Source organism: Micromonospora sp. NPDC049107 (assembly GCF_040648595.1).
Taxonomy (GTDB): Bacteria; Actinomycetota; Actinomycetes; order Mycobacteriales; family Micromonosporaceae; genus Micromonospora.
Map to the genome: position 1 here is coordinate 285,819 of NZ_JBEZEC010000004.1, position 114,652 is coordinate 400,470.

The 114,652-nt window shown below is 71.3% G+C and carries 104 protein-coding genes, 2 tRNA genes and 1 pseudogene (2 of these 107 only partly in view); 44 read left to right on the forward strand and 63 right to left on the reverse strand.

Annotated features, from left to right (window positions below):
- The 4 genes from AB0B55_RS12475 to AB0B55_RS12490 all read right to left on the reverse strand — a co-directional run.
- Positions 1–943: the 5' portion of a biotin carboxylase N-terminal domain-containing protein gene (locus AB0B55_RS12475; protein WP_357171725.1), read on the reverse strand. Its footprint begins 395 nt before the window's first position; the window shows 943 of its 1,338 coding nt (coding positions 1–943); it begins with the start codon at positions 941–943; the stop codon falls past the left edge of the window.
- A gap of 71 nt (positions 944–1,014) precedes the next feature.
- Complete coding sequence (locus AB0B55_RS12480; protein WP_355048539.1) at positions 1,015–1,614, reverse strand: TetR/AcrR family transcriptional regulator; 600 nt, start codon at positions 1,612–1,614, stop codon at positions 1,015–1,017.
- Between the two features lie 66 nt (positions 1,615–1,680).
- On the reverse strand, positions 1,681–4,548 hold the full coding sequence (locus AB0B55_RS12485; RefSeq protein WP_357129378.1) for a hypothetical protein: 2,868 nt from the start codon (positions 4,546–4,548) through the stop codon (positions 1,681–1,683).
- Positions 4,545–6,338: an HSP90 family protein gene (locus AB0B55_RS12490; protein WP_357171829.1), complete on the reverse strand. Its 1,794-nt coding sequence runs from the start codon at positions 6,336–6,338 to the stop codon at positions 4,545–4,547. Before AB0B55_RS12490 ends, AB0B55_RS12485 begins: the two co-directional genes overlap by 4 nt.
- 121 nt (positions 6,339–6,459) lie before the next feature.
- On the opposite strand from AB0B55_RS12490, the gene AB0B55_RS12495 reads away from it, so the two are divergent.
- Genes AB0B55_RS12495 through AB0B55_RS12505 form a run of 3 tightly spaced genes read left to right on the forward strand, consistent with a single transcriptional unit; the run spans position 6,460 to position 9,444 of the window.
- A complete protein-coding gene (locus AB0B55_RS12495) occupies positions 6,460–7,701 on the forward strand; it encodes an MFS transporter (protein WP_357129375.1) in 1,242 nt (413 codons plus the stop codon).
- A gap of 31 nt (positions 7,702–7,732) precedes the next feature.
- Positions 7,733–8,269, forward strand: coding sequence for a SigE family RNA polymerase sigma factor (locus AB0B55_RS12500; RefSeq protein ID WP_357129372.1), 537 nt, complete (start codon positions 7,733–7,735; stop codon positions 8,267–8,269).
- Positions 8,266–9,444 (forward strand): hypothetical protein, encoded by a 1,179-nt coding sequence (locus AB0B55_RS12505; protein ID WP_357171728.1) that lies wholly within the window; start codon positions 8,266–8,268, stop codon positions 9,442–9,444. Before AB0B55_RS12500 ends, AB0B55_RS12505 begins: the two co-directional genes overlap by 4 nt.
- A 94-nt stretch (positions 9,445–9,538) precedes the next feature.
- Here AB0B55_RS12505 and AB0B55_RS12510 read toward each other — a convergent pair whose 3' ends face one another.
- From AB0B55_RS12510 to AB0B55_RS12520, 3 genes are all read right to left on the reverse strand, one after another.
- Positions 9,539–10,441, reverse strand: coding sequence for a sulfurtransferase (locus tag AB0B55_RS12510; RefSeq protein ID WP_357129366.1), 903 nt, complete (start codon positions 10,439–10,441; stop codon positions 9,539–9,541).
- Positions 10,442–10,527: 86 nt separating this feature from the next.
- Positions 10,528–10,974, reverse strand: coding sequence for a hypothetical protein (locus AB0B55_RS12515; RefSeq protein WP_357171730.1), 447 nt, complete (start codon positions 10,972–10,974; stop codon positions 10,528–10,530).
- A gap of 3 nt (positions 10,975–10,977) precedes the next feature.
- Entirely contained in the window at positions 10,978–11,745 is a 768-nt protein-coding gene (locus tag AB0B55_RS12520) for an SGNH/GDSL hydrolase family protein (RefSeq protein WP_357171732.1), read from the reverse strand.
- Positions 11,746–12,089: 344 nt separating this feature from the next.
- Between AB0B55_RS12520 and AB0B55_RS12525 the strand changes: the two genes are divergently transcribed.
- Both AB0B55_RS12525 and AB0B55_RS12530 read left to right on the forward strand, forming a co-directional pair.
- A complete protein-coding gene (locus tag AB0B55_RS12525; RefSeq protein ID WP_357129357.1) occupies positions 12,090–13,229 on the forward strand; it encodes a transporter substrate-binding domain-containing protein in 1,140 nt (379 codons plus the stop codon).
- Positions 13,193–14,287 carry a hypothetical protein gene (locus tag AB0B55_RS12530; RefSeq protein WP_357129354.1) on the forward strand — a complete coding sequence of 365 codons (1,095 nt, stop codon included), beginning with the start codon at positions 13,193–13,195 and terminating at the stop codon, positions 14,285–14,287. The genes AB0B55_RS12525 and AB0B55_RS12530 overlap by 37 nt, the downstream gene beginning before the upstream one ends.
- Before the next feature lie 110 nt (positions 14,288–14,397).
- Here the strand turns inward: AB0B55_RS12530 and AB0B55_RS12535 are convergent, their stop codons facing one another.
- Together AB0B55_RS12535 and AB0B55_RS12540 are read right to left on the reverse strand one after the other, a co-directional pair.
- Entirely contained in the window at positions 14,398–15,567 is a 1,170-nt protein-coding gene (locus AB0B55_RS12535) for a hypothetical protein (RefSeq protein WP_357171734.1), read from the reverse strand.
- Entirely contained in the window at positions 15,564–16,094 is a 531-nt protein-coding gene (locus tag AB0B55_RS12540) for a SigE family RNA polymerase sigma factor (RefSeq protein WP_357129348.1), read from the reverse strand. The genes AB0B55_RS12535 and AB0B55_RS12540 overlap by 4 nt, the downstream gene beginning before the upstream one ends.
- Before the next feature lie 182 nt (positions 16,095–16,276).
- Here AB0B55_RS12540 and AB0B55_RS12545 point away from each other — a divergent pair, with 182 nt between their 5' ends.
- From AB0B55_RS12545 to AB0B55_RS12560, 4 genes are read left to right on the forward strand one after another with little or no spacing between them, the layout of a single operon-like run.
- Complete coding sequence (locus tag AB0B55_RS12545) at positions 16,277–18,046, forward strand: proline--tRNA ligase (RefSeq protein WP_357171736.1); 1,770 nt, start codon at positions 16,277–16,279, stop codon at positions 18,044–18,046.
- Between the two features lie 56 nt (positions 18,047–18,102).
- Positions 18,103–18,528, forward strand: a complete 426-nt coding sequence (locus tag AB0B55_RS12550; RefSeq protein WP_357129342.1) for a CBS domain-containing protein — start codon at positions 18,103–18,105, stop codon at positions 18,526–18,528.
- A gap of 29 nt (positions 18,529–18,557) precedes the next feature.
- Complete coding sequence (locus AB0B55_RS12555; RefSeq protein ID WP_357129339.1) at positions 18,558–18,986, forward strand: SufE family protein; 429 nt, start codon at positions 18,558–18,560, stop codon at positions 18,984–18,986.
- Between the two features lie 20 nt (positions 18,987–19,006).
- Positions 19,007–19,648: a DsbA family oxidoreductase gene (locus AB0B55_RS12560; protein ID WP_357171737.1), complete on the forward strand. Its 642-nt coding sequence runs from the start codon at positions 19,007–19,009 to the stop codon at positions 19,646–19,648.
- A 36-nt stretch (positions 19,649–19,684) separates the two neighbouring features.
- On the opposite strand, the gene AB0B55_RS12565 is transcribed toward AB0B55_RS12560, so the two are convergent.
- The 5 genes from AB0B55_RS12565 to AB0B55_RS12585 all read right to left on the reverse strand — a co-directional run bounded on the left by AB0B55_RS12565 (position 19,685) and on the right by AB0B55_RS12585 (position 23,007).
- Positions 19,685–20,233: a YbaK/EbsC family protein gene (locus tag AB0B55_RS12565; protein WP_357129854.1), complete on the reverse strand. Its 549-nt coding sequence runs from the start codon at positions 20,231–20,233 to the stop codon at positions 19,685–19,687.
- 83 nt (positions 20,234–20,316) lie between these two features.
- Positions 20,317–20,511: a hypothetical protein gene (locus AB0B55_RS12570; protein WP_357129333.1), complete on the reverse strand. Its 195-nt coding sequence runs from the start codon at positions 20,509–20,511 to the stop codon at positions 20,317–20,319.
- 82 nt (positions 20,512–20,593) lie between these two features.
- The gene (locus tag AB0B55_RS12575) at positions 20,594–21,247 is read right to left on the reverse strand and encodes a GAP family protein (RefSeq protein WP_357129331.1); all 654 of its coding nucleotides are present in this window, start codon (positions 21,245–21,247) and stop codon (positions 20,594–20,596) included.
- 51 nt (positions 21,248–21,298) lie between these two features.
- Positions 21,299–22,687, reverse strand: a complete 1,389-nt coding sequence (locus tag AB0B55_RS12580; RefSeq protein WP_357171738.1) for an MFS transporter — start codon at positions 22,685–22,687, stop codon at positions 21,299–21,301.
- A 59-nt stretch (positions 22,688–22,746) separates the two neighbouring features.
- Positions 22,747–23,007 (reverse strand): hypothetical protein, encoded by a 261-nt coding sequence (locus tag AB0B55_RS12585; RefSeq protein WP_357129325.1) that lies wholly within the window; start codon positions 23,005–23,007, stop codon positions 22,747–22,749.
- 219 nt (positions 23,008–23,226) lie between these two features.
- On the opposite strand from AB0B55_RS12585, the gene AB0B55_RS12590 reads away from it, so the two are divergent.
- Together AB0B55_RS12590 and AB0B55_RS12595 are read left to right on the forward strand one after the other, a co-directional pair.
- Positions 23,227–27,672: an HAD-IC family P-type ATPase gene (locus tag AB0B55_RS12590; protein ID WP_357171740.1), complete on the forward strand. Its 4,446-nt coding sequence runs from the start codon at positions 23,227–23,229 to the stop codon at positions 27,670–27,672.
- Positions 27,673–27,728: 56 nt separating this feature from the next.
- The gene (locus tag AB0B55_RS12595) at positions 27,729–28,187 is read left to right on the forward strand and encodes a hypothetical protein (RefSeq protein ID WP_357171741.1); all 459 of its coding nucleotides are present in this window, start codon (positions 27,729–27,731) and stop codon (positions 28,185–28,187) included.
- Between the two features lie 28 nt (positions 28,188–28,215).
- On the opposite strand, the gene AB0B55_RS12600 is transcribed toward AB0B55_RS12595, so the two are convergent.
- Entirely contained in the window at positions 28,216–28,542 is a 327-nt protein-coding gene (locus tag AB0B55_RS12600) for a hypothetical protein (RefSeq protein ID WP_357171742.1), read from the reverse strand.
- Between the two features lie 105 nt (positions 28,543–28,647).
- On the opposite strand from AB0B55_RS12600, the gene AB0B55_RS12605 reads away from it, so the two are divergent.
- Positions 28,648–29,379: an LPXTG cell wall anchor domain-containing protein gene (locus tag AB0B55_RS12605; RefSeq protein ID WP_357171743.1), complete on the forward strand. Its 732-nt coding sequence runs from the start codon at positions 28,648–28,650 to the stop codon at positions 29,377–29,379.
- A gap of 300 nt (positions 29,380–29,679) precedes the next feature.
- Here the strand turns inward: AB0B55_RS12605 and AB0B55_RS12610 are convergent, their stop codons facing one another.
- On the reverse strand, positions 29,680–30,168 hold the full coding sequence (locus AB0B55_RS12610; RefSeq protein ID WP_357129310.1) for a VOC family protein: 489 nt from the start codon (positions 30,166–30,168) through the stop codon (positions 29,680–29,682).
- 208 nt (positions 30,169–30,376) lie between these two features.
- Here AB0B55_RS12610 and AB0B55_RS12615 point away from each other — a divergent pair, with 208 nt between their 5' ends.
- Positions 30,377–30,880: a MarR family transcriptional regulator gene (locus AB0B55_RS12615; protein WP_357129307.1), complete on the forward strand. Its 504-nt coding sequence runs from the start codon at positions 30,377–30,379 to the stop codon at positions 30,878–30,880.
- 96 nt (positions 30,881–30,976) lie between these two features.
- Here the strand turns inward: AB0B55_RS12615 and AB0B55_RS12620 are convergent, their stop codons facing one another.
- The 7 genes from AB0B55_RS12620 to gyrB all read right to left on the reverse strand — a co-directional run bounded on the left by AB0B55_RS12620 (position 30,977) and on the right by gyrB (position 37,274).
- Complete coding sequence (locus AB0B55_RS12620) at positions 30,977–31,177, reverse strand: hypothetical protein (protein ID WP_357129304.1); 201 nt, start codon at positions 31,175–31,177, stop codon at positions 30,977–30,979.
- 78 nt (positions 31,178–31,255) lie between these two features.
- Positions 31,256–31,331, reverse strand: a tRNA-Ala gene (locus tag AB0B55_RS12625).
- Between the two features lie 35 nt (positions 31,332–31,366).
- A complete protein-coding gene (locus tag AB0B55_RS12630) occupies positions 31,367–31,495 on the reverse strand; it encodes a DLW-39 family protein (protein WP_007453934.1) in 129 nt (42 codons plus the stop codon).
- Positions 31,496–31,537: 42 nt separating this feature from the next.
- A tRNA-Ile gene (locus AB0B55_RS12635) sits at positions 31,538–31,611 on the reverse strand.
- A gap of 153 nt (positions 31,612–31,764) precedes the next feature.
- Positions 31,765–32,670, reverse strand: a complete 906-nt coding sequence (locus AB0B55_RS12640; protein WP_357129300.1) for a DUF3566 domain-containing protein — start codon at positions 32,668–32,670, stop codon at positions 31,765–31,767.
- A gap of 4 nt (positions 32,671–32,674) precedes the next feature.
- On the reverse strand, positions 32,675–35,197 hold the full coding sequence (gyrA, locus tag AB0B55_RS12645) for a DNA gyrase subunit A (protein WP_357129297.1): 2,523 nt from the start codon (positions 35,195–35,197) through the stop codon (positions 32,675–32,677).
- A gap of 130 nt (positions 35,198–35,327) precedes the next feature.
- Complete coding sequence (gene gyrB / locus AB0B55_RS12650) at positions 35,328–37,274, reverse strand: DNA topoisomerase (ATP-hydrolyzing) subunit B (protein ID WP_357129293.1); 1,947 nt, start codon at positions 37,272–37,274, stop codon at positions 35,328–35,330.
- A 521-nt stretch (positions 37,275–37,795) separates the two neighbouring features.
- On the opposite strand from gyrB, the gene AB0B55_RS12655 reads away from it, so the two are divergent.
- A complete protein-coding gene (locus AB0B55_RS12655) occupies positions 37,796–38,350 on the forward strand; it encodes a hypothetical protein (RefSeq protein ID WP_357129290.1) in 555 nt (184 codons plus the stop codon).
- Here AB0B55_RS12655 and AB0B55_RS12660 read toward each other — a convergent pair.
- Positions 38,335–38,811 carry a MarR family transcriptional regulator gene (locus AB0B55_RS12660; protein ID WP_357129287.1) on the reverse strand — a complete coding sequence of 159 codons (477 nt, stop codon included), beginning with the start codon at positions 38,809–38,811 and terminating at the stop codon, positions 38,335–38,337. The two genes, AB0B55_RS12655 and AB0B55_RS12660, sit on opposite strands and share 16 nt — an antisense overlap.
- 100 nt (positions 38,812–38,911) lie before the next feature.
- On the opposite strand from AB0B55_RS12660, the gene AB0B55_RS12665 reads away from it, so the two are divergent.
- Entirely contained in the window at positions 38,912–39,139 is a 228-nt protein-coding gene (locus tag AB0B55_RS12665; RefSeq protein ID WP_357129284.1) for a hypothetical protein, read from the forward strand.
- A 10-nt stretch (positions 39,140–39,149) separates the two neighbouring features.
- Here AB0B55_RS12665 and AB0B55_RS12670 read toward each other — a convergent pair whose 3' ends face one another.
- The 5 genes from AB0B55_RS12670 to dnaA form a co-directional block, all read right to left on the reverse strand.
- On the reverse strand, positions 39,150–39,788 hold the full coding sequence (locus AB0B55_RS12670; RefSeq protein WP_357129281.1) for a DciA family protein: 639 nt from the start codon (positions 39,786–39,788) through the stop codon (positions 39,150–39,152).
- Positions 39,778–40,911 (reverse strand): DNA replication/repair protein RecF, encoded by a 1,134-nt coding sequence (recF, locus tag AB0B55_RS12675; RefSeq protein WP_357171744.1) that lies wholly within the window; start codon positions 40,909–40,911, stop codon positions 39,778–39,780. The genes AB0B55_RS12670 and recF overlap by 11 nt, the downstream gene beginning before the upstream one ends.
- Positions 40,912–40,927: 16 nt before the next feature.
- Positions 40,928–41,800, reverse strand: a complete 873-nt coding sequence (gnd, locus tag AB0B55_RS12680) for a phosphogluconate dehydrogenase (NAD(+)-dependent, decarboxylating) (RefSeq protein ID WP_357129275.1) — start codon at positions 41,798–41,800, stop codon at positions 40,928–40,930.
- Positions 41,801–41,838: 38 nt separating this feature from the next.
- The gene (gene dnaN, locus AB0B55_RS12685) at positions 41,839–42,972 is read right to left on the reverse strand and encodes a DNA polymerase III subunit beta (RefSeq protein WP_357171746.1); all 1,134 of its coding nucleotides are present in this window, start codon (positions 42,970–42,972) and stop codon (positions 41,839–41,841) included.
- Positions 42,973–43,812: 840 nt separating this feature from the next.
- Positions 43,813–45,639, reverse strand: a complete 1,827-nt coding sequence (gene dnaA, locus AB0B55_RS12690; protein WP_357131280.1) for a chromosomal replication initiator protein DnaA — start codon at positions 45,637–45,639, stop codon at positions 43,813–43,815.
- 621 nt (positions 45,640–46,260) lie between these two features.
- Here dnaA and rpmH point away from each other — a divergent pair.
- From rpmH to AB0B55_RS12735, 9 genes are all read left to right on the forward strand, one after another.
- Positions 46,261–46,398, forward strand: a complete 138-nt coding sequence (gene rpmH / locus AB0B55_RS12695) for a 50S ribosomal protein L34 (protein WP_007453904.1) — start codon at positions 46,261–46,263, stop codon at positions 46,396–46,398.
- A 34-nt stretch (positions 46,399–46,432) separates the two neighbouring features.
- A complete protein-coding gene (rnpA, locus tag AB0B55_RS12700; protein WP_357131283.1) occupies positions 46,433–46,849 on the forward strand; it encodes a ribonuclease P protein component in 417 nt (138 codons plus the stop codon).
- On the forward strand, positions 46,846–47,139 hold the full coding sequence (gene yidD / locus AB0B55_RS12705) for a membrane protein insertion efficiency factor YidD (protein ID WP_357131286.1): 294 nt from the start codon (positions 46,846–46,848) through the stop codon (positions 47,137–47,139). The genes rnpA and yidD overlap by 4 nt, the downstream gene beginning before the upstream one ends.
- A gap of 2 nt (positions 47,140–47,141) precedes the next feature.
- On the forward strand, positions 47,142–48,134 hold the full coding sequence (yidC, locus tag AB0B55_RS12710) for a membrane protein insertase YidC (protein ID WP_357131790.1): 993 nt from the start codon (positions 47,142–47,144) through the stop codon (positions 48,132–48,134).
- 214 nt (positions 48,135–48,348) lie between these two features.
- Positions 48,349–48,951 (forward strand): R3H domain-containing nucleic acid-binding protein, encoded by a 603-nt coding sequence (locus tag AB0B55_RS12715; RefSeq protein WP_357131289.1) that lies wholly within the window; start codon positions 48,349–48,351, stop codon positions 48,949–48,951.
- Between the two features lie 143 nt (positions 48,952–49,094).
- Positions 49,095–49,805: a 16S rRNA (guanine(527)-N(7))-methyltransferase RsmG gene (rsmG, locus tag AB0B55_RS12720; RefSeq protein ID WP_357131794.1), complete on the forward strand. Its 711-nt coding sequence runs from the start codon at positions 49,095–49,097 to the stop codon at positions 49,803–49,805.
- Positions 49,806–50,060: 255 nt separating this feature from the next.
- Entirely contained in the window at positions 50,061–51,368 is a 1,308-nt protein-coding gene (locus AB0B55_RS12725; RefSeq protein ID WP_357171747.1) for an AAA family ATPase, read from the forward strand.
- Positions 51,369–51,395: 27 nt separating this feature from the next.
- The gene (locus AB0B55_RS12730) at positions 51,396–52,418 is read left to right on the forward strand and encodes a ParB/RepB/Spo0J family partition protein (RefSeq protein ID WP_357171749.1); all 1,023 of its coding nucleotides are present in this window, start codon (positions 51,396–51,398) and stop codon (positions 52,416–52,418) included.
- A 644-nt stretch (positions 52,419–53,062) separates the two neighbouring features.
- The gene (locus AB0B55_RS12735) at positions 53,063–54,091 is read left to right on the forward strand and encodes a hypothetical protein (RefSeq protein ID WP_357171751.1); all 1,029 of its coding nucleotides are present in this window, start codon (positions 53,063–53,065) and stop codon (positions 54,089–54,091) included.
- 370 nt (positions 54,092–54,461) lie between these two features.
- Here the strand turns inward: AB0B55_RS12735 and AB0B55_RS12740 are convergent, their stop codons facing one another.
- A complete protein-coding gene (locus tag AB0B55_RS12740; protein WP_357131301.1) occupies positions 54,462–54,959 on the reverse strand; it encodes an SgcJ/EcaC family oxidoreductase in 498 nt (165 codons plus the stop codon).
- A 25-nt stretch (positions 54,960–54,984) separates the two neighbouring features.
- Between AB0B55_RS12740 and AB0B55_RS12745 the strand changes: the two genes are divergently transcribed.
- Positions 54,985–55,491 carry a MarR family transcriptional regulator gene (locus tag AB0B55_RS12745; protein ID WP_357131304.1) on the forward strand — a complete coding sequence of 169 codons (507 nt, stop codon included), beginning with the start codon at positions 54,985–54,987 and terminating at the stop codon, positions 55,489–55,491.
- A 177-nt stretch (positions 55,492–55,668) separates the two neighbouring features.
- Here AB0B55_RS12745 and AB0B55_RS12750 read toward each other — a convergent pair whose 3' ends face one another.
- Entirely contained in the window at positions 55,669–56,670 is a 1,002-nt protein-coding gene (locus tag AB0B55_RS12750) for a D-alanine--D-alanine ligase (protein WP_357131307.1), read from the reverse strand.
- Between the two features lie 7 nt (positions 56,671–56,677).
- Entirely contained in the window at positions 56,678–57,991 is a 1,314-nt protein-coding gene (locus AB0B55_RS12755) for a PLP-dependent aminotransferase family protein (RefSeq protein ID WP_357131310.1), read from the reverse strand.
- A gap of 284 nt (positions 57,992–58,275) precedes the next feature.
- On the opposite strand from AB0B55_RS12755, the gene AB0B55_RS12760 reads away from it, so the two are divergent.
- A complete protein-coding gene (locus AB0B55_RS12760) occupies positions 58,276–58,941 on the forward strand; it encodes a GNAT family N-acetyltransferase (protein ID WP_074315552.1) in 666 nt (221 codons plus the stop codon).
- Positions 58,942–58,947: 6 nt separating this feature from the next.
- Here the strand turns inward: AB0B55_RS12760 and AB0B55_RS12765 are convergent, their stop codons facing one another.
- The 7 genes from AB0B55_RS12765 to murJ all read right to left on the reverse strand — a co-directional run bounded on the left by AB0B55_RS12765 (position 58,948) and on the right by murJ (position 67,198).
- Complete coding sequence (locus tag AB0B55_RS12765) at positions 58,948–60,111, reverse strand: N-acetylmuramoyl-L-alanine amidase (protein ID WP_357131314.1); 1,164 nt, start codon at positions 60,109–60,111, stop codon at positions 58,948–58,950.
- Positions 60,112–60,261: 150 nt separating this feature from the next.
- Positions 60,262–60,585 carry a thioredoxin gene (trxA, locus tag AB0B55_RS12770; RefSeq protein ID WP_007453873.1) on the reverse strand — a complete coding sequence of 108 codons (324 nt, stop codon included), beginning with the start codon at positions 60,583–60,585 and terminating at the stop codon, positions 60,262–60,264.
- Positions 60,586–60,616: 31 nt separating this feature from the next.
- Positions 60,617–61,567, reverse strand: coding sequence for a thioredoxin-disulfide reductase (gene trxB / locus AB0B55_RS12775; RefSeq protein WP_357131317.1), 951 nt, complete (start codon positions 61,565–61,567; stop codon positions 60,617–60,619).
- A 175-nt stretch (positions 61,568–61,742) separates the two neighbouring features.
- Entirely contained in the window at positions 61,743–62,678 is a 936-nt protein-coding gene (locus AB0B55_RS12780; RefSeq protein WP_357171753.1) for a hypothetical protein, read from the reverse strand.
- The gene (gene sigM / locus AB0B55_RS12785) at positions 62,675–63,367 is read right to left on the reverse strand and encodes an RNA polymerase sigma factor SigM (RefSeq protein ID WP_357131323.1); all 693 of its coding nucleotides are present in this window, start codon (positions 63,365–63,367) and stop codon (positions 62,675–62,677) included. The genes AB0B55_RS12780 and sigM overlap by 4 nt, the downstream gene beginning before the upstream one ends.
- A 43-nt stretch (positions 63,368–63,410) precedes the next feature.
- Positions 63,411–65,018, reverse strand: coding sequence for a protein kinase family protein (locus AB0B55_RS12790; protein ID WP_357131326.1), 1,608 nt, complete (start codon positions 65,016–65,018; stop codon positions 63,411–63,413).
- Between the two features lie 422 nt (positions 65,019–65,440).
- Complete coding sequence (gene murJ / locus AB0B55_RS12795; protein ID WP_357171755.1) at positions 65,441–67,198, reverse strand: murein biosynthesis integral membrane protein MurJ; 1,758 nt, start codon at positions 67,196–67,198, stop codon at positions 65,441–65,443.
- A 126-nt stretch (positions 67,199–67,324) separates the two neighbouring features.
- On the opposite strand from murJ, the gene AB0B55_RS12800 reads away from it, so the two are divergent.
- The gene (locus tag AB0B55_RS12800) at positions 67,325–68,785 is read left to right on the forward strand and encodes a CCA tRNA nucleotidyltransferase (RefSeq protein ID WP_357131332.1); all 1,461 of its coding nucleotides are present in this window, start codon (positions 67,325–67,327) and stop codon (positions 68,783–68,785) included.
- Positions 68,786–68,890: 105 nt separating this feature from the next.
- On the opposite strand, the gene AB0B55_RS12805 is transcribed toward AB0B55_RS12800, so the two are convergent.
- From AB0B55_RS12805 to AB0B55_RS12820, 4 genes are read right to left on the reverse strand one after another with little or no spacing between them, the layout of a single operon-like run.
- Positions 68,891–70,387, reverse strand: coding sequence for an SPFH domain-containing protein (locus AB0B55_RS12805; RefSeq protein ID WP_357131335.1), 1,497 nt, complete (start codon positions 70,385–70,387; stop codon positions 68,891–68,893).
- A 28-nt stretch (positions 70,388–70,415) separates the two neighbouring features.
- Complete coding sequence (locus AB0B55_RS12810) at positions 70,416–70,937, reverse strand: hypothetical protein (protein ID WP_357131797.1); 522 nt, start codon at positions 70,935–70,937, stop codon at positions 70,416–70,418.
- 40 nt (positions 70,938–70,977) lie between these two features.
- Positions 70,978–72,090: a hypothetical protein gene (locus AB0B55_RS12815; RefSeq protein ID WP_357171757.1), complete on the reverse strand. Its 1,113-nt coding sequence runs from the start codon at positions 72,088–72,090 to the stop codon at positions 70,978–70,980.
- Positions 72,087–72,605, reverse strand: coding sequence for a SigE family RNA polymerase sigma factor (locus AB0B55_RS12820; protein WP_357171759.1), 519 nt, complete (start codon positions 72,603–72,605; stop codon positions 72,087–72,089). The genes AB0B55_RS12815 and AB0B55_RS12820 overlap by 4 nt, the downstream gene beginning before the upstream one ends.
- A 69-nt stretch (positions 72,606–72,674) precedes the next feature.
- Between AB0B55_RS12820 and AB0B55_RS12825 the strand changes: the two genes are divergently transcribed.
- Entirely contained in the window at positions 72,675–73,154 is a 480-nt protein-coding gene (locus AB0B55_RS12825) for a methylated-DNA--[protein]-cysteine S-methyltransferase (protein WP_357171761.1), read from the forward strand.
- Between the two features lie 147 nt (positions 73,155–73,301).
- Here AB0B55_RS12825 and AB0B55_RS12830 read toward each other — a convergent pair whose 3' ends face one another.
- On the reverse strand, positions 73,302–74,381 hold the full coding sequence (locus AB0B55_RS12830) for an inositol-3-phosphate synthase (RefSeq protein WP_357131347.1): 1,080 nt from the start codon (positions 74,379–74,381) through the stop codon (positions 73,302–73,304).
- 23 nt (positions 74,382–74,404) lie between these two features.
- Positions 74,405–75,043, reverse strand: a complete 639-nt coding sequence (locus AB0B55_RS12835; protein WP_355048596.1) for a PadR family transcriptional regulator — start codon at positions 75,041–75,043, stop codon at positions 74,405–74,407.
- 175 nt (positions 75,044–75,218) lie between these two features.
- Here AB0B55_RS12835 and AB0B55_RS12840 point away from each other — a divergent pair, with 175 nt between their 5' ends.
- The gene (locus AB0B55_RS12840; protein ID WP_357131351.1) at positions 75,219–75,674 is read left to right on the forward strand and encodes a DUF5318 domain-containing protein; all 456 of its coding nucleotides are present in this window, start codon (positions 75,219–75,221) and stop codon (positions 75,672–75,674) included.
- A 139-nt stretch (positions 75,675–75,813) separates the two neighbouring features.
- On the opposite strand, the gene AB0B55_RS12845 is transcribed toward AB0B55_RS12840, so the two are convergent.
- On the reverse strand, positions 75,814–76,500 hold the full coding sequence (locus tag AB0B55_RS12845; RefSeq protein ID WP_357171763.1) for a hypothetical protein: 687 nt from the start codon (positions 76,498–76,500) through the stop codon (positions 75,814–75,816).
- Positions 76,501–76,504: 4 nt separating this feature from the next.
- On the opposite strand from AB0B55_RS12845, the gene AB0B55_RS12850 reads away from it, so the two are divergent.
- Positions 76,505–78,673: a transglycosylase domain-containing protein gene (locus AB0B55_RS12850; protein ID WP_357171764.1), complete on the forward strand. Its 2,169-nt coding sequence runs from the start codon at positions 76,505–76,507 to the stop codon at positions 78,671–78,673.
- A gap of 196 nt (positions 78,674–78,869) precedes the next feature.
- Positions 78,870–80,390 carry a glycosyltransferase 87 family protein gene (locus AB0B55_RS12855; protein WP_357171765.1) on the forward strand — a complete coding sequence of 507 codons (1,521 nt, stop codon included), beginning with the start codon at positions 78,870–78,872 and terminating at the stop codon, positions 80,388–80,390.
- Positions 80,391–80,516: 126 nt separating this feature from the next.
- Here the strand turns inward: AB0B55_RS12855 and AB0B55_RS12860 are convergent, their stop codons facing one another.
- Together AB0B55_RS12860 and AB0B55_RS12865 are read right to left on the reverse strand one after the other, a co-directional pair.
- A complete protein-coding gene (locus tag AB0B55_RS12860) occupies positions 80,517–82,742 on the reverse strand; it encodes a hypothetical protein (protein WP_357131360.1) in 2,226 nt (741 codons plus the stop codon).
- Complete coding sequence (locus AB0B55_RS12865) at positions 82,739–83,530, reverse strand: deoxyribonuclease IV (protein WP_357131363.1); 792 nt, start codon at positions 83,528–83,530, stop codon at positions 82,739–82,741. The genes AB0B55_RS12860 and AB0B55_RS12865 overlap by 4 nt, the downstream gene beginning before the upstream one ends.
- A gap of 631 nt (positions 83,531–84,161) precedes the next feature.
- Here AB0B55_RS12865 and rpsF point away from each other — a divergent pair.
- The 4 genes from rpsF to rplI all read left to right on the forward strand — a co-directional run bounded on the left by rpsF (position 84,162) and on the right by rplI (position 85,821).
- Positions 84,162–84,452, forward strand: coding sequence for a 30S ribosomal protein S6 (gene rpsF / locus AB0B55_RS12870; protein ID WP_007453836.1), 291 nt, complete (start codon positions 84,162–84,164; stop codon positions 84,450–84,452).
- 90 nt (positions 84,453–84,542) lie between these two features.
- Positions 84,543–85,079, forward strand: a complete 537-nt coding sequence (locus AB0B55_RS12875; protein WP_357131366.1) for a single-stranded DNA-binding protein — start codon at positions 84,543–84,545, stop codon at positions 85,077–85,079.
- Positions 85,080–85,120: 41 nt separating this feature from the next.
- The gene (rpsR, locus tag AB0B55_RS12880; RefSeq protein ID WP_007073789.1) at positions 85,121–85,360 is read left to right on the forward strand and encodes a 30S ribosomal protein S18; all 240 of its coding nucleotides are present in this window, start codon (positions 85,121–85,123) and stop codon (positions 85,358–85,360) included.
- 14 nt (positions 85,361–85,374) lie between these two features.
- Entirely contained in the window at positions 85,375–85,821 is a 447-nt protein-coding gene (gene rplI / locus AB0B55_RS12885) for a 50S ribosomal protein L9 (protein WP_007453817.1), read from the forward strand.
- A gap of 87 nt (positions 85,822–85,908) precedes the next feature.
- Here rplI and AB0B55_RS12890 read toward each other — a convergent pair whose 3' ends face one another.
- Complete coding sequence (locus AB0B55_RS12890; RefSeq protein ID WP_357171766.1) at positions 85,909–87,507, reverse strand: hypothetical protein; 1,599 nt, start codon at positions 87,505–87,507, stop codon at positions 85,909–85,911.
- A gap of 396 nt (positions 87,508–87,903) precedes the next feature.
- Here AB0B55_RS12890 and dnaB point away from each other — a divergent pair, with 396 nt between their 5' ends.
- Complete coding sequence (gene dnaB, locus AB0B55_RS12895; RefSeq protein ID WP_357131374.1) at positions 87,904–89,307, forward strand: replicative DNA helicase; 1,404 nt, start codon at positions 87,904–87,906, stop codon at positions 89,305–89,307.
- Positions 89,308–89,385: 78 nt separating this feature from the next.
- Here the strand turns inward: dnaB and AB0B55_RS12900 are convergent, their stop codons facing one another.
- The 6 genes from AB0B55_RS12900 to AB0B55_RS12925 all read right to left on the reverse strand — a co-directional run bounded on the left by AB0B55_RS12900 (position 89,386) and on the right by AB0B55_RS12925 (position 95,382).
- On the reverse strand, positions 89,386–89,580 hold the full coding sequence (locus AB0B55_RS12900; RefSeq protein ID WP_357131378.1) for a helix-hairpin-helix domain-containing protein: 195 nt from the start codon (positions 89,578–89,580) through the stop codon (positions 89,386–89,388).
- Positions 89,581–89,599: 19 nt separating this feature from the next.
- Positions 89,600–90,277: a maleylpyruvate isomerase N-terminal domain-containing protein gene (locus AB0B55_RS12905; RefSeq protein ID WP_357131381.1), complete on the reverse strand. Its 678-nt coding sequence runs from the start codon at positions 90,275–90,277 to the stop codon at positions 89,600–89,602.
- 96 nt (positions 90,278–90,373) lie between these two features.
- Positions 90,374–90,763 (reverse strand): zf-TFIIB domain-containing protein, encoded by a 390-nt coding sequence (locus AB0B55_RS12910; protein ID WP_357131384.1) that lies wholly within the window; start codon positions 90,761–90,763, stop codon positions 90,374–90,376.
- 22 nt (positions 90,764–90,785) lie between these two features.
- The gene (locus AB0B55_RS12915; protein ID WP_357131387.1) at positions 90,786–91,418 is read right to left on the reverse strand and encodes a phosphoribosyltransferase family protein; all 633 of its coding nucleotides are present in this window, start codon (positions 91,416–91,418) and stop codon (positions 90,786–90,788) included.
- A gap of 41 nt (positions 91,419–91,459) precedes the next feature.
- Positions 91,460–92,782 (reverse strand): glycosyltransferase 87 family protein, encoded by a 1,323-nt coding sequence (locus tag AB0B55_RS12920; protein WP_357171767.1) that lies wholly within the window; start codon positions 92,780–92,782, stop codon positions 91,460–91,462.
- Positions 92,783–92,859: 77 nt separating this feature from the next.
- Positions 92,860–95,382 (reverse strand): EAL domain-containing protein, encoded by a 2,523-nt coding sequence (locus AB0B55_RS12925; RefSeq protein ID WP_357131393.1) that lies wholly within the window; start codon positions 95,380–95,382, stop codon positions 92,860–92,862.
- A 529-nt stretch (positions 95,383–95,911) separates the two neighbouring features.
- Between AB0B55_RS12925 and AB0B55_RS12930 the strand changes: the two genes are divergently transcribed.
- From AB0B55_RS12930 to AB0B55_RS12950, 5 genes are all read left to right on the forward strand, one after another.
- Positions 95,912–99,001 (forward strand): BTAD domain-containing putative transcriptional regulator, encoded by a 3,090-nt coding sequence (locus AB0B55_RS12930; RefSeq protein ID WP_357171768.1) that lies wholly within the window; start codon positions 95,912–95,914, stop codon positions 98,999–99,001.
- A 265-nt stretch (positions 99,002–99,266) separates the two neighbouring features.
- Positions 99,267–99,758: a cyclic pyranopterin monophosphate synthase MoaC gene (moaC, locus tag AB0B55_RS12935; protein WP_357131396.1), complete on the forward strand. Its 492-nt coding sequence runs from the start codon at positions 99,267–99,269 to the stop codon at positions 99,756–99,758.
- On the forward strand, positions 99,755–100,225 hold the full coding sequence (locus AB0B55_RS12940) for a MogA/MoaB family molybdenum cofactor biosynthesis protein (protein WP_357171769.1): 471 nt from the start codon (positions 99,755–99,757) through the stop codon (positions 100,223–100,225). Before moaC ends, AB0B55_RS12940 begins: the two co-directional genes overlap by 4 nt.
- Before the next feature lie 140 nt (positions 100,226–100,365).
- Entirely contained in the window at positions 100,366–101,598 is a 1,233-nt protein-coding gene (locus tag AB0B55_RS12945; protein WP_357131803.1) for a molybdopterin molybdotransferase MoeA, read from the forward strand.
- Positions 101,595–102,023, forward strand: coding sequence for a molybdenum cofactor biosynthesis protein MoaE (locus tag AB0B55_RS12950; protein WP_355048616.1), 429 nt, complete (start codon positions 101,595–101,597; stop codon positions 102,021–102,023). Before AB0B55_RS12945 ends, AB0B55_RS12950 begins: the two co-directional genes overlap by 4 nt.
- Positions 102,024–102,066: 43 nt before the next feature.
- Here the strand turns inward: AB0B55_RS12950 and AB0B55_RS12955 are convergent, their stop codons facing one another.
- Complete coding sequence (locus AB0B55_RS12955) at positions 102,067–103,512, reverse strand: glycosyltransferase 87 family protein (RefSeq protein ID WP_357131404.1); 1,446 nt, start codon at positions 103,510–103,512, stop codon at positions 102,067–102,069.
- A 214-nt stretch (positions 103,513–103,726) separates the two neighbouring features.
- The gene (locus tag AB0B55_RS12960; protein ID WP_357131407.1) at positions 103,727–104,272 is read right to left on the reverse strand and encodes a DoxX family protein; all 546 of its coding nucleotides are present in this window, start codon (positions 104,270–104,272) and stop codon (positions 103,727–103,729) included.
- Between the two features lie 134 nt (positions 104,273–104,406).
- On the opposite strand from AB0B55_RS12960, the gene AB0B55_RS12965 reads away from it, so the two are divergent.
- Positions 104,407–104,955 carry an N-acetyltransferase gene (locus tag AB0B55_RS12965; RefSeq protein ID WP_357171830.1) on the forward strand — a complete coding sequence of 183 codons (549 nt, stop codon included), beginning with the start codon at positions 104,407–104,409 and terminating at the stop codon, positions 104,953–104,955.
- 45 nt (positions 104,956–105,000) lie between these two features.
- Here the strand turns inward: AB0B55_RS12965 and AB0B55_RS12970 are convergent, their stop codons facing one another.
- The 3 genes and pseudogenes from AB0B55_RS12970 to AB0B55_RS12980 form a co-directional block, all read right to left on the reverse strand.
- Positions 105,001–106,239 carry an ATP-binding protein gene (locus AB0B55_RS12970; protein ID WP_357131410.1) on the reverse strand — a complete coding sequence of 413 codons (1,239 nt, stop codon included), beginning with the start codon at positions 106,237–106,239 and terminating at the stop codon, positions 105,001–105,003.
- A gap of 133 nt (positions 106,240–106,372) precedes the next feature.
- Positions 106,373–106,783 (reverse strand): hypothetical protein, encoded by a 411-nt coding sequence (locus AB0B55_RS12975; RefSeq protein ID WP_357131809.1) that lies wholly within the window; start codon positions 106,781–106,783, stop codon positions 106,373–106,375.
- A 398-nt stretch (positions 106,784–107,181) separates the two neighbouring features.
- Positions 107,182–107,643: pseudogene (locus AB0B55_RS12980) on the reverse strand (flagellar basal body protein FliL); the annotation flags it as partial.
- Between the two features lie 555 nt (positions 107,644–108,198).
- On the opposite strand from AB0B55_RS12980, the gene AB0B55_RS12985 reads away from it, so the two are divergent.
- Positions 108,199–109,203, forward strand: coding sequence for an EamA family transporter (locus AB0B55_RS12985; protein ID WP_357171770.1), 1,005 nt, complete (start codon positions 108,199–108,201; stop codon positions 109,201–109,203).
- A gap of 10 nt (positions 109,204–109,213) precedes the next feature.
- On the forward strand, positions 109,214–109,843 hold the full coding sequence (locus tag AB0B55_RS12990) for a prepilin peptidase (RefSeq protein ID WP_357171771.1): 630 nt from the start codon (positions 109,214–109,216) through the stop codon (positions 109,841–109,843).
- 128 nt (positions 109,844–109,971) lie between these two features.
- Here AB0B55_RS12990 and AB0B55_RS12995 read toward each other — a convergent pair whose 3' ends face one another.
- The 3 genes from AB0B55_RS12995 to AB0B55_RS13005 form a co-directional block, all read right to left on the reverse strand.
- Positions 109,972–113,172, reverse strand: a complete 3,201-nt coding sequence (locus tag AB0B55_RS12995; protein ID WP_357131419.1) for a UvrD-helicase domain-containing protein — start codon at positions 113,170–113,172, stop codon at positions 109,972–109,974.
- A gap of 61 nt (positions 113,173–113,233) precedes the next feature.
- Positions 113,234–114,484: a metallophosphoesterase gene (locus AB0B55_RS13000; protein ID WP_357131422.1), complete on the reverse strand. Its 1,251-nt coding sequence runs from the start codon at positions 114,482–114,484 to the stop codon at positions 113,234–113,236.
- 12 nt (positions 114,485–114,496) lie between these two features.
- A protein-coding gene (locus AB0B55_RS13005; protein ID WP_355048625.1) for a MoaD/ThiS family protein crosses the window boundary here: on the reverse strand, positions 114,497–114,652 show its 3' portion. It continues 99 nt past the right edge of the window; only the last 156 of its 255 coding nucleotides appear in the window; its start codon lies off the right edge, out of view — the gene reads right to left on this strand; the stop codon is at positions 114,497–114,499.

The following is a 114,652-nucleotide window of genomic DNA, read 5'->3' on the forward strand; positions in this document are numbered from 1 at the left end:
GCAACTGCTCCTCAACCAGGTCGATCCCGTAGACGTACTCGGTCACCGGGTGTTCCACCTGAAGGCGCGTGTTCATCTCGAGGAAGAAAAAATCCCCGGAAGTGGGGTCCAACAGGCATTCCACCGTGCCCGCGTTGCGGTAACCCACGGCCTCGCCGGCCCGGACGGCCGCCGCCAGGAGGCGCGCTCGCAGTTCCGGCGAGACCGCCGGCGACGGGGATTCCTCGACGAGCTTCTGGTTGCGTCGCTGCACCGAGCACTCCCGCTCGCCGAGCGCCACCACCCGACCGTCGGCCAGGCCGAGGATCTGCACCTCGACGTGCCGCACCCGGGGGAAGTACCGCTCGATCAGCACCGATCCGTCACCGAACATCCGCTCGGCGAAGGCGCGCACCTTGTCGTACTCGGTGCGCAACGCGGCCTCGTCGACGGCCACGCCCATGCCCATGCCGCCGCCACCGGCGGCGGCCTTGACCATCACCGGGTAGCCGATCTCGGCGGCGGCCGTCACGGCCGCGTCCAGGTCAGCGGCCGGATCGGTGGTGCCGGGCGCGACCGGCACGCCGGCCGCCGCCATCAGGTTCCGCGCATTGATCTTGTCGCCCATCGCGCTGATCGCGTCCGCGCCGGGTCCGACCCAGACCAGCCCGCTGGCCTCGACGGTACGAGCGAACTCCGCGTTCTCCGACAGGAAGCCGTAGCCGGGGTGGATGGCCTGCGCGCCGGTCGACTTGGCGGCGGCGAGGATCGCCTCGACGTTGCGGTAGCTCTGCGCCGGATTCGGCGGGCCGATGAGGACCGCCTCGTCCGCCTCGGTGACGAACGGCAGGTCGGCGTCCGCCTCCGAGTACACCGCGATCGCGCGGATGCCGAGCCGCTTGGCGGTCCGGATGACCCGGCGGGCGATCTCGCCCCGATTGGCGACCAGCAGTGACTCGATCATGTTTCCTCCCGGCGTCCGGATGTTGGGACGATGTCAGGGAATCATGACCGGCGTACTTCTGACGAGTCGGCTCAGGCGAGCAGCGCGGCCAGGGTCGCTCCACGCAACAGCTCGGCCCGACGTCGGCGGTCCACCTCGCCGCCGAGGAACGGAGTCGAGTTCATCAGGCCGAACGCCGCGTGCGCGAGCACCCGAGCCTCGCCGTCGGGCATGCCCGGGTGCAGCGCCGTGAGCACCGTCACCCACTCCTCGACGTACATCCGTTGCAGCCGGCGGATCCGTCGCCGCGGCTCCTCCGGCAGGCGGTCCAACTCGTGCAGGTGCAGCGCGATCACGGCCGGGTTGGCCAGCGCGAACTCGACGTGGAAGTCGATCAGGGACTCCAGCACGCCGCGCGGGTCGTCCGGGTGCCCGGCGGCGCGTTCCCGCCCGCCGGCCAGCAGCCCCTCGCTGACCGGAATCAGCGCCGCGGCCAGCATCGCCTCCTTGCCGGCGAAGTGGTGATAGAGCGCCGGACCGGTCACCCCGGCTGCCGCGCCGATGTCGTCCATCGACACGCCGTGGTAGCCGCGGGCGGCGAACAGACCGACCGCGATCTCCAGGATCTCGTCCTTGCGGGACCGGCGCCGGCCCGTACCCGCCGCCCCCCGTGCCTGCTGCTCCACCGTCACCGGGCAAGCGTAGACCGCGAGCCGGACACCGTGGGGCGACGGATACCGGTCGGCGGCCCGCAGCGGTCAGTCGTCCGGGTCGAGGTCGTGCTCCTGTCGCAGGGCGGCCGCCTCGGCGGGCCGGTCGAGCAGGTCCAACGCGCGGGCCAGCAACCACGCGGTCTGGCGGACCGGCCGCGATCCGGCCGGCAACCCACCGAGTACGCGCCGCAACAGCGGCTCCGCCTCGACCGGCCGGTCCAGTCGGAGCAGCAGCTCACCCACGAGGACCTCCACCTGGGCCGCCTCACCGAACGCCTCGATCGACCGCAGTCGGTCGGGCACCCCGGCGAGCCGTGCCAGCGCCTCGTCCGCCCGGCCCTCCCCGGTCAGCACCCGCGCGCCCGTCTCGGCCATCATCGCCAGCTCGTACGTCACCGGTGGCGGCGGCTCCGGCTGCCCGGCCAACACCGCCGCCAACCCGTCCGCCAGTTCGACGACACGGACCGCCTCCGGCAGGTTGTCGGACCAGAACCAGGCGTACGCCTCCCGGCGACGGGCGCGCAGCTCGTCCAACGGCAGATCGGCGAGCCGGTACGCCGTGGCGGCGGCGGCGAACCGCTCGGCGGCCGCGGCGTCCCGGTCGGCGTCGTACAGGATCCCGCCGGCCTCCTCCAGCACCTGGGCCCGGATGGGCAGGTTGTCCGGGCCGTCCAGGTTGACGGACAACTGCTCCAGCAGAGCCAACGCGGGGTCGATCTCGCCGAGCCCGCCGTACACCCCGGCCAGCAGGTGCCGGCAGCGGTCGGCCTCCGCCTGGGCGCCCAGGCGGTCCAGGCCGAGCACGGCCTCCTCGGCGACCTCGGCCGCCTCGGCGAGCCGACCCACCACCCGGTACGCGTTCGCCAGCTCCCAGCGCAGGAACGCGTCCCCCTCGGCGTCACGCTCCACGCAGAGCGTCACCGCCTCGACGAAGTCGTCCACCGCGTCGGCGGCCCGGCCGGCGGAGAGCAGTGCCCGCGCGCGGGCGACCCGGACGGGCAGCTCCGCGTCCCCCGGCGCCACCCGCAGCGCCTCGTCGCAGGCGGCCACCGCCTCCGCCGGATCGTCGACGGTCCGGGCGCAGGCCAGGCAGGCGGCCGTGATCAGCTCGTCGACGCCCAGCTCACGGGCCATCCGGCGGGCCTGGACGGCGGCGGCAAGGGCCTCGTCGACGCGGTCGGACCCCTCCAGCAGATGTGCCCGGTGCAGCGCGATCCGGGCCGCCAGGTGCTCATCGCCACCGGCGTCGGCAGGTATCCGGGAAAGGGCCGCCAGGGCGTCCGCCCAGCGTTGCCGGTGCAGCAGCGCCAACGCCAGCCGGTCGTAACCGGCGGCGCGCTGCCGGGGGTCACCGAGTCGATCCAGCGCCTCGGCGGCCTCCCGGGCCAACGTCAGCCCCTCCTCGGCGTGCTCGTCGGCGCGGGTCAGCAGCACACCCAGCCGCCCCGCGACCACCTGGGCGGGCAGCTCCTCACCCGCCGAGCGGTACAGGTCCAACGCCGCCCGGTTCAGCTCGACCGCACCCTCGACGTCGTCCTCGTCGCCCCGCTCGGCCGCCCGCAGCGCCAGTCGGTGCGCGACCGTACGCGGTGGCAGGTCGGCGGCGTCGAACCGGTCGTCGTACGCGGCCAGCGCCGCCCGGAAGGTGGCCCGGTCGTGCTGGCCCCAGCTCTTCTCGGCGACGGTCAGCAGCTCGTCGGCGTCGGCGGGTAGAGCCACGGTGGACACCTCGACGGGAGCCCGGCCGGGCCGTTCGGACGCGGGCGTCGCACCGCCGGCCAGCGCGTCCCCACCGGTTCGGGCCGAACGGCGACGAACGCTCGCGGACAGCGGCAGGTGCTCACCACCGGGTCGTACGGCGAGCCGACGGGCGATCCACTCCGACTGGTGGGTGGTGCCGTTGCGGGCGTCGAAGCGGGCGGCCAGCTCGGTCGCCCTGTCGGCCAGCTCGGCGGCCAGCGCCGACGCCGGCACCTCGGCCGCCGGCCGCCCCTCGGCGGCCCGCCGGTACACGGTGGCGAGACCGGCCTGGCGCAGCGCGGCGGCGGCGGTCGCCGCGAAGTGCATGGCGGCGGCCGGCGACGGCGGTCGGTCCAGCCAGTCCAGGTGCCGCTCGACCAGCTCGACCGCCCGCGCCTCGTTGCCGGTGAGCGTGCAGAACTCGACGTGGTCGCCGATGTCCCACAGGTCCGCGAGGCTGCCGCGCAGCTTGCGGTACGCCTCACGGTGCGCGTCGCGCGCCGACTCACCCCGACCGGTGCGCAGGTACGGCAGCAGAAGCGCCGTGAGGATCGCCTGCGGCTGCTCGGTGCACGTGAGCCGGCCGGCGAGCACCGGCTCGGCGAGGGCCACCGCCTCGGCGTCCCGACCGGTGGCGGCGAGGTAGCCCACCTGGCTCGTCGGGTCACAACCCGCACAGTCGGACAGTTCGTCACGGGGCGTCGTCTGCCACAGCCGGTACCAGTGCGCGGCCGCCTCGGCGTCACCCACGTGGTCGGCGACCCGGAACCGGTGCTTGTGGACGGTCTGCAGGCTGTGCCCGCCGGCCCGGTAGTGCCGCTCCATGTCGTCGAGCACGGCGTACGTGCGGTCCAGTGGCACCTCGGGGAACTCCAGCAGACCCGACACCATGTACTTGAAGTGCCACAGCATCTGGTGCAGGTGCTGCTGGTGGTAGGGCTGCGGGTCTCGGTCGAACTCGGACAGGCACCAGGAGAACGTGACGAACGACTTCGCCGGCTCGCCTCCGTAGACGTACCCGGTCGTCGCCTGCATCCGGGTCACATAGGCGAGGTGCCGGTCGTCGGTGACGTCCACCCGGCGCAGCAACTGCTCCAGCGCGGCAATCTGCCCCGCCCCGTACGGCATGTCGGCGATGCCGCGCAGCACCCGCCACAGGTCCTCGTCGCTCATGCCTGCTCCCGTCCCGGTACGGCCCGGCCGAGCAGGCCGAGGAAGGCGTCGTTCAGCAGCGCGGCGTCGGCCGCGCGGACCGGGTGGTGCCCGAGCAGCAGCGCCTGCCCGTACAGCGCCTCGACGGCGAGCCCGACCAGCTCCGGGTCGCCCAGCATCGTGACCCGCCGCACCAGCGGGTTGCGGTGGTTGAGCACCAGTTGCGGGCGGTCCGGTGGGGCGGTGGCGGCAAGCGCGTCGAGCACCCCACCCCACAGCTCGTCGGCCCGGTCGCGGCTGGCGGCGAGCTGTTCGTTGAATGCCGCCGACCGGCTCACCAGGTAGAGCGCGGGCAGCGAGACCGGGTCGTACGCCCGGATGACCACCTCGCAGCCGGAACGCTCGACGGCCCGCTGCGCGGCGGTGAGGAACGGCCGCAGCGCCAGTTCCACGGAGGGGTCGAGGGCCTCGAACCGGGTGGTGAGGTCACTCGGCTCGAGCCGTTCGATCAGCACCGAGCGGTCCACCGCCGGCAGCCGCTCGATCAGCTCGGTGTCGTACGTGTAACCGGCGTTGACGACGGCCAGGTCCTGCGCGGCGGCCACCGCGGCGAGCTGGCGGAACTCGTCGAGGCTGGCCGCGTAGCGGACCACCCCGTGGCGTTCCCGGAACTCGGCGAGGGTGAGCGTGCCGACGTTGGTGTCCATCGGCCACCACCTGTCGACCAGCCGGAGCATGTCGTCGTCGTGCAGGGCCAGCGCCTTCACGCCGAGGTGGTGCACCTGGAGGAACTGGGCCAACCGGTGCGGGTCGTGTCGCGACAGCCGGACCAGCCAGCCACGTACCTGGTCGCCGAGCGCCTCCCGGGTCGCGGTCAGCAGGGTGTCCTCGTACAGGGCCTCCCGGCTGGCCGTCGGACGCAACTCGGTCGCGTCGACGACGCAGTGCGCGAAGAACGCCCAGTCCGGCAGCAGGCCGTCGGCGTTCTCGGTGAGCAGCATCCGCTTGAGGTAGACGCGGTGCCCGGCACGGGCCACCGGGTTCACCGGGGTCGGCAGGATGACGGCGACACCGGTCAGCCCGGCCTCGGGGACGCTCAGCGGCAGCACGTCGAACGGGTCCACCCCGAGCGTGTCGCGGGCGTACGCGATCAGCGCCGCCCGGTCGACCGGCGTGCCCGGCGTCGTCGGCCAGGGCGGTTCACCGACGGTGGTGACCACGTCGCCGACCCGGACGGTGACCGGCAGCAACGCGCCGAAGAGCCGCGCCAGGTCGACGACGGTCGGGGTGCTGAACCACTGGTCGGCATCACGGCGGGGCACCAGCGTCACGGTGGTGCCCACGTCGGCGCGGGCCTCCTCCGGCGGCGCGACCGTCACCGCGTACCGGCCGTCGGCGTATCCGGTCCACCGGACGGTGGGATCGTCGCCGTGGCGGGTGAGCACCTGGATCTCGTCGGCCACCAGGAAGCAGGAGAGCAGGCCGATGCCGAACTGGCCGAGGAACTCGTGCCGGGAGAAGCCCAACTCGTCACGCTTGGAGCTGCGGCCGATGGTCGCCAGCAGCTCGTGTACCTGCGCCTCGGTCAGGCCCACGCCGGTGTCGTGCACCCGGAGGGTGCCGTCTCCGGTGATCTCCGGGGGTTCGATCCGGACCAGCGCCGGCGCGTCCGGCTCGGTGGCACGCCGGGCGGTGATCGCGTCCACGGCGTTCTGGAGCAGCTCTCGGACGTAGACCCGAGGGCTGCCGTAGAGGTGATGGCTGAGCAGGTCGACCACGCCACGCAGGTCGACCTGGAAGGTGTGGTCCACGCCTGTGCTCTCCCCGGTCCCGATGCCGGCGCTCACCGTACCCAAGATCACCGGCGGCCCGCGTCCCCCTTTCGCCCGGCGGCTTGACCCTCGACCCGGTCGAACCGGCACGGTCGGCGGCATGACCTCCTCCGTTCTGGGCCGGGACTTCCGGCTGCTCTGGTCCGCCGCCGTGGCGTCCCGCTTCGGGGACACGCTGCGGACGCCGGCGCTGGCGCTCCTGGCGGCCACGCTGACCCGCGACCCCCGGGTCATCGCCGCGGTCACCGTGGCCGCGCAGGTACCGCCGCTGCTCTTCGGCCTGCTCGGCGGGGTGTACGCGGACCGCTGGGACCGCCGCCGGACGATGGCCGGCATCGACGGGGCACGCGCCGCAGTGGTGGCGGCGGTGGCCGTGGCGGTGGCCGTCGACCGGGCCGGCATCGGGCTCCTGCTGGTGGCGGCGTTCCTGCTCGCCGCGCTGGGAACGCTCTTCGACGCCGCCTCTTTCGCGGTGCTCCCGGCCCTGGTGCCGCCGGCCGCGCTGCCCCGGGCGAACGGTCGCCTCCAGGCGGGTTCGGCGGTGGCGGGGGGTTTCCTCGGCGCTCCCGCCGCCGGTGTCCTGTTCGCCGCCGCTCCCGCCCTCCCGTTCGCTCTCGACGCCGTCACCTTCGCGGTGGCCGCCCTGCTCGTGCTCGCCCTCACCGCTCCGGCCGCCGTACCCGCCACGCCGGCGACCGGGCGCGCGTCGGTGTGGGGCGACGTCGTCGAGGGAGTGCGGTGGCTGCGCGCGCACCGGACCATGTGGCGGGTCACCCTGCTCGCCGCGGCGAGCAACCTGGCGATCTCCGGCCTGATGGCGGTGCTGGTGCTCTACGCGCTGGACGTGCTGCGGATACCGCCGGCCGGGTACGGGCTGTTCGCCGCGTCGGTGATCCTCGGCGGGGTCGCCGGGGCGCTGGCATCGGACCGGCTCGCCGCCCGGCTCGGCACCGTACCCGCGCTGGGTGCGGTTCTCGCCACGCAGACCGTGGCGCTGACCGGTTTCGCGCTGGCCCGGCATCCGGTGCCGGGCGGGTTCGCGCTTGCCGTCTTCGCCGCCGGGACGGTGGTGTGGAACAGCCTGTGGGCGTCGTACGGTCAGCGGGAGGTGCCGTCGAGGCTGCTCGGTCGGGTCGGCGCCGCCCAGCGGATGATCGGTCTGCTCACCGCGCCGGTCGGCGCGGGGCTGGCCGGGCTGGTCGCCGCCGCCCATGGGACGGTCCCGGTGGTGGGCGCGGCGGCGGGCGTCTTCGCGCTGGTGACGGTGGTGGCGTGGCGGATCCTGCGACCGGCCGGAAAATCGGTCCAACCTTTTCCGCCCTCCCGTGCGTCTGTCGGGTGACGCGCACCGCGGGCGGCCGGAAGGGGTGCGGATGGGATCGACGGCGGACGACGGCCGCGACGGCTACCTCGCGTTCGTGGAAGGCAACCAGCACCGGCTCCTGCGCGCGGCCTTCCTGATCTGTGGCAACCGGCACCAGGCCGAGGACCTTCTCCAGGACGCCCTGCTGAAGCTGGCGCTGCGCTGGACCTCGGTCCGCGACGGCGATCCCGCCGCGTACGTGCGGGCCATCCTCTACCGCGACGCGGTGTCCTGGTGGCGACGTCGTCGCCGGGAGTGGCTCAGCGCCACGCCGCCGGAGCGGGCCGCGCCGGACCGGGACGGCGCGCTGCGGCTGACCCTGCACGACGCGCTGGGGACGCTGCCGCCGCGGCAGCGCGCCGTGCTGGTGCTGCGTTACTACGAGGACCTGACCGAGGTCGCCACGGCCGAGGCGCTCGGGGTGACCGTCGGCACCGTGAAGAGCCAGTGCCACCTGGCGCTGCGGCGGCTCCGGGAGGTTGCTCCCGCCCTCACCGGGGACGACCGACCGGGTCGGGGCGCCAACGGTGTGGAGGTGAACCAGTGAACGAGCAAGACCTGCGCGACCTGTTCACCGTCACCGTGCAGGACGTGCTGCCCAGCGCACCGGCGTCGGACGGCTGGGATCGGGCGCGACGTACCCGACGTACCCGACGGGCCGTCGGCGCGGTCGTCGTGGCCGTGGCGTTGGCCGGTGGCGCGGCGGTCGCCCTGCGACCGCCCCCCGATCCACGCCTGGCCCATCCGGTGGCGCCGACCGTCGCGCCCACCCACGCCGATCCCGTGCAGCGCCCGCCCGCCAAGCTGACCTACCCACCCGATCCGCTGAGCCGGATCAGCGGCCCGCCGACCGTGGCGCTGTCCGCCCGACCGGTCCAGCGGGCGCTGGCGCTGTTCCAGCCGCTGAGCGAGGAGGGTCAACCGGACGGTGTGATCCGGATCCTCGGCGACGACGGCGTGGTCCGCAGTCTGGACGTGGTGACGCCGGCACCCACCTGGGATGAGAGCGGCAACGAGGCGACAGCGGTCAAGCCGGGAGTCCTGTCGCCGGACGGTCGGTGGGCAGCTTTCGCGCAGACCAACGAGCTGATCATGGTCGACCTCACCACGGCGGGCGTACGTCGCATCCCCCTCGAGGGCTACCTGGAGTTGGTGGTGTGGGCGCACGACCGGGTGCTGGTCGGCGGCGACGACCGGACGTACGTGGTGCAGCGGGACACCGAGGCGGCCAGCACCACCGACCTGTCGGCCTGGCATGTGGTCACGCCCGATCCGGAGGCCGGTCGCGGGGCGGCTCTGCTCGAGCTGGTCGGCGAGCGCGGTGGCCTGAAGCTGCAGAGCCGGACGGCCCTCGACGGCCCGGTCCGCTCCGAACAGCGGATCACCGTGGATTCGCTTCCGCCGCCCTATCAGGTGAACGAGTTCTACGGCCGGGGTTGGCTGCACGGGGGCCGGTTGGCCAGCGCCGCGTGGATCGTCAACGCCCACATCAGCGGCGCGGAGGGGGTGGCCGTGCTGGACTCGCGCACCGGCTCGGTGACCCACCTGCTCGACCTCGGGCGGGACCGCGCCAAGGGCTGCTGCCCGGTGTTGGGCTGGGACAACAAGGGCGCGGTGCTGCTGCGCCTGGAACCGGCCGCCCTGGCGCGCTGGGACCCGGAGACCGGCGAGATCACCGGGATCATCGCCGAGCTGCGCGGCGTGCTGGCGCTGGCCGGCTGAGCAGCGGAGTGCTGGCGCTGGCCGGCGGAAGAGCGGGCGTGCTGGTACTGGCCGGCTGAGCAGCGTGGTGTGCTCAGCCGGCCGAGCTTGCGTCTCAGGCGGCGATGCCGCCGGGCTGGTCGCCCTTCACCACCGGCGCCCGGACCAGGTTGCCCCACTCCGTCCACGAGCCGTCGTAGTTGCGCACCTGCGGGTAGCCGAGCAGGTGCCGCAGCACGAACCAGGTGTGGCTGGACCGCTCGCCGATCCGGCAGTACGCGATCACGTCGTCGTCCGGGCTGAGCCCGAGCTGGTCGGCGTAGATCGCCTTCAGCTCGTCGGCGGACTTGAACGTCCCGTCCTCGTTCGCGGCGGACTTCCACGGCTTGTTGACCGCGCCCGGGATGTGCCCGCCCCGCAGCGCGCCCTCCTGCGGGTAGTCCGGCATGTGCAGCATCTCGCCGGTGTACTCGCCCGGGGACCGGACGTCGACCAGCGGCCGGCCCACCGCGATGTGGGCCATCACCTGCTCGCGGAACGCGCGCAGCGGCGCGTCGTCCCGCAGCGGCACCGGGTAGTCGGCGCGGGGCCGGGCCGGCTTGTCGCGGGTCAGCTCTCGCCCCTCGGCGACCCACTTCTGCCGGCCGCCGTCGAGCAGCCGCACGTCGGCGTGGCCGAAGAGCGAGAAGACCCAGAGGGCGTACGCGGCCCACCAGTTGAAGTTGTCGCCGTAGAAGACGACGGTGTCGCCCCGACCGATGCCCTTCGCGGCGCACATCTCGGCGAAGCTGGTCGCGTCGAGATAGTCCCGGGTGACCTGGTCGTTCAGGTCGAGGTGCCAGTCGACCTTGACGGCGCCGGGAAGGTGACCGGATTCGTAGAGCAGGACGTCCTCGTCGGACTCGACCACGACGAGGCCCTCGTCGCCCAGGTGCTCGGCCAACCAGTCGGTGGTGACCAGCCGCCGCGGGTCGGCGTACGACTGGAGGCGGGGATCAGGATCGTTCGGCACAGACATGAGCCCCAAGGTACGCCGCGACACCGCCGGGCGGTCCGCCATCGGGGATCGGGGGGGTCAGGGGTGTCGCAGCTAACGCCGCGCGTTCAGGCGCGTCGGTGCACGATCCGGCCGGCGACCACGGTCGCGAGGCAGGTTCCGTCGACGTCGTGCACCGACAGGTCCGCCCGACCACCGGTCACCAGGGTCGGTGCCACTGGTCCGGCCAGCACCAGCAGGTCACTGCGGTCGACGGCGCCCCGTAGTGCCGGATCGGCCAGACGGTCGGCCAGTACCGCCGTCACTCCGGTACGCAGCAGCGCGTGCACCCGCTCGCGCGGGGTGGGCGCTGCCGGCAAGGGCTCGGCCCACAGCCGGCCCGGCCCCAGCGTGCCGGGCCAGCGACGGACCCGTACCTCCGGGTGGGCCTCGGTCAACTCGGCCAGCGAGCCGACCGCCTCGATACGGTCGCCGCTGACCAGCACGCCGTGCTCCGGCACCGGCTCGCCGTCCCGTTCGCGGCGCAGCAGCGGCGCGGTGTGCAACGTGCGCACGTTTCAGTCGACGATCGGCCCGAGCAGCGGGCGCTTCGCGGTCACCGTGTCGCCGGACGACCGGCCGGTGAGCCGCCGCTTGATCCACGGGGCCAGGTACTGCCCGGCCCAGCGCAGGTCGGACGCACGCGCGGCGAGCCACGGCGACGGCGCCGGGTGCGGCGGGACCAGCAGCCACTCCTCGTCACAGCCCACGCCGAGCGCGTTCAACACCTGCCCGGCGACCCGTCGGTGACCGGCCGGGGAGAGGTGCAGCCGGTCGGTGCTCCACAGCATCGGGTTGAGGAACGTGTCGTCGGCGTACAGGTCGACCAGGATCGCGCCGTGCCGCGCGGCGGTCTCGCCGACCGCCTGGTTGAGCAGTTGCACCCGGGGAGCGACGAGACGCTGGCCGGGCAGGCGTGCCATCACGTCCGCGAATCGGAAGAGCAGCACGTCCGCGCCGCCCGAGCGGAGCTGCCGGACGACATCGTCGAAGCGGGAGACCAGCGTCTCCGGATCGAAGGTGCGGCGCAGCACGTCGTTGCCGCCGGCCGCGAAGCTGATCAGGTCGGGCCTCATCGCCACCGCGGAGGGCACCTGCTCGGCGACCACGCTCGGGAAGAGCCGACCCCGGATGGCCAGGTTCGCGTACCGGAAGTCGGGGCCCGCCTCGGCGGCGAGCCGGGTCGCGACCAGGTCGGCCCAACCCCGGAAGGTGCCATCCGGGTACGCGTCGTCCATACCCTCGGTGAAGCTGTCCCCGACCGCGACAAAACTGCGCCAGCGCACCCGCGCCCCCTCACGCCACCCGTTGCCTGCGGCGACAGTCTTTCACCGCAGGCGCGTCGGCCGGTGCCCCGACCGGCCGACGTGGCGGAGGTCATGCGCGCGCCTCGATCGAGGGCCGTGCTCGAGCCCAGCGCCGGGCTCGACCGCCTTGATCGACACGAGGTCGCTGATTTGGGGGTATCGGAGTCGAGTTGATACCCCGACTTCGGCGAACTCGTGTCGATCAACCGCAACTGCGGCCCGGGACGGTGTCGCCAATCCGGCGGATGTCGGGGTGCCCTCGCTCGCCAGCAGGCCCCACAATGGAGGGCCGGTCACCGGGCCGGGTAGCGGGGAGGGCCTAGTTGAGTCAGGCAAGCGAGCCGAGCCCCGCCGGGCCGGCACCGGCGGCGGACACACCGTCGCGCACCACGCGGACCCGTCAGATCCGACTCGTGGGGCTCGTCGTCGCGCTGGCCGTGCTGGCCGCCGCCCTGGTCCCGATCGTCCTCGCCATGGGTCCGCCGACCCGGGACGAGTTGCTGGAGGACGCGCACCTCAAGGGCAAGCAGCAGCTCATCATCGGAGTGAAGGACGACCAGCCGGGCATCTCACAGCGCCTTCCGAACAACGTCTGGAAGGGCTTCGACGTCGACATCGCGTACATGATCGCGAGCTATCTCGGCTTCGACCACTCGCAGGTGCGTTTCGTGCCGATCGAGAGCGAGGACCGGGCCCGCCGGCAGGCCCAGGACGGCGAGGGTTTCGTCACCGTCGACCTGGTCATCGCCTCGTACAGCATCAACGACAAGCGCCGGGAGGAGGGCGCGGTCTTCTCGGCCGCGTACCTGCATACCGAGCAGTCGGTGGTGACGTTGGAGGACTTCAAGGGCCAGGTGAGCAGCCTGGAGGACCTGCGCGGCCTGACCGTCTGCTCGCTGACGACCTCGACGTCCATCCAGCGCCTCGCCGAGGCCGGCGCGACGCCGGTGGGCCGGAACCGGATCAGCGAGTGCATCCAGGAGATGTACGACGGCAAGGTGCAGGCGGTCACCACCGACGCGGCGATCCTCGCCGGTTTCGTCACCGGTGACCGGCCGGGCGACGACGGCCAGCGGTTCACCGTGACCCTGAAGAACGTCAAACCGCTGCGGCACTGGGACATCGGCTCGTCGCCGCAGGAGCGGTGGGGCGTCAACACCGGCCCCAACAAGGCCCTGCTCGACCTGGTCGACCTGGCTCTCTACGAGTCGGCCAAGGACGAGGAGAACTCGGCCTGGGAGAACGCGTTCAACGCCAACCTCCGATGGCAGCAGGGATACAACCTCCCGCAGCCGGTCGCGGAGCAGCAGCAACCCGATCCGAGGAAGGTGGAGGTGCGACAGTGGCCGTGGGAGAGGATCGCCCTGCCGCCCCCGGCGCACCCCGGGTCGTCACCGGTTCACACTGGGCCGTTCGCCCGCGTCGGATGGCGGGGGCGCGGCAGGCGCAACAGTGGCTGCTGACCCTCCTACCCGCCTTCCCCGTCCTCCTGCTGGTGCTGCGGCTCTGGCAGCTCAGCCAGCAGGACATGTCCACGATGCTGCTGCTGGTCCAGTACGTCAGCCCGCTCGGCCTGCTCAGCGCCCTCCTGATCGCCCTGGTGTGGGCGTTCCCCGTCGTCGTGCTCACCTTCGGCGTCCTCGGTCGACTGCTCCGGCTCAGCGCTCCTGACCGGTTCGACCCGGAACGCTCACTGCTCGCCTCGGGGACGGCACGTACCCCCGGGTGGGTGATCAGCGCGGCGGTCGCGCTGGGGGCGCTCACCTGGCAGCTCCGCTTCCTACCGTCGCTGCTGATGCTCGGCCTCTGGCTGCTGGCGCTGCGGACCCGTTACCTGCACCCGGATCAGCCAATGCGCATCCTGTTCGTCAGCGTGGCCCTGCCGTTGGCGGCGGCGGTCCTGGCGTACAGCGTGCTCGGCCCGGCGATCTGGACGGCGTACCGGGAGGGCGAGCTGGCCACCGCCGCCCTGTTGGCGGTCCCGCCCGCCGCCACCCTGCTGCTCACCGGCCCGATCCCCGACTGGATCGCCCCGACGCTGACCCACGGCCTGGCGTTCACGGTCGCCGCCGTGCTCCCCGTGGTGATGGGCGCGGTCTTCCTCCGGGTGCCGGTGCTGCCCACCGCCGCGATCGAGGTGCTTCCGAAGCACACCACCGAGACGGCGACCCCGAGCCCGACCACGAGCCCGACGCCTGCCTCGACGTCCCCGGCGGCGAGCGCTGGCACCGCGGCCCGCGACGGTACGGCCGAGGGCGGCCGGGAGGTGGTGCTCGGGGCGCTCATCACGGTCACCGACACGTCGACGATCGTGCTGGACCGCACGGCCGCCGTGCGGTTCCTGCCCAACGACTGGGTCGAGTCGCAGGTCCTCTGCCCGCAGGCGGCGGCGGTGCCGTACAGCCTCGTTTCGGTGGGCGGTTGGCCGGTGGAGGAGACCGCCCTGGACTGGATGATGCCCCGCCGGCCGGTGGTCGATCCGGACGTGCGCTGCGAGGGCCGCCTTCCCGGCACCGGATGACAGCGCGGAGAGGCAGCTCGCCAGCCGTGATCAACGCCGTGACGACGACCGTCACGCGGACCTCAAAAGGGCGGGCCACCCGAGGATGACCCGCCCTTTCCCGCCCGTCGTCAGTTCACGACGGCGAGGATCCGAATGTCCTTCAGGCTGGCCGGTTCGGCGGTCTCGGCGATCTTCTTGCCGTTCTCGTCCACCAACAGCACGGCGTACCCGCTGCCGGACTGGACCCGCACGAGCATCGAACCGTCAGTGCGGAAGAACACCTGCCGCGACTTTCGGCCCTCGAGTGGCAGTCGGATCTCCTCGCCCGTTCGGGTATCGCGCACCACGCCGACGTTCCCGTACTCGCTGCCGGGGTCGGGTTGGTACAGGGCGACGCGATCGCCATTCGGCGAGAGGCTGGTGACGTCCCCGTTTCGCCAGGTGCCCGTCGGGCCCAGCCCCGGCATGTCCCGCTTCCGGTTGCCGCTGCTGTCGAAGAGGGTCACACCACCATCGGTGTTGATCATCGCGATGACCTCGCCGTCAAACGACCAACGAGCACCACATCCCGTGTTCTTGTTGGCCCACCAGCGCACGGTCTTCTTGGGTGACTGCGTGTCCAGCACCCCAACCCGGCCAGGCCCAACCGTCGGATCCCACTCGCGGAACAGCAGGTACCGCCCATCCGGCGACCAGACCGGGTTGACGCAGGTCTGCTCGACCTCCTTGCGCATCTGCTGCCGGTCTGAGCCGTCGACGTTGGCCGTGTAGAGGTTGGTGTTGCCGTCGGCGTCGAGCTGCACCCAGGCAACCCGGTGCCCGTTCGGCGAGATGTTCGCGCGGATCGACGCCGCGGGGTCCGGCAGAGCCGCCAGTCGCACCACACTGTCCCCCGGGCGCCAGGACCGTAGATTCGCGTTCCTGGCGTCGACCCCCGAGGAGCGGCCGTAGAAGAGCTTCCCGAACTCTACGGCCGGGGCGTTCGTGCCGGACCCGCTGCTGGGCGGCGGGCTGCCGGGGGCGTCGACGCTGACTGACGGCGTCGGGGCGGGCGACTGCGTCGGCGCTGCGGTGACCGACGGGCCGTCCGCGGGCAGCGGGTTCGGGGACTGGTCCGGCCGGATGGCGAACGCGGTGCCGGCCGCCGCCGCGATCAGCACCAGAGCAGCGGCCGAGGTGGCCACCGCGCGCTGGACGCCGAGCCGGCGGGACGTGCGCAGCGTACGGTCCCGCAGGTCGACCGAGGTGACCTCGTCGGCCAGGGCAGCCAGGTCGAGCCGGAGGCGCTCGTCGTTCATCGGTTGCTTCCTTCCAGGACGTACTGCTCGGCGAGCTCGGGTGCCACGGCGCGCAACCTGGCCAGGGACTTGGCCGTCTGGCTCTTCACGGTGCCGACCGTGACACCGAGCAGGTCGGCGGCCTCCGCCTCGGTGCGGTCCTCGAAGAACCGCAGCACCAGCACGGCACGTTGTTTCGGGGAGAGCTTCGCCAGCGCCGCCCGCAGGGTGAGTCGCAGGCTGGTCTGGTGGGCGTGGTCGGGGGTCGAGCCGCCTCCGCGTGGCTCGGGCAGGTCGCCCGGCATCGACTCGGGTATCCGACGGCGGCGCCACCAGGACACCTGCAGGTGGTACATGGTCTTGCGGGTGTACGCCTCGGCGTTGCCGCTGTGGTGCAGGCGGCTCCAGGAGCGGTGGGTCCGGGCCAACGCCGACTGGACGAGATCCTCGGCCAGGTGCTGGTCGCCGGTGAGCAGGTAGGCCGAGCGCAACAGCGCCGGGGTACGGGTACGGACGAACGAGTCGAACTCACTCAGCAGAGGGTCCACACGTGCCGATCCTTGGGGTAGTGGTGCGGGAGAGACATGATGCTTCTCCAGACGTCGCCCTGGGCAACGGTGGTTGCCGCCCGGACGGGTCAGTTTCGACGACCGCGACGAGACTGGCCGGCCGGTGGCGCGCTGGGCGAATTGGGTCGCCTGGACGATCAGCCCGGCCCTAGGCTGCGCGAATGCTGCTACGCATGTCGACCCTGTTGCTGCGGACCCTGCGCGAGGATCCGGCCGACGCGGAGGTGCCGAGCCATCGGCTGCTGCTGCGCGCCGGGTACATCCGCCGCGCCGCGCCGGGCGGCTACACGTGGCTGCCGCTGGGCAAGCTGGTGCTGGACCGGATCACCGAGGTGGTGCGCGCAGAGCTGAACGCGATCGGCGACCAGGAGGTGCACTTCCCGGCGCTGCTGCCCGCCGAGCCGTACCGCACCAGCGGCCGGTGGACGGAGTATGGCGACCTCCTCTTCACCCTCGCCGACCGGCGCGGCGCCGAGCACCTGTTGGCGCCCACCCACGAGGAGATGGCGGCGCTGCTGGTCAAGGACGTGTTCACCTCGTACCGGGACTTCCCGGTGACGCTCTACCAGGTGCAGACGAAGTTCCGCGACGAGGCGCGGCCCCGGGCCGGTGTGCTGCGCGGCCGGGAGTTCCTGATGAAGGACGCGTACTCCTTCGACCTGGACGAGGCGGGCCTGCGGGATGCGTACGCCCGGCACCGGGCGGCGTACCAGCGGATCTTCGATCGGCTGGGCCTGGACCACACGGTGGTGCACGCGATGTCCGGCGCGATGGGCGGCTCGGCGTCGGAGGAGTTCCTGGCCTCGACGCCGGTCGGCGAGGACACCTTCGTCGGCTGTACCGCCTGCGACTACGCGGCGAACACCGAGGCGGTCGTCACCCGCGCGCCCGCTGCGGGCGACCTCGACGCCAAGCCGGCGGCGCAGGTGCACGACACCCCGGAGACTCCGACGATCGCCAGCCTGGTCGAGCTGGCGAACAGCCGGCGGCTGGGTGACCGCGACGACTGGACCGCCGCCGAGACCCTGAAGAACGTCGTCCTGACCGTGCGTCAGCCCGGGGCGGACCGCGCCGAACCCCTGGTGGTCGGGCTGCCCGGGGACCGGGAGGTCGACCTGAAGCGGCTCGCCGCCGCGCTGGAGCCGGCGCAGGTGACGGTCTTCGAGGAGTGGGCCGACCATCCGGAGCTGGTACGCGGTTACCTCGGCCCGCAGGTGCTCGCCAAGCTGGGCATCCGCTACCTGGTCGATCCCCGGGTGGTGACCGGCTCGGCATGGCTGACGGGCGCGAACGAGCCGGGTCGGCACGCCACCGACGTGGTCTGCGGCCGGGACTTCACGCCCGACGGCACGATCGAGGCGGCCGAGGTACGTGCCGGCGACGCCTGCCCCGACTGCGCCGACGGCGAGCTGACCATCCGGCGGGGCATCGAGATCGGGCACATCTTCCAGCTCGGTCGCCGGTACACCGACGCGTTCGCCGTCGACGTGCTCGGGCCGGCCGGCAAGCCGGTCCGACCCACCATGGGTTGCTACGGCATCGGGATCTCCCGAGCGGTCGCGGCCATCGCCGAGCAGCACCACGACGAGCGTGGGCTGCGCTGGCCGGCGGCGGTCGCGCCGTGCGACGTACACCTGGTGGTGGCGGGCAAGGGCCCGCAGCTCGACGCGGCGCTGGACCTCGGCGGGCGGTTGGCCGCCGCCGGCGTGCGCGTGCTGGTCGACGACCGCACGCACGTCTCGGCCGGGGTGAAGTTCACCGACGCCGAGCTGATCGGCATCCCGCGCGCCGTCGTGGTCGGCCGCCGTCTGAGCGACGGGTACGTCGAGCTGCGCGAGCGGGCCGGTGACCGGCGGACGGAACTGCCGGTGGACGCCGTGGTGGAGCGGATCGTCGACGAGGTCGGCCGCGAGCGTGCGAACCTGGTGTAGCCGCCGCGTCACGGGGTAGTGCAGTCGGATCGGGTGAAGCGTCTTCGGAGGATCTCATGACCGGTTACCGGGTCAGCGACGTGATGACCAAGCAGGTCGTGTACCTGTCGGCGGAGACCACCCTGGACGAGGCGGCCAGGGTGATGAAGGAGGCGGACATCGGCGACGTGGTGGTCACCGACGGCGCCACCCTCGCCGGCATGCTCACCGACCGGGACATCGTGGTCCGGGCGGTCGCCGAGAACGCGTCTCCGGCGTCGACCACCATCGGCTCGATCGTCACCCGCGAGGTGGTCATGATCGAGCAGCACTGCACGGCCGGGGAGGCCGCGGCGCTCATGCGGGACCGGGGTATCCGGCGGGTGCTGGTCTGCGACAGCGACCGCAAGCTGGTGGGCATCGTCTCGCTCGGTGACCTGGCCATGCAGCTCGACCCGACCAGCGCATTGAGTGAGATCAGCGAACAGTCGCCGACCACGTGAGCCGTCGGCGCCGGCGGTAGCCTCGACTCATGGCTGACATGCCGGCCCGACTGGCCGAGATCGTCGACGAGTTCGCCGCCGCGCCGCGCGACCTGGTGTTGGAGATGCTGCTGGAGTACGCGGACGTCATTCCCCTGCTGCCGGACGACGACACCGCGCGCGAGGGCATGGAGCAGGTGCCCGAGTGCCAGACCGCGTTCTTCCTGCGCGCCACCGTGACGCCGGACGGGGTGGTCGAGACGCTCTTCGACTGCCCGCCGGAGGCGCCGACCACCCGGGCGTTCGCCGGGATCCTCGCCGAGGGGCTGGCCGGCGCGAGCGCCGAGGAGGTGCTGGCGGTTCCGGACGATCTCTACCAGCGGATGGGCCTGGCCCAGGCGATCAGTCCGCTGCGGGTACGCGGGGGCACCGCGATCCTGGGCCGGCTCAAGCGGCAGGTCCGGGAACAACTCGGCTGAGCGGGCAGTTGCCACCGATCATGGAGATCGAGATCTACGCGGACGTGGTCTGCCCGTGGTGCTACCTGGGCAAGCGTCGCCTGGACGAGGCACTTGCCCGCTACGACGGTGAGGTGACCGTCCGCTACCGGCCGTTCCAGCTCGACCCGTCGCCGGTGCCCGAACCGCTCCCGGTGGTCGACGCGCTGGCCGACAAGTTCGGCGGTCCCGACCGGGCGCGGCAGATGGTCGAGCGGGTGGTCCAGGTCGCGGCGGGCGACGGGCTCCGGCTGGACTACGACCACGCGGTGGCCGCGAACACCTTCGACGCGCACCGGCTGGTCGGCTACGCCACCGAGCGCGACCGGGCGGCCGAGATGGTGGACGCCCTGTTCCAGGCGCACTTCACGAAGGGTCTCGACATCGGCTCCCGGGAGGTGTTGGCGACGATCGCCGGCTCGATCGGCCTGGACGCCGCCGACGCCCGCCGGTTCCTCGACTCCGACGAGCGGACCGCGGAACTCGCCGCCGACCTGGCCGCCGCCCGTGACCTGGGCATCACCAGCGTGCCGACGTTCGTGCTGGCCGGAAAGTACGCGCTAAGCGGCGCCCAGGAGACGTCCACGCTGCTCGCCGCGCTGGCCGAGGTCGAACAGCGGGAGGCCGCTGCCGGTCAGGCGTGATGTTTCACGTGCAACGGTATCGATGCTGATGCCTGGTCAGGCCGGCCTGGCCAGGCCTTCCACCACCTGCGCGCCGGGCAGTGCGCCCAGCGCCGGTCCGGGCAGCGCGATCTTGCTGTGCCGTACGCCGGACCCGATGATCACGTGCGGGGTGGCGATCACCCGCGCGTCCACCAGGATCGGCCACTGCGCCGGCAGCCCGATCGGGGTGATGCCGCCGTACTCCATGCCGGTCAACTCGACCGCGTCGGTCATCGGGGCGAAGCTCGCCTTGCGGACGTCCAGCGCCCTGCGGGCCACCCCGTTCACGTCGGCCCGCGTGGTCGCCAGCACGATGCAGGCCGCGTAACGGACCACACCCTCGCGCTTGCCGGCCACCACGACGCAGTTGGCCGACACGTCCAACCCCACCTCGTACGCGGCACAGAACTCCGCCGTGTCGGCGAGGTCGGCGTCGATCGGCGCGACCAGCACGTCGTCGACGTCGACCGGCGCTTCGGCGGGCCACTGGGCGATGGCCTCCGCGACCGGCGGGGCGAGCAGATCGAGGCGGGCACGGGCCGGTTCGGTCTTCAACGTTCCCATCACGGATGCGATCCTCGCACCCGTGCCGCCGGATCGCCCGTCGACACCGGCGACGTCCCGCGACGCCACGTCCACGTCGCGGCTCAACTGCCCGCGAGGAACGCGTTGTTGCGCATGAACGAGCGGTCGCGGTCGGCCGCCAGCTCCTCTTCGCGTCGGGCCCGGGCCCGCTGAAGCTCCAGGTCCTCCAGCGCGTGCCGGACGCCCAGCCGGATCACGCCGTAGAGGAACACGAAACCGAAGACGTAGAGGATCACCGTGGTGACGACAACGAACATGGCGTCACCGTAAGACGAACGTGAACCGGCGCATCTCTCATCTCCGCGCGGTTCCCCCGTACGTGTCCGGGGCACCGGGACCTCACCTCGACTTGACCAGGTCCAACACCGTGAGCAGCGCGAAGAACGCGATCACGATCTCGTTGACGATCCACGCGTGCCCCTCGGCCCAGCTCCGCATCCGGGCGAGCACCCGCGCGGCCTTCGACCCGAGCAGCACCAGCGCCAGCAGCGGCACGGCGAGCAGCAGCACGGTGAGCAGCACGAACGGCACCAGGTGCCACCACGGAAGGTCGTGCCGGGCCACGGTCGCGCCCACCGTGGCCATGGTGAGGTCGTCGGTGGGTGTCACCACGAAGAGCAGCGCGCCCGTACGCGCCGCCCAGCGCGGATCGGCGTGACTGACGCTGCCCAGCCATCGTGGCGGCCCGGAGCGGTCGCGGCGTACCCAGATCACCACGGCCATGACCACCAGCAGCGCGAGGACCACCAGGTCGATGGCCGGACCACTGTCGACCTTGCGGGCGGCCGTGCTGGCGTCGTTCGCCAGCCCGCCCAGCACCCGGGTCAGCAACCAGCTCACCGTCACGCCGGCGACCACCACCAGTCCGGCGCCGGCGAGGAAGCCGGACGACGCGGCCCGGGGCCGGTCGGACGAGGCGAGGAAGATCGCCACGACCAGTTGGGTCCCGGCGACCATCACCACGGCCAGCGGCAGGACGGTCAGGAAGCTCACCGCTGCCATCCTGACGCCCGACCGGGACCGATGCGCCGAATCGGCGGTGGATCACCCGCCCGGCCGGGTACTCCCCGGCACCACCACCCGGCCGGCCAGCAACGCGCCGAACAACGCCAGACCAGCCGCCACCACGAGCGTCACCAGATAGCTCGACGGGCCGGGCGCGCTCCCCGCAGCCAGAACGGCGCCGGTGAGCGCCAGCACGGTCGCCGCGAAGAGGGAGTCGCCCAGTTGCAGCGACGAGCTGTTGCGGCCCTGCTCACCGGGTGCGGACAGCTCCAACGTGAGCACCGACAACGACGGGTAGAGCAGCCCCATGCCGAGCCCGGCGACCGCCCAGCCCAGCACGGCGACGGCCACCGGCACCTCGGGTCGGACGGCCAGCGCCACCGTCGCCGTACCGGCCGTGATCGCGCACAGGCCGACGCGCGGCAGGCTGGCCCGGGAGGCCGGCACCGGAATTCGACCCTGTATCCAGGAGCCCACCGACCAGGCCAGCGCGCCCACGGTGAGGACCAGCCCGGCGGCGGTCGGCGACAGTCCCCGCTCCCGGGACAGCATCAACGGGATGACCACCTCGGCGCCGACGAACGCCGCCGACGCCAGACCCCGCAGACCGACGACGGTGGGCAGCCCCCGGCCCGCCCGGAGGAACCCGGCTGGTAGCAGGCGCGGAGCGCAGATCACCAGACCGGCCAGGGCGAGCGCGATCACCGTCAGGGCCGCCACGCCGCGCTGCTGCCCCCCGATGTGCAACAGTGCGGCGCTCGCGCCCGCCCCGCAGGCCCAACCGATGCGGGCGACCGCGCCGACCGGCGGCCGCGTCGCCACGGTCGCGTCGAGCGACCGCAGGCCCGGCTGGATCAGCAGCACCGCCGGGACGGCCACCGCCGGGACCACGAGAAAGACCCACCGCCAGCCCAGGTACTCGACGATCAGCCCGGCCAGCGCCGGCCCGACCAGCGAGGGTACGACCCACGCCGCCGCGAACGCGGCGAAGATCCGCCGGTGCAGTTCCTCCGGGTACGCCTGCCCGACGATGACGTAGAGCGCGACCGAGAGCAGCCCGGAGCCGAAGCCCTGCACCACCCGGCCGACCACCAGTGCCGTCATCGCCTGCGCCGTACCGGCGATCAGCAGTCCCACCACGAACCAGGCGACGCCGTGCCACATCGTCCCCCGGGGTCCCCGCGCGTCGCACCAGATGCCGGAGACGACCATCGCCAGCACACCGGCGGCGAACGGGCCGCCGAACGCGATGCCGTACAACGCCAGCCCGTCCAGACTGCGCGCCACGGTCGGCATGGCCGTGCCCACCGCCAGCGCCTCGAAGGCGAGCAGCGACACCAGCGCCACGCTGCCGACCGTCATCGCCCGCAGCCGAGACGTGAACAGCCCGACGGGCGCTGGGGCGAGGGTGGCGGTTCGGCTCGACATGCACCGAGCCTGCGACCTCAACCCGGATTCATGTCAACCGGGGCGTGACCCGGATCTCGTCAGGCTTCCTGGATCGCCTCCCCGACGCCGCGTACCAGTCCCGAGAAGTGCTGGTCCGCGAGGAGATGCCCGGCGGTGATCACCAGGGCGAGCGGCCACTCGATCACCTGCAACGCGGCCAGGACCCCGAGCCCGGCGTAGTAGGCGACCTTGTCCGGTGGCGGTACGGCCACCTCGCCCAGTATGGGCAGCTCGACCCGCCGGCTGTACATCTGGACGTTCTCGCGTGAACCGTTGAGGTGTCGCGTCAGCGTGCTCATTCCGGCCTCCCCGTGTCCGGTGCTGGTCGTCGGATTCCACCGGCCACCCCGTCCATGCGCAGCCCGCCGCGCAAAGTTCCGGTCCGCCGAGGGGCATAACGGACGCCAGGTCGGGAAGCCAGGCCGCCGGACGCGAGGGCGGCGGGAGGACGAGATGACCGACGGCACAACAATCGGCAACGGGGAGTCGGGTCGGCGTCCGTCCGGCCGTACGCCTCGATGACGGCGGCGGGTCGTGCCGCCGGCCGCCTCCTGCCGTCCATCGGCGTACCGCACCTGGTCGGTGAGGCGTCCCGGACCGTCGGGTCGGCCGCGACCCGGTTGGCCCGGACCGCCGGCCTCAGCCGACGCCGGGTCTGGTCGCGCCCGGGCCGCCACCACATCGAGGTACACGGTGTCTGCCAGGACGGCGGCGACCGGTTGGCCCGGCAGGTCGAGGCCGCGCTGGAACGGCTTCCCGGAGTCGCCTGGGCCCGGGTGAACGCACCCTCGGGTCGGGTCGTGGTGGCCGTGCAGGCCCCCGAGCCGAGGCTGCGCGACCTCATCGCCGCCATCAGCCGGGTCGAGCGGACCTGTGACCACGAGCCCGACCCGGAGATCCCACCCCCGCACCCGCCGGAAGAGGGGCCGCGTACGCCGCGCACCCTCGGCGCGCTCGCCTCGGACGCGCTGGGTCTGACCATCTCGGCGGCCACCCGCATCCTGCCGTTCACACCGTTGCCCGGTGAGGTCGCCGGCCTGCTGGCCGCCGCCGACCTGCAACCGAAACTGCACGCCTTCGTCGGTAGACGACTGCGCTCCGACCCCCGCGCCGACGTCATCTTCCCGCTGGCCGAAGCCGTCGTGCAGGGCCTGACCGGCAGGTGGACGGGGATAGTCCTCGACGGCGCCCAACGGATGGTGCAGTGGGGCGAGGCGCGGGCCCAGCTCGCCGCCTGGGAGGAGGCCGAGCCACGGCTGACCGGTGACCCGGAACGTGCCACCGCCCGGTGGCCGGCGGTAGAGCGCCCCTGCCCGAAACCGGACGGCCCGGTCGAGCGCTACATCAACCGGGTGCTCGCCGCGGGCGCGGCGGCGGCAGCCGCGGCGACGCCGCTCGCCGGACCCAAACGGGCCGCCGCGCTGGGACTCTCCGCGCTACCGAAGGCCCCGGGCAGCGGACGGGAGGGGTACGCGGCGCAGCTCGGCCGAGTCCTCGCCCGGCGCGGGGTGATCGCGATGGACCGCAGTGTGCTGCGGCAGTTGGACCGGATCGACACGCTGGTGCTGGACGCCGCAATGCTCGGGTCGGAGCGGGGCGTACTCGCCGATCTGGCCCCGGCCGCCGACGCGGACGTCGACGAGGTGGCGGAGCGGGCGTTCGAGCTGTTCGACCCCGCCGACCCGACCACCGCGCGGGAGTCCGACGGTTGGCGGCTCGCACCCCTGGACCGGCTGCCCGAGGACGCCCGCGGCGACGTACCGGACGGCGAGCGGCTGCGTACGGCGGGCGGGCAGTTGCTCGGGCTGACCAACGCGGGACGACTGGCCGCGCTGCTGCGGGTCGAACCGGAGCCCGCGCCCGGAGTCGACGGTCTACCCGCCGCCGCGCGGCACGCCGGACTGAGGCTGGTCGTGGCCGGGGGCGACGAGCAGCGGTACGACTTCGCCGACACGCTGCTGCCCGGTGGAGACCGGTTGGCCGACTCCGTACGCGCGCTCCAGCGCGACGGCGCGGTGGTCATGCTGGTCTCCGGCGACCGGGCGGCGCTCGGCGCGTCCGACTGCGGGCTCGGCATGTCGGCCGCCGAGGAGTTGCCCCCGTGGGGAGCGCACCTGCTGGTCGGCGCCGACCTTCGGGTGGTGGCACTGCTGGTCGAGGCGACCGGGGCAGCCCGGCGGATGACCCAGCAGAACATCCGGCTCGCCATGGCGGGCACCGGACTGGGTGCGCTGGGCGCGTTCACCGCGCCGCCGGCCCAACTGCCACATCGGGCCCTCGTGGCGGTCAACGGCGCGGCCGCGCTGGCGTTCGCGAACGGGGTCTGGCGGGCCCACCGGCTACCCGACCGGTCGGACGCGCCGGCGCCGGTGGCGACCGCCTGGCACCTGATGCCGGTACGGACCGTGCTGGACCGCCTGGACACCACACCCGACGGGTTGACCAGCGCGGAGGCGCACCGCCGGCATGACGACAACGGCACGGGCGGCGGCACGCCCAGCGGTGGTGGGCTGCTGCGGGCGTTCCTGGACGAGCTGTCCAACCCACTCACACCCGTGCTGGCGGCCGGGGCGGTGCTGTCCGCGTCGTTCGGCTCACTCGTCGACGCCGCGCTGGTCGGCAGCGTCGTCGGCGGGTCGGCACTGGTCGGCGCCGTGCACGAGCGCAACACCGAACGTTCGCTGGCGGAGCTGCTGTCGCGCTCGGCGGTGACCGCCCGGGTCCGCCGGGACGGAGCCGAGCAGGTCGTCGCGGCCGAGGACCTGGTGCTCGGCGACGTCATCTCCCTCGAACCGGGTGACTCGGTACCGGCCGACTGCCGGGTGCTCGAATCGGTGGGATTGGAGGCGGACGAGTCGTCGCTGACCGGCGAGTCGCTGCCGGTCGCCAAGAGCAACCGGGCGGTCGTCGCCGCGGCCATCGCCGACCGCCACTCGATGCTGTACGAGGGCACCACCGTCGCCGCCGGCCACGGCACCGCCGTCGTGGTGGCGACCGGGGCCGACACCGAGTCCGGCCGCAGTCTGGCGCTGGTCCGCCAGGCGCCCCCGACGAGCGGGGTGGAGGCTCGACTCGGCTCGTTGACCAGCGCCGCCATCCCGTTGGCCGCCGGTTCGGCGATCGCCGTCGCCGGGGCGGGACTGCTCCGGGGCGTACCCCTGGCCGAAACGGCCGCGACCGCCGCGAACCTGGCCGTGGCGTCGGTGCCGGAGGGGCTGCCGTTTCTGGTCAGCGCCGCGCAACTGGCGGCGGCCCGGCGCCTCGCCGAGCACGGCGCGTTGGTCCGCAATCCGCGCACCATCGAGGCGTTGGGCCGGGTGGATGTGCTCTGCTTCGACAAGACCGGCACCCTCACCGAGGGCAAGTTGCTCCTCGCGGGGGTCGGCGACGGGGTCGGCGACCGGTACGCGCCGGTGGACCGGCTCGATGACCGCCTGCGGTCGACTCTCGCCACCGCGCTGCGGGCCACCCCGGCGGCGGCCGATCCGGAAGAGTTGGCGTTGCAGACCGACCGGGCGGTTCGGCGGGGCGCCGCCACGGCTCAGGTTGTCGAGCAGACCGGGGCGACCGGCTGGCGCGCGGTCGGCGGGCTGCCGTTCGAGCCGTCCCGCGGCTACCACGCCACCGTCGGCGAGACCGACGGACGCCTGCTGTTGAGCGTCAAGGGCGCCCCCGAGACGGTGCTGCCCCGGTGCGTGAACCGGCGTACCGACGGCCGACGGGAGCCGCTTGACGACGCCGGCCGCGCGGAACTTCAGCGTGTGTTGGCCGACCGGGCGGGCGCCGGGCACCGGATCCTCGCTGTCGCCGAGTGCCAGGTGGACGCCGCGCAGATCACCGACTCCGAGGTCCGGGGGCTGACCTTCGTGGGGTTCCTGGCGCTCGCGGACGGAGTCCGGGAGAGCGCCGCCCCGGCGGTACGCCGCATCCGGCAGGCGGGCGTGCACACCATCATGATCACCGGCGACCACCCGGCCACCGCCGAGGCCATCGCGGCCACCATCAGCGAGCACGACGAGCAGCGGGTGGTCACGGCCGCCGAACTCGACCAACTGGACGACGAGGCGCTCGCCGAACGGCTCGCCACCACCGACGTGGTGGCCCGCTGCACCCCGACCCACAAGGTACGGATCATCCAGGCGTTGCAGAAGTGCGGGCGGACCGTGGCGATGACCGGCGACGGCGCCAACGACGCCCCGGCGATCCGGCTGGCCGACGTCGGCATCGCCCTCGGCCAACGTGGCACACCGGCGGCCCGAGCGGCCGCCGACCTGGTGGTCACCGACGACCGCTTGGAGACCATCATCGCCACCCTGGTCGAGGGGCGTGCCATGTGGTCCTCGGTCCGGCACGCGCTGAGCATCCTCGTCGGCGGCAACCTCGGCGAGATCGCGTTCAGCGTGCTCAGCGCCGCGGCGACCGGCCGCTCGGCCCTCACCGGCCGGCAACTGCTGCTGGTCAACCTGCTCACCGACCTGGCCCCGGCGCTGGCCATCGCGGTCCGGCCACCCGCCGCGGACCGCACCGACGGACTGCTTCGGGAGGGCCCGGACGCGTCCCTCGGTGAGACCCTCAGCAGGGAGATCGGCCTACGCGCGGCGTCCACCACGCTGGGCGCGACGGTCGGCTGGACGTTGGCCCGGTACACCGGGCGGCAGCGCCGGGCCGGCACCGTCGCTCTCGTCTCACTGGTCGGCACCCAACTCGGCCAGACCATCCTGGCCGGAGGCACCAGCCCGGCGGTGCTGGCGTCCACGGCGGCGTCGCTGGGAGTGCTCGTCGTGGTGGTGCAGACGCCGGGTGTGAGTCAGTTCTTCGGCTGCACCCCGCTCGGGCCGGTGGGCTGGACCATCGGCGCCGGATCGGCGCTCGGCGCCACCCTCGCCAACGGCGCGCTCACCAGGCTGGTCGCGCATCTCCCGGCAGCCCGACCCGACCTCGCCCAGCCCGTCGACGGCGACTGACGGCAGCGCTGACCGGTGGCTCGGGCATCATTGATCTCGCTGACTAGCCTGGCGGCATGCCGTCGTTCCTGGCCAACGGAACTCGTCCGAAGGCCTGGCCAAGTCTTCCGCTGGCGCTGCTGCTGCCCTGCGGCCTGCTGATACTGCTGGGTGTCACCGACGACCGCGAGCCGCCCCCACCCGTCGGCGTGCTGACGCCGGCGACGGTGATCGCGGTGGAACCGGCCCGGACCGCCGACGGCCCCTACGTGCTGCTGCGGGTAGACGCCGTTGACGGGCCCACCACCTGCGGCATCTACGAACGGTCGTTTCCCGACCGGCGACTACCGCCGCTGCACCAGCAACTCACCATCGACTACACCCCGTCCCGGTGCATGCCGGAACCGGTCAACACCGAACTGTCCCGAGGGGTCGTCGTCGCCATGGGAACCATCGGACTGGCGGTGTCGCTCCTGTGGCTCCGGGCAGGTCCGCGCTTCCAACGGCTGACGCGCGCGCGGCGCTCCCGCTCCTGACAAGGACGACCCGCGAGCCGACACGCCATTACCGCAGCGGCCCGGGGAGCGGCACCTCCCCCCGCATCGCCTTCTCGGCCAACTCGATGCGTTCCGGATGAAGTCTGTCGTCGCCAAGGGGGTGACCGGGCGAATTGATGCAGTGCTGCCCCGACGCGGCGCTGCACACCGGACACGCGAGAAAGAATCCGGAGGATGGCACGAGTTCGACGCCCTGGGCCAGCGCGGATCTGCCAATCTTGACGACCGCTGCGAGCAGGTCGTCGTCCTGGTGCCGGGTAGCGGCAGCGGCCGCCTCCCGCATCCCTTCCCAGAAATTCTCGGCCGAGTTCGGTTCGTTCACGTCGATGCGCACGATCGCGGATCCCCGCCTCCCGTCCCGGTAAACGCGGGGCCATGCGCTACGCCCGTGGGCGGTAGTATCCCCAGGCTTTGATTGACAACGGGGAGGACGATCCACATGCGAGGCAAGATCCCGGCCGGCATCGCGATAGCCCTGGCCTTCATGGTTCCGGCCGCACCGGCGATGGCACAGAGCGCGTCGCCCGGGCTCGACCAGAACTGCCAGACGGTCGAGCGCAAGACGTTCACGGACATCCGTGAGCTGTTCACCTTCGACCTGGACACCGCCACGGCAACCCAGCTCCGCGTGCTGGCCAACCAGATCCAGGCCACGGCGAAGAAGGAGTCCCTGACCACCCTGCCGGACGCCACCCAGAAGCGGCTGGACGGCACCTCGGAGGATCTGCGCGCCTGGCTCAAGAACGACGCACAGGCCGTCTGGACGATCGATCTGCGGATCAAGGTTGGCCAGACGATGACCGGCGCCGGCCCCAAGGTGAAGGAGGCCGCGCAGAAGACGCTCGACGCCGAAACAGTCGACCCTTACCTGGCCTACCTGAACGAGGGCCTGTACGCCGCCCGTGCGCTCGACTGCGCGGCGCAGCCCACCCCGACGCCGACGACGTCGCCGACGACGACGCAGCCCACGCCCACGGCGAGTGCGACGTCGACCGTCGCGCCGACTGCGGCCACCTCCACGAGCCCGGTCGCTGCCGGCGGTGATGGTGGCGGACTGCCCGTGACCGGCGCCGACACCGCGACCGTGGCCGGCATCGGCGGCGCGCTCCTGCTCGTCGGCGGCGCGAGCTTCGTGATCGCACGCCGTCGCCGTTCCCGCTTCGTCGCGTAGCTCGATCCGGACGCGCCCGGCCCGACACATCGTCGGGCCGGGCGCTTCTTTGCGCAGGTCAGCGACCCGTTGCGGCCACCGGAGTCGTCGTCAGCGGCCAAATTGGCGGTAGGCCCGAAGAGTTCGTCGAGGCGCCCAGGCGAGGATCCACTGTGGGAACGGCCCTCGCCGACGGCGGCGATTATCCTGCGGGTCGCCCATACGGCAGGCGGGACCCGCCTCCGGACGTCCAGAGGTGAGTCCCGCCTGCCGTGAACCGCGCACCGGATGACCATCGGCGGCGAGGTGCGGGCCCGCTGTCTAGCCCGCGAAGCCGCCCTTGGGCTCGATGATCTCCAGGTTCGTGCCGTCCGGATCGGAGAAGTAGGCGACCTTGGTGCCGAGCGCCGCCTCAGGGGTGACCTCGCCCGCGATGAACGTGTAGTCGTCGCCGAGGAAGTCGTAGCCGGCTTCCTTCATCCGCTGGTACACGGCGTCGAAGTCGTCGACCCGAAAGCAGAGATGCATGGAGCCGGGGCGGTTCGCCATGCCGTTCGTGCGTTCCCCGACCGGCTCCTGGAACTCGATCAGGTCGATGCCGAGACCGTCCAGGTTGATCGTCGCGTATCGCAGCTTCGCGGTAGGCAGCCCTTGCGTAATGCCGAACCGCACGCTGCCCATGGTCCCCTCCGCCACAGGTTCCCGCCCGGTGAGAGCGGAATAGAACGCGATCGAGGCGTCCAGATCCGAGACTGAGATCCCGACGTGGGCGGCCCGGGTGAGGTTCATCGGAGTGCCGGAGACGGTCATGACGCACCTTTCGCTGTGGCCCGGCACCTCAACGGGTACGCCCAGGTTCGGGCGGCTCCACGAGGAACCAGGCTGATCGGTTCGGCGGCCGGGTGGAGAATCCAGCGACGGCCACCAAACTTGCTTGCAAGGGCCTGATGTAGGCGCTAGCTGACATTCCCGGAACAGGCTTACCCTGAAACTCCCGCCCCAAAGGAAGACCCGGACCATGACCGCCACGGATCCCGCGCTAACCGCCCTCGCCAGCGGATGGGCAGCCCTCTCCCTCCTCTACGGCAGGATCGAGGCACACCTTGAGCGCGCTCTGCAGTCCGCGCACGACCTCAGCGTGCGGGAGTACTCGTTGCTCGACGTGCTCAGCCGCCAGCACGACCGCGCAGGCGGCCATCTGCAGATGAAGCAGGTCGCCGACGCCGTGGTGCTGAGCCAGAGCGCCACCACCCGCCTGGTCGCCCGTCTGGAGGACCGTGGCCTGCTCTCCCGCTACCTGTGCCCGACCGACCGCCGCGGCATCTACACCGACGTCACCGACGCCGGCCTGAAGCTCCTGCGGGAGGCCCGGCCGACCAACGACACCGCCCTGCGGAAAGCGCTGGACGACGCCGCCAAGAACCCCGAGTTGGCGCCACTGGTAACGGCAGTCGAGGCAATGGACCTCACACGTCGACCCATGACCACTCACGGTGAGACGTCGAAGGGTTCGACTGCCTGAGGCGGCGTGGCGGTGGGCGGCGCTTCCCGCCGGGCGCAGCCGGGGAGTCGTGGTAGGGCCCGCGACGCGACCCGTCGGTCTGCTTCCAGGAAGCGGCTAGGCCGTATCCCAGTCGGAGGAGGCCGAGACCTCGTAGGGGATCGTCGCCAACAGCTCGGCAGGCCCTTCCAACTTCCAGGCCCGGACGCAGCAGCCGCAGCCGCCATCCTCTTCGGCGTGGGTGAGAGCGTCTCGGTTGGCGTTCAACCAGGCCTCAGCCGCCTCGACCTCGCTCGGCTTGTCTACGGAGGCCGCCATGGTTTGCCGGATCACAGCGAGCACCGTAGCGCAGACCGGTTGGCTGTACCGAGGGCCGAGATCAGCCGAAGAAAGCGCTGGTGGAGCCCAGGGGACTCGAACCCCTAACCCCTGCCTTGCAAAGGCAGTGCTCTGCCAGTTGAGCTAGGGCCCCGCAACGACGGCGACCAAATCGCCGCCATCTTGATATCAGCGCAGGTCGGGCGCGGTGGTCGCCTCGTGCCAGAGGGCGCGCTCGTCGTTGGCGGCCTTGACCTTGTTGAAGACGACGGCAGCCACGCCGACGACGCCGGCCAGGATCAGCAGCTTCTTGAACATGGGGCAACCCCTTGCGCTCGACTACCGTCGGACGATGTGCGGTGGGGCTAGATGGAATCGAACCATCGACCTCAGAGTTATCAGCTCTGCGCTCTAACCGACTGAGCTATAGCCCCGCGTAGCGACGAGCAAGATTAACCCATCCGCCGCGCCGGCCCCAAATCGGGGTCCGACTGCGCGATCCGGGTCGTCGCCGCCCGCAAAACCTACCTGAGTACGGGGCGTCGGAGCGACCGCATTCCGCGGAGGCCCCGACGCCCCGGTCACACTCAGTCCCGCTCGGCGAGCGTCAGCTCGATCCCGCCGACCAGGTCGGCGCAGACGTTGTAGACGAACGCGCCCAGCGTGGCCAGCGCGGTGAACAGCACCACGTTGACCAGGCCGATCAGCGCCGAGCTGAGGATCACGCCCTTGGCGGTGATCTGGAACCCGCTGGTGCTCTGCCCACCACCCGCGTTGACCAGGTCGCTGAGGCTGTCGTTGACGCTCTGGAACACGCCCATCGCGTCCAGCGCCAGGTAGAGCACCGACGTGGCGACCACCACGACGATGAACAGCACCACCGAGACGGCGAACGCGAACTTCATCACGGACCAGGGGTCGATCCGCTTGAGGTTCAGCCGGGCCCGGCGCGGCCCACGGGACGCCGCGGAGCTGACCGAGCTCCGCGCGGCGCGGACCGCCTCGCCGACCCGGGCAGCCCCGACGGCCGACGGGTTGCCGATCCCCGGCGGCAGACCGCCACCGCTCACGGGGCGACCACCGGTGGACGTACGCCCCGGATCCGGCGGCGTCATGCCCGGTGTGATCCGGGGCTGCGTGCCAGTAGCCCCGGTCGATGTCGCCTGACCGGGTCGGGTGCTGATCGGCTGCGTGGTCGTCGGCCGCGCCGGGTTCGGGGCGGCCGCCGTGGGGGCCGCCCCGGTGGACGTCGCTGCCTCACCGGCCGACTTCTCGGCCTTGGTGTCACCCGATCCCGCGTCCTCGCCGGGCTGCTCCGGCGGGGGTGTCATGCCGGGAGCCCGGGTGAATTTCGGGGCAGGCGCGTCGGCGGGAACCGTGGCCCGGCCCACGGCCGCGCGGCCGGTCGCTGGTGTGCCGCCCTTGGCGGCCTCCTCGTCGACCGGGTTGGCCGAGGTCCCCGTGTTCCCCGACTTCGCCTGTGTCTCCGTCATTCAACTAGTCCTGTTCGTCAGGCTCGTCGGCATTGCGAGCAATCGCCACGATAGTCACGCCGTCCGGGAGGTCCATCAGCTTGACCCCCATTGTGTTCCGGTCACGCGTACGGCGTACAGGCTTCACCGGAGTCCGGATGACACCACCGTTGCTGGTGATCGCGAACAACTCGTCGTCCGGGTCGATCACCACCGCACCGACCAGACCACCGCGCCGTTCGGTGATCTTCGCAGTCAGCACGCCCTTACCTCCCCGGCCCTGCACCGGGTATTCCTCGATCGGGGTACGTTTCGCGTATCCCCCGTTCGTGGCCACCAGGACGTCCAGACCGTCCCGGACGACCTCCATGGCGAGTAGGACATCGTCGTCCGTGAAGCGCATGCCGATCACGCCCGAGGTGGCCCGACCCATCGGCCGCAGCGCCTCGTCCGAGGCGTTGAACCGGATGGCCTGCGCCTTCTTCGAGACCAGCAGCAGGTCGTTCTCCGGCGCCACCAGAGCAGCACCGACCAGCTCGTCCTCATCGCGCAGGTTGATCGCGATGATGCCGCCGGAACGGTTGGAGTCGAACTCCTCGAGCCGCGTCTTCTTCACCAGGCCGTTCTTCGTGGCCAGTACCAGATAGGGGGCTACCTGGTAGTCCGGGATTTCGATGATCTGCGCGATCTGCTCATCCGGTTGGAAGGCGAGCAGATTGGCCACGTGTTGGCCCTTGGCTACCCTACTGGCTTCCGGCAACTCGTACGCCTTGGCCCGGTACACCCGGCCCTTGTTCGTGAAGAACAGGATCCAGTCGTGCGTGGAGCATACGAAGAAGTGGCTGACGATGTCGTCCTGCCGCAGCGTGGCGCCACTGACGCCCTTGCCGCCCCGGCGCTGCGAGCGGTACAGGTCGACCTTCGTCCGCTTGGCGTACCCCGTCCGGGTGATCGTGACGACCACGTCCTCCCGGGCGATGAGGTCCTCCATCGAGACCTCGCCGTCGAACGGAATGATCTGCGTACGCCGGTCGTCGCCCCACTTGGCGACGATCTCGCCCAGCTCCTCTGAGACGATCTTCCGCTGCCGCTCGGGCTTGGCGAGGATGTCCTTGAGGTCGGCGATCTCGATCTCAAGCTTCGCCAGGTCGTCGATGATCCGCTGCCGCTCCAGGGCGGCGAGCCGGCGCAGCTGCATGTCCAGGATCGCGGTCGCCTGGATCTCGTCGATCTCCAGCAGCCGGATCAGGCCCTGCCGGGCGTCGTCCACCGTCGGCGACCGCCGGATCAGGGCGATCACCTCGTCCAGGGCGTCCAGCGCCTTGCCCAGGCCGCGCAGGATGTGTGCCCGCTCCTCGGCCTTGCGCAGCCGGTACGCGGTCCGCCGACGGATCACGTCGATCTGGTGCTCGACGTAGTACCTGATGAACTGTGCCAGGTTGAGCGTGCGCGGCACCCCGTCGACGAGCGCCAGCATGTTGGCGCCGAACGTCTCCTGAAGCTGCGTGTGCTTGTAGAGGTTGTTCAACACCACCTTGGCGACCGCGTCGCGCTTGAGCACCAGCACGATCCGCATACCGGTACGACCGGAGGACTCGTCGCGGATGTCGGCGATCCCCGCGAGCTTGCCCTCCTTGATCAGCTCGGCGATCCGCTCGGCGAGGTTGTCCGGGTTCACCTGGTAGGGCAGCTCGCTGACGACCAGGCAGGGACGACCCCGCTTGTCCTCCTCGACCTCCACCACGGCCCGCATCCGGATCGAACCACGACCCGTGCGGTACGCGTCCTGGATCGCCGTCGTGCCGACGATCAGACCGTGGGTCGGGAAGTCCGGGCCCTTGACGATGCCGAGCAGCGCCTCGAGGGTGGTCTCCTCGTCCTCCTCCGGGTGCTCCAGGCACCACTGCACCGCCGCGCCGATCTCGCGCAGGTTGTGCGGCGGGATCTTGGTGGCCATGCCGACCGCGATGCCCTCGGAGCCGTTCACCAGCAGGTTGGGGATCCGGGACGGCAGGATGGTGGGCTCCTTGGCCCGGCCGTCGTAGTTGTCCTGCAGGTCGACGGTGTCCTCGTCGATGTCCCGCAGCATCTCCATCGCGAGGGGGTCGAGCTTGCACTCGGTATATCTCATGGCGGCAGCCGGATCGTTACCCGGCGAGCCGAAGTTGCCGTTGCCGTCGACCAGCGGGTAGCGCAGCGACCACGGCTGCGCCATCCGGACCAGCGCGTCGTAGATCGCCGAGTCGCCGTGCGGGTGGAACTGGCCCATCACGTCGCCGACGACGCGGGAGCACTTCACGTAGCCGCGGTCCGGCCGGTAGCCGGAGTCGAACATGGCGTAGAGGATCTTGCGGTGGACCGGCTTGAGCCCGTCCCGGACGTCCGGCAGCGCGCGCCCGACGATGACGCTCATCGCGTAGTCGAGGTAGGAGCGCTGCATCTCCACCTCGAGCCCGACCGGTTCGATCCGGTCGTGCGCGACCACCGCGGCGATGGCCTCGGTGGGGACCTCGGGCTCGTTCGGTGTGGACTCGGGGGAATCGGTCACTGTATACCCTTATCAGACTCAGAGTCGTTTTCGTGCTGTGGATAACGGCTGTGGATAGCCGTCAAGCTGTGGATAACTCTGTGGACCGGCGGGCCAGCCAGGTGCTGCCCGGCTGGCCCGTCGACGTCCGTCAGATGTCCAGGAACCGCACATCCTTGGCGTTGCGCTGGATGAACGACCGGCGGGCTTCGACGTCCTCACCCATCAGGACGCTGAACAACTCGTCTGCGGTTGCAGCGTCGTCGAGCGTGACCTGACGCAGGGTGCGGGTCGCCGGGTTCATCGTGGTCTCCCACAGCTCGGGATAGTTCATCTCGCCGAGGCCCTTGAACCGCTGGATGTCGTCCGGCTTGGCGTTCGGCTTCTTCTGCTGGCGCAGCGCGATGAGCCCGTCCCGCTCCCGGTCCGAGTAGGCGTACTGAGCGTCGTCGCCCTTCTTGTTCCACTTGATCTTGTAGAGCGGCGGGGCGGCCAGGTAGACGTGCCCCAGCTCGACCAGCGGACGCATGAAGCGGAACAGCAGGGTGAGCAGCAGGGTCTGGATGTGCTGGCCGTCGACGTCCGCGTCGGCCATCAGCACCACCTTGTGGTACCGCAGCTTCTCCATGTCGAAGTCGTCGTGGATGCCGGTGCCGAGCGCGGTGATCAGCGCCTGGACCTCGTTGTTCTTGAGGACCCGGTCGATCCGCGCCTTCTCCACGTTGAGGATCTTGCCGCGGATCGGCAGGATCGCCTGGGTGCGCGGGTCGCGACCCTGCTTGGCCGAACCACCGGCCGAGTCGCCCTCGACGATGAAGACCTCGGACTCGCGCGGGTCGGTGGACTGGCAGTCGGCCAGCTTGCCCGGCATCGAGCCGGACTCCAGCAGCGACTTGCGTCGGGCCAGCTTGCGGGCCTGCTGCGCGGCGATCCGGGCGCGGGCGGCCTGGGAGGCCTTCTGAATGATCGTCTTGGCCTCGGCCGGGTTGCGGTCGAACCAGTCGACCAGCCGGTCGTTGCAGACCCGCTGCACGAAGCTCTTCACCGGGGTGTTGCCCAGCTTGGTCTTGGTCTGGCCCTCGAACTGCGGGTTCGTCAGCTTGACCGAGATGATCGCGGCCAAGCCCTCTCGGATGTCCTCGCCGGAGAGCTTCTCGTCGCCCTTGAGCAGCTTCTTATCGGTGCCGTACCGGTTGACCACGCTGGTCAGCGCGGACCGGAAGCCCTCCTCGTGGGTGCCGCCCTCGTGCGTGTTGATGTTGTTGGCGAAGGTGTAGACCGACTCGCCGTACGACTCGTTCCACTGCATGGCGATCTCGAGGGACATGCCCTCTTCCTCGGCCTCGAACTCGACCACCGTCTTGTGCATCGGGTTCTTGGAGGCGTTGAGGTGTCGGACGAAGTCGGCGATACCGCCGTCGTAGCGGAAGGTGACCTCGCGGGTCTTGCCGTCCTCGTCCTCCGGGACCCGCTCGTCGAGCAGGTGGATGGTGATGCCCCGGTTGAGGAAGGCCATCTCCTGCAGGCGTCGGTAGATGGTCTGGAAGTCGAAGTCGATCGTCTCGAAGACGTCCGCGTCGGGCCAGAAGGAAACCGCAGAGCCGGTGCGGTCGGTGGTCTCGCCCTTCTCCAGCGCGGATGGCTTGGAGTTGGTGTACTGCTGCCGCCAGACGAAGCCGGACTTGTGGATCACCACTGCCATCTTCGTCGACAGCGCGTTCACCACGGAGACGCCGACGCCGTGCAGGCCGCCGGAGACCGCGTACGCCTTGCCGTCGAACTTGCCACCCGCGTGCAGCACGGTCAGTGCGACCTCGACGCCCGGCTTCTTGAGCTTCGGGTGGAGGTCGACCGGGAAGCCACGGCCGTTGTCGGTGACCTGGACCCCACCATCGGCGAGCAGCACCACGTCGATGGTGTCGCAGTAGCCGGCCATCGCCTCGTCGACCGCGTTATCGACGACCTCCCAGACGAGGTGGTGCAGACCGCGCTCGCCGGTGGACCCGATGTACATACCGGGCCGCTTGCGGACCGCCTCCAGCCCCTCGAGAACGGTGATCGACTCTGCGCCGTACTCCTGCTTGTCCTGCGCTGCCACCCTCGGCCACTTTCTCGCGTCGTCGGCGCCGGTGGGGCGCGTCGGGCGCGGGTTCGGCGGGACATGACGCGACGTCGGCGCGCGGACCGGTGCCGGAGATCTCCGGACAGCGGGTCGAACGCGCCGGTCGCCGCGGTCGCCCGCGGATCGCGATCGGCTCGACCCGGGGTGGAGAATGACTTGGGGCCACCGGCCCCGTCGCTCGCCCGCACCGGGTCTTCGTCTCGCTGTCAATCCTACTGTGCGCGGGGGACAGAACCACCACTCGGCACCCTCAACGAGGCGGCTGAGATGTCCGTAGCCGGCAGAACCCCGTTACCCTCGACTCCCCCCACACGCCACGCCCTGTTCGGACGCGCCGCCCCCAGACAGGTTGACCCGCGCTCGGGCGGGTCGGGGGTCGCGGTCGGATCGTCCGTGCCGTACGTTTGCGGCGCCCCGGAAGCGGCCTTGATCTTTACCGGCCGGAACCGGGACGATCGACCCGATCGACCCGACACGTGCTCTCTAAGAGGTGACAGATGGGGCTGGACAACGTCGCGGTGCAGTGGCCGCGGACCGGCCGCTTCTACGATCCGGTGGCGCCGGCCGAGTTCGTCGACTTCGGCGAGATCGTCGACCTGCCACGGATCTCCGCGCCGACGGCGGCGCTGGCCGAGCTGATCGCGAAGACCGGCACCGTCCGGGCGACCGCGTACACCGAGCTGGTGGATCTCCTGCTCGGCCTCGAAGGTGTGTTGTACGCCACAGACGCCGCGGCCGAGGACGAGGACCCGGTGATCGACCCGGACGGCTGCGCCTGGATCGCCGGTGGCATCGAACGGTTCGTGGCCGGGCACCGGGAGTACGGCGAGACGGTCACCTTCGACTCGGTGAGTACGGTGCTGCGGTCGCTGCTCGGCGACGGTCGGCTGGCGGAGCAGCAGCTGCGCTGGCTGGACACCCGGCTCGACGCGTTGCGCGACGAGAGCGGTGATCCGCCGCAGTGGAACTTCACCTGTGCGGAGCTGGGCGTGCTGGCGGCGTTCTACCGGCGGTGCGCCGAGCGCGGCTTCGCCGTCTACGCCGACGCCTGAACCTCCGGGCCGGCGGGGCGGTTGGCGGCGGCGATCACCTGAGTGAGCGCCGCGTGCAGGTGTTGCAGGTCCTCTACGGGCAGTCCGAGGCGCTGGACGATCGCGGCCGGGATCCGCTCGGCCTGGGCGCGCAGGGCCATGCCGCTGGCGGTGAGGGTGACGGCGAGGCTGCGCTCGTCGGCGGCGTCCCGTTCCCGGCGCAGGTAGCCGGCCGCTTCGAGCCGCTTGAGCAGGGGTGACAGGGTGCCCGGGTCGAGCTGCAACAGGCGGCTGAGGTCACGGCCGGACAGCGGGGCGTGCTGCCAGAGCGCCAGCATCACCAGGTACTGCGGGTGGGTCAGGCCCATCGGCTCCAACAGGGGCCGGTAGACGGCCACCACGCTGCGGGCCGCAACCGACAGGGCGAAGCAGACCTGCTGCTCCAGCGCCAGCGGATCGGTGCCCTGCGGTTGGTCGCTCATCGGTTGCTCTCCTCGCGCACGGCAACTATCGTACCGATCGTTGGTACACCAACCATTGGTGCGGCAACCTTAGAGCGACGGCACGTGGGAGGGGCGGCAGATGAGCGAGGACGGCGCTACCACCAGAGCACCCGGCGAGGGCGGTCGACTCCTGAGCTGGGCCTTCCGGCACCTCGCCGGGCCGGCCGACGGCGTGCAGGGCGCGGTGCAGGGCGGTTCGACGGCCGCCCGCGAGGCGTGGAAACGTGACCTGGCCGAGCGCAAGCGCTACACGCAGGAGCAGCGCGAGCGAAAGCGTGCGGCCCGGGAGGCGCAGCGGCGGCGCTGAGCAGGCCGGCTCAGCCGTACGTGTCGCGCGGTCCCCGCCCGCGTACCCGCCGTGGACCCTTCTGCCAGGACGGCGCGGCCGGCCCGTGGATGTGCAGCTTGCGCACCACGTTGTGGCCGACCTCCTGGGCGATCTGCTTGAGCAACGAGCCGGCCAGCAGCCGCAACTGGGTGGCCCAGGCCGTCGAGCGCGCCTCCACGGTCAACTCGCCGTTCTCCAGCTTGACCGGCCGGCTGTGCTGGGCGACCTCCGCGCCGACCACCCGCTCCCACGCGCCGAACACGGTGGCCTCCGCCGCGGGCTGCTGCCAGCCCCGCGCCTTCACCAGCCGGTTCAGCACCGCGCTCAGGGGCTGCGGGTCGCGCGGGTCAGGCCCCGGGCCCGAGTAGCCACGCAGCCGCCGTCCCGAGCCGCCAGCGCCGTCGGCGCCAGCGCCACCGCCGGAGGTACGCCGGGTGCGCGCCGCCGCCTGGCGGCGGGACAGCGCGGCGTCGAGCACCGCCCGCGCCAACTCCGGGCCGCTGGGCCCCTCCGGCTGCCCGTCGGTCGCCCCGGCAGGTGGAGTACGCCCGCCGGCGGCATCCCCGGCCTGCCGGCCGCTGCCGGTGGACGTGCCGCGCGCCGGCCGGGTCTCTGGCTCATCCGACATGTCGTACCGTCCCCTCGCCGACCTGGTAACGGGTGCCCCGCAACGCGGCCGGAACGTCGTCGTCCACGGCACAGGTGACCAGCAGTTGACTCGCCCCGCCCACCAGTTCCGCCAGCCGTTCCCGACGACCGGCGTCCAACTCGGCGAAGACGTCGTCGAGCACCAGGACCGGTTCGATGCCGTCGGCGCGCAACAGGTCGTACCCGGCCAGTCGCAGCGCGAGCGCGAACGACCAGGCTTCGCCGTGACTCGCGTACCCCTTGGCCGGCAGCGGGCCGAGCGACAGGGCCAGCTCGTCCCGGTGTGGCCCGACGAGCGTGGTGCCCCGTTCGATCTCGGCGGACCGCGAGGCGGCGAGCGCGGCGGCCAGCGCCTCGGCGAGCGTGGCCCGGTCGGTGGTCGGTTCGGCCAGTTCGACCGTCGGCCGGTAGGCGATGCCGGCCGCGCCCCGGCCGGCGGCCACCGCGTCGTACGCCTTGGCGACGTGCGGGGTGAGCGCGGCGACCAGTTCCAGCCGGCCGGCGAGCAGCTCCGCGCCGTGCTGGGCCAGATGGGTGTCCCACACCGCGAGGGTGCCCAGGTCGCCGCCGCGGGAGCCGCCGGTCTTGCGGGCGAGGTACGCCGTACGCAGCAGGGCGTTGCGCTGTTTGACCACCCGGTCGTAGTCGGCGCGTACGCCCGCGTAGCGGGGTTGCCGGTTGACCAGGAGGTCGTCGAGGTAGCGGCGACGCTCGGCCGGATCGCCCCGGACCAGTTCCAGGTCCTCCGGGGCGAACAGCACCAGCCGCAGCGCCCCGAGCACGTCGCGCGCCCGTCGCGCGGGCGATCGGCCCAGTCGGGCGCGGTTGGCCCGCCCCGGCACGATCTCCAGCTCGACCAGGAGTTCGCGCCCGTCGTGTACGACCGCGCAGCGGATCACCGCCGAGGAGGCGCCCATCCGGACCAGCGGCGCGTCCGTGGCGACCCGGTGCGAGTCCAGGGTCGCCACGTAACCGAGCGCCTCGACGAGGTTGGTCTTGCCGACACCGTTGGCGCCGATCAGGACGTTCGCCCCCGGCTGGAGGTCGACGGCGACCCGCTCGTACGAGCGGAAGTCGACAAGTTCCAGCCGGCGGACATACACAGGTTGTGGATACCGCTCAGCGCTTGTGGACGGCGTGGCCGCCGAACTGCTGGCGCAGCGCGGAGACGGCCTTCATGGCGGGCGAGTCGTCCTGTCGCGACTGGAACCGGGCGAACAGGGAGGCGGTGATGACGTTCAGCGGTACGGCGAGCCGGACCGCCTCGTCGACCGTCCAGCGCCCCTCGCCGGTGTCCTCGGTGTAGCCGCTCAGGTCGGCCAGCTCCGGGTCCTCGTCGAGAGCGCGGTCCAGCAGGTCGAGCAGCCAGGAGCGGACGACCGTGCCCTCGCGCCACGACTTGAACACGCCGGGCACGTTGGTCACCAGCTCGGAGGCGGTCAGCAGCTCGTAGCCCTCGGCGTAGGCGTGCATGAGGCCGTACTCGATGCCGTTGTGCACCATCTTGGAGTAGTGGCCGGCGCCCACGGGGCCGGCGTGCACGAAGCCGAACTCGCCCTCGGGCTTGAGCGCCTGGAAGATCGGCATGAGCCGGTCGACGTGCTCCTGGGCGCCGCCGACCATCAGGCCGTAGCCGTTCTGCCGGCCCCAGACGCCTCCGGAGACGCCGACGTCCACGTAGCCGATACCGCGCGCGTTCAGCCGCTCGGCACGGGGAGCGTCGTCGCTGAAGCGGGAGTTCCCGCCGTCGATGATGATGTCGCCGTCCCCGAGCACCTCGGCGAGTTCGTCGATCGTGGCATCGGTGACGCCGGCGGGCACCATGACCCATACGGCACGCGGCGATTCGAGCTTCTGTGCCAGCTCGGCGAGGTTAGCCGCGTCGCTCAGCTGCGGGTTGTGATCGAATCCGACCACTTCGTGGCCGGCAGCCCGCAACCGCTCGCGCATGTTGCCGCCCATCCGGCCGAGTCCTACCAGGCCGAGCTGCATTTGTTCCTACCTCCGTGGATCTGGTGTTGCTGGGCCGATCAGCGAGAGACGCGGATCGGCATGATGAGGTACCGATACCCCGGAATGACCTCACCATCCTCGCCAGCGGGTGAGATCACCGCCGGCTTGAAAGCGTCGACGAACGAGAGCATGGCGGTCTGCGCGCCCAGGTTTGCCAGGCCGTCGATGAGGTACTGGGGGTTGAAGCCGATGGTGAGCGCGTCACCGGTGAAGGTGGCCTCCATCGCCTCGCTCGCCCGTGCCTCCTCGGAGCCGCCGGCCTCGACCACCAGGCCGTCGGCGCTGAAGCTGAGCAGCACCGGCGTGGTGCGCTCGGCCACCAGGGCGACCCGCTTGACCACCTCGATCAGCGTGCTCACCGACACCCGCGCCTCGGCGTTGTGGGTGGCTGGGAAGAGCGAGCGCACCGGCGGGTAGTTGGCGCCGTCGAGCAACCGGCTCGTGGTGCGACGGGTGCCACCGGCGAGCCCGACCATGCCCTCACCCGCCGCGCCCTGGGCGAGGGCGAGGGTGACCTCGCCGCCCAGCGGACCGAGGGCCTTGGCGGTGTCGTTCAGGGTGCGGGCCGGGACCAGCGCGTTGATGCTGACCTCGGGGTCGTCGGGTCGCCACTGGATCTCGCGCAGCGCCAGCCGGTACCGGTCGGTGGCGAGCATCGACAGCGTGCTGCCGGAGAGCTCGACGCGGACGCCGGTCATCATCGGCAGTGTCTCGTCCCGGCCGGCGGCGATGGCCACCTGGGCGACCGCCGTGGCGAAGGCCGCGGCGTCGACGGTGCCGGCGCTCTGCGGCATCTCGGGCAGGGCGGGGTAGTCCTCCACCGGCATGGTGGGCAGCGTGAACCGCGCGCTGCCGCAGACCAGCTCGAGGTGGGCGCCGACCGCGGCGATGTCGACCGGCTTGGCCGGCAGCGCCTTGGTGATCTCGGCGAGCAGGCGGCCGGAGACCAGCGCGGCGCCGTCGGCGTCACCCTGCACCTCGACGGTCACCTGGCTGGAGACCTCGTAGTCGAAACCGGAGACCCGCAGGTTGCCGTCGGTGACGCGGAGCATCACCCCGGCGAGCACCGGTACGGACGGCCGGTTGGGCAGGCTCTTCGCGGTCCACGCCACGGCCTCGGCGAGCGCGTCGCGCTCCACTCGGAACTTCATCAATGCCTCCGCGTCGACGTCAGCGACAACTCTCTCATGCCGACCGCTGCCTACCGTCCCGCCCGACCGTGCGGGTGTCCATCGCACCTTAGGGCGCGGGGACATCGGCTGTGCGCCCGACCCCATGGATCGTGTCGATGCTGACCGGCCTGTCCGGCAGCGTTCGGCCCGATCCACAGAAAGCCCAACGGTGATGATTGGTTTTTGTTCTCTTAGAAGAGATAACCCATCGTCTTCATCGCACCTGTGCAAACTGTGGAGAACTCGGGTCTGCCCAGCTCAGACAGGTTATGCACCGGTGGGTTGGCTGTGGAGAACCGGGTGTGAAACCGCGTCACCTGTCCACAACCCGGCGGCGCGGGCCGGTTGTCCACCGTTGTCCACCGGTTGTCCACCGGTAATCCACCGACTTTCTCCCCAAGGTTGTGGACAGCCGAGAAGATCACCATTGGCGTTGTCCCCAGAACCTTCAACAGCTCGTACACACCTCGACGATCATCGGTGGATAACTTCGGCGTTGTCCCCAGGCGTCCACAGCGTCGTACACAGGGTTTCTCCACAGCCTGTGGGTAACTGAGGCGGGACCGACCGTAGTTATCCACCGACGGTGGATAACGAGTTGTGGACAACGAGTGAGCTTCGAGGTGGACACGGCACCGATCCTGTGGCCTACACCATGTCGAGGGTCAAGCCGAAGCCCTCGTCGGGCGGCGAAATCGGTGCCGCCGATGCCGAAGCGAGCACCGTCCGGAGTCGGGTCGCGGCGTTGCGGCGTCAAGAAGAACGCCCGGCCGGAGATCCGGCCGGGCGTGTCCCGGGAGTCGTGCGGCGTCGTACCCCTCAGGTGTTCTGCTTGATCCGGTTGGTCAGCTCGGCGATCTGGTTGTAGAGCGAGCGCCGCTCGGCCATCTGCTGGCGGATCTTGCGGTCCGCGTGCATCACAGTGGTGTGGTCCCGGCCACCGAAGGCCTGCCCGATCCTCGGCAACGACAACTCGGTCAGCTCACGACACAGGTACATGGCGACCTGGCGGGCGTTGACCAGGACGCGCGAGCGGGACTGGCCACGCAGATCCTCCAGGCTCACCCCGAAGTAGTCGGCGGTGGACGCCATGATCTGGTCGGCGTTGATCTCCGGCCCGGCGCCGTCGGGCATGAAGTCCCGGAGCACCTCCTCGGCCAGGGACAGCTCGACAGTCGACCGGGTCAGGCTGGCGAACGCCGTCACCCGGATCAGCGCGCCCTCCAGTTCCCGGATCGAGTTCGACACCCGGGAGGCGATGAACTCCAGCACGTCAGGCGGGGCGTACATCCGCTCCTGTGCCGCCTTCTTCTGCAGGATCGCGATCCGGGTCTCCAGATCCGGTGGCTGGATGTCGGCCAGCAGTCCCCACTCGAACCGGGTTCGCATCCGGTCCTCCAGGGTGGCGAGCTGACGCGGCGACCGGTCGGAGGTGATGACGATCTGCTTGTTGGCGTTGTGCAGAGTGTTGAAGGTGTGGAAGAACTCCTCCTGCGTACGCTCGCGGTTCTCCAGGAACTGGATGTCGTCGATCAACAGGATGTCGACGTCGCGGTAGCGCCGCTGGAACGCGCTGGTCTTGTCGTCCCGGAGCGAGTTGATGAAGTCGTTGGTGAACTCCTCGGTCGAGACGTACCGGACCGAGCGGGCGTTGCCGAGCGTCGTGGCGTAGTGCCCGATCGCGTGCAGCAGGTGCGTCTTGCCCAATCCGGAGTGCCCGTAGATGAAGAGCGGGTTGTACGCCTTCGCCGGCGACTCGGCCACCGCCACGCTCGCCGCGTGGGCGAACCGGTTGGACGAGCCGATGACGAACGTCTCGAACATGTACTTCGGGTTCAACCGGTTGCCACCGGTGTCGGCGCCGGGCAGTCGGCGCTCGTCACGCCCGCCGGGACGATGATCCATCCCGCTGCGACCCGGGCCGCTGTCCGTTCCGCCGTCGCGGGGCAGGGGACGGATCACGTGCTGGTCCCGGGGGGACGTGGCGTCCTCGCGGTAGCGGGGCTCGTACGGCCGGGTGTCGGGGCCGGGCGGATCGAGTCGGGCCGCCTGCTCGTCGTACCCGCGCCGCTCGTGCGCCGGTCGGGGCGACCGCGTCGGCTCGACGAAGGCGGTGCTGAACAGTGCCTCCTGCCCGTCCCGGCTGGCCGGGATCAGCCCCGGCCGGTGCGCGTCGACGACCGGCGCGGGGGGTGGACCCGCCGGCGCCGGCGGGGCGGCGGTCTCGGGCAGCCGTGGCCCGAGTTGGTCACCGATGCCCTCGTTCGCCACGGACCGTCCGGCGTACTCGTTCCCGAGCGGGCCCGACTGCGGTTCGTCGACGTCGAGTGGTCCAGGCTCCGGGGTGCTGCGGTAGACGGTGCCGGCCGGGCGGCCGGCGGCGTCCTCCGCCACGCGTACGGTCACGGCAACCTGGATCGGCCGGCCGAGTCGGCGGGTCAGCGCCTCGGTGATCGCCGGGCGCAGCCGTGACTCGATCACGTCCCGGGTGAACGCGTCCGGTACCGAGAGCAGCGCGGTGTCCTCGACGATCGCCCGCAGCCGGGTCAACCGGAGGTAGGCGCGCTGCTGGGCGGAGATGATCTCGTCGGCGAGCTCGTCGGTCGCCGCCAACCACACCGCGGCAAGGTCGGTCGTACCGGCCACCGTCGTGCCACCCCCTCGCCTCTGCTCCCGGCCGCCGCTGTCTGCCAGCCGCCCGTCCCGGGCCCGCCGCGTGCACGGGTGGAACATCACCCACCCGGACAACTGACCAGCGCTCGTCCACAGGTTATCCACAGCCTGTGCACCGACCGATTGTGGCCGCCCCCGGGCGCGGGACCTGCCCCTGCCTGGACGGCCGTTGAAGCGGGTTCACCGTGCCGAACGATTCACCAGCGTGTCCGGTCTTGCCTGCGCGCGACGACCGGAGCATCCGACGCTCACCGCAATCGGGCACGGTAACAGCGTTGTCCCTGCCCCATCAACCGGCGACGCCCCAGCGACCTTGTCGGCATCAGCGAAAACCGCCCCTTCGGTCCCGGGCGCGTCCCGACCTCCTCGCTGTGGATGTTTGACGGTCATTGCACCCCTGCGTAGGCTGGAGCGGCTGCTCTCTCGCCCTCTGCTAGGGTGATGGGTGCTTGCTGCCCGCGGTCGTTTCCCCGCACCGTCGGTCCCGCTCCGCCGGGCAGCGCCGAACGGTGGCCATCGTCGAGGTGGCCTGGACCACCCCACGACCCCGGCGATCCCGTCGCGCGGGGCGCGTACGAAAACGGAGAGCCTGACGTGAGCAAGCGCACCTACCAGCCGAACAACCGCCGGCGCGCGAAGACCCACGGCTTCCGGCTGCGCATGCGCACCCGTGCCGGCCGTGCCATCCTCTCGAGCCGCCGCGCCAAGGGTCGTACCACCCTGTCGGCCTGAGCCGACCGGGCTGGTCCGGGGGACGTGGGCAGTCGTGCTGGCCGCCGCACAGCGACTGCGGCGCAGCACTGACTTCGCCGCAGCGGTTCGCGGTGGCCGACGCGTCGGCCGAGGTGCCGTCGTGGTCCACCTGACCATGCCTTCGGCCACCGACCACAGCACAACGACCTCGCCGGAGCCGGCGCGGGAGCCTGGCGCGGAGCAGCCCTCCGCTCCGGCCCGCGCCGGCTTCGTCGTCTCCAAGGCGGTCGGCAACGCGGTGGTCCGCAACAAGGTCCGGCGCCGACTTCGGGCGCTGGTCCGGGAACGGTTGGACGCGTTGCCCGACGGCAGCACCCTGGTCGTCCGAGCACTGCCCGCCGCGGCCGAGGCGTCGTACGCCCGGCTCACCACCGACCTGGACGCCGCCATCGCGGTTGCCCGGTCGCCACGGGAGAGGCGGCCCCGGTGAGTGCCGATCCGACCGCCACACGCCCGCCGTCGACAGGTGCCCGGGTGCTGATCGCGCCCATCATCGCGTACCGTCGGTGGATAAGTCCGGCACTGCCGGCACGCTGCCGGTTCTACCCGTCGTGCAGTGCGTACGCCCAGGAGGCGCTCGTGCGGCACGGCCCGTTCCGGGGAGTCGTGCTGGCGGTCCGCCGGTTGCTGCGCTGCCACCCCTTTCACCCTGGTGGACATGACCCGGTTCCGGAGCCGGGCAGCCGCCGTCGTGCTGATGTGACTGGAGCCCCGAATTGAGTCTGAGTCTCGACTGGATCTACTACGCGATTTCGTGGATCCTGCTGACCTGGCACTCGGCGTGGGACGCCATCGGGGTGCCGGTCGGCGCGGTGGTCGGCACGAACTTCGCCTGGATCCTGTCCATCATCTTCCTGGTGGTCACCGTCCGGGTGATCCTGTTCCCGGTCTTCGTCAAGCAGATCAAGTCGCAGCGGGCGATGCAGGCGCTCCAGCCCAAGGTCAAGGAGCTGCAGGAGAAGCACAAGGGTGACCGGGAGACGCTCCAGAAGGAGATGATGGAGCTCTACCGGAAGGAAAAGGCCAACCCGCTCATGGGCTGCCTTCCGATGTTCCTCCAGATCCCTGTCTTCCTCGGCCTCTTCCACGTGCTGCGGCGGCTCGACCCGTTCAAGCCCGAGGACAAGAAGACGATCTACGGCTGGACCGTCGATCAGTTCAATAGCGCCTCTCACGCGAAGCTCTTCACGGCCCCGCTCGCTGGCAAGTTCGGCTCCACCGCCGACGAACTGGCGCGGCTCAACGCCAACGGCAACACCACGAAGATCATTGCTGGTGTCCTGGTCCTGGTGATGATCGCCACCACGTATCTGACCAGCCGTCAGATGATCCTCAAGACCGGCTGGGCCGAGGACCCGCAGCAGCGGATGATCCAGCGCCTGATGCTCTACGGCATCCCGGCCTCGCTGCTGATCTCGGGGGCGATCTTCCCGATCGGCGTGATCATCTACTGGGTCACGAACAACCTCTTCACCCTCGGCCAGCAGCAGTGGGTGCTGCGGAAGTTCCCGCCGCCGGTGACCGCGAAGAAGGCCACCGCCCCCGCGGCCAGCCGCAATCCGGTGCAGCCCGCCAAGTCGGGTGGGCTCTTCGGGCGTGGCAAGGCCGCCCCGGCCGCGCCCGTCAAGGCCGCCGCGCCGAAGGTTGCCGGCCCGAAGCCGGGTGCCAAGCCCGCCAACCCGAAGAAGAGCCGCCCCGCCAAGCGGCAGGGCTGACCGCCGTGCGGCCGTCGCCGGGCAACCGGCGACGGCCCGGGCCCCGCACCGCGCAGCCGCCGTATGGCCGGCGCCGGGCGGAACCGGCCGCGCACGGCGCGGTCACGGGCGACACTGCCCGTACAGACGTGCCCGTGGGCACCGGCGACCTCCCGCCGGCCCCGGGAAACCAGCGGACCCGACGGTCCGGCCGAGCGAGTACGGAGATGAGACCGTGACCGAGACCAGCATCCCCCGCGCCGACCAGTCCCTGGACGAGGAGGAGACCGCGACGATCGAGGTGGACGGCGACGACACCGAGGCCGACGACGCCACCGAGGCCCCGGCCGGTGGTCGTGAGAAGAAGAGCGCGGGCGAGAGCGACCTGTTCCGGCAGAGCGAGATCGCGGCGGACTACGTCGAGGGACTGCTCGACATCCTCGACTACGACGGCGACATCGACGAGTTGGTGGCCAGCGGCCGTCCCGTCGTCGAGGTGGTCGGCTCCCGGCTGCAGAACCTGGTCGGCCAGCGTGGCGCCACCCTGGATGCGCTCCAGGAGCTGACCCGGCTCGCCGTCTTCCGGCAGACCGGTACGCCGAGCCGCCTGCTGCTCGACGTCGGTGGCTACCGGGCGAACCGTCGCAAGGAGCTCGCCGCCGTTGCCAAGAACGCAGTCGAGAAGGTGAAGGAGTACGGCGAGCCCGTGCGCCTGGAGGCGATGAACGCGTTCGAGCGCAAGTGCGTCCACGACGTGGTCAACGCCATGGCCGGCGTGGCGAGCGAGTCGGAGGGCGTCGAGCCGAACCGTCGCATCGTCGTACGGCCGGCGGACTGACTCCGTTGACCCACGACGACACCGCGGCTGATGCCGTGACCGGCCCGGGCGGTACGCCGTCCGGGCCGTCGGCTGTCCGGAGCGACAGCCCGGCGGGGTACGACGCGGCGAACGGGAGTCCGCCGTCGCCGGCCGATGCCGCGTTGCCGCCCGAACTGGCTCCGGCCGCGCTGACTCTCTTCGGTGACCGGCTCGACATCGCCGCCGCGTACGCCGAACTGCTGGCCACCGACGGCGTGGTCCGCGGTCTGATCGGCCCGCGGGAGGCGCCCCGGATCTGGGACCGTCACCTCCTCAACTGTGCCGCCGTGGTCGAGCGCATTCCGAGCGACGCGAGCGTGCTCGACGTTGGCTCCGGCGCCGGGCTGCCCGGTCTGGTGTTGGCCATCGCGCGTCCCGACCTGACGGTCACGCTGATCGAGCCGCTCGCGCGGCGCACGTCGTTCCTCATCGAGATCGTCGAGCGGCTCGGCCTGACCCGATCGGTGCGGGTGTTCCGTGGCCGCGCCGACGAGGCCGCCAGTGGGTCGAGCGGCCGGGACCCGATCAGCGGTGACGTGGTGACCGCCCGCGCCGTCGCGCCGTTGGACCGACTGGCCGCCTGGTGCCTACCGCTCGCCGTGCGCGGTGGACGACTGCTTGCCCTCAAGGGATCGTCCGCAGCGGCCGAGATCGAGGAGCACGCCGCCGTCGTGGAACGGCTCGGCGGCGGGGAGGCCGCCGTGCACCTCTGCGGCGTCGGCGTGATCGACCCACCCACCACGGTGGTGGAGATCGTCCGGGAGCGGATGGTCGGCCCGGCCCGACCGGCGGCGAGCAAGCGCTCGCGCGGCGGGAGGACTCGCCGCCGCTGACCATGGCGCCATCGGGCGTCCGGTCGACGGTTTGCCTCGTTGTATCGGTACGGATGGACGACGGAATGAGAACCCGACGTGGACCGGCCACGCCCGTCCGCCGTAGGCTGGCCGCGCGTCGATAATGTGGAGCGGCCGACGGACGTCGCGGACTCCGACCGCTCCCGAGGGGCCGTACGCTCCGGGGTGCGAGAGCGGGTGTGGCCAAGTTGACCGGGGCGCGGACCGACCATCCGAAGCGGGCAGGGATGACAGGTGCATGACGACGGCAGGTACGACGATCCACGCGTGACCGGGTCAACCAGCGACCCTGTTTCACGTGAAACCGACTACCAGAGCTGGTCCCCCGGCGTCGCCGGAGCGTCCGTTCCGGTGGACGACGATGTGTTCTCCGCACCGGACGAGGCGGTGGCTCCGACCATCGGGCCGGAGCCGACGACCGGTCGGCGGGCGGCCGACGGACCGAGTCGACCCGCGAATGCCGCCGACGTGCGGCAGACGCCGGGCCGGCGGAACAGAGCGGCGGCGGTGCGCTTCGAGTCCGCCGTGCCCCACCAGCCCACCGCCGCAGCGGCGCGCGACGCCACGCCGGTGGTTCCCGACGTACCGGTCGCGTCGACCGAGTCGTTGGCGGCGGTCGCGACCGACCCCACGTACGTTTCACGTGAAACCCCGACGCGCGAAGAGGATGACCCACCGTTGGCTATGGAGGCGATGCGCGCCGTGCAGATCCTGAATCCCAGTGGCGAGGTGACCATGCCTCGACCGGACCGGACCCGGGTCATGTGCGTCGCCAACCAGAAGGGTGGCGTGGGTAAGACCACGACCACGGTCAACCTCGCGGTGGCGCTCGCCCTGCACGGCAACCGGGTGCTCGTGGTCGACCTGGACCCGCAGGGCAACGCGTCGACCGGCCTGAACGTGCCCCACCACACCGGCATCCCAGACGTCTACGACTGCCTGATCAACAGCGTGCCGCTGGCCGAGGTGGCGCAGGCGGTCGAGGGCATCCCCAACCTGTGGTGCGTACCGGCCACGATCGACCTCGCCGGGGCGGAGATCGAGTTGGTGTCCGTGGTGGCCCGCGAGTCGCGCCTCGACCGTGCCATCGCCGCCTACCCGGGCCAGTTCGACTATGTCTTCATCGACTGCCCGCCCTCGCTCGGCCTGCTCACGGTCAACGCCCTGGTCGCCGCGCAGGAGGTGCTGATTCCGATCCAGTGCGAGTACTACGCGCTGGAAGGCCTCAACCAGCTGATCAACAACATCAACCTGGTACGGCAACACCTCAACCCGAAGCTCGACGTCTCCACGATCCTGCTCACCATGTACGACCGTCGTACCCGCCTCGCGGACGCGGTCGAGCAGGACGTCCGGAACCACTTCGGCGACAAGGTGCTCCAGGCGGTCATCCCCCGCAACGTGCGGGTGTCGGAGGCACCCAGCTACGGCCAGTCGGTCATGACCTACGATCCCGGTTCGCGGGGCGCCACGAGCTACTTCGAGGCCGCCCAGGAGATCGCCGAGCGGGGCGTCAAGGAGCCGGTGGGCCGGAATGCGTAGTGGGGACGAGTCGCTGGGAGGCGTGGCATGAAGAACCGCCCTCGGGGCGGTCTGGGGCGGGGCCTGGGGGCTCTCATCCCGACCGGGCCCGTGCCGGGTGCCGCCGGCACCGTGACTGCCGAGCCGGAGAACGGGAGCGTCGACGCTGACGAGGGCGTGACCCCCACTGCCCTCCACACGGCCCCGGTAGGCGCCGCCGCCCACCAACCGGAGCCCGAGCTCAGCCCCGTGCCGGGCGCTCGGTTCGCGGAGATCCCGGTCGACGCGATCATGCCGAACCCGAAGCAGCCGCGCCAGGTTTTCGACGAGGAGGCGTTGGAGGAGCTGAAGACCTCCATCCGGGAGGTCGGCTTCCTGCAGCCGATCGTGGTGCGCCAGCTCGACGACGAGAAGTACGAGCTGGTGATGGGCGAGCGCCGTTGGCGCGCGGCCCAGGCGGTGGGACGGGACAATATCCCGGCCATCGTCCGGGACACCCGCGACGACGCCATGCTCCGGGACGCGCTGCTGGAGAACATCCACCGCGCCAACCTGAACCCGCTGGAAGAGGCCGCCGCGTACCAGCAGTTGCTGGAGGAGTTCGGCGCCACCCACGAGGAACTGGCCCGTCGGATCGGCCGCAGCCGGCCGCAGATCTCCAACACGATCCGGCTCCTCAACCTGCCGGCCCAGGTGCAGCGCCGGGTTGCCGCCGGCATCCTCTCCGCCGGCCATGCCCGCGCTCTGCTCAGCCTCGACGACTCGGAGGCCCAGGAACAGCTGGCGTTGCGGATCGTCGCCGAAGGGCTGTCGGTACGGGCGACCGAGGAGATCGTGGCTCTGACGCTGAACGACGGCCCGGCGAAGGGATCGGCCGCCAAGCGGCGACCGAAGCCCCACGCGCCTGCCCTGTCGGATCTCGCCGACCGTCTGTCGGACCGATTCGACACGCGGGTGAAGGTCGACATCGGTCGGAGCAAGGGCAAGATCACCATCGAGTTCGCCACCGTGGATGATCTGGAACGGATCGTCGGCATCATCGGCGTACCGGAGGAGGGGTCGCAGGACTGACGTCCGCGATCTTCCGTCAAGGGCCGCGCCTCTCCAGGGAGGCGCGGCCCTCGCGCGTACGGCCTCGTTTCACGTGAAACCGGCGCCCGAAGCGGCTCTTGGATCTCGACTCGGCGTCGCCGAGGTGCCGGCCGGACGCGTTCACCCGCCACGGCCCACGAGGGCGTCCCAGACGGCCGGGTGAGCCGGGAGGTCCCCTCTGACGCCCGAGGGCGGCAGCGACCCGCTCAGGCGGCGCGCGGGCCACCGCCTGCGGGGCCCGAGTCACGGCTCCGGCCCGCGTGTAAGTGCTCGCGTTTCACGTGAAACGGCCCTCGGCGGGCGAGGGCACCCACGCATGCCGGCACCGCCGGGAGCGGTGATCCGGAGCGCTACCGGCCGGCGCGCGGGCAATGATCGAGGGGGCGAAAAGTTATCCACAGCCGTTGTCCACAGGCACCCCCCGTTTCACGTGAAACGCCGCGTGAAAGCGGGTGGCAGCCTGTGGATGACCGCGTGTATGGGTGCCCTCGGCAGCCTGTGGATATCGACTCGCCGGCCGACGCCGACGGGCCCCGGCGATCGACGTCGGACGCTGATCGTGGCGGTTGGAACCGGTCGAACAGGTAGGGACAGCGGTGCCAGACTCGGTTAGGGTCAGCGTCGTGCGCGACACCCCTCCCTCAGTCCCGGACTTCACCCAGTGGCCCTCGTTTCCCTTCGAGGGCGAGCTGCGGGTGAAGCAGCTCGAAGAACCGGTCCCGGTCGAACCGCCCCGCAAGGGCGAGGGTCTCCGGGAATGCACCGCCTGCAACGCACCCGACGACGCCTACATCTGGGTGGGAGAGCGGTGGCGGGTCCGTGCCATGGACCGGCCGACCGGCCTGCCGATGGTGCTCATCCTCGAATCGCGGAGCCACCTGGACCTGGGTGACCTGCCGAACCTGCTCGCCGCCGAGCTGGGGGTGATGACGGTACGTCTCGAGCGGGCCATCCGGTCGCTGGACGGCGTGGCACGGGTGCACGTGAACCGGTGGGGCGACGGCTCCGCCCACCTGCACATGTGGTTCCTCGCCCGGCCGTACGGTCGGCTCCAACTACGGGGAACCTTCTTGTCCCTGTGGGACTCCATCCTGCCGCCGATCTCCGAGGAGCAGTGGCGGGAGAATCTGGCGCTCGTCGCCGCCTGGCTCGCCGAGTTCGGTGGCCGACCGTTGGCCGAGCCGCCCCGCATCCAGTGGCAGGCCCCGTCGAGTCTGCTGGCCCAGTCCGCAGCGGCGGCCGCGCATGCCGCAGCCGCTCAGGATGACGCCGTGTCTGTCATCGAAGCGGCCGAGGAGATTCCCGAGCCAGTCGAGGACGCAGACGGCAACGTCGATGACGACCTCGGTTCCGAGTCGCCGGCTGCGGCGGAGGACCAGTCTGTGGACAGCGGCGACCCGGTAACGGCCATCGCTGACGACGCCGACGGTTCGACAGCCGCCACAGCGTCCGAGCCGAAGTCGCCCGTCAGCCCGGTACTCGATGCCCCTGCGGTCGAGTCGGTCGCCGACGGCACGACGACCTCGGAGCCGGAACGCGACGCCGAGGATCCGGCACCGGGGATTCCGGTCGTCCCAGCCCAGCGGAGGCCCCCCGCCGACGACGCCAGCGACGGCGGAGCCACCCCGCCCGGCGTGAGCGCACCGCGCTGATCACCGGTTGCGCGTGGGGGTTGGCGGACGACAGTCCGGATGTCGAGCCACCCCCACGCTCGCCGCGGCGGGCGGCGGCAATGCCGGGTGCGGACCAACGCTCGGAAATGCCCTCGCGCGCCGAGCCCTGAGCAGATCACCGACGCTCGCATCCGGCTCGGTGCCGGACAAACCCGAGCCGCCAAGTTACGTCTCTCGCGCTGGACACTCAGCCGCCTCTCGACACCGCGCCCCGCTGACCCGTCGCGGCCGGACGGCGACGCTTGACTACAGCGTCAGACGCGCGGATCGCGGAGATCCGAATGGCCTCGGTAGTGCCGGCGGTGACTCACGACCCCCATGTCGGGACTCCGTCGAGGTGGTTGCCTGCCTAATCTGCGTGGACCGCAGCCTTGCTGCCGATGCCGAGCGCACGGGTGAGCCTCACCATGGTTCGGGCGAGTCGGGAAGGCACGGAGTCCGGGGCTGGGATGGTGACCGGTCGCACGCGGCCGTTGTGCAGCGCGGTGAACCGCCATCCCTCGGGCGTGTGGACCGCAACGAGAGTCTGGCGGGACAGGCGCCTTTTCGGTAGTTGAGAACGCCACGGCATCTGGACCGAGGCGGTGCCATGGACGATGGCGATGTCGGGGCTGAGGTAGCGAATGGATTCGATGTCACCGACGAGTGCCGAGTCGGCGAGCACGCCCCGGAAGAGCTGGTCGTGGGCGCTTTGCATCGGCTTTCGCCCGATGGCGCGGGTGCCGTCGTACGAGACGTAGTCGGAGTCTTCGGTGAAGCAGGCTGCGTAGGCGACAGCGTCGTTGTCCGTCCAGGCCTGCTTGAGGCGGTGGAAGAGAGCTGTGATCTCGTGGTCTTCGGTAGCCATGGCTACACCCCTCTAGTATTATTCGATGGTCGAACCTTACGATAGCAGGAGTCTTCGAGTGTCGAAACATGAACTGGTCGGCTTGGTGGCCGCCGAACTTCGGCTGCTGCAGCAGAGCTTCGACGCTTTCGACGAGGCCGCCGCCGCCACCCTCAAGCTCAACCGAACGGACCTGCGAGCGTTGGACCTGCTTCTGGCCGGCGAGGGTTGCCTGTCGGCTGGCGAACTCAGCCAGGCCCTGAAACTCAGCCCGGCCGCCACAACCACTGTCATGGACCGACTTGAGCGCACCGGATTCGCGAACCGGATCTCCGACCCGAACAACAGACGACGCGTCCTCGTTGCCGCGACCGACGCGGCTCGCGCCGCTGAGCGAGACATATACGCACCGGTCGGTGTCGCCGGAGCGCAAGCGCTTGCCGAGTACAGCCTCGACCAGCTCGCCACGATCCTTCACTTCCTGCAGACTGCCCGCCACGTGCAGGAGGACCAGGCGACGCGGATCAGCCGACACGAACCCGACGATCTCTGACGCTGCTCACCGGTTGCTGCCTGGAGCGCGCTCGGCCGCCGCGAACGCCGCCACCAGCCGGTACCGCTCCGGCTCTCCACCAGGTGCCTGCTCACCTACCCCGTGCGCGATCGAGGACCAGGTTCACGGGCGTGCAGGGTGTCACGAGGGGTGCCCGAAGGTACCCGATCGGTCGGGTCAGGACGGGTGGCGGGCGGCGGCCCGGCTGACCAGTGAGCCGAGCAGGCGGCCGAAGTCCAGGCCGGCCGCCTGGACGGCCAGCGGCAGCAGTGAGGTCTCCGTCATGCCGGGCGAGACGTTGACCTCCAGCACGTGCGGACGGCCCTCAGCGTCCACGATCACGTCGACCCGGGAGAGGTCCCGCAGACCGAGCGCGGTGTGCGCGGCCAGCGCCACGTCGGCCACCGAAGCGGCCACCTCCGGCTCCAACCGGGCCGGAGCGTGCCAGGTGGTGCGGCCGGCGGTGTAGCGGGCGGCGTAGTCGTACACGCCGTTGCGCGGCACGATCTCCACCGGTGGCAGCGCCTGCGGACCGTCTCCCAGGTCGATCACGGAGACCGCCACGTCGATCCCGGGCACGTACCGCTCGACGAGGGCCGTCGGGTCGTACGCGAAGCAACCGACCATCGCGGCCGGGAGGGACGCGGCGTCCCGGACCACGGCGGCGCCCAGACCGGAGCCACCCTGCGCCGGCTTGACCATCAACGGCAGGCCGAGCCGGTCGGCGATGCGGTCCAGCACGGCGACCGCCCCGAGTTCGGAGAAACGGTCGTGCGGCAGGGCCACCCAGTCGGGGGTGGGGATGCCGGCTTCGCGGAGCACCGCCTTCGCCGAGGGCTTGTCCCAGGCGAGCCGGGAGGACCGGGCGTCGCAGCCGACGTACGGGATGCCGCACAGGTCCAGCACTCCTCGCAGTGAGCCGTCCTCGCCGGTCGCGCCGTGCAGAGCGATCACGACGGCGTCCGGCGGATCGGTGGTCAGGGACGGCAGGAGGGCCACGTCGGCATCCCGCAGTTCGGCGTCGACGCCGACGGCGCGCAGGGCGTCGAGCACGCGCCGACCGGAGCGCAACGACACGTCCCGCTCGTAGGAGAGTCCGCCCGCGAGGACCAGCACTCGCAGGTCGGCCGCGACGGCGGAATCGGTCACGGAGAAGCGCTCGGCAGCGGTCGTACCCATGCCGGCATCATGCCAAGTCGGGACCCGGCACGTCGGAGCCGGGCCGGCCGCGGCGGCCGGCGACACCGCCGACGGCACCGAAGACGCGCCGCGTCGCGAGTTCCTGCTCCATGACGCCCGCCAACCGGCGTACGCCCTCGCGGATGCGCTCCGGAGGCGGGAAGCTGAAGTTCAGCCGCATCGCGTCGGTGCCCGTGCCGTCGGCGTAGAAGCCGGTGCCGGGCACGTAGGCGACCCGGGCGGCGATGGCGCGCGGCATCATGGCCTTGGAGTCCAGGCCCTCGGGCAGGGTGGCCCAGACGAAGAGCCCGCCGGCCGGGGTGGTCCAGCTGGTGCCCTCGGGCATCAGATCGGCCAACGCGTCGAGCAGGGCGTCACGGCGTTCCCGGTAGACCTCGCGGTAGACCTTGAGCTGCTGCCGCCACGGCATCGTGCCCAGGTAGGTGGAGACGGCGGACTGGGCGTAGACGCTGGGGCAGAGGATCTGCGCCTCACTGGCGATGACGATCTTGTCGCGGACCGCGTGCGGCGCCAGGATCCAGCCCACCCGCAGGCCGGGAGCGAACGTCTTGGAGAAGGTGCTGATGTAGAAGACGCCGTCGCGCCGCCGGGCCCGCAGCGGCGCCGGGGCCTCACCCTCGAAACCCAGTTGGCCGTACGGGTCGTCCTCGACCACGAGCAGGCCGGCGCGTTCGCAGATGTCGAGTACGCGCTCGCGGCGTTCCTCGCTGAGCGTCACGCCGGCCGGGTTCTGGTAGGTCGGGATCGTGTAGAGGAACTTGACGCGTCGGCCGGCCCGGGCGAGGTCGGCGATGGCCGTCTCCAGCGCCTCGGGAATCAGCCCGTCGGCGTCCATCGGCACGTGCGCCACCTGTGCCTGGGCGGCCTGGAACACCCCGAGCGCGCCCACGTAGGTCGGGCCCTCGGCGAGCACCACGTCGCCTGGGTCGAGGAAGAGCCGGGCGACCAGGTCGAGCGCCTGTTGACCGCCGACCGTGACCACCACGTCCTCGGGGGAGGCGCCGCACGCGGCGTCGATGCCGGAGAGGGCCATCACCTCGCAGATCCGCTCGCGCAGCTCCAGGGTGCCCTGGCCGATGCCGTACTGGAGGGTGGTGACCCCGTGCTCGGAGCCGAGCCTGCCCAGCATCTCGCCGACCGCGTCGAGCGGCAGCGCGGCGATGTACGGGGCGCCGCCGGCGAGCGACACGACCTCCGGTCGACTGGCCACCGCGAAGAGTGCTCGGATCTCGGAGGCGGTCATCCCGCGCACGCGCCGGGCATACCGGTCGGTGTAGTCGTCGAGTGTCGTGCCGGTCATGACCTCACCTCGATCACTGCTCGGGTGGCTACCGCCCCGGGTACCCCGCCTGCTCGTGTCCATGGCGGCGGCACACCGATTGTCGATCCTAGTCCGCCGAGGCCTGGTTGCCGCCGTGCCGGAACGGATCGACCACATGGCGGACCCTGCGGCCGGGGGTGGGGATCTGCGCATCCCCTCCCGTACGGTCGATCGGCGGCGTACGATCGCTCGTCGGGGGCAGGAAGGCGGCGCTGTCGTTCCGTGCCGGTCTCACCACCGAGCCTATTGTGGGGATGCGCCATATGTCGCGACGTCTGGTCAGCCTGACCCTCGACACGCTGGAGGATCTTCCGCGCCCCTGCCGCCAGTGCGTCTACTGGGAGCTTGATCCGGTCTCCGCGGACCGGGCGTGCGCCGCCGGTGACCCGGGCCTGGAGAAGGAGGCGTGGGTCTCCCAGACCCTGCTGGAGTGGGGGTCCTGCGGCAAGCTCGCGTACGTCGACGGGATGCCGGCGGGCTTCGTGATGTACGCGCCACCCGCCTACGTTCCCCGCTCGATGGCGTTCCCGACGTCGCCGGTCTCGGCCGATGCCGCGCTGTTGATGACCGCCAACGTGGTCGCCGCGTTCGCCGGGGGCGGGTTGGGCCGGATGTTGGTGCAGGGTGTCGCACGGGACCTGACGAAGCGTGGCATCAAGGCGATCGAGGCGTTCGGCGACGCCAAGTTCGGTGACGCCGACGATCCGGCCGGCGGCTGCGTGGCACCGGCCGACTTCTTCCTCTCCGTCGGCTTCAAGACGGTACGTCCGCATCCCCGTTTTCCCCGGCTGCGCCTCGAACTGCGTACCGCGCTGAGCTGGAAGTCCGACGTCGAATACGCGCTGGAGAAGCTGCTTGGCTCGATGAGCCCGGAGACGCTGCTCCGGCCGGTCCGGCCCGCCCCGGCCACCCGCTCCACCGGTGGCTGAGCGGGATCAGTCGACCACGGTGCCGGCGGCCACGACCGCACGCAGTTCGCTGACGTCGAGCGAGCCGGTCGGCACGTCCCGCTCGATCGGGTAGTACATCCGCTGGACGGCGGCAACGATCGCCTCCACCACCCGGTCGCGGAAGCGGGGATCGACGAGCCGGGCGCGGTCCACGGGCGAGGTGAGGTAGCCGACCTCGACCCGGACCGCCGGCATCCTCGTCAGTCGCAGCAGGTCCCACGCCTTGGCGTGCGTACGGCAGTCCCGCAGCCCGGTCCGCGCCACGATCTCCCGCTGCACCAGACCCGCCAACCGTTCACCGGTCGCCGAGGTCACCCCGTTGTCGGTGCCGTAGTGGTAGGTCGCCACCCCCTCCGCGTCCGGGTTGGCGTGCCCGTCGAGGTGCAGGGAGATGAACACGTCGGCACCGAGCGAATTCGCCAGCAACGCCCGGTCGGTGTCCGGCAGGCACGCGTCGGGCGCCGGACCCCGGGTGAGCTGAACCCGGACCCCGGACGCTGCGAGTCGTCCCTCCAGCCGGCTCGCCAGGTCGTGCACGAGGTCGGCCTCCGTCCAGCGCAGCGGGCCGTCCGGCACCACCATCCCGGGGTCGGTGCCACCGTGGCCGGGGTCGATGACCACCGTCTTACCGACCAGCGCCGGTCCGGACTGGCGGATCGCGTCGGACTCGCGCAACCACTGGGGGCGACCGCCGACGACCTTGCGACCGATCCGGCGCAGCGCGTCCATCGTGTGCGGGCCGCAGGAGCCGTCGGGCGTGAGACCCACCTCGCGCTGGAACTGGGCCACGGCCCGGGACGTCCGGATGCCGTAGATGGCGTCGGCGCGGCCGACGTCGTACCCCATCTCCAGCAGCCGTTCCTGCAGCGACCGGACATCCTCGCCGGTGAGCGGCTCGGGGACCGCGTGGTAGAGGGTGCGGGCACCGAGTCGCCAGCGTGCGGCCTCCAGCGCGCCCCAGGTCTCCGAGCCGACCCGGCCGTCCACGCTGAGCCCCCGCGACTGCTGGAACGCGCGGACCGCGCGTTCGGTGTCCAGGTCGAACTCGTCGCTGTGCGGGCCGGCGGCGGCGAGTAGGTCGAGGCCGGTGAGGATGGTACGGATCTCCGTGACCGCAGGTCCCCGGTCTCCGGGTCGGATCGGACGCACGCACGACCCCCTCTGCACGAGTCTGGCTGGCCGGGCGGCGGCCCTGAGCTTGAGGCTATGCGTTCCGGACCGGTGACGGGCTCGGGCCGGGAAAAACACCGAACCCCGCACCCGACGAGCGGGCACGGGGTTCGGTGGTGTCTGCGCTGATCAGAGGGCCGACTCGATGAGCCGGACCAGCTCACCCTTCGGCTTGGCGCCGGCGATCGACTGCACGGGCTGGCCGTTCTTGAAGACGGTGAGGGTCGGCACCGACATGACCCGGTAGGCCCGGGCGGTCTCCGGGTTCTCGTCGATGTTGAGCTTCACGATGGTGACCTGGTCGCCCATCTCGCCCGCGATCTCCTCGAGCAGCGGCGACACCTTACGGCACGGCCCGCACCACTCGGCCCAGAAGTCCACCAGCACCGGCTTGTCGGCCTGCAGCACGTCGGCGACGAAACTCGCGTCCGTGACCGCCTTGGTATTTCCCACTATTGCCCTCCTCCGGGATGTGTTTCCTGTTTCAGCTGAGCGTCGCGATGAACCGCTCGGCGTCGAGCGCGGCGGCACAGCCGGTGCCGGCCGCGGTGATCGCCTGGCGGTAGGTGTGGTCGACCACGTCACCGGCGGCGAAGACGCCGGGCACGCTCGTCCGGGTGCTGGGGGCCTGGACCTTCACGTAGCCCTCGTCGTCCAGCTCGACCTGGCCCTGGAACAGCTCACTGCGGGGGTCGTGGCCGATGGCCACGAACACGCCGGTCACGTCCAGCACCTTGGTCTCGCCGCTGTGTACGTTGCGGACCCGTACGCCGGTGACCTTGCCGTCAGCGCCCAGGACCTCTTCGACGGTGCTGTTCCACTCGACCTTGATCTTCTCGTTGCTCAGCGCCCGGTCGGCCATGATCTTGCTGGCCCGGAAGGAGTCGCGTCGGTGGATGATGGTCACCGAGTCGGCGAAGCGGGTGAGGAAGCTGGCCTCCTCCATCGCCGAGTCACCACCGCCGACGACGACGATGTGCTGGTTGCGGAAGAAGAAGCCGTCACAGGTGGCGCACGAGGAAACACCGTGGCCCAGGTACTCCTGCTCGCCCGGCACGCCCAGCGGACGCCAGGCCGAACCGGTGGAGAGGATCACGGCGCGGGCGCGGTAGGCGGTCTCGCCGACCCACACGGTGCTCGTCGCGCCCGAGCCGGCGTCGCCGGTGTCGACCAGCTCGACCCGCGTCACGTCGTCGGTCAGGAACTCGGCGCCGAACCGCTCGGCCTGCTTGCGCATGTTGTCCATCAGCTCGGGGCCGAGGATGCCGTCGGCGAAGCCGGGGAAGTTCTCCACCTCGGTCGTGGTCATCAGCGCGCCGCCGGATTGCGAGCCCTCGATGATCAGCGGCTTGAGGTTGGCGCGCGCCGCGTAGACCGCCGCCGTGTAACCGGCCGGGCCGGAGCCGATGATGATCAGGTTGCGGACCTCGTCCACTGCCGTCTCCCGAGTTGTGTGTGTTCGGCGTCGGCGCGCGCACCGATGCTGATCCGAGTGCCGACGCCTGGGGGGTGCCGGCAGCTGACTTCCAGAACGTCATCGTACGAAGCGGGGATTCCCGAACCGGGCAACCGGTGGGTCAGGTCACGTGGACGCTCATCGTGCTGCGGATTCACCCTACCCGCGCGGAATACCGGCTGTCCGAGCCGGACCCGGGTACGCCGCACTCGGCGCCGCTCACCCAGGCCCAGCGCGATCCGGTCGCGTCGGTGAACCGGATGACGAGCGCCTGCTCGCCCTGGAACCGCGCGTAGTCGATCATTTCGACGGCGAGTGGACCCGAGCCGTGCTCCGCCGCCACGGACGACAGGCACGTGCTCAACGCGGCCTCGGTGGTGAGCCGGGCGAGCTGATTCGACCCGTCGGGGGAAGGTCGTCGCTCACCTCCGGTGTCCGCCCCGGGCTGCTCACGGGGGCCACTGCCGCTCGAACCCAGCAACGGGGACGACGGGCTCGGCGTGCCGCCGAGGCTCTGCGGGGTGTAGTCGGTGCCGCTGTGCAGGGTCGGGCCGGACGTGCGGACCGTCTCGCCGGCGGCGAGGTCACGAGGCGCGTTGACCGGACGCTCCATGGCACCGCTGTCCGCGGTGTTGGTCGAGAGGTGACTGAGCCCCAGACCGACCGCGACGACGGCGGCGGCCGCGACGGCCACCGGGGTGGCGGCGCGGACCCAGCGACGCCGCCGACGACCCGGGCCGGTGGGGCCGCGCCCCGACTCGGCGGGGAACGAGGTGGTGGGCCGACGTCCACCCTGCGCCGGCACGGTCACCGGTGTGGCGTCGGCCGGCGGGGTGTCCGCCGCCACCAGCGCGGCGGCGATTCGTTCGGCCACGGCGGACGGCAGCTCCGGTGCGGGCTCGGCCCACCGGGTCAGGTCGCTGCGGACCTGCGTCACCGCGGAGGCCAGCAGCGCGTACGCCTCAGCCCAGGCCGGGTCCGTGGACACCAGTTCGGCGATCCGGGCCTGCTGCGGGGTGCCGTCCAACGCTCCGCCGAGGTAGTCAGCGAGCAGGTCGGCGTCGACCTCCCGGAACTCCTCGGTCGTCACGTGTCCTCCTGATTGGCGTCCTGCCGGATGCGAACCGACCCCGATCCGACGCCCTCGGCCGGGCGTGGGTTCCCCGTCGTGACGTCGGGCACGTCCGGTTCGACCGGTCCGGGGCGCGTCGGCGGGGGGCGGAGGTGCCCGAGCAGCACCGCCAACCGGGCCCGGCCCCGGGCGCACCGGCTCTTCACCGTCCCCTCGGCGACCCCGAGGATGCGGGCCACCTCGGCCACCGGGTAGCCCTGCACATCCACCAGTACCAGGGCGGCCCGCTGCTCGACCGGAAGCGCGGCGAGCGCCGCGCGAACGACGAGCGCGGTGTCGTGGTCCTGCACGGGCGCGGCCGGCTCGACGCCGCCGGTGCCCGACCCGTCGGCCCGGTTGCCGTCGGGCAGCGGCACCGTGGGGTGCGCCTGCCGGCGGCGGATGCGGTCCAGGCAGGCGTTCACCACGATCCGGTGCAGCCACGTGGTGACGGCGGAGTCACCACGGAAGCGGGCCGCCGCGCGGTGCGCCGACAGCAGGGCGTCCTGGAGCGCGTCGGCGGCCTCCTCACGGTCGCCGAGGGTCCGCAGGGCCACCGCCCAGAGCCGATCGCGGTGCCGGTGGAACAGGGCCGCGAAGGCGTCCCGGTCGCCGGCGACGTGGGCGCGCAGCAGCTCCAGATCCGTTGCCGCGTCGCGCCCGTCCATCACCGCGTCCGGCTGATGCGGTGTCCGGGGCGTGCCGTGCGGCTCACGAACCCTGGACCGTGATCTCCTGCACTCCCAGCTTGAAGCCGCCGTCGTCGCCGTTGGGCGGCAACTCGGTGAACCAGAGCAGCAGGTACCGGTACTTCTGGTCGGCGTCGAAACCGTTGAAGGTCATCGTGGTGCCGTCGTGCTCCTTGAGGACACCGATCTCCGTCTTGTAGTTCGACACCATCGACTTGTCGCCGTTGGAGGTCGCCGGGTAGGTCGTCGTGCCGGCGAGCAGCTTCGCGGTGGCGCCTCGACCGGAGAGCACGGCCTGTACCGACTTCACCGTGTGCGGGGCGCCCAGGTCGAGCCAGACACCCATGCCGGACTTGAGGTTGCCGTACGTGGCGTTCGGGTAGCGGTCGGTCTCCCAACCCTTGTCGTTGTCGCCATCGGTCATCTTCTTGGCGCCGTCGAGCTCGTCCCGCGGGGCGCTGTCCGGGTCGATGATCCGGATGTCCTGCACCTTGAGATTGCGCACCGTGGCGGCGGCCGGGGTGGCCTCGCCGGCCGGAGCGCTGGCACTCGGCGTCGCCCCGGCGGTCTCCTGCGGGTCCTTGTCGTCACCGCCGAGCGCGCTGATGCCGATGAGCAGGCCGACCAGCGCGACCGCCAGCAGACCGGCGATGCCGATGGCGACCTTGCGACCGCCCGCGGCGGCCAGCGGCGACGGCTCTTCCCCGGTCTCGGCGGTGAACCGCAGCGGCCCGCCGTTGTCGAGGTAGTGCTCCTCCTCGGCCGGCACGTCCAGCCGGGCCAACTCGGCCGCCAGCACGTCGGACGACGGCGGCGCGATGTCGGCGTCGAGCAGGTCCATCGTCAGGTCGTCCAGGTACGCGGGCACACCGGCCCGCACCTGGCGGGGCGCCGCGAGGGCGGCTCCGGCGTCCCGGACGGCGTCGGGGATGGCGGCCCGCCCGTGACCGGCGGTGGCCCCGCGCAGCGGCGCCTCGGTGTGCGGCCAGTGACCGGTCAGCGCGAAGTAGAGGACGCCGCCGACCGCCCGGATGTCGCTCTCCTGGCTGTCGTCGCCGTCGGTGCGGGCGTCGGCCAGGACCACGCGGCCATCATCGCTGATCATGACGGTGCCGGGGTGGACGTTGCCGTGCACCATGCCGGTGGCGTGCACCGCGGCCAGCGCGCTGGCGACGGCGTTGCCGACAGCGGTGGCGCGAGCCGGGTCCAGCGGACCATCGGCGGCCAGATCGCGCAGCGACTGCCCGTCCACCCACTCGCGGACCACGTACGCCCGCTCGGCCTCGTCGATGGCGTCGTACACGCCGACGAGGTTGGGGTGGATGACCCGGCTGGCCGCGACGGCCGCCTGAAGCATCTCGGTGGCGGAGTCGCCACCCGGGTAGCGCAGCACCACCGCGACAGGGCGGCGCAGGATGACGTCGACCCCGCGCCAGACCAGCCGACCCGCGCTGTCGTTGTTGATGTGCTCGACCAGCTCGTAACGCTCGGCGAGGATCTCACCGGCCGTGGGAGCACCGAAGGTCATGATCGGAGGAGCGCTCTCGTCCGCCTCCTGACCCTCGCCGACCTGGGTCACCCGTCCTCCCTCGGTGATCGTGTCGATCGATGGACCCGTACTGCTGGGCATGTGGCTTCCCGCTCTGCCGTTGAAGGAACCGGCCAACCGGTGTCGGCGCCTGCCGTACCCGTCGAGAGCGACCTTACCCGGGTTGCCCGTCTCCCCGACATGTCATCTTCTTGCCGTACCCGGCGGGGTGCCGGGGATCGGGGAAGTCGTCCGGTTACGACCGTTGTCAGCCACGTTGCTGGCACATGTACTAGCTAATCTACGGCTTCACCACAAGTGACCGACGTCGGGGCCGGGCCGGGCGTGCCGCCCTCGTCCACCAGCCGGTTTCCCGCCGATCGGACGCCCACGCTCAGCCGTACGGCTGGTTATCCACAGGCCGATCCGGCGGCTGACCGGTGAATCGCGGAGTTATCCACAGGGACATCCCCAGGCTGGTGATCGCCGGTCACGTTCCGTGTGGCCGAGACTGTGGGTGCGGCTCAACGACCGAGACGCCGACGGACCATGCCGACAACCTCGGTGATCTCTCCGATCCGCAGCGCCATGGCGAGCCCGAGGTAGGTCCCGCCGATCACGGCGCCACCGATCACGAGCTGAAGGACGGCCTGTATCCAGCTCGGCGTGTCGCCGCCGGGCAGCAGGCTCACCACGAGCAGGCCGACCAGGGCGGCCCCCAACGCGGCCACGAGGACCCGGCCGAGCGTACGCAGGATGGCGCCCATCCCGATCCGGCCGATCCGGGGGCGCAGCAGCCACGCGGAGGCGAACGCCGCCGCCAGGTAGGACACGGCGTTACCGATCATCATCCCGGCCGCCGCGAAGTGCGCGGCGAAGGCGACGTAGAGCACCACCTGCACGCCGATCCGCAGCGCGACCACGGGAATGTTGATCAGCGCCGGGGTGCGGGTGTCCGGCAGGGCGTAGAAGGCGAAGGTGAAGAGCTGGCTGATCGCGAACGGCACCAGTGCCAGGGCCGCGAGGAGCAGCACCAGTGAGGTGTCGGCGGCGTTCTCGTCGGTGAACGCGCCGTACCGGAACAGCGTCACGGCCAGCGGGGTGGCCAGCACCGCGTAGCAGACCGCGATCGGGGCGAGCACCGCCGAGACCGTGCGGGTGCCCCGGGACAGGTCGGCGGCGACGTCGGCGTAGCGGCCGTCGGCGGCCGCCGCGCTCATCCGGGGCATCAACGCCGTGATGATCGAGACGGCGATGATGCCGTGCGCCATCATCAGCAGCAGGAACACGTTGTTGTAGATCAGCGGACCGGCGGCGTTCTCCTTGCCCGCCCTGTTCAGCAGGTTGAACAGCACGATCAGGCCGACCTGGCTGACCGCGACGTAGCAGAACATCCAGCCGCCGAGGCGGCCCAGCTCACGCAGTCCGAGGGTGCGGAAGTCGAATCGGAGCTTCCAGCGGAAGCCGACCTTGCGCAGGGCCGGCAGCAGTCCGGCGGCCTGGATGGCGACACCGACCAGGGTGCCGCCGCCGATCAGCAGGATCCGGCCGGTGGTCATCTCGTCCGGCTTGACGATCGTCGCGCCGAAGATCGCGATGTAGAGGCCCGCCGTGGCGATCACCACGATGTTGTTCAGGATCGGCGCCCACATCGGCGCGGCGAAGTGCCCCCGGGTGTTGAGCACCGCGCTGATCAGGGCGCTGAGACCGGTGAAGAAGATCATCGGCAACATCAGGTACGACAGCGCCGTGACCAGATCCCGGAAGTCCGCCCCGGTCTTCTTGCTGGCGTAGAGCGAGGTCAGCACGGAGGCGAAGGCCACCGCCACCAGCGCCGCCGCGGCCAGCGCCAGCACCGCGAGGGTCAGCAACCGCTGGGCGTACGCCTGTCCGCCGTCGCTGTCGATCTTGCGGCGGCGGACCAGCACCGGGATCAGGACACTGGTGAGGATGCCGCCGAGCAGGAACTCGTACACCATCCCGGGCAGGATCTGGGCGGTCGTGTAGGCGTCACCCACCAGCGCGCCGCCGAGCGCGGCGGTCAGCGCGAGCGTGCGCAGGAAGCCCGTACCCCGGCTGACCAGGCTCCCGATCGCCATCACCGCGCTGTTGGCCGCAGCGCTCGTCTCGCCCACCTGTTCCTGCGGCGGAGCGGTCGACTCCATGGCCGGCTGGTTCAGCGGCTCGGCGGAGATGAAGGTGGCGCCGTCGGAGGGGCGGATGTTGGCTCCCGCACCACCGTCCCGCGCGGCGTTCGCGCTGCGGTAGAGCCCGCCGCTCATCTCCAGCCTCCCAGGGGTACGTCGAGCCGGGCACCGACCCGCACGTCACAGACCTTAGTCAACCCGCACCCGTTACCCGCGCCCGGCGGATCGGATCACACCCCGGCCCGATAGGCTGGCGATCCCATGTCCGAAGCCTCCGCTCCCCACGCCGCCGACCGCCGCGACCTCACCGCCGCGCAGCGCAACGCCGTCGCCGAACTGCTCCGGGTCTCCCCGGTCGCCGACGAGCTGGGCCGCCGTTTCGTCCGTGCCGGCCACGAGCTACACCTGGTGGGCGGTTCGGTACGCGACGCGCTGCTCGGCCGACTCGGCGACGACCTCGACTTCTGCACCGACGCCCACCCCGACGAGACGCTGCGGATCATCAAGGGCTGGGCCGAGTCGATCTGGGAGACCGGCCGCGAGTTCGGCACCATCGGCGCCCAGCGCGACGGCCTCCGGCTGGAGGTCACCACCTTCCGCGCCGAGTCGTACGACCAGGTCAGCCGCAACCCGGTGGTGGTGTACGGCACCAGCCTCGACGAGGACCTGAAGCGGCGCGACTTCACCATCAACGCGATGGCGGTCAGCCTGCCGGACCACCGCTTCACCGATCCGCACGGTGGGCTGGCCGACCTTTCGGCGCAGGTCATCCGTACCCCCAGCACCCCGCGGGAATCCTTCGGCGACGACCCGCTGCGCATGCTGCGGGCCGCCCGGTTCGCCGCCCAACTGCGCTTCGCCGTCCACCCGGACGTGCACGTCGCGATGACCGAGATGGCCGCCGACCTGGACCGGATCACCGCCGAGCGGATCCGTGACGAGTTCACCAAGCTGCTCTGCGGCGCGGACCCGATCACCGGGCTGCGTCTGCTGGTCGACACCGGTCTGGCCGAACGGTTCCTGCCGGAGCTGACCGGGCTGAAGCTGGAGATCGACGAGCACGCCCAGCACAAGGACGTCTACGAGCACACGCTGACGGTGGTCGAGAACGCGGTCTCCTACGAGGAGGAGGGCTGCGACTTCGTCCTGCGGATGGCCGCCCTCATGCACGACGCGGGCAAACCGGCGACGAAGGCCGTCGGGTCCGACGGCCGGGTCAGTTTCCACCACCACGAGGTGGTCGGCGCCCGGCTGACCAAGGCCCGGATGAAGGCGATGCGGTACCCCAAGGAGATCACCGCGAAGGTGACCGCGCTGGTCGCGCTGCACCTGCGCTTCTACGGGTACGGCCGGGGCGAGTGGACCGACTCGGCGGTGCGCCGTTACGTCGCCGACGCCGGTGACCTGCTGCCCCGGCTGCACAAGCTGACCCGCTCGGACTGCACGACCCGCAACCGTCGTAAGGCGGCCCAGCTCGCCGCCGACTACGACGCGCTGGAGGAGCGGATCGCCCGGATCGCCGCCGATGAGGATCTGGCCCGGGTACGCCCCGACCTCGACGGCAACGCGATCATGGAGCTGCTCGGCGTACCTCCGGGGCCGATCGTCGGGCGGGCCTGGAAGCACCTCAAGGAACAACGCCTGGAGCACGGCCCCCTGGACCGCGACGCCGCCGAGGCGGAGCTGCTCCGCTGGGCCCGCGCCGAAGGCCTGATCCCCTAATCTGCCCCACCCCCGGTCGCGCCGAGCCCCACCGAACGCCGCCAAAGCGTAAGGAAGGGCCCCCTATACAACGCCAGGCGATAACAGGGGGCCCTTCCTTACGCCTCAGGCGTCGAGGGTGGGCTTGGTTGCTCCGTTCGTGGATGCCGAGCCGAGGCGGGCCAGCAGGCCGGCCAGGTCGATGCCGGTGAGGTCGCTGCCGAGCTGCAGACCCTGCGCCACGTTGCCGGCCACCGACTTCGTCAGCGACGACGCGCCGTCGGTGGAGATGACCGTCATCTTGTCGATCGCCCCGATTGGAGCGCTGGCCGCCTCGACGACCTGCGGCAGGACCTTGACCAGCAGGTCCAGCACCGCGGCCTCGCCGTACGCGGCGAACGCCTCGGCCTTGCGCGCCATCGCGTCGGCCTCGGCCCCACCCCGGGCCAGGATGGCCGCCGCCTCGGCCTGACCCTCGCGCTCGACGGCCTCGGCGATCGCGGAGCGCCGCCGCTGCTCGGCCTCACCCTCCTTGGCGCCCTCGATCGCGTTCGCCTCGGCGAGGGCCGCCCGTCGGGCCCGCTCGCCCTCACCGGTGAGCCGCGCCTGCTCGGCGGAAGCCTGCGCGGCGGCGATGACGGCCTGGCGCTGCGCGTCCGCGCTGAGCACCGCCGCGTTGCGGGCCGCCTCGGCCTCCTGCTCCACCTTGTACCGGGCGGCGTCGGCCGGCTTGCGCACCTCGGTGTCCAGTTGGCGCTGCTTGAGTTCGGCGTTGCGCTCGGCCACCTTCTGCTGCTCGGAGAGGATGGCCTGGTCCCGTTCCGCCTGGGCGAGCGGCCCGGCCGCGGCCGACCTGGCCTTCGCCGCGTCGATCTCCGCCTGGATGCCGGCCTGCTTGAGGGCCAGGTTGCGGTTCGCCTCGGCGATGGCCTCCTCGGCGAGCAGCCGCTCCTGCTCGGCCTGCTGCCGGGCCCGCGCCTCGGCGATGGCCGCGTCCTTGAGCACCCGGGCGGCCTCGGGGCGGCCCAGGTCCTGCAGGTAGGAGCCCTCGGCGAGGATGTCCTGGAGTTGGAAGGTGTCGAGCACCAGACCCTGGTTGGTCATCGAGTGCTCGGCCTCCTCGGCCACGGCGCTGGCGAACGCCGCCCGGTCCCGGATGACCTCCTCGACGGTGAGCCGGCCGACGATCGAACGCAGCGCGCCCGCCAGCACCTCCCGGGTGAAATTGTCGATCTCGTCCTGTTGGTGCAGGAACCGCTGGGCGGCCGCCCGGATCGCGTCCTCGGTGCCGCCGACCTTGACGATCGCCACGCCGTGCAGGTCGGCACGGATGCCCTGCTTGCTGACCGCGCCCCGGATGCCGACGTCGATCCGTCGGCTGGACAGGTCGAGCGACTGGAGCTTCTGCACCACCGGGAGCACGAAGACCGAGGCGCCGAGCACCACCTTCTGCCCGGAGGTGTCGGTCGACCGGCCGCCGTCGGCGGTGTGCGTGGTGCGTCCCTTGCGGCCCGTGACGATGAATGCCTCATTCGGCCCGGCCACCTTGATCCGGGACAGCACGAACAACACCAGGACGAGCGCGAGGACGACCGCGCCCACGACAGCTATCAACAGGGGCATGAAGGGGGGTCCTGTCTACGAGAAGGAATCAGTAGGTCTCGACGTGCACGCTTGTCTCACTCAGCGCCTGCACGACGAAGACCTGCGCGCCGAGCGGGATCGGCTGGTCGGCGCGGGCGTTGAGCTTGATCGGCTGGCCGGCGACGCGTACCCGCACCTCGCCGTACCCGTTGAGGGGTACCGGCGTGACGACCAGGCCGAGCGCGCCGACCAGGTCGTCGCGGGTGGGGGTGGCGTCGGTGCGCATGTTGCGCGCCGCCCGACTGAAGCGCGACGCCAGCCACGCGGTGGGCACGGCCGCGAGCACACCGCCGGCCGCCGCGCCCGCGATCATCCCGGGGGTACGGGCACCCAGCAACTCGTTCACGATCGCTCCGCCGAAGCCGAACGCTCCGGCGAAGCCGGCGACCGTCTCGGTGGAGATCGGGCCGTCCACGTCTGGGTGTCCGAAGTGGAGCAGCCCGCTACCGAGCAGGGCGAGCGCCAGCACCGCGACGCCGGCCCCACCGATGATCAGAAAGATGAGCGTCCCCGTGGCCACGACCTGCACGGTATCGACGCCGCGCAACGCCGATGAACGGTCGATCGGCTCAACGAGGCGCCACGCTCACCTCCAACTCGGACAGCTGTTCGGGCAGCGGCTGGCGGACGAGTTCGCGCCCCGTCGTGTCGGCCAGCACGACGTCACCCTGGTACGGCTGCCGGTAGAGCAGTCGGTCGTCTTCGACCCAGGCGGCGTCGGCGACCGGCAGCGGATTGACGACCCGCCCGGTGGCGGTCTCCACCAGCAGCGGCTCCTGTTGGCCCTGCACGACGACCAGGCGCCCGTCCGGCGACCAGGCCCACGGTCCGGCGGGATCGCCAGGTAGCGGCTCCGACCGGGTCGGTCGTCCGTCGTCGGCGGAGAACATCTGCACGCCACTTCGGGGGTGCCGGACCGCCTCGGACCGTGGCTTGCCCTGGGCGGTCTGTGGCAGTGCCACCTCCCGGCCGTCCCGGGTCCAGACGAAGGAGCACTGGTCGGTGCAGAAGTAATTCTTCCGGGACACCTCGTGGGTACGCTTCGTGCCGTTCCGCTCGACCACGACGAAGCCGAAGTGGTCCAGCGCGGTGGTGGTGAACAGGAGGCGGCGACCGTCCGGTGACCAGGTCGGGCGGTTCAGCGCACGGCCGACCTCGTGCCAGCGGGTCTTCCCGGTCGCCATGTCGACGAGGCCGACCTCGCGTGGACGGTCTTCCTCGATGACCGCCACCAGAGACCCGGCAGGTGCGGGAAAGATGCCGTCGTAGCGGTCGGTGGGCACGTAGCGGCCCCGGCTCCGGTCGAGCAGGAATCCGCCGCCCGAACCGCCGGTGAACTGTGCCCGGGTCACCACCCAGTTGCCGGGCAGCACCAGCGGTGTGAGGGTCCAGTTCGCTGCCGGGACGGGCCGGACCGACGGTGACGAGGTGATCGAGGGTGAGGGAGTCACGGTCGGGGGCGGCGTCGCCGGGTTCGGGGCCGGTCGGGGTCGGAGCAGCACGAATGGCACGGCCGTCGCGACGATCGCGACCATTGCCGCCGCGCTGATGACCAGTCGTCGCTGACGGCGCAGCCGGCGACCCCGGCTGAGCGCCTGGCCGGCGAGGCCCGGAGCGGGTGCGGCGCCGTTGGCGAGGTCGCGGACGGCCCGGCGGAGCATCTCGTCCAGATGCGTGGTCATCGCGTCACCCCCGGGCGGTCGGTCAGCTCGTCCAACCCCGGTACCAGGCGTCGGAGCCGGGCCAGCGCCCGGGAGCTCTGGCTGGCGACCGTTCCGGCCCGGCAGCCGAGGAGTGCCGCGGTCTGCTCGACGCTCAGGTCCTCCAGGTAGCGCAGCGTCAGCACGGCCCGTTGCCGTGGCGGCAGCGCCCGCAGAGCCTCCAGCAGCAGCAGGCGCAGATCCGTTTCGCTGCCGTCGTCGTCGGCTGCCGCCAGCTCCGGCACCTGGGCCACGGGCACCTCACTGCGCCGCGCTCGTCGTCGCCAGCCGGACACCTGATCGTGGTAGAGGATGCGTTTGACGTACGGCTCGGCGTCGCCCCTGATCCGCGGCCAGCGGGAGTACGCCTTCGCCAGCGCGTTCTGCAGCAGATCCTCCGCCGCGTGCTGGTTCCCGGCCAGCGCGTACGCGACGCGCAGCAGGGCGGCGCCCCGCTCCTCAACGAACGTGGTGAACTCCCCGTCGACATCCGCCACCGCCCACCTCCGTAGTTCAGACGCCGAACGGCAGCGGAACTTTGCCTCGTCGCGGGGGACAATGGGTTTGTGCGCTGGACTGTGCTCGACTCGCCGATCGGGGAATTCTCCGTGGCCACCGATGGCACGAGTGTGTGCGGAGCCCACTTCGGTCGGGTGGACACGGCCGTCGACGAGCCGGGCGATCCGCTGTCCCGGCAGGTCGTGGCCGAGCTGCGGGCGTACTTCGCGGGTGCGTTGACCGCGTTCACGGTTCCCGTGTCGGCCCCGCGCGGCTCCGAGTTCGAGCGGGCGGTGTGGCGGGAGATGACTCGCATTCCGTACGGCGAGACGCTGACGTACGGCCAGGTGGCGCGGCTGGTCGGCGATCCCGGAGCGGCACGGGCGGTGGGGGTGGCCTGCAACCGCAACCCGATCCCCGTGATCGTGCCGTGTCACCGGATCGTCGGCGCGGGCGGCAAGCTGGTCGGTTTCGGCGGCGGCCTGCCCCGCAAGGTCAGGTTGCTGGAGCTGGAGGCGGGCGTGGCTCTGCGGCAGGCCTGGTCCTGACCCGTTGATCGTTGGCTGCTGAGCGACGCGACACGCCGAACAGGGTGCTGCTGGGCTGCCACCGATCGCCGCACCGGCAGTGCCCGAACGCGGCGAGGGCCGGGTCCTGTCGGACCCGACCCTCGGCCGTGCTGGTTGTTCAGCGGGTCAGCGCTCGACCTCGCCGGCGATGAACTCCTCCACGGCCTGGTGGGCGTCGTGGTCGGCGTACTGCACCGGCGGGGACTTCATGAAGTACGACGAGGCCGACAGGATCGGGCCGCCGATCTTGCGGTCCAGCGCGATCTTCGCGGCCCGGACGGCGTCGATGATGACACCGGCCGAGTTCGGCGAGTCCCACACCTCGAGCTTCAGCTCGGCGTTGAGCGGGGTGTCGCCGAAGGAGCGACCCTCCAGGCGGATGTACGCCCACTTGCGGTCGTCCAGCCACGGCACGTGGTCCGACGGGCCGATGTGCACGTCGCTCTTGCTCATCTCGTGCGGGATCTGCGAGGTCACCGACTGGGTCTTCGAGATCTTCTTCGAGACCAGGCGGTTGCGCTCCAGCATGTTCATGAAGTCCATGTTGCCGCCGAAGTTGAGCTGGTACGTGCGCAGCAGCTCGACACCGCGGTCCTCGAAGAGCTTCGCGAGCGCGCGGTGCACGATGGTCGCGCCGACCTGGCTCTTGATGTCGTCGCCGACGATCGGCAGGCCCGCGTCGGTGAACTTCTGCGCCCACTCGGGGTCGGAGGCGATGAAGACCGGCAGGGCGTTGACGAACGCGCAACCGGCGTCGATCGCGGCCTGGGCGTAGAACTTGTCGGCCTGCTCGGAGCCGACCGGCAGGTAGGAGACGACGACGTCGACCTGCGCGTCGCGCAGCGCCTGGGCCACGTCGACCGGGGTGGCGTCGGACTCCTCGACGATCTCGCGGTAGTACTGGCCCAGACCGTCGAAGGTCGGGCCGCGCTGCACGGACACGCCGGTCGGCGGCACGTCGCAGAGCTTGATGGTGTTGTTCTCGCTGGCGACGATCGCCTCCGCGAGGTCCATGCCCACCTTCTTGGCGTCGACGTCGAACGCCGCGACGAACTCAACGTCAGAGACGTGGTAGTCGCCGAAGGTGACGTGCATGAGACCCGGGACGCGGTCGTTCGGGTCGGCGTTGCGGTAGTACTCGACGCCCTGAACCAGGGACGAGGCGCAGTTACCCACACCGACGATGGCGACGCGGACGGAGCCCATAGCGTCTGCCTCCTTCTTTTCTGTCACGGCCGCTCTTTCCTGGTCTCTCCAGGCGGAGGCGGGCTGTTGTCTTCTCGTCGGCCACCGGCTGTCCCCAGGTGGGGGACCGTCGGGGCTCGGCCGGAGCGCTCGTTGGCAATGAGCTCCTCCAGCCAGCGGACCTCACGCTCACAGGCGTCCAGGCCGTGGCGCTGCAGTTCCAAGGTGTAAGCGTCGAGGCGCTCGGCCGCCCGGCCCAGCACGTCGCGAAGGCCTTCACGACGTTCCTCGATCTTGCGGCGGCGACCCTCCAGAATGCGCAGGCGGGTCGCCTGGTCGGTCCGGGCGAAGAACGCGAAGTGCACACCGAAACCCGTGTCGTCGTACGTCTCGGGCCCGGCCTGTGCGATGAGCTGGGCGAAGCGTTCCTTGCCCTCCGCGGTGATCTTGTAGACCACCCGACCTCGTCGGCTGGTCAGCGCGGGAACCTCCTCGGCGGTGGCGGGTGTCTCGGCGGCTTCGGTGATCCAGCCCGCCGCCTGCAACCTGCGCAGGGTCGGGTAGAGCGAGCCGTAGCTGATCGCCGCCCGGATCGCGCCGAGTTTGGCGGTCAACTCCTTGCGCAGCTCATAGCCGTGCATCGGAGACTCCTGCAGGAGGCCGAGGATGGCGAATTCGAGCACGGGCCACCCTCCCTTTACCCTCCGGCGCGGAGCGGTAACCGCCGCGATGTATCGGACCGATACATCGCACGTTAGCGGCTGCCGCCGGCCAGGGCAAACCCCCGTTCCGGGGTGCTTCCGTCACGCATCGTGACCGTGGTCGCCTCGTCGGGCCGGACCGCGTACCCTTCACCGCATGCGTACGCAGCGCCAGATCGTCGACTACTCGCTTCAGAAGCGAGCAGTGCTGCGTGAGCTGATGGCCAGCCGCATCGGTACGTACGACGTGTGTGACGCGTCGCCGTACCTGAAGAACGCTGCACGCTTCCACGGTGAGCCGACCGACCTGCGCTGCCCCATCTGTCGCAGCGAGAATCTGACCCTGGTCCACTACATTTACGGGGACGAACTCAAGCAGTCCGCCGGACAGGCCCGGACGCTCGCCGAGCTGCCCGTACTGGCGATGACGCTACGTGAGTTCCAGGTCTTCGTGGTGGAGGTGTGCCTCGGCTGTGACTGGAACCATCTCGTCGAGCAGTACCTGCTCGGCCGGGACGGTCTCACCGGCGACGGCGACGGTGTTGGCGCTGACGGGCAGGACGCCGCGGCCACCGAAGGCGTGGGTCGGCGGAGGCGAGAGGCGCAACGGTGATCTCAGCGGGTTGGACCGGCTCCGGGGCTGGGGACATGACCCGGGACGGCCGACCACTCGTTGGTCCGATTAGCCCGATTGATTCGGCAATGACCCTGGCGAACCGGCACCCTCGTGCCGGCGGTCCGGGTGAAGCAACTCACGGCAACCCGGTGGCGGCGCTGTCGCGCCCCACCGCGACCGGCAGGGTGTGAAGAATGAACTCGTACGGCGATCCCAGCTCCGCGCGCGGTCGGGCCCAGTACCCGGGCCCGGACGGTGACCCCGGACCGGGCGCGGACGACGCGTACCGCAGACCCGGCGGTGACTCCCGCGCGGGCGGTTGGTCCTCCGCGGAGCCCGCGGCGCCCCCCGGCCGGGCCTCGGTGACACCGAGAGCCGCCGGCGGTCGCGCGTCGGTCGGTGGCTCGGCCTCCGTGCCGCCCCCCGGCGCTGCCGCCGGATCCGCGTCGGTGGGCTCGGCCACGCCCGGCCGCAGCGGTCGGGCCTCGGTGCCGGTGTCGCCGGCACCGGGTGCGGCCGCGGGTCGCGCCGGCGCCGGACGGGCCTCCGTCCCGGTGTCCCCTGCGCCGGGAGCGCCCGCCGGTCGGGCCCGGGTGGGCACCGCCGCCGTCGGCGCCGCCTCGGCGGGCCGGGCCAGTGTCGGCTCCGCGTCGGTGGGTGGCCGTGCCGCGGTCGCCCGGGCGAGCGTCTCGCCGGTCTCCGGCGGGCCGGGTGGTCCCGGCGGTCCGAATGGCCCGGGCGGACCGAACGGGCCCGGTCGCGGTGGCCGGGGCGGTCGCGGCGCGGGTGACCCCGCCGCGGCGGCGCGGGCCAAGAAGCGCAAGCGGATGAACCTGCTGATCGCCGGGTTCGCCGTCTTCATCATGCTCGCCGGTGCCGGCGTGGTCGGGTTCACCTACTACTCGACAAACGTGGTCATGCCCGAGGAACTGCCGCTGCCGCTGTCCACCACGGTGTACGCCAAGGACGGCAAGACCACACTGGCCAGGCTGGGCAGCGAGAACCGCACCTTCGTCACCATCGACCAGATTCCGGAGCACGTGCAGCACGCGGTGGCCGCAGCCGAGGACCGGAACTTCTACCGGCACTCCGGCGTCGACTACAAGGGCATCGTCCGTGCCGCCTGGAACAACGTCTCCAACGGTGACAAGCAGGGCGCGTCGACGATCACCCAGCAGTACGCCCGCAACGCGTTCGAGAATCTCCAGGACGACACGTACGGCCGCAAGGTCAAGGAGGCCATCCTCGCCTCCAAGCTGAACGACGCGTACAGCAAGCCGGAGATCATGCAGCACTACCTCAACGTCATCTACTTCGGGCGTGGCGCGTACGGCATCGAGGCCGCGGCACAGACGTACTTCGGCAAGCCGGCGATCAAGCTCACGCCCGCCGAGGGCGCGGTCCTGGCGGCGCTGATCAAGCAGCCGGTGGCGACCGACACCCACAAGGGTTACGACCCGGCGGTCAACCCGACCGACGCGAAGACCCGGTGGGACTACGTGATCGACGGGATGAAGAAGGAGAAGTGGCTGGACCCCGCCGCCCCGATCGCGTACCCGAAGGTGCTGCCACCGAAGAAGGGCGGCAACGGCTTCGGCGTCGACAGCCCCCGGGGCAACGTCATCAACTACGTCCGTCAGGAGATGGACGCGATGGGCCTCTGCTCCGACAGCGGCGCGGAGGGTAAGACGAGCTGTGTCGACGCGCTGCGCGACGGCGGCTACCGGATCACCACGACCATCGACCCGAAGCTCCAGACGGCCGCCGAGAACGTCGCCATGCAGTCGAAGAAGGGCTCGGAGCTCAACGACCAGCCCAAGAACCTGATGGCGGCGGTGGTCTCGATCGACCCGAAGAAGGGCCGGGTGCTCGCCTACTACGGCGGTGACAGTGGCGCCGACTTCGACTACGCCGGCAAGAACACCGACAAGAACGGCGACCTGGCCGGTGGTCACGCTCCGGGCTCGTCGATGAAGGTCTACACCCTGGCCGCCGCGATCGAGGCGGGCATCTCGGTGAAGTCGCACTGGGACCCCACGCCGTACAAGCCCGAGGGTTCCAAGGTCGCGATCGGTAACGCCGGCCGGACCAATCTCAAGTGCGGCAAGTACTGCACCCTCGAAGAGTCGACGATCCAGTCGTACAACGTGCCGTTCTACTGGGTCACCAAGGAGATCGGCGCCGAGAAGGTGGTCGACATGGCGCACAAGGCCGGCGTGACCACCATGTGGGGAGTCGACCCGCCGCAGGCGTTCGACCTGTCGAAGAAGGGGCCGAACCCGTTCGACAACTACACCGGTTTCGGCAAGTACCCGCTCACCGTGTTCGACCACGCGAACGCGATGGCGACGTTCGCCAATGACGGCAAGTACATCAAGGCGCACTTCGTCATCAAGGTGGAGCAGCAGGACAAGAGCAACGGTAAGTGGAAGGTCGTCGGCAGCGAGCGCATCAAGCCCGAGCAGCGGATCGACAAGAAGGTCACCGACGAGGTCACCGCGGTCCTGAAGCAGATTCCCGCGCCCAACAATCTCTCGTTGGAAGGCGGCCGCCAGGCCGCCGCCAAGACGGGCACCTGGGAGTACAACAGCAAGGACAACGCGCACGCCTGGACGGTCGGCTACACCCCGCAGATCGCCACGGCCGTCTGGGTGGGCAGTCGGGACATCAAGAAGCCCGAGATTCGTCTCGCGAGCGGTAAGCCCATCGGCGGTTCGACCCTTCCCGGCCCGATCTGGGAGAAGTACATGAACACCGCCCTCAAGGGTCAGGAGGAGATCCCCCTGCCCACCGTCACCGGTGAGGGCGACATCACCAAGGGCAACGGCAAGGAGCCGGCCGCGCCACCGCCGCCGCCCCCGGGTCAGCCCGGCCAGCCGGGGCAGCCGTGTGACCCGCTGACCAATCCGTTCTGCCCCCGCAACGACGGCAACCCCGGCGGGAACAACCCGGGTGGGCCGGGTGGTCCCGGTGGTCCCGGCGGTCCGAACGGTTAACCGCCACCCGACCTGCCACTGAGCACCCTGGAACAAGAGCCACAGCGCACCCGCCGCCGCCGGCCGGACGACCTGTCCGGCCGGCGGTTGACGTAGTGGCACCGGGCACTTGTCGCTTGTCGACGGTGCGGGTTGTGACCTCGACGGGTAGACGAGTACATGACGCACCGCTGCGAGTACGGCAGGATGCCTCTCTATGAGCACCCAGTCGACGCCCGGCATCGACGACGCCGGAACCACCGACCACCCGTCCCGCTCCGACGGGTTCGTTCGCGGCCTGTCCGGCGCCATCGGCGGACCGCTGGGCGACCACGCGACGGCACTGGACCGGCCGGCCGGGCAGGAACGACGATTCTGGACCGCCGTCCGGATCGTCCTGGCGCTGGCCTGCCTCACGCTCGCGCTGCACTGGGTGCAGAAGTCCCCGTGTCAGGACGGCGCGTGGCAGAACAACGTCCAGTACAACCGGTTCTGCTACACGGACGTCCTCGCCCTCTACTACGCCGAGGGCCTCAACGAGGGCAAGGTGCCCTACCGGGATCACCCGGTGGAGTACCCGGTGCTCACCGGCTACTTCATGGGCGCCCTCGGTCTGCCGGTGCACGCGATCGGCAAGGGGGACCCGAGCATCAACCAGGGTCAGTGGTTCTACAACCTGAACGCGCTCGTGCTGGGCGCGCTCGCCGTGGCCACCGTCGCGGTGATCCTCGCGTTGCGCCGACGACGACCCTGGGACGCCGCCCTGTTCGCGCTCGCCCCGGCGTTGCTGCTCACCGCCACCGTCAACTGGGACCTGCTCGCCATCGGGTTGGCGGCGTTCGGTCTGTTGGCCTGGGCCCGGCGACAACCGGTGGTGGCCGGCGTGCTGCTCGGGTTGGCCGGCGCGGCGAAACTCTGGCCGCTGTTCCTGCTGGGGCCGATCCTCGTCCTGGCGCTGCGGGCCAACCGGCTCCGCGCCGCGCTCACCGTGCTCGGCGCGGCGGTGGTGGCCGTGGTGCTGGTGAACCTGCCGGCCTACCGCGCCAACCCGGACAACTGGGGTCGGTTCTTCGAGCTGAACACCACTCGGCCGATCGACTGGGGCACGCTCTGGTACATCGGGCGCTACCTCGACGGCAAGGTCGGCAACGACCCCGGCGAGCAGGGCCCGTTCGAATGGTTGAACACCAACATCCCGACCCTCAACACCATCTCGTACGCCCTGTTCGGGCTGGCCTGCATCGGCGTGGCGGTGCTGGCGCTGCGGGCCCCGCGCCGGCCGCGGCTCGCCCAGCTCGCCTTCCTGGTGGTCGCCGCGTTCCTCATCTTCAGCAAGGTCTGGTCCCAGCAGTTCGTGCTCTGGATGCTGCCGCTGGTGGTGCTGGCCCGGCCGAAGTGGGGTGCCTTCCTGGCCTGGCAACTCGCCGAGGTCTGCTACTTCGTGGCCTTCTACGGTGAGCTGCTGGGCGCGGCGACCAGCCGTCCCGTCTTCCCCGAAGGGGTGTTCGTGCTGGCCTCGACGCTGCGGCTGGCGACCGTGGTGACCCTGTGCGTGCTTGTCGTGCGGGAGATCCTGCACCCGGAGCAGGACGCGGTACGCGCCACCTACGCCGACGACCCGGACGGCGGCGTACTGGACGGCGCACCGGACGCCCACTGGCTGGACCGCTGGCGCCGCCCCGCGACCAATCCCGACCTGGAGCCCGAAACCGCCGCCGCCACCGCCACCGCCACCTGATCCCCAGGACCTGACGCGCCGAACCCACGTCAGGTTTGCGGGGGAGCCCGCCCGGCGCAGGGATCAAGCCTGACCGCCCGGAGCCGGGCGGGCTCCCCCGCAAACCGCCCCAGCAGGGCGAGCGCATCAGAGCCGATACACCACTGCGTCGCCGACCTCCTGGCGGGTGATGCCGAGCGACTCGACCGGCGCGTCGATGGTGATCTCCCATGGCGTGCCGGGCACCTCGTCGCGTAGCAGCACCACCGTCCGCACGCCGTACGTTCGCAGGTAGTTGACGCTGGTCTGGTCGGGGAACGACTGGCTGGCCCGGCGGAGTTCGTCGAGCTGCCGGGGCGTGAAGCCGCTGCCGCCGTTCGCCACGTCCGGGAACCCACTCGTCGACCAGAGCATGACGTGCTGGTCGATGCCCTGGTCGCTGGGGAGCACGAGCAGCGGACCCTCCGCCGAGCGCATCGCGGCGGGCTGCCTCGGCACCACCGGATGCGGGGTGGCGTTCAACCCTTCGACGGTGACCAGCAGCAGCGGTAACAGCGTGGCGATCCGCAGCCACGGGCCGGGCCAGGACGGCACCCGCTGCGCGGCCAGCTCACGGACCCGGTCGGTGAGGGCGGTGACCGCGCCGGCCGCGAGCAGCGCGAGCAGCAACGTGATCCAGAGCATCAACCGCCCGGGGGTACGCAGCGCGTTCCAGCCCGGCGCGTGCTCGAACAGCGGCACGTAGGTGAAGGTGCCGTCGAAGAAGCGCGTGCCCATCGCGAACACCATCGTGACCAGCACACCGCCGAGCAGGAACAGGCGGTGTCGCAGCCGCCAGACCGAGAAGAACAGCCCGCCGAACGCCAGCGCGTAGAGCACGAAACCCGGCAGCAGTGTCATCTCCGCATGGAACGGCAGCGCCGCGCGGGCACCCTCGTGCAACCCACCCCAGATCCGCGACTCCGCGGGCGCGGTCACGAAGCCGGACGCGGGGGGCGAGAAGATGGAGATGTCGTCGACGGTCCGCTCGGCGTACGGGTGCAGCTCGGTCACCTGGAAGTACGGGAACGCCATCAGCGCCCCCACCCCGGCGAAGAACAACCCGCCGACCAGGTCGGCCACGAGCAGCCGGCGGCCGAACGGCAGGGTACGACCGGACCGCAGCCACTTCACTCCGAACAGCACGGCGGCGACCAGCGCGGCGGCGGCCAGGAAGTACGCGAACGGCAGGCCGATGCCGAAGCCGAGGCTGATCTGCCAGGCCGCCACCAGCCAACCGCCGTACACCCAGCCGTCGTGCCGTCGTTCGGGCCGGTAGCCGTGGCGCAGCGACCAGCCGTGTCCCCGCGCGAGCATCGCGAGGGCCAGCGGGATGCCACCGTTGGAGAGCACGTGCAGGTGCCCGGCCTGGGCGAGCAGCCACGGCGCGTAGGCGTAGCCGACCCCGGCGACGGCGGCGCCGATCCGGCCGGCCCCGAGCTGCCGGGCCAGGGCGTACGCCCCGAGCGTGGCGAGCGCGTGCGCCAGCACGAACATGATGTTGTAGCGCAGCACCGCGTCCTCGGGGCCGCTGCCGAGCATCCCGGCCGGGGCGTAGCCGAGCAGCGTGTCGGAGAACGCGAAGCTCCACAGCTCCGGGAAGAACGTGTTCGACTGCCACAGGCGGGCCGGGTCGGCCAGCAGGATGTGGCCGGACCAGGCCATCTGCCACGCCTGGAGGCTCGGGTCCCAGGTGTCCTGCGGCAGGGTGTAGCGCGGGTAGCGCAGCGTCGGCCAGGTCATCAGCACGGCCAGCGCCAACGAGGCGAGGGCCGCCAGGGTCCACTCGTGGACCAGGGAGCGGCCCACCGGGCGGGCGGCCCGGGTGAGCCAGCTGGGCCGGGGCTCCGGCGCCGAGGCGAACGCCTCCCAGCGGTCGGGGTCGACCGGCTTGGCCTCGTCGGTCGCCTTCGCGGTCGACTCGTCGTCCTTGGCGGTGGCGTCCCTGGCGTCGTCGGCCTTCTTCTCGCCGTCGCTGGTCGTACCGACGCTCGTGGCCTTGTCGGCCTTCTTCTCGCCGTCGCTGGCTGTACCGACGGTCGTGGCCTTGTCGGCCTTCTCCGCGCCGCCCCTGGCGCGACCGTTCCTGCCGGGGGTGCCCGTCGCGGCCGTGCCGGCGGTGTTCGCGGCCTGCTCGTCGGCGGCGCTTTTCGCGGCCGTGCTGGCGCTCGTGCGAGCCTTCCCCTGCGCCGGGTCGTCGCGGGTCGCGCCGTTCGTGGTGGTTCCGGGCGAGGCGGCCGGGGTGTCACCGGTGGGCGGCGCGGCCGGTCGGATGGGTTGGTCGCCGGTGGACGCGGGCCGAGCCTTCCCCGGCTTGGACTGGCCGGTCGTCATGCTGCCGGGCGCTCCGTCGGGAGCTGCTGGCGCAGGAAGTCGATGTCGGCGGCCTGGCCCTCGACGCCGCCCGGGGTCTCGACGACCACCGGCGCCCCGGCGGCGCGGATCACCGCCACCACCAGCTCCGGGTCGATCGTCCCGCCGTCGAGGTTGTCGTGCCGGTCCTGCCCCGAGTTGAACGCGCCCTTGGAGTTGTTGGCGTGCACCAGGTCGATCCGGCCGGTGATCGCCTTGACCCGGTCGACGAGGCCGAGGAGCTCCTCACCTCCGGCGTACGCGTGGCAGGTGTCCAGGCAGAAGCCGACCTCGTAGTCGCCGACCGCGTCCCAGAGCCGGGCCAGCGCGTCCAGCCGGCGGGCGCACGCGTTGTCGCCGCCGGCCGTGTTCTCGATGAGGACCGGCACGCCGAACCCGCCGGAGTCGGCCGCGTACGCGAAGGTCTTGCGCCAGTTGTCGAAGCCGACCGCCAGGTCGTCTCCGGCGTTGACGTGCCCACCGTGGACGATCAGGCCCTTGGCGGCGATCTCGGCCGCCGCGGTCGCGTGCCCGAGCAGCAGCTTGCGACTGGGGATCCGGATGCGGTTGTTGAGGGTCGCCACGTTGATGACGTACGGCGCGTGCACGTAGAGGTCGACGTCGGTGGCCCGCAGCCGCTCGGCGTCCTCCCGAGGCTTGGGTGCCTTCCATCCCTGCGGGTCGGAGAGGAAGAACTGCACGGTGTCGGCGGACCGTGCTGCTGCCTCCGCCAGCGGGTCGGTCGAATCGACGTGGGCTCCGATACGCATGGCAGCGAGCCTACGTCGGGACCACGGCGGGTGTGCTGACGGTCGGCGCGATGTCGTCACTCCGGCCGTCGGACGATCGTTGAGGGGATGGGATCCGACGAGCGGGGCCCGGGGCTGGGCGCGACGAGGTGCCCGGGTACGGCCAGCGGGTGTTCGTCGGCCCGACAGCGAGGTCACCCCTGCGGCGCGGCCCGGCGTCGCGGGGGGAGACCCGTCGTAGTGCCAGATCGGCCCGGATCCACAATCTCGGAAATTTCTGCCTTTTCGCCCTACACGGGACGACAGCCGTTGTATCGTCAGATAACAACACGATAAAGCTCCGCGGGGCGTCTCCGGTCCAACCTCATCGGTGTGGTCGTTCCTCCCCAGGTCCCACCCAAGGAATGCGGACGGGACGCTCCGCGGCCTCGTTGACGGGGGCTCGCCACCGACCAGTGACGGTCGGGTGGCGGGCCCCCGTCGGCATGTCCGGGGCACTGGCCCGACCACCCCGGGCATGATCGTCCGGACCGGGTATCCTGGTCAGGTTGTCCGCGTCCGGCCGGGTTCCCCCGGCACGTGCGGGCAGCGACGCACGACCTCCTGCCACGGAAGGACCGTGGCCGCTTAGCCCACAGGAGGTGAGCACGTCTTGCGTCATTACGAGATCATGGTGATCCTCGACCCCAGCCTCGAGGAGCGCACCGTCGCCCCGTCGCTCGACACGTACCTGAACGTGATTCGGACCGCGGGTGGCTCGGTTGAGAAGACGGACGTGTGGGGCCGCCGGCGCCTCGCGTTCGAGATCAACAAAAAGGCCGAGGGCATCTACGCCGTCGTCGACCTGCAGGCCACGCCTGCTGCCGTGGCCGAGCTGGACCGTCAGCTCCGGCTGAACGAGTCCGTGCTGCGCACCAAGGTCATCCGGCCGGAGATGCGCTAAGCATTCTGTCCGGCATTCAACCCGGTTCGCCCGGATCAGCCTCCGCGACTCTGTCGTACGGCTCTGAGAGCCTGTACGACGAGACGCTGAGTGCGCGAGGAGATGGTCATGGCAGGAGACACCACCATCACGGTCATCGGCAATCTGACCGATGACCCCGAGTTGCGGTTCACCCCCTCCGGGGCTGCGGTCGCCAAGTTCCGTATCGCCTCGACGCCCCGATTCATGGACAAGGCGTCGGGCGAGTGGAAGGACGGCGAGCCGCTGTTCCTCGCTTGCACCGTCTGGCGGCAGGCCGCCGAGCACGTCGCCGAGTCGCTGCAGCGCGGCGCTCGGGTGATCGTCTCGGGCCGGCTGCGTCAGCGGTCATACGAGACCCGCGAGGGTGAGAAGCGCACCGTCATCGAGCTTGAGGTCGACGAGATCGGCCCGTCGCTGCGCTACGCCACGGCGAAGGTGCAGAAGATGTCCCGCTCCGGTGGCGGTGGCGGCGGCTTCGGTGGTGGCGGCGGTGGTGGTGGCCAGGGTGGCGGCGGAGGCAACTTCGACGACCCCTGGGCTTCGGCCGCACCCTCTCCCGCGCGTGCCGGTTCGGGCGGCAACTTCGACGAGGAGCCTCCGTTCTAATGGCGCCGAGCGCCCGCGATCGCAAACCAGGAGCAAGGTCAATGGCCAAGGCTGCGGCACTTCGCAAGCCTAAGAAGAAGGTGAACCCGCTCGACAAGGACGGGATCACCTACATCGATTACAAGGACACGGCGCTGCTGCGCAAGTTCATCTCCGACCGCGGCAAGATCCGCGCTCGGCGGGTCACCGGCGTGACCTCGCAGCAGCAGCGGCAGATCGCCCGCGCGGTCAAGAACGCCCGCGAGATGGCGCTCCTGCCGTACACCGCAACGGCCCGCTGAGAGGAGGCACCGATATGAAGATCATCCTGACTCAGGAAGTGTCCGGCCTCGGTGCCCCGGGCGACATCGTCGAGGTCAAGGACGGCTTCGGCCGTAACTACCTGCTGCCGCAGGGCTTCGCGATCGCCTGGACCAAGGGCGCGGAAAAGCAGGTCACGGTCATCAAGCGGGCCCGCTCGGCCCGTGAGATCCGCGACCTCGACCACGCCAACGAGGTCAAGGGCCAGCTCGAGGGTCTCAAGGTCAACCTGAAGGCCCGTGCCGGCGACGGCGGGCGGCTCTTCGGCTCGGTCACCTCGGCCGAGATCGTCGACGCCGTCAAGGGCGCCGGCGGTCCGGTCCTCGACCGTCGTCGGCTGGAGGTGCCCGGTCACATCAAGTCGACCGGCACCTACCCGGTGAAGATCAAGCTGCACCCCGAGGTCACCGCGTCGTTCAACCTGAACGTCGTTCAGGGCTGACGACCCGCTGGACCACGACGAAGGCCCGCACCGAGCGATCGGTGCGGGCCTTCGCGCATACGCCACAAGTGATCCGGCTCGCCAGCCTCAGCCGATCGGTTGACCGGTCACCGCGCTGATCAGCACCGTGGACAGACCACCACCGACCACCGCCGCGGCGAGCGCGATCGTCGCCGACCGCCACGTCGTGCCGACCCGCCGCAGCAGCGCAGCCACCACCAGGCTGCTCACCAGCGCCAACCCGAAACGCGGGGAACCGGCGAGCAACGACTCCAACGCACGGGACCGTGCGGAGTCGCAGCCACCCCCGGAGATGTCGGTGACACAACCGGCGGGCGCCTGCCCGTCCAGCGTCAGCAACCACAGGAAGATCAGCACGGCCGGCACCACGTAGCAGGCGGTGGTGTACAGCAGCGGCCGGACCGACCCACCGGGATCAGGGTCGAGGAGGTCATCCTCCAGACGCCGCGCCCAGCCGCCCGCCGCCACCGACTCGACCCGCCGCCGCACCGCCGCCGTACCGACCGGCGACCGGTCCGCCCGACGCACGGTGCCGGAAGGGGGTACGGGCGCACTACGCGGTCGCGGGGCGGTGTAACCCACCACCGGCGACCGAGGCGCCGACGTCGTCGTGGTGTCCATCCAGCGCGGATCGTCACCGGACAACCGCGTACCGGGCCAGAAACCGCTGTCCCGGCTCGGCCATCCCTCCGTCAGTCGATCCGAGCGGGGTGGCAGCGTCCGGTCCCACTGGTCGTCCTCGACCGCGGACCGCTCCCACTGGCCGGTGCGGTCCGACCGCTCCCAACCACCGACACTCTCCCCCTGCGACCACTGCCCGCTCAGGTCCGTGGTGTCCGGGCCGGGCGGCGGCCACGCGTGCACGCCCGACGCGTCCCACGGGTCCACCGCGGGCGCGTACGACGGATCCGGCTCCGCCGGCCGCTCCGACCCGCGTTCCCAGGGATCGACCGCCGGACGAGTCCACGACTCCTCCGCCGCGCGCCGGCTGCGCCGCGTCGGTCGGCTCACCTCCGGGCGGGACGTCGCCTCGGCCGGGCCGGCCTCCAGGTCCCCACCGGACCAGATCACCTGCGGACGACCGGCCGGCGCACGACGGGGACGACGGTCGGCGGCCGCGCCGGAGACCGGCTCCTCCTCCGCCGAGTCGGCGCGTCGGCGGCCCGCATAGCCCTGCTCCTGGGGACGGTCGAGCGTCCACTCCCGGGTGTGGTCCGATTCGGGGCCCGCGCCGATCGCTGGCTGCTCGCGCCGACCACCCGCCCCGATCGCCGGCTGCTCGCGCCGACCACTCGCACCGATCGCCCGCTGCTCGCGCCGACCGCTCGCGTCAGCCCGGCGTCTGCCCGTCGTCTCGGCGCTGCGCCAACCAGCGCCGGAGCTCGGACGCTCCGGCTCCACCTCGTCCTGTGCCTCGTCGGGCGCGGCGTGTCGTCCACCACCGTCGGCACGCTGGACCCCCGATTCCAGCGCCCACCGCGGCAGGTAGGCGTCGACCGGCTCGTCCTGCCCACGGTCCCGCGCACGCCGCCGACTGGAGGTGCGGTAGGGCGCGTCCTCGTCGTACGGATCGGCCGGAGCGGGCAGCGCGGGCTGACCCCACGAGGCGGTTGACGGACGCTCCCGCGGGCTGCCCTCCCCGCGTCCCCAGTCCCGGTAACTCACGGCCGGAGTGTGACCCTTCTGAACCCAAAGCGTGATCCGCTGTCCAGGTGTAGCCGTTCGCTGGAGATAGTACGGGAAGATCGTGTAAAAGAACCGACCGAAATATTCTCCTCCACAGGGTGGGGACCGCATATCGCCAGGTCAACGACCTGCGGCCGAGAATTCCCCAGCGGTTGTCCACAGGCTGTGCACACCCTGCGCACATGCTCGCCCACCGGCGTCCACAGGTTGTCCCGAGGCTCGTCCACCGTGCTTGTTGAGTCGCTGACCTCGGGGTCCGTATGGTTGGCCCTCGACCGCCGGCGCGATGGCCCCCGATCGACCGGTTCGGTCGGGAGAACTGTCGTACCCGGGCGGTAATGCTGGGACGGATCCGACGCAGTGGAGGGGGGACCGGTGTCGGTCACCGACGACATGCGGGCGGAGGCCCGGTCCGGCAACGGCCAGCCACCCGTGCAGCGGGACGGCCAGTTCGACAAGACTCCACCCCAGGACGTCGCTGCCGAGCAGTGCGTCCTCGGCGGCATGTTGCTCTCCAAGGACGCCATCGCCGACGTCGTCGAGATCCTCAAGACCAACGACTTCTACCGGCCGGTGCACGCCACCATCTTCGACACCATCCTCGACATCTACGGCCGGGGTGAGCCGGCAGACCCGATCACCGTGGCCGCCGCCCTGACCGACTCGGGCGACCTGGCCCGCATCGGTGGCGCTCCCTATCTGCACACCCTCATCGCCAGCGTTCCCACCGCCGCCAACGCCTCGTACTACGCCCGCATCGTCAGCGAGCGTGCCGTGCTGCGTCGGCTCGTCGAGGCCGGCACCAAGATCGTGCAGCTGGGCTACGGCACCGCCAGCGGCGGCAGCCGCGACGTCGACGACGTCGTGGACCTCGCCCAGCAGGCCGTCTACGACGTCACCGAACGCCGGGTCAGCGAGGACTTCGCGATCCTGGCCGACATGCTCCAGCCGACGCTGGACGAGATCGAGGCGGTGGGCGCGCAGGGCGGCGTGATGACGGGCGTGCCGACCGGCTTCAGCGACCTGGACCGGCTGCTCAACGGCCTGCACGCGGGGCAGTTGATCATTGTGGCCGGGCGGCCCGGTTTGGGAAAATCTACGGCGAGTATGGACTTTGCCCGAAATGCCGCCATTCGCGCCAACCAGGCCGCTGCCATCTTCTCGCTGGAAATGAGCAAGGTCGAGATCGTCATGCGACTGCTCTCGGCCGAGGCGCGGGTGCCGCTGCACGTGCTGCGCAGCGGGCAGCTCTCCGACGACGACTGGACCAAGCTGGCCCGCTGCATGGGTGAGATCAGCGAAGCGCCGTTGTTCGTCGACGACACGCCCAGCATGAACCTGATGGAGATTCGCGCGAAGGCCCGCCGACTCAAGCAGCGGCACGACCTCAAGATGATCGTGGTCGACTACCTCCAGCTGATGACCTCGCCCAAACGCACCGAAAGCCGCCAGCAGGAGGTCGCCGACCTCTCCCGTGGCCTCAAGCTGCTGGCCAAGGAGGTCGAGTGCCCCGTCATCGCGGTCAGCCAGCTCAACCGTGGCCCGGAGCAGCGCACCGACAAGCGTCCACAGTTGTCCGATTTGCGTGAATCGGGTTCAATTGAGCAGGATGCAGACGTTGTCATCCTGCTGCATCGCGACGATTACTACGACAAGGAGTCACCGCGGGCGGGCGAAGCGGACTTCATCGTTGCCAAGCATCGAAATGGCCCGACCGACACGGTGACGGTCGCAGCCCAACTGCACCTCTCGCGATTCGTGGACATGGCCATCGGATGATCGGCGTCCGCGGGGCGCCGTACGGCTCGCCAATCCGCCGCCGGCCGAATCGCCCGAGGCAACGGCTGGAGACAGGCATCACCCCAGGCTGAGGTCGTGCTTCTCGAGAGCGGCCTGGATGATGTCGAGCGCCTTCGGGCCCATGCCGTGCAGTGCGGCCAGCTCCTTACGGGGCACCCCGGCCAACTCGCGCAGAGTCGTGTAACCGGCGTTGTGCAAGGCGCGGGTGGCCGGCGCACCGATCTTCGGCAGCAGGTCGGTTGAAGAATCCATGTGTCCATGGTGCATTACGTCACCCCAGCAGAGGGAACCAGCCCGCCGCCTCGCCTAACTCCAGCCGGTCCCGGTCGGTGAGCGGCAGCCGGCCGGTCGCCTTCAGCAGGAACTCCTGGTCATCCCACCCGGCAGGGCGTACGGCGTCGTCGCTCAACAGGCCATCCATTGTGGACACCGCCACGCGCACCGCCAGCGGTCCGGGCGGCGGCGCGGCCGGCAGCTCCACCGTGAGGTCCAGGTGGTGCACCACGGCCTCGGTGGTCAGGGTCGCCAGGAGATCGGGTACGCGCAGCACGTGGCCCTGTGTGGTCACGTACCCCTCGGGGTCCGCGAACCCGGCGGCGCGGACCGCCGCCGGGGCGGTCTCCCGCCACAGCCGGACGATGGCCGTCGGCCGGTCGAAGGCGGACGCCGACCGCCGGATCCACCAGGCGTGCCGGGCTGCCTGTTCGTCGCCGCCCGGGAAGCCCCGCCAGTAGGAGACGTCGTCCACGTCTGCCGGACCGTCGACCGGGCTGGCCAGGGCCACCAGTGCCCGCTGGGCGTCGCCGAGCACGTGCAGGAGCAGGTCGGCGACGAGCCAGCCCTGGCATCGGGTGGCCCGTTGCAGGTCAGCGTCGTCGAGGGCGTCGACCACTGCGGTGATGCCGTCGTACGCCTCGGCGAGGGCCTCGTCGTGCCGGGTGGCGGTCATGCGATGCAGCCTCGCACGGACCGCCGGGTCAGCCAATCACTCGCGGCGTTGCCCGGGTCGACGTGGATCGACCCGGGCAGGAAGACTCGGCTGGGCTCAGCCGAACATCTCGTCGAGGAAGCTCTTGCGCTTCTTGTGCCGGTAGTGGCCGTGGTAGCCGTAGTGCTGCTGCTGCTGGTGGCCATAGGCAGGCGCCGGCGGGTAGCCGTGCGCGGGCGGCGGGGGCGGCGGTGGCGGGACGGCGCCGTAACCGGGCTGGTGCTGGGCGGGCGGCGGCGGTGGGGGCGCGTAACCGCCCGGCTGCTGGGCCGGCGCGGTCGGCCCGGCCTGTTGGCGACTCCAGTTGGCCTCTGCCTCGAACAGCTTCTCGAGCTCGCCGCGATCGAGGAAGATGCCCCGGCACTCGCCACACTGGTCGATGACGACGCCGCTGCGCTCGTACTGGCGCATCTCGCCGCGACACTTGGGACAGATGAGGTCACTCATCACCCGACGGTACCCGGTCGACCTAAGCGATTGCTGTGAGCGCCGCGATGACTTCGTCGTCGGAGACCTCGTGGAAGTCGTCGTAGTAGACGCTCACCGAGCCGAACTCCGGCGGGCGTTGGGCGCAGATGACCTGGTCGGCTTCGGCGGCCAGCAGCTCGTACGCCTCCTGGGCGCCGACCGGCACAGCCACCACGACGCGGCGGGCGCCGAGCCGGCGGGCGACCTCGACGGCGGCACGGGCGGTCGCGCCGGTGGCCAGACCGTCGTCGACGATCACGGCGACGCGTCCGGTGAGGTCCAGCGGTGGGCGACCGCCCCGGTAGAGCCGCTCGCGGCGCTCCAACTCGACCTGTTCGCGGTGGCTGACCTCGGCGATGTCGCTGCTGCCGAGGCGGCTGGCGATCGCGTCGTTGAGCACCTGCACGCCACCGGGGCCGAGCGCGCCGAAGGCGACCTCCCGCGCCCAGGGCATGCCGAGCTTGCGGACGACCAGCACGTCGAGGGGGACGCCGAGCCGTTCGGCGACGACCTGGGCCACCGGTACGCCGCCGCGGACCAGGCCGAGGACGACGGCGTCCGGGTCACCGACCAGGGCGGTGAGCCGTTCGGCGAGCACCCGGCCCGCCTCGGCGCGGTCGCGGTAGGTGGTCATGCCCTCAGGTGTACGCCGTGCGACGTCGTTTCGCCCGCCGGTTACGCCGATGTGGCCCGACCGGGCAGGTGCTCGGGCGTCGGGGTGGTGGGTGCGGACTCCGGGCGGTGCACCGCGGGTGCCCAGACGAGCAGCGCCACCGGGTAGAGCAGGTAACCGAACCGGGTGGAGGGCATGAGGGCGATGGCGGCGAGTAGCCCGTACCCGCAGATCGAAGCGACGGTCGCGGCGGTGCCGGGCGGGCGTCGCGCGAGCCGGACGGCGATGGCCGCGCCGGCCGCGACCAGGAGGGTGGCGGCGATCAGCCGGCCTCCCGGCAGGGTGGTGGCGATCAGGTGGCCGGGGAACGGAGACTGCGCCGGGCTGGTGACCAGGCCGTGGCCGAGGGGAAAGCGCAGCACGTTCTCGGTGAGGGCACCGCGGTCGACGAGCAACGCCGGGAGCAGGGCGAGCACGGGTAGCCCGATCGCGCCGGCGGCGACCCGGGCGCCGGCTCGCCGGGTCAGACCCCAGACGATCAGGACCAGGGCGATCGGCCAGGCGAACAGCTTCAGCGCGCCGGCCAGGCCGACCGCGAGACCGGCCCGGCCCGGCCGTCCGGCGGCGGCGAGCGCGAGGGCGAGCAGGCAGAGCGCGAGTACGGGTAGGTCGTCGCCGCCGGTGGCCAGGGTCAGCGCGCAGACGGGCAGGACGGTGGCGGCCTGCACTCCCCGCAGCAGGGCGGCGTCCCGCCGCTGTTTCGCGTCGAGGGTGGCTTGCGCGGCGCGCAGCGCGACCACGGCCAGGGCGAGCGCCAGCGCGGTGCCCAGCGCGAACCACACCCGGGCGTCGGTCCACCAGACGTCGACGAGGGCTCGGGGCAGGCCGAACATCGCCATGCCCGGCTGGTACGGCGTGTATCCGAGCAGTTGCTCACCGGGCGGCAGGGCGGCGATCGCGTCCCGACCGAGGTACGGCGTGGCATGGTCGAGCAGTCGGATGCCGGCCTGCTCGACGACCAGCACTTCCTCCTGGGCCCGGTCGGTGCGTCCGTTGGCCCGTTCGATGCTCTGCCAGAGCACGGGTACCAGTGCGGTGGTCACCCAGGCGAAACCCGTCACCACCCAGCGGGAGGCGAGGCCGGCCAGCCGGGGGCTGCGTCGGCGCAGCACGAGTTGGACGATCACCGCCATCGTCGCGACCAGGTAGCCGACGGCGGCGACGGCACCCCAGGCCCGGTGCGGCAGGAGGGTCGACGTGCTCGCGGTGATCGCCGCGAACAGGGCCGACACGGTGTAGAGACCCAGGTCGAGGACGAGTCCGCCGGCGGCGGTGTCGAGCGTTCGCCAGCGCTGGTGAAGGGCGGTCGGGGCGTCGGCGGTCACGGCCGCCAGTCTGGCAGATCTCGCTGCTCACCCAGCTGGCCGTCCGGCCGCAGCCTGGTCGGTGCGCAGGTGCCCGGTCAGGCCGGGAGGTGGCGGTCCGGGCGGGAGCGACCGGCCTGGCGGCGGGTCTGGTTGAGGCGGATCACCGCGCCGGTGTCGTGCAGCGGCGGCGCCAGCGTCCCGGGTTGGCCCCCCGAGCCGCGCTGCATCGTGGCGAGCAGGGTCCCGGCGGGCATCGGTCGGGCGAACAGGTGGCCCTGACCGGCCGAGCAGCCCAGCTCCCAGAGGGCCCGCCGCTGCGGTTCGCTCTCCACGCCTTCGGCGACCACCGCAAGGTTGAGGCTGCGGCCCAGGTCGAGGGTGGAGCGGATGACGGCCGCGGCCTCGGCCGAACTCTCCATGGTCGTGACGAAGCTGCGGTCGATCTTCAACTCGTGCACGGGTATCCGGGAGAGCAGCGAGAGGGAGGAGTAGCCGGTGCCGAAGTCGTCCAGCGCCAACCGGACGCCCTCGTCGCGCAGCCGGCTGAGGACCCGGTCGACCACGTCGAGTTGGCTGAGCGTCAACGTCTCGGTCAGCTCCAGCACCAGCCGCTCAGGCGGCAGGTCGTGGGCGCGCAGCCGGGCCAGTACCGAGCCGGGGAAGCGCGCGTCGAGCAGGCTGCGCGGCGAGACGTTGACCGCCACCGGCACGTCGAAGCCGGCGTCACGCCAGTCGGCGGCGGCCATCAGTGCCTGGTCGAGGATGGCCTCGGCGAAGGCTGGCAGCATTCCCGAGCGTTCCACCGCCTCCAGGAAGCGCAGCGGGTCGATCAGCCCGTGGGTGGGGTGGTGCCAGCGGGCCAGCGCCTCGGCGCTGGTCACCTCGCCGGTGCCCAGGTCGACGATGGGTTGGAAGTTGACGATGAACTCGTGGTCGGCGACCGCGCGGGGCAGGTCACCGCCGAGGGTGAGGCGGTTCAGGTCGGCGGTGTCCCGGGTCGGCGCGTACGTGGAGATCCGCTGCCCGGCCCGCTTCGCCTGGTACATCGCCACGTCCGCGCGGCGCAGCAGCTCGGCCATGCCACCGCTGGCCGGGGCCACGGAGATCCCGCCGCTGGCCTCGACGCTGATCCGCATCCCGTCCAGCTCGAACGGCTCGTGCAGGGCAGCCAGCAGCGTGTCGGCCCGGTGCGCGGCCACCGCCGGCGCCGGCAGCCCGCGTAGGAGTACGGCGAACTCGTCGCCGCCGAGGCGGGCCACCAGGTCGCTCGCCTGGGCGGCACCGCGCAGCCGGTCGGCGACCTGGACCAGCACCTGGTCGCCGGCAGCGTGGCCGAGGGTGTCGTTGACCTCCTTGAAGTGGTTGAGGTCGATCAGCACGAGAGCGGTCACCCCGTCGGCGTGCCGGGCACTGAGCTGCTCGGTGCCCTGATCGAGCAACTGCCGCCGGTTCGCGAGGCCGGTGAGGGCGTCGTGCGCGGCGGCGTACGCGTGCTCGTCGGCCACCCGGGCCAGCTCGGCGTACGCCTGTGCGTTACGGACCGCCGTGCAGAGCGCCGAGGCGAAGGTCCGCAGCGTGTACTGCTCCCGCTCGGACAGCCGCACCGGCCCACGGAAGCGTAGGCGCAGGACGCCGATGTCGACGGAGCGGTCGTGGCCCTCCAGCGGAGTGGGCACGACGGTGCCGTCCACCTCGGTGGCTGTGTCGGTCGGCCCGTCGAAGGTGATGCCACCGGTGGCGCCCCGGACGGTGCGACCACCGTCGCGGAGCTCGATCTCGACCTCGTCGGCGGAGAACAGTTCGGCGGCCTGGGTGACGGCCGTGGTGAGGACGTTGTCCAGGTCGACCACGTTGAGCGCGTCGGTGGTGCGGGCGAGTCGCTGCCACGCCTGCTGTTCGGTGCGACCCCGGATACGTGCGGAGTAGGCGAGGTGCAGGCTCAACATCAGTGGCGGGACAGCGAGCAGCAGTCGGGGATCTTCCCGGAGGATGAGGAGCGTGCAGAAGGCGACGATGAAGCGCACGCCGAAGCCGGCGATGCGGAGGTCAAGGTTGTTCAGGAACTGCCGCGAAATGGGCGTGCTGGTAGCCAGCGCGATCACCGGGATCGCCAGCAGATCGTCGAGCAGCGCCGCTACCAGGTAGATCACACCGAGCAGGGAGGCCAGTTCGACCACGCCGGCGGACGGCCACTGCCAGTGGACGGCCACGGTGGCGACGCCCGCCCCACCGGCCACCAGGATGTTCTTGCTGACTGCGAAAGCTGCCTTGATCGTTGGCAGCTTCATGATTACCGACCCCACACCGACGCCGGCGCCCGTTGCCAGGACCACCCAGGAGGGTGGTGCGACGGCGAGCCCTATCACGATCGCCGTCTCGACCCAGGTGATGGCGTGGGTGGTGGAGCGGATACGGATAGGCGCCATGACGATTGTGCCGAGCGCAGTCATGAAGGTCAGCGCCACGAACGTCGCGCCGTCGCCCACGGAGTCGGGCGGACGGGTCGACACGTCGGCCCCGGCGACGACTGTGGGGACGATTGCCATGACGACGATGAGACCGACGAGCAGCAGAAGCTGCCGATCTGTCCTGGGACTCTGCGGTGACCCCTGGCCCATGAAGCTCCCGTCGTCGCCGACAGTTACCTGTTGACGACGGGAGCTTACCGCTCAGTGTCACCCGGATGTCAGTACCAGTCGCTGCCGCGCATTGCATGCCCCCTCCACTCGTCCGGCCGTTTCCGTATTCCGGAACCGTTCTCGTGACGGGGAGCCTAAGAGGAGCTACGCGGTTTTAGTAGCAATAAATGTCGGTATACGCAACATTAGCCAAGCTGGCGAGCTTTGTGACGGTCTGTCCATGCCGCCTGAGCGGAGCGCGGTCGTACTGCACTGGCGGTTCGCAGCTTGCGCCCTGCTGAGAGGCTATCGGCGTTGCCACCTCCTCCCTAGTCTGGCGACGGTGTGCGGACGGCCTATCCGTCAGTTCGGGTTCCGGCTCAATCCGGTCGGGCAGAATCTGGTCTTTCTTGCCTGGTCGGTGTGGGTTTGGGGGGTCTGGTCGAGGGGCTGTTCCGAATTGTGGACGCCGATAGCCTTTCCCAGTGTGATCAGCTAAACACCGATGGATGTGAATTCGGGGGAACGGTTGAAGATCAACCTGCTCGGTGACGTGGAGGTGCTGCTTGCTGACCACAAGTTGCACCTGGGCACACCGAAACAACGGGTAGTCTTCGCGATGCTCGCTGTTCAACCGGGCCAGTTGGTGACGCTGACCGATCTCATAGACGAGCTGTGGGTGGAGCGCCCTCCGCGATCCGCCGTAGCGAATGTGCGGACCTACGCGGCAAATCTTCGCCGGGAGTTCGAGACGTTGGCGCTCGCGGACGCGACTCTCGTACGGCAGGGGAACGGCTATCGACTCACCGTGCGACCGGATGTGATCGATGTCTTCCGCTTCCAGAAGGAGCTCTACGCGGGCCGGAACGCTCTGGGCGCCGGCGACCTGGCGCGGGCGTCAGAACTACTGGGCCGTGCGTTGGCCCGGTGGCAGGGCTCCATGCTCGCCGGCCTACCGCTCGGCCCCGTCCTGACGGCTCGAACCGTAGCGGTCGAGGAGGAACGGCTACTGGCGGTGGAACTCCTCGCCGAGGTGCACCTGCGGTCCGGGCGGGACGATCTCGCGATTCCGTCGTTGCGGGAGGTGGCTGCTCGCCATCCGCTCCGGGAACCGACGTACCTCCTGCTCATGCGGGCCCTGCACGAACGCGGTGACAGCGCCGAGGCGCTTGTCGTGTACGACGAGATTCGTCGGCAACTGGTCACGGAGTTGGGCGTGAGCCCGGGAAACAACCTCGAAGAACTCCGCAGCCTGATCGTCGCCGAGACGCCGAAGTTGGCATCAGTCGTCGTCGCCGACCGCGAAGCCCGGTTGGGACGGCTGGTGACGTCCGCCCCGGGGCCGGCGGGACACCCGACGGCCCCGCCAAGACCCGTGGTCGCCACGGTGGATCATCTGCCCCGTTCGGTCACCGACTTCGTCGGTCGCGAGGCCGCGGTGGCACGATTACTGGCGGAGACGCGGCGTGTCGAGGACCGCGTCCCGGCCGTGCACCTCATCGACGGGATGGCCGGCAGCGGCAAGACGACCCTCGCCGTGCACCTGGCCCGTCGACTGAGCGACCGGTACCCGAACGCCCGCTTGTACGTCGACCTGCGCGGGCATGGCGAGAAGGAACTGGTGGGACCGGCGTCGGCCCTGGTCGTCCTGCTTCGCCAGCTCGGAGTGCCGTCCGAGCGGATACCGGTTGACCTGGACGACAGGACGGAACTCTGGCGACGCGAGCTGGCCCTCCGCAGGTCGGTGATCATTTTGGACAATGCCGCCAGCAGCGACCAGATCCTTCCCCTCCTGCCGATCGAGCCGACCGCCGTCGTCCTGGTCACGTCACGACGACGTCTCACCCATCCTGATCTCGGAACGTCTCAGTCCCTGCCGGTCATGTCGCCCGAAGAGGGCGTCGACCTGTTGGCGCTGAGCGTGGGGCGGGAACGGATCGACGCCGAGCCGGCAGCGGCCGTCGAGGTGGTCCGGCGGTGCGGCCACCTTCCGCTGGCGATTCGCCTGGCGGGAGCCCGACTGGCTCACCGGCCCGGTTGGCGGTTGGCGGATCTTGCGGCACAGATGGCCACCGCCACGTCGGTTCTTCCTCATCTGGGCGGAGAGAACACCACCGTCACCGGTGCGTTCGCCACCTCGTACGAACCTCTTCCCGAGTCGACGAAGCGGGTCTTTCGATTTCTGGGCCTGTATCCCGGTAATCGCTTCAGCTCAACGACGGTCGCGGCGCTTACCGGACTGACGGTGGCACAAGCTCATGCCGCTCTCGACGACCTCACGGACCGACACCTCGCCCAGGACCTGAAGTCGGGGCAGTACGGCTTACACGACCTGATGCGTCAGTACTCGGTCGAGCTGTGCATTCGCCTCGATTCCCCGCAGGACCGCAGGTCGGCCATGGCCCAACTGTTCGGCTTCGCCCTGGAGGCGGCACTGCGGATCGCCGAGACCATCGAGCCGGTCGTCATCAAAAGCCAGGTAGAACATCTTGCCTTCGACCGACCCGAACTGCTCGAGACCCTCGGCGAGCCGAGTGCCGAGTGGTTGGAGGCGGAACGGGCGGAGTTGGTGACGATGGTGGTGTCAGCCCATGAGTCGGGCTTTCATCAACACGCTTGGCGACTGGCCCGCGCCCTGTGGCGATTCTGCTACATCCGCGGGTACTTCGAGGACATCGTCACGACGCACCAGCATGGGCTGGCTGCGGCCGAGGCGACGGGCGACACCGAGCCGACGGCGCTGATGCACAATTACCTTGCATCCGCTTACGTCAAGACCGGCGACAATCGGAGGGCGCTCGAACATCTGACCCGCGCGGTCGAGCTTTCCAAGGAATCGCGGGACAGGCTGGGTACGGCTCGCTACCAGGCCAATCTTGCCCCCGTCTATTACTGGAGCGGTCATCTCAGCGAAGCTGTGGCGCTCGGTAAGGAACGTCTGCGTGACTACCGGGACTACGGCAATGTCGGGGCACCGATGGCGTTAGCGAATGTCGGTCTCGCCCTGATGTCACTGGGTCGTTACGAAGAGGCGCTGTGGATGCATCGCCGTCATCTGGCCTGGGCCCGGACGACTTCGAGCGAGTTCCACGTGCTCAACGCCCTCAGCCATATCGGGGCGGTACGCGCGCGTAAGGGGGACCTCCCCCAGGCGATCAGGATCCTCAGGGCTTCGCTGGCGCTTCGCGACCGTACCGGCCACCGCTACGGAGAAGCGGAGGTACGCCTGGACCTCGGTGTCGCCTATCGCGGTCTGGGTCGTTTGGCGGAGGCGCAACACGAGCACGAGTTGGCCCGCAGCCTGGCGGTCGGTTCGAGCGAACGGCACGTCGAGGCGGCGGCGTTGAACGAGCTGGGCAGCACGTTGCGGGCACGTGGGCGGGACCGCGAGGCAGCCGAGACGCACCGTGAGGCGCTGCGGTTGGCGACCCGGATCGCCCACCCGCACGAGCAGGGACGGGCGCTGGCTGGGCTGGGCGAACACTTCGCCAGCATCGATCCGGCCGAGGCTCGGCGGCACTGGGAACGGGCGCTCGCCATCTTCCGCCGGATGGGTGTGCCGGAACGCCTCGACGTGGAGCGTCGCCTCGCCGGGCTGGACGACGAGACAGGTCGCTGACCTGCCCACACGTCGCTTATCGATTTCTTATCGCCGGGCTCGGTAGCTTCTCCCACGTATCGACGAACGGGGGAGGTTCTGCCCCTGGGCAGAACCAGGTCGTCGAGACACGCCCGTCACCGGGTCACCCCCCAGCGACTCCGGTGACGGGTCGGGCCAGGAAGGGGTGACGATCCAGTGGAGGCGCCGTCGCACCCGGCGAGCCGCTGTGCCGTCACCCCTTCCGAGCGTCCGAGCGTCGTACCGCCCCGATAGGCTCAGCGCCGTGACCGAACCCGCGCAGCTCAGCCACGTCGACCGTGCCGGCGCGGCCCGCATGGTCGATGTCTCCGGCAAGGCGGTGACCGGGCGGCTGGCCGTCGCGGCGGGCCGTCTGCGCACCACCGAAGAGGTCGTCGACCTGCTACACCGGGACGGGTTGCCCAAGGGCGACGCGCTGGCGGTGGGCCGGCTCGCCGGAATCATGGGGGCCAAACGCACCCCGGAGCTGATCCCGCTCTGCCACCCGATCGCCCTGCACGGCGTCACCGTCGACCTGCGGCTGACGACCGACACCGTGGAGATCACCGCCACCGCCCGCACGGCGGATCGGACGGGAGTCGAGATGGAGGCGCTCACCGCCGTCGCGGTCGCCGGCCTCGCGCTTGTCGACATGGTCAAGGCGGTCGACCCGGCGGCCTCGGTGGAGGCGGTCCGGGTGCTGCGCAAGGAGGGCGGCAAGACCGGCGAGTGGGTGCGGCCGGAGGACCGGCCGTGATCCGGGCCCGGGTGATCGTGGCGTCCAACCGGGCGGCGGCCGGCGTCTACGCCGACACCAGCGGTCCGCTGCTCGTCGCGGGCCTGCGTGAGTTGGGCTGTCAGGTGGACGATCCGGTGGTGGTGCCCGACGGTGAGCCCGTCGGCGACGCCCTGCGGGAGGCCGTCAGCGACGGTGTCGACGTGGTGTTGACCAGCGGTGGCACCGGCGTCACGCCGTCCGACCGGACGCCGGACGTGACCCGGGCCCTGCTGGACTACGAGATCCCCGGCATCGCCGAGGCGATCCGGTCGCACAGTCGGGAGCGAGTGCCCACCTCGGTGCTGTCCCGAGGGCTGGCCGGGGTGGCCGGCCGGATGCTGGTGGTCAACCTGCCCGGTTCGACGGGCGGCGCCCGCGACGGCCTCGCCGTGCTGGGGCCGATCCTCGGCCACACCGTCGACCAACTGCGCGGCGGCGACCACTGACCGCACGCGCGGAACCTGCCCAGCCAGCCGCGCCGCAGCGATCACCGAACGGCCCGCAACCCGTCTCGCGTCGTCAGAGCGCGCCGGCTGTCCGTCCGTGCCGATAGGCTCGGTCGGTGCGAACGGAAACCACACCAACGGTGGCCCAGGTCGCCGCGCCCCCGCCGGCCGGGTGGGAGGAGGCGCGGTCCCGGGTGTACGCGGTAGGCCTGGCCGCCGCGCTGCCCGCCGTCGCCCGGCCGCTGGTCGACACCGACGGACTGACCCTGGCCGAGCCCCTGACCACCCGCACCGACCTACCCGCGTTTCCGACCTCCAGCGTGGACGGCTGGGCCGTCCGGGGCGACGGGCCGTGGCGGATCGTCGGCCGGGTACTGGCCGGCAACACTCCCGGGCCGCTCACCGACGACGGCACCACCGTCGAGATCGCGACCGGAGCGATGGTCCCGGAGGGCGCCAGCGCCGTGCTGCGCGTCGAGGAGTCAACCGTCGCCGACGGTCTGGTCAGCGGAACGCCCCGGCGCACGCCGGAGTGGCGGCAGCCGGGCGAGGAGGCGTACGCCGATGAGGAGCTCCTGCCCGTCGGCACGCCGGTCGACCCGGCGGTGATCGGCCTGGCCGCCTCCTGCGGCCACGACACGCTGCGGGTCCGGCGCGCGCCGCGCGCCGCGCTGCTGGTCTTCGGCGACGAGTTGCTGACGGCGGGTCCGCCCGCGGCGGGTCGGGTGCGGGACGCGCTGGGCCCAGCGGTGCCGGCGTGGCTGCGGCGGTACGGGTGCCACGTCCGCCCCTCGGACGTGGTGGGGCCGGTGGCGGACACGCTGCCCGCGCACGTGGCGGCGCTGCGTACGGCGCTGACCACCGCCGACCTGGTCTGCACCACCGGCGGCACGATGCACGGTCCGGTGGACCATCTGCACCCCACCCTGGAGGCGCTGGGCGCCGACTACGTGGTCAACACGGTGGCGGTCCGGCCGGGCTTCCCGATGTTGTTGGCCCGGCTGGCCGATCCGGACGGGCGGGTCCGGTTCGTCGCCGGCCTGCCGGGCAATCCGCAGTCCGCCATCGTCGCGCTGGTGTCACTGGTCGCGCCGCTGCTCGCCGGCCTCGCGGGTCGCTCGATGCCGGTGTTGCCGCACGCCACGTTGGCCGAGGCGGTGCCCGGGCGCGGTGACCACACCCACCTGGCGCTGGTTCGGCTGGACCGGACCGCCGGCACGGCGTACCCGGTGCGGCACGTCGGTTCGGCGATGCTGCGCGGCCTCGCGGGCGCCGACGGGTTCGCTGTCATCCGACCGGGCACCAGCGGTGCGCAGGGTGACCGGGTGCCGATCGTGCCGCTGCCGTTGCTGCCCGGGGAGCGGGCGTCGTGACCGCGCCGGCGATCACCGTCGTCGAGGTCACCGACCGGCCCCTGGACCTCGCCGCCCACGAGGCGGCGGTCGCCGACCGTCGGGCCGGCGCGGTCGTCTCCTTCCAGGGCGTCGTCCGCGACCACGACCACGGGCGTGCGGTGGTGAGCCTGGACTACGAGGGACACCCGAGCGCCGCGCAGGTGTTGCGCGAGGTCGCCGCCGAGATCGCGGCCGACCCCGACGTCTACGCGGTGGCGGTCTCGCACCGGGTCGGCCCGTTGGCCATCGGTGACGTGGCGCTGGTCGCCGCGGTGAGCACGGCGCACCGCGCCGCCGCCTTCACCGCGTGTGCCCGACTGGTCGACGAGGCCAAGGCCCGCTTGCCCATCTGGAAGCGGCAGGTCTTCGCCGACGGCACCGAGGAGTGGGTCAACTGCCCCTGACCGGGCCACAGCCCTAGGCCGGCCAGTTCTTCTGAAACAGACCCTAGCGGCGGCCGTTCACCACCACTGCTCGGGCGAGTCGTTCCCCGTAGAAGGCCGGCTCAGCGCCGGGCCGCCAGGGCAGGGCCGCGACCAGCACGATCAGGGCGAGAGCCAGCGAGTTCTCCATCAGCGCCCCGAACAGGCCGTCCTGGTAGTGCGACACCTCCGGCAACTGGTGCTCGTACGGCCAGATGGGGGAGATGAGGAACAGCAGGTAGAGCCCGACAGCGGCGACGCCGTGCCGGAGCCCGGTCAGCGTGGGATACCAGATCGGCGGGCGAAGGGCGTTCAGGCCGCTCAGGCCACCGAACGCCGGCCCTTGACCGGTGCGCTGCGGGAGACCCCGGCTGGCCTCGCGGCGGCGTACGGCGGCGTCGGCCAGCACGATGATCGCCGGGATCACCCAGACGAGGTGGTGCGTCCAGGAGATCGGGCTGATCACGTTGGCGGTCAGTCCGACAAGCGTGAACGCGGTCAGCTCGTCGCCCTCGGCGCGTGAACTGGCCGCCCGGGACAGGCCCAGCGCCAGGATCAGCACCGAGAAGGCGAGCCAGAGCAGGCCGGGTGTCTCGATCGAGTCGTACAGGCGGGCCAGCAGGCCGGCGAGCGACTGGTTCGGCGTCATGTCGGCCGCGCCGACGCGCTCGGTCTGCCAGAGCACGCTGCCGAAGTAGGTACGTGATTCGTCGCCGACGATCGCGAAGGTACCGATGGTCACGCCGATCGCCGTGCCGATCGCGGTGGCCGCCACCCGCCACTGCCGAGTGATCAGCAGATAGGCGATGAACAGCGCCGGGGTGAGCTTGACGGCGGTGGCCAGGCCGATGCCGGCGCCCGCCCAGGCGCCACCGTAGACGAAGCGCAGCAGCGGACCGTCGGTCGCGGCGTAGTGGGTGCCCCGGCGGGAGCGCCACCGCAGCCCGATGAGGTCCGCCATGATCAGGGCGAAGAGCAGGAGGTTGACCTGGCCGTAGCCCAGGGTCTCGCGGCTGGGCTCGATGGCGACGGCCAGCGGGACGGCCAGGGCCACGGTGAACCACAGTGGCCACGCCAACCGGTCCACGATGGGGCGCAGCAGCCCGGCCAGCACCAGGGCCAGCGCGGCGATGCTGGCGAGCGCGTTGACCATCCCGGCCGCGCCGATCGGCAACTGTGCCATCGGCAACATGACGAGTCCGGCGAACGGCGGGTAGGTGAAACCGAGCGTGGTGCCGGGCGCGATGAACTCGTAGAGCTCGTGACCGCTCGCCCACCACACCACCGCGCCATGGTAGATCTTCATATCGAAGAAGTTGTACGGCCGCCCGAACTCGCCGATGGCGAGCCACGCGGCGTAGGCGACGGCGACCACGACGGCGCCCCGCACGACATTCCTGCGATCGATCCCCCGGGTCATGCGCTGAACTGGGGCGAGGCGGTCCGCCCGTCTACCGACAGTCGTCGGCATGGCGTGGCCACCCCCGTACCAAGGTCGTCCTACCCGTCCAGGTCCTGCACGGAGCCTAGAACGGCGCCTCACGTCAATGCCTCCCGCGTTATGCGACCGTGTCCGATCCCACACATGTTTTTGACATTTCCACCGCGTTAACGCCTACCGGGTGGTTCAGGTAATTCGCGGCCTTAGCGGGGGGTGGGGTGACAACGAGAGGCATCGAGGCAGGTCAGCCTGGGAGTCGACGCGCGGTGGCCGCCGACCGGACGGCGATCCGCGCCTCGCGGCGGGCGGTGCGCACCGCCCGCTGCATGGAACGTCGAGAGTGGCCGATGCGGTGACCCGTACGCCAGCGCACGCCGGGCTTGCCCTCGGTGTCGACGGCCGCGAGGAGGAGACCGCCGAGGAGCCCGAGGTTCTTGAGGGTGTGGATCTGGTTGTTGTTCTTGGCGATCGGGTCGTCGTTCTTCCAGAACGGATGCCCGGCGATGGTCACGGGCACCAGGGTGCCGGCGAGGACCAGCGCGGCGGGTCGGCTGAACCGCCCGGTGGCCAACATCAGCCCCGCCCCGACCTGCGTCGCCGCGTTGAGCCGGATCAACGACTCGGTGTCGGTGGGGAACTTCGGGTGCGCCTTCTGCAGCAACGGCGCGACCTTGTCGGTCACCGGCTTGGCGGTCTCCGCCAGTCGGTGCGGGTTGCGGAGGTTGCGGTATCCCTGGATCACGAAGATGCCGCTCAGCATGGCGCGGGCGAGGGAGCGTACGGGCGTCATGGATCAGTCATACCCCCTCGCGGCGTTTGCTACCCGGTCAACCGGCGGATCCGGATCGATCCGCGGCCGCGCGCGCCACGCCGAATCGAGCGACCATCGCTGATGGACGGGGCGTGACGGGTAAGGTCGCGCGGGTGACGACGCTGCGGCTCCGCCCCGAGGACCCGGCCGACGCCGGCCCGGTGCGACGGGTGCTGGCCTCGGCGTTCGCCCGCCCGGACGTGCAGACGCCGCCGGAGGTGGGACTGGTCGACGACCTGCGCGGCACCGACGCCTGGCTGCCCGAACTGGCCATGGTCGCCGAGTACGGCGGGGAAATCGTCGGATACGCGCTGCTCACCCGGGTCCGGGTACGGCCCGAACGCGGTGCCGTGGTGCCGGCCCTGGCACTCGGACCGGTGGCCGTGGCGCCGCACCGACAGCGGGTCGGACACGGCAGCGCGGTGGTGCAGGCCGCCCTGGACGCCGCCACCGAACTGGGTGAGCGGGTGGTCGTGGTGCTCGGTGACCCGGCCTTCTACCGGCGCTTCGGCTTCGGGCCGGCCACGGAGCTGGGTCTCAGCAGCCCGTGGGCCGGTCTGGGTGAACCCTGGCAGGCGCTGGTGCTGCCGCCGTCCACCAGCGAGGAGGGCCCGCCGCCGCGCGGCGAGGTCGTCTTCCCCGCGCCCTGGTCCCAGGTCTGACTCGCCGGCCCGCCACCGCGCCCGTCGGGCCGACCGGTCGCGGGGTCAGGCCGGCTGGGTGCGCAGGTAGCGGCCGAAGTGTGGAACGGTGAAGGCCACCGTGCCCCGCTCGCCGGAGTAGATGAGCCCCTTCTTGATCAGCGCGTCCCGGGCCGGGGAGAGGCTGGCCGGCTTGCGGCCGAGGGCGCGGGCGATCTCGGCGGTGGGCACGGCGGCGTCCATGTCGTCGCGTACCGTCCCGCTGGCTTCGCCCTCCACCAGGGACAGCGTGGCCATCGCCCGCATGTACTCACGCTCGGCCGGGGTGGCCCGCTCGAACCGGGAGCCGAAGAACCCGACCGCCAGTTCGGCCTCGGCTTCGGGCGCGGCGACCCGGACGTCCGCCGCGGTGATCGGCGACCGCGGCGCGTGGTCCCAGGTCGCCTTTCCGTACGCCTGGACGAAGTACGGGTAGCCGCCGGACTTCTCGTAGAGCAGGTCGAGCGCCTTCTGCTCGTACTCCACCTCCTCGCGCTCGGCCGGCGCGCAGAGCGCCTGGTCGGCGGCGATCCGGTCGAGCCGGTCGATGCGCTGGTAGCGGAAGAGCCGCTCGGAGTACGACTTGGCGGCGCTGAGCACGGCCGGTAGGTGGGGCAGCCCGGCGCCGACGACGATCAGTGGGGCGCCGATCTGGGACAGCTCGTGGCAGGCGGCGCAGAGCGCCGAGACGTCCTCCGGCCCGACGTCCTGCATCTCGTCGATGAAGAGCGCGATGCCGGTGCCGACGTCGCTGGCCACGTCGGCGGCGTCGCTGAACAGCTCGACCAGGTCGATCTCGATGTCGCCGGAGTCGGCCCGGCCACTGGCGGCGGGTACGTCGATGCCGGGTTGCCACCGGTCGCGCAGCTTGGGCGTGGCCCCGCGGCCTGTCGGCGTGGACCGCTGGGCGAACGCCTTGAGCACCCCGAGGAAGGCGTCGATCCGGTCTGGGGCGCGGTGGCGTGGGGCGAGTTCGCGGACCGCCATGTGCAGCGCGGCGGCGACGGGGCGGCGCAGTGACTGGTCCGGACGAGCCTCGATCTTGCCGGTGCCCCACAGCCGGTTGATCGCCTGTGACCGCAGGGTGTTGAGCAGGACGGTCTTGCCGACGCCGCGCAGCCCGGTGAGCATGAGGCTGCGCTCGGGCCGGCCGCGGGCGATGCGTTCCAGCACGATGTCGAACACGTCCAGCTCGCGCCCCCGTCCGGCGAGTTCGGGTGGGCGCTGACCGGCACCGGGGGCGTACGGGTTGCGGACCGGATCCACGCATCGCAGAATATCGGGCCCTCTAGCTGGGAAGCTAGATATGGATAGATGAGGCTACGGCGTGTCGGGGTCGTCGAGACAAAACTAGGGCTGTCTAGCGTCCACGCTAGACAGCCCTAGTTTCGGGAATCGTCTACTGCTTCTTCAGGCAGAGCACGTAGTCGAACAGGTCGATCGAGTTGTCGTGTACGTAGTTCGCGGTCGCCTGCGGGGCGAGCGTCTCGCACCGGTCCCCGTCGGTGGTCGCCGGGATCCGCAGCAGCACCTGGTAGGTGTTCGGGCCGCACGGCACCTTGCGCAGCTCCGCGTCGTCCTCGCTGCCGTCGTTGACCACGCAGTCGCCCTTGGCGAACTCCTCCTCCTCGTCCTGCGACGGCGCGACCTGGCTCGGCGCATCGCTGGGTAGGCCGGGAGGAACGACCGGCGCGCTCGCCGACGGCACGGGCGTGACGTCGCTGTCGGAGTCGGCGATCCGCCAGGCCGCCCAGCCGACGAGACCGAGGCAGGGGCAGAGCAGAAGCAACACGACCAACCCCACGATCAGGGCGACCTTGCGGCCGTTGCGACCGGCGGGGGCGGCGGGCGGCATCGGGTACGCGCCGGGCGGCGGCGGGCCCAACGGTGCTCCCGGCTGACCGGGGGCGGGCGGGAACGGCCCCGGCGGAGCGTTCCACTGCGCCGGCTGCCCCGGCGGAGCGTTCCACTGCGCCGGCTGGCCCGGTGGAGCGTTCCACTGCGTCGGCTGCTGCGGCGGAGCGTTCCACTGCGCCGGCTGCTGCGGCGGAGCCCACTGCGAGGGCTCAGGTGGTGGCCCCCACTGCGGGAGCGTCGGATCGACCGGTGGCGGGCCGCCGGGGCCGGTCGGCGGACGCTGGTACGGGTCGTCCGGCTGCCCGGAACCCGGTGGTCCGTAGGTCGTCATGTCATCCCCAGGGTGGGTGGTCAGCGCTGCTTGAGGCAGAGCACGAAGTCGAGAGTGTCCAGCTCGCTATCGAAGAAGTACCAGTTCGTGTAGCCCTCGACCTTGGCGCACTTGGCCTCGGCGTCGCGTTCACCGCTGGTCGCGCCGTCGACGCGGCGTAGCACCTCGTACGACTTCGGCGCGCAGCCGCTGATCAGCAGCTTGGGCTTGCCGCCCGACACGCCGTCGTTGCGTACACACTGCCCGACCTTGACGAACCGCGGATCGGCCGACGACTCCGGCGCCGCGGCGCTCGGCGCCGGCTCGTCCGGTTCGGTCACACCGGCGGTGGGCTCCGCCGCGGCGGCCGAGCCGCTTGGCGCGGCCGTGGTCGGCGCCGGATCGTCCGATCCCCGCAGGAACCAGTACGCGCCGCCGGCCACCACCAGCAGCAGAACGACCGCCAGCACCGCGATCAGCGGTCCCCGTCCGCGCCTCGGCGGCCCGGATTCGGGGCCGTCACCGTCGGGCTGGTAGGGCCCGGGGCCGTAAGCCGGGTTCCCGTCGACGGTCGGGTACGCGCCGCCGTAGGGCTCCGAGGCCCCGCCGCCGTACGGCGTCCCCGTCCCGCCCCCGTACTGGCCGCCCCCGTACTGGCCGCCTCCGTACTGGCCGCCTCCGTACTGCCCGCCCCCGTGCTGGCCGCCCCCGTACTGGCCGCCCCCGTACTGGCCGCCTCCGTGCTGCCCGCCCCCGTGCTGGCCGCCCTCATAGGGCGCCGCCGGTGCGCCGCCGTACGGGCCGTCGCCGTAGGGTCCGGGCCGCTGCGACGCCACCGGGTAAGGCTGGACCGCCGGCGGATAGGGCTCCGCGGCCGGCGGATAGGGCTGCTGCGGCGGCCGGTTGGGCGTCTCGTCGGGGCGTTGCCCACGCCACGGGCGTCCGTAGCCCTCACCCGGTGGTCCGTAGTTCGTCATGCCGCCCTCCTGCACAAGTGGTGAGAGGCCGGCCACCAAAGCGCGACGCCGACTCCGAGGTCACCGTAGCGTGGTCCACCGATGAGCTCACCTCCACCGAGCGCCGCCGCCGCATCCGGCCGCCGCGCCGACGCCGCGCCAAGCCTGGTCTGGACCGCGTTGATCGTGGTCTACCTGCTGTGGGGCTCCACCTATCTGGCCATCCGGATCACGGTGGAGACGCTGCCGCCGCTGCTGTCCGCCACGATGCGGTTCGCGGTGGCCGGTCTGGTGCTGGCGGTGGTGTTGCGGTTACGCCGAGGGCCGGGTGCCCTCCGCGTGCGGCCTCGACAGCTCGGCTCGGCCGCGCTGGTCGGTGTGCTCCTGCTCGCCGGCGGCAACGGGCTGGTGGTGCTCGCCGAGTCCGGGCCGCCCGGGGTGGCGCTGCCCTCCGGCGTCGCCGCCCTGCTGGTGGCGACCGTGCCACTGCTCGTGGTGCTGCTGCGGTCGGTCACCGGCGACCGACCGCCGCTCTGGACGTTCGCCGGGGTCACCGTGGGCTTCGTCGGTCTGGTGCTGCTGGTGCTGCCGGCCGGTACCTCGGACGCGGTGCCACTGGTCGGCGCGCTCACGGTGGTGGCGGGAGCCGCCGCCTGGTCCTTCGGGTCGTTCCTGTCGGGCCGGATCGGAATGCCCGCCGACCCGTTTGTGGCGACCGTGTACGAGATGGCGGCCGGAGCGCTGGCCCTGGCCGTGGTCGCCGCCGGCCGGGGCGAACTGAGTGACTTCCACCCGTCGGCCGTCAGCGCCCGGTCCTGGTTGGCGCTGGCCTATCTCATGGTGGCCGGATCGTTGGTGGCCTTCACGGCGTACGTCTGGCTGCTGCAGAGCGCGCCGATCTCGTTGGTGTCGACGTACGCGTACGTGAACCCGGCGGTCGCGGTGGCGCTCGGCGCGTTGCTCGTGGCCGAGCCGATCACACCGCAGGTGCTGCTCGGCGGGGCGGTCATCGTCGCCGGGGTGGCCCTGGTGGTGAGCACCGAACGCCCACGCCGCAAGGCAGCGGTTCCACGATCGGGGGCGGCGCGGGCGGGAGCCCGCCGGTAACGTCCGGCCCATGTCGGCGGCCGCGCTGGTGGGGGTGGCGCTGCTCGGCGGTCTGGTCGGTCTGGTCGTACCCTCACTGGCCCGGCGGTTCGTCGATCCGCCGGCGCGGCGGATCGGGTCGGCCTGGCTCTGTCCGCCGGTGGCGGTCGTGGTGTTCGTGGGGCTCGCCACCGTGCGGCGCGACGACCCGGCGCTGCCGGTCCTTGTCGCGGTGGCGGTGGTGGGGTTGGTGCTGGCCGTGGTCGACCTCGGGTGCCTGCGGCTGCCCGACCCACTGGTCGCTGCTGCCGGCACGCTGGCCCTCGGCGGCCTGACCGGGACGGCGTTGCTGGCCGCCACTCCGGGGCGTCTCGTCGGCGCTCTGGTCGGTGCGGTTCTCTGCGGCGCGGCGCACGTGCTGCTCGCCCTGCTGCCGAGATCCCGGCTCGGCTTCGGGGACGTCAAGCTCGCCGTGGTCCTCGGACTGCCGCTCGGCTGGCTGGGACACGACGCCCTGCTCACCGGGCTCCTGCTGGCGCACCTGCTACAGGGTGGGCTGGTGGTCGGCCTGCTCGCCACGCGACGGGTACGCCGCGACACCCTGCTCCCGCTCGGGCCGGCCCTGCTCGCTGGCGCGTGGCTCGGCGTGCTCCTCGGCTGAGGTTTTGGCATGCCCGGCACGGCGCGTTCCCGCCGGCCCGCCCGAAAGAGCGTGATGCCTCTGAGTCATCTTGATGCCTCTGAGGCATCACGCTCAACGTGCCACCTGGCCTCCGCGCCCCCCGGGGCTCAGATCAGGCGGAGTTGGCGGTCCCTGGGGCGGCGGGGTTCCGTTTCGCCGAACCGTTCGAACAGGCCCGGGTCGATCGTGGCGAGGAACGGCGAGGGGGCGCAGTCGCGCTCCGCGCCGTGCCGGGTACGGCGGGCGGCGTGGCTGACGTACAGCCGGTCCTGGGCCCGGGTCAGGCCGACGAAGAAGAGTCGGCGCTCCTCGGCGACCGCGTCCTCGTCGGGCGTCGAGCCGGGCCAGCGCAGCGGCAGCAGCCCGTCCTCGGCGCCGACCAGGAAGACCACCGGGAACTCGAGGCCCTTCGCGGCGTGCAGGGTCAGCAGCGTGACCGCCTCCGCGCGCGGGTCGAGCGCGTCCACCTCGGCGCCGGTGGCCAGCTGCGACAGGAACACCTCCAGGTCGTCGCCGCAGCGGTGGGCCAGCGGGGTCAGCAGGTCCACCGCCGAGCGCACGTCCTCGGGGCGGGCCCCGCTACCCGTGCCGTCCAGGGTGGGCACCGCGAACCGCTCGGCGACCGTCTGGCCGGCCAGCCGCACCCGGGCCGCCAGCGACCCGGCCAACCCGTCGGCGTGCCGCAGCTCGCGGGCGATCGCCGCCACCCCGGGCCGGTCCCGAAGCCGGTCGTGCGAGCGCTTCTGCACGGGGATGTTGGCCCTGGTCAGGGCGTCCACGATCGGAGCGGCCTGCGCGTCGGTGCGGTACAGCACGGCGATGTCGGAGAATGACAGCGTGGTGGACCGGCCGTCGATCCGGCCCGAGTCCAGCGATCGGTGGGACAGCCCGCCGACCAGTTCGTCGACGGTCCGGACCACGAAGTCGGCCTCGTCGGCCACGGACGCCGCCGGGTATCGGCCGACCAGCGGGGCCTCCGGGTCGAGCCGGGCCGGATCCAGTCGCCGGCCCTGGACCAGCGAGGACGGCGCGATGGCCTGCACGGCGGCGGCCAGGATCGGTGCCGACGAGCGGTAGTTCCGGTTGAGCCGGACCAGCCGGGCGTCCGTGAAGTCCTGCGAGAAACGCAGGAAGTAGCCGACGTCGGCGCCCCGGAAGGAGTAGATCGCCTGGTCCGGGTCGCCGATGGCGCAGAGGTTGCCGTCGGCGGAGCTGAGCAACCGCAGCAGCTCGTACTGCACCGCGTCGACGTCCTGGTACTCGTCGACGAAGATCCACCGCCAGCGGTCCCGGTACCGCTCGACCAGCTTGCGGTCCGCGCGCAGCAGCTCCACCGGCAGGGTGACCAGTTCATCCAGGTCGACCAGGTCCTGCTTGCGCAGCCGCGCCGTGTAGCCGGCGGTGTCGTCACCCGCCTCAGACCGGGCCGCCGCCCGCTCGACGTCGTCGGCGATCCGGAAGCCGGCCGGCAGGCCCGCCGCGTCGGCGTTCTCCCGCAGAATGGTCAACCCCAGCGCGTGGAACGTGCCCACGGTGACGTCCTCGGCGACCGGACCGAGCAGCCCGTCCAGGCGGTGCCGCAGCTCCTCGGCCGCACGGCGGGTGAACGTGATCGCCAGGCAGTGCTCGGGGAAGACGTTCAGCTCCGCACAGAGGTACGCGATCCGGTGGGTCAGCGTCCGGGTCTTGCCGGTGCCCGGTCCGGCCACGATGAGCAGCGGTCCGCCGGGAGCGGACGCCGCCACCCGCTGCATCGCGTCCAAGCGGTCCAGCAGGCCGGTGCCGACCTCCTCCATACCGGAGAGCATCGGCTCGAACGGTTCGTGCGGTGACGGCGGCGGCGCGATCGGTGGCGCGGGAGGCGGGGCCGGCTTGCGCTTCGACTCCGCCTTGGCCGCCGCCGGGCGCTTCGCCGTCGCGCGAGCCGCCGGCTCCGCCGGACGTCGCTGCGACGGCACCGACACGGGTACGTCGAACAGCGTCTCCTGCGCCGTGCCAGCGCCCGTGCCCAGCTCCGCCGGATCGAACAGCGTGATCACCCCGTACTCGCCGTCGTAACCCGGCACCCGGCGTACGTCGCCCCGCCGCAGCCGACCGATGCCCTCGGCGAGCAGCTCACCGCCGGCCTGCGCGATGTCGGACAGCGGCGTCGTGGTCAGAATTTCCAACTCGGGGCCGAGCGCGGCGAGCAGCTCGTTGAGCCGCCCCTCGACCTTCTTCGACCGGGCGCCCACTTTGTTGATCTCACCAAGGATCTCGGCGAGCGGCACCAGGTGGGTGACGTCCCGGGCGTGCGCCGGGCGGTGCCCGTCGGGTCGGTCGGCCAGCTCCTCGATGCGGCTGAGCACGCCCACGGTGAGCGGCTTGCCGCACTCGGGGCAGAGCCCTCCGGCGGCCCGGGTCCGCTCCGGGGACCAGTTGACGCCGCAGAGCCGGTGCCCGTCCGCGTGGTACTTGCCCTCCTCGGGGAAGAACTCGATGGTGCCGGCCAGGCCGACACCGCTGCGCAGCGCCTCCCGGACGGCGAAGTAGTCCCGCTCGCCGGTCAGCACGGTCGCCTCCCGACCGAGGGCCGGCGGCGAGTGCGCGTCCGAGTTGGAGACGAGCTGGTACCCGTCCAGGCTGCCGACCCGCCAGTTCATCGCCGGGTCGGACGACAGACCGGTCTCCACGGCGAAGATGTGCTCGGCCAGATCGGCGTAGCAGTCGGCGATCGCGTCGAAGCCGGACTTCGAGCCCAGCGCGGAGAACCACGGCGTCCAGATGTGCGCCGGCACGAGATACCCGTCCGGACTGGCTTCCAGCGTGATCTCCAACAGGTCCCGCGAGTCCAGACCGAGGATCGGCCGGCCGTCGGAGCCGAGATTGCCGATCCGCCCCAGAGCGGTGTTGAAGCGGGCCACCGCCTCCAGGTCGGGCAGGTAGACCAGGTGATGCACCTTGCGCGTCCGGTCGTCCCGCTTGTAGATGGTGGAGATCTCCACGCTCAGCATGAAACGGACCGCGTCCGCGTCGGTCGTACCGGCCAGTCGCGGCGGCAGCCGGCGGGCGATGTCGCGCTCCGTCTCCTCGCTGAGCCGGTAGAGCCCCGGCTCGGCCGGGCGCAGCGTCTCCACCAGGTGGTCGTACCAGGCGGGGTGGGTGAAGTCGCCGGTGCCGAGCAGGGCGATGCCCTTGCGCCGCGCCCACCATCCGAGGGTCGGCAGGGTCAGGTCCCGGCTGCACGCGCGCGAGTACTTCGAGTGGATGTGCAGGTCCGCGACGAAGGGCGCAAGGCCACCGGGGGGTACGTCACTGAACGGGGGCACGCCGCATCCTGTCACGCCCGCCACGCGGCCCGCCTTTCGCCACGCGCGGACGTGACCTCCGCTATGCCGAGCGCAACTCCACGAGGCTGATCTGCGGCTCGGCACCCACCCGCACCGGCGGACCCCAGAAACCGGCGCCGTTGGTCACGTAGACCTTCGTGCCGTCGACCTCGCCGAGCCCGCTCACCACCGGCTGCTGAAGACGGACCGCCAGGTTGAACGGCATCAGCTGCCCGCCGTGCGTGTGCCCGGAAAGTTGCAGGTCGACGCCGTAGCGGGCCGCCTGCTTGGCGGCGAGCGGCTGGTGTGCGAGCAGGACGACCGGGCGGCTCGGGTCGCGGTCGCCGAGGGCGGCCTCGAAGTCCGGGCCGGCGGCCAGGCCGGTGCCCTTGGGGTCCGCGTTCAGGTCGTTGACGCCGGCCAGGTCGAGCACACCGCCCCGGGCCTGGATCTCCTGCCGGCGGTTCTGCAGAACCCGCAGGCCGAGCCGGTCCACCTCCTGGACCCACTCCTCGACCCCCGAGTAGTACTCGTGGTTGCCGGTGACGAAGAAGTTGCCGTACCGGGAGCGCAGGTCACGCAGCGGCGCGGCGGCCGGGCCCAGCTCGGCGACCGAGCCGTCGACCAGGTCACCGACGACCGCGACCAGGTCCGCGTCGAGGCGGTTGATCGCGGCGACGATCCGTTCGGTGTGTGCCCGGCCGCGCAGCGGGCCGAGGTGGATGTCGGAGACGGTGGCGATACGCAGGCCGTCCATGCTGCGTGGAAGCTTGGCCAGGGGGATCCGCACCCGGTCGAGGCGGGGCGGGCCGAGCGCCGTGCGGACGCCGTACCCCGTGATGCCGGTGGCGGTGAGGCCGGCGAAGATGGCCGCGCCGCGCGCCAGCAGCAGGCGACGGGCCGGGTCGTGGTCCGGTGCCGCGACCGTGCCGGCGGCCGGCGGATCGGCGGGCCCAGCGGCCCCGACCAGCACCGGCTCGGGCGCGGCGGTGGTCGGCTCGGCGACGGTCACCCGGCGGCGTAGCACCAGACGCGCGATGAGCATCGGCACTTCCAGCACGACCAGCGTGACCAGCAGGTAGAACATGACGGCGAGCCACACGTAGCCCGGCCAGGCGAGCCAGTAGAGGCCGCCCTGCGTGCCGACGAGGGTGACCGGTACGAGCACCGCCAGCACTCCGGCGGCGATCCCGCCGACCCGCCGCCAGCGACCCGGCGTCGTCGTGTCCCGGACGAGACGCTTCCACAGGTAGAGGTGAATCAGCCCGGTGACCAGGGCCAGTACGCCCATGAACCCTAGAACCGCCAACATGTGCGCGCCCCCTCAGCCGCCCGCGAACGGGGGTAGGACATCGATCGTGGCCCCGCCCGGCAGGGGTGCCCGACGATCATGGCAGGTGACGCCGTCCACGAGGAAACTGGCCACCCGCAGCACGGCGGCCAGTCGGTCGCCGTGCCGCTGGGACAGCTCGGCCGTCAG

Coding starts and splice junctions, on each gene's coding strand:
- AB0B55_RS12990 (WP_357171771.1), top strand. CDS start 109,214: ATGTCGGCGGCCGCGCTGGTGGGGGTGGCGCTGCTCGGCGGTCTGGTC.
- AB0B55_RS12860 (WP_357131360.1), bottom strand. CDS start 82,742: ATGACGACCGGCCAGTCCAAGCCGGGGAAGGCTCGGCCCGCGTCCACC.
- AB0B55_RS12815 (WP_357171757.1), bottom strand. CDS start 72,090: ATGACCACGCATCTGGACGAGATGCTCCGCCGGGCCGTCCGCGACCTC.
- AB0B55_RS12865 (WP_357131363.1), bottom strand. CDS start 83,530: ATGCGTATCGGAGCCCACGTCGATTCGACCGACCCGCTGGCGGAGGCA.
- AB0B55_RS12900 (WP_357131378.1), bottom strand. CDS start 89,580: ATGGATTCTTCAACCGACCTGCTGCCGAAGATCGGTGCGCCGGCCACC.
- AB0B55_RS12565 (WP_357129854.1), bottom strand. CDS start 20,233: ATGGGAACGTTGAAGACCGAACCGGCCCGTGCCCGCCTCGATCTGCTC.
- AB0B55_RS12585 (WP_357129325.1), bottom strand. CDS start 23,007: ATGAGCACGCTGACGCGACACCTCAACGGTTCACGCGAGAACGTCCAG.
- AB0B55_RS12605 (WP_357171743.1), top strand. CDS start 28,648: ATGCGAGGCAAGATCCCGGCCGGCATCGCGATAGCCCTGGCCTTCATG.
- AB0B55_RS12755 (WP_357131310.1), bottom strand. CDS start 57,991: ATGACCGGCACGACACTCGACGACTACACCGACCGGTATGCCCGGCGC.
- AB0B55_RS12910 (WP_357131384.1), bottom strand. CDS start 90,763: ATGAGTGACCTCATCTGTCCCAAGTGTCGCGGCGAGATGCGCCAGTAC.
- AB0B55_RS12905 (WP_357131381.1), bottom strand. CDS start 90,277: ATGACCGCCACCCGGCACGACGAGGCCCTCGCCGAGGCGTACGACGGC.
- AB0B55_RS12550 (WP_357129342.1), top strand. CDS start 18,103: ATGACCGGTTACCGGGTCAGCGACGTGATGACCAAGCAGGTCGTGTAC.
- AB0B55_RS12530 (WP_357129354.1), top strand. CDS start 13,193: ATGGCGGGGGCGCGGCAGGCGCAACAGTGGCTGCTGACCCTCCTACCC.
- AB0B55_RS13000 (WP_357131422.1), bottom strand. CDS start 114,484: ATGTTGGCGGTTCTAGGGTTCATGGGCGTACTGGCCCTGGTCACCGGG.
- AB0B55_RS12570 (WP_357129333.1), bottom strand. CDS start 20,511: ATGTTCGTTGTCGTCACCACGGTGATCCTCTACGTCTTCGGTTTCGTG.
- AB0B55_RS12510 (WP_357129366.1), bottom strand. CDS start 10,441: ATGTCTGTGCCGAACGATCCTGATCCCCGCCTCCAGTCGTACGCCGAC.
- AB0B55_RS12545 (WP_357171736.1), top strand. CDS start 16,277: ATGCTGCTACGCATGTCGACCCTGTTGCTGCGGACCCTGCGCGAGGAT.
- AB0B55_RS12495 (WP_357129375.1), top strand. CDS start 6,460: ATGACCTCCTCCGTTCTGGGCCGGGACTTCCGGCTGCTCTGGTCCGCC.
- murJ (WP_357171755.1), bottom strand. CDS start 67,198: ATGAGCGGCGGGCTCTACCGCAGCGCGAACGCCGCGCGGGACGGTGGT.
- AB0B55_RS12560 (WP_357171737.1), top strand. CDS start 19,007: ATGGAGATCGAGATCTACGCGGACGTGGTCTGCCCGTGGTGCTACCTG.
- rplI (WP_007453817.1), top strand. CDS start 85,375: ATGAAGATCATCCTGACTCAGGAAGTGTCCGGCCTCGGTGCCCCGGGC.
- AB0B55_RS12555 (WP_357129339.1), top strand. CDS start 18,558: ATGGCTGACATGCCGGCCCGACTGGCCGAGATCGTCGACGAGTTCGCC.
- AB0B55_RS12730 (WP_357171749.1), top strand. CDS start 51,396: ATGAAGAACCGCCCTCGGGGCGGTCTGGGGCGGGGCCTGGGGGCTCTC.
- AB0B55_RS12610 (WP_357129310.1), bottom strand. CDS start 30,168: ATGACCGTCTCCGGCACTCCGATGAACCTCACCCGGGCCGCCCACGTC.
- sigM (WP_357131323.1), bottom strand. CDS start 63,367: ATGGACGGGCGCGACGCGGCAACGGATCTGGAGCTGCTGCGCGCCCAC.
- AB0B55_RS12655 (WP_357129290.1), top strand. CDS start 37,796: ATGGGGCTGGACAACGTCGCGGTGCAGTGGCCGCGGACCGGCCGCTTC.
- AB0B55_RS12670 (WP_357129281.1), bottom strand. CDS start 39,788: ATGTCGGATGAGCCAGAGACCCGGCCGGCGCGCGGCACGTCCACCGGC.
- AB0B55_RS12590 (WP_357171740.1), top strand. CDS start 23,227: ATGACGGCGGCGGGTCGTGCCGCCGGCCGCCTCCTGCCGTCCATCGGC.
- AB0B55_RS12630 (WP_007453934.1), bottom strand. CDS start 31,495: ATGTTCAAGAAGCTGCTGATCCTGGCCGGCGTCGTCGGCGTGGCTGCC.
- AB0B55_RS12805 (WP_357131335.1), bottom strand. CDS start 70,387: ATGCCCCTGTTGATAGCTGTCGTGGGCGCGGTCGTCCTCGCGCTCGTC.
- AB0B55_RS12830 (WP_357131347.1), bottom strand. CDS start 74,381: ATGGGCTCCGTCCGCGTCGCCATCGTCGGTGTGGGTAACTGCGCCTCG.
- AB0B55_RS12620 (WP_357129304.1), bottom strand. CDS start 31,177: ATGGCGGCCTCCGTAGACAAGCCGAGCGAGGTCGAGGCGGCTGAGGCC.
- AB0B55_RS12760 (WP_074315552.1), top strand. CDS start 58,276: ATGTCGCGACGTCTGGTCAGCCTGACCCTCGACACGCTGGAGGATCTT.
- rpsR (WP_007073789.1), top strand. CDS start 85,121: ATGGCCAAGGCTGCGGCACTTCGCAAGCCTAAGAAGAAGGTGAACCCG.
- AB0B55_RS12855 (WP_357171765.1), top strand. CDS start 78,870: ATGAGCACCCAGTCGACGCCCGGCATCGACGACGCCGGAACCACCGAC.
- AB0B55_RS12665 (WP_357129284.1), top strand. CDS start 38,912: ATGAGCGAGGACGGCGCTACCACCAGAGCACCCGGCGAGGGCGGTCGA.
- AB0B55_RS12960 (WP_357131407.1), bottom strand. CDS start 104,272: ATGACGCCCGTACGCTCCCTCGCCCGCGCCATGCTGAGCGGCATCTTC.
- AB0B55_RS12485 (WP_357129378.1), bottom strand. CDS start 4,548: ATGAGCGACGAGGACCTGTGGCGGGTGCTGCGCGGCATCGCCGACATG.
- AB0B55_RS12660 (WP_357129287.1), bottom strand. CDS start 38,811: ATGAGCGACCAACCGCAGGGCACCGATCCGCTGGCGCTGGAGCAGCAG.
- AB0B55_RS12580 (WP_357171738.1), bottom strand. CDS start 22,687: ATGTCGAGCCGAACCGCCACCCTCGCCCCAGCGCCCGTCGGGCTGTTC.
- AB0B55_RS12925 (WP_357131393.1), bottom strand. CDS start 95,382: ATGGGCCAGGGGTCACCGCAGAGTCCCAGGACAGATCGGCAGCTTCTG.
- AB0B55_RS12745 (WP_357131304.1), top strand. CDS start 54,985: ATGGTCGAACCTTACGATAGCAGGAGTCTTCGAGTGTCGAAACATGAA.
- AB0B55_RS12750 (WP_357131307.1), bottom strand. CDS start 56,670: ATGGGTACGACCGCTGCCGAGCGCTTCTCCGTGACCGATTCCGCCGTC.
- AB0B55_RS12840 (WP_357131351.1), top strand. CDS start 75,219: ATGCGTACGCAGCGCCAGATCGTCGACTACTCGCTTCAGAAGCGAGCA.
- gnd (WP_357129275.1), bottom strand. CDS start 41,800: ATGCAGCTCGGCCTGGTAGGACTCGGCCGGATGGGCGGCAACATGCGC.
- AB0B55_RS12985 (WP_357171770.1), top strand. CDS start 108,199: ATGAGCTCACCTCCACCGAGCGCCGCCGCCGCATCCGGCCGCCGCGCC.
- AB0B55_RS12740 (WP_357131301.1), bottom strand. CDS start 54,959: ATGGCTACCGAAGACCACGAGATCACAGCTCTCTTCCACCGCCTCAAG.
- AB0B55_RS12850 (WP_357171764.1), top strand. CDS start 76,505: ATGAACCTGCTGATCGCCGGGTTCGCCGTCTTCATCATGCTCGCCGGT.
- AB0B55_RS12640 (WP_357129300.1), bottom strand. CDS start 32,670: ATGACGGAGACACAGGCGAAGTCGGGGAACACGGGGACCTCGGCCAAC.
- AB0B55_RS12955 (WP_357131404.1), bottom strand. CDS start 103,512: ATGCCGACGACTGTCGGTAGACGGGCGGACCGCCTCGCCCCAGTTCAG.
- AB0B55_RS12790 (WP_357131326.1), bottom strand. CDS start 65,018: ATGCCCAGCAGTACGGGTCCATCGATCGACACGATCACCGAGGGAGGA.
- AB0B55_RS12500 (WP_357129372.1), top strand. CDS start 7,733: ATGGGATCGACGGCGGACGACGGCCGCGACGGCTACCTCGCGTTCGTG.
- AB0B55_RS12535 (WP_357171734.1), bottom strand. CDS start 15,567: ATGAACGACGAGCGCCTCCGGCTCGACCTGGCTGCCCTGGCCGACGAG.
- AB0B55_RS12595 (WP_357171741.1), top strand. CDS start 27,729: ATGCCGTCGTTCCTGGCCAACGGAACTCGTCCGAAGGCCTGGCCAAGT.
- AB0B55_RS12800 (WP_357131332.1), top strand. CDS start 67,325: ATGTCCGAAGCCTCCGCTCCCCACGCCGCCGACCGCCGCGACCTCACC.
- dnaN (WP_357171746.1), bottom strand. CDS start 42,972: ATGAAGTTCCGAGTGGAGCGCGACGCGCTCGCCGAGGCCGTGGCGTGG.
- AB0B55_RS12615 (WP_357129307.1), top strand. CDS start 30,377: ATGACCGCCACGGATCCCGCGCTAACCGCCCTCGCCAGCGGATGGGCA.
- AB0B55_RS12915 (WP_357131387.1), bottom strand. CDS start 91,418: ATGACCACCTACCGCGACCGCGCCGAGGCGGGCCGGGTGCTCGCCGAA.